This is a genomic window from Bacillus cereus group sp. RP29, assembly GCF_040459765.1.
GTDB lineage: Bacteria > Bacillota > Bacilli > Bacillales > Bacillaceae_G > Bacillus_A > Bacillus_A paranthracis.
In genome coordinates, this window is record NZ_JARVHN010000001.1 from 1 (window position 1) to 115343 (window position 115343).

The following is a 115343-nucleotide window of genomic DNA, read 5'->3' on the forward strand; positions in this document are numbered from 1 at the left end:
TTCCACAGAAATTTCTACAGTTTCTTTAGGCAACTTCTTTACAATTTCACTAAAATATTTAGCCTGTAAAACAATACTTCCTGATTGATTCACTTCTACGATTTCTTTTCCATTCTCTTCAACTGGAATGAAAGATTCAATTGAAATATCAGCATCGCTTCCTGTTAATGTAACTCCTTCTTCTGTAGCGACAACTTTAATCCCCGTAAGGATCGGAATTGTTGTACGAGAAGAAACAGCCTTCATTACATCTTGTACACTTCTTACAAGATAGTCTTTTTGTATTGTAAAACGCATAAAGAAAAACCTCCGGTAAGTATAAGATTTTATTTAATTAATAAAGATAAAAAATAGTAGTAATAGTAATAGGGCTTGTGGATATGTGGATAACCCTGTTAAAGGATGTAAAAACAGTCTATCTACATGTGGATAGACTGTGCGTAAAACAAGGAAAGTTATTCACACTATTCAGCTACTACTTTAAAATATCGTTAATTTCTTCAACTTGCTTTTGTAATTGCGTATCCGTCTTAAGTAGCTTAGAAATTTTTTCATGAGCATGGATAACTGTTGTATGATCACGTCCACCAAATTCTTCACCTATTTTAGGTAAGGAGGAGTCTGTCAGTTCACGTGATAAATACATTGCAATTTGGCGAGGGAAGGCAACTGATTTCGTTCGCTTTTTCGCCTTGAAATCTTCCAATTTTACTTGATAAACATCTCCTACAGCTTTTTGAATATCATAAATGGAGATAATTTTTGGTTTAGAATTTGGAATAATATCTTTAAGTGCTTCGGCTGCTAAATCAGCATTAATATCTTTGTTAATTAAAGATGAATAAGCTACAACTCGGATGAGTGCACCTTCTAGTTCACGAATATTTGAATCGATTTGATTTGCAATATAAAGCATGACCTCATTTGGTATATCAAGTCCTTCAGCCTTTGCCTTTTTGCGCAAAATTGCAATCCGCGTTTCTAAATCTGGTGGCGTAATATCCGTAATGAGTCCCCATTCAAAGCGAGAACGAAGACGATCTTCTAAAGTTGGAATTTCTTTTGGTGGCCGATCACTGGAAATTACAATTTGTTTACTTTCTTCGTGTAATGCATTGAATGTATGGAAAAACTCTTCTTGAGTTTGTTCTTTTCCCGCTAAAAATTGAATATCATCTATCAATAAAACATCCACATTGCGGTATTTATTACGAAAATCGACAGCTTTATTATCACGAATAGAATTAATGAATTCATTTGTAAATTTTTCTGATGATAAATATACAACTTTGGCATTTGGGTTATGTTCAATTACATAATGACCAATTGCATGCATTAAATGGGTCTTTCCAAGTCCAACTCCCCCATAAATAAAGAGGGGATTATATGCTTTAGCTGGCGCTTCGGCTACGGCCAATGAAGCAGCGTGAGCAAAACGGTTACCAGAGCCAATAACAAACGTATCAAACGTATATTTTGGATTTAGCATACTCTGTGGTAAATGATTAGAATCATCTTGTGCTGAATTCGGTTTAGAAGGAGGAAGATCAATCTCCTCTTCGGCTTGACTTTGGGGAATAATAAAGCGAATAGCTAATTTTGCCCCTGTTAAATCATAAAGTGTTTCTGAAATTAGCTCTGAATAATGAGATTCTAGCCAATCGCGGGCGAATTCATTTGGAGCCGTAATTGTTAATACATCTTTCTTTAAATTATGTGCGGTCGTTGATTTTAACCATGTTTCATAACTTGGTTTACTGACCTTTTTTTCTAGTTCTTTTAAGGCGCTGTTCCATAAATCAGAGATGTTTTCCAAAGGTGTCCCTCCTTTACTAAGATGGTAAAAGAATAAGGTTGCGCAACAAATGTACAACCTAAATAAATATAAAATGTATATTTATACGAAACGTATTTTAAAACCTAAAAACGTCGTTTGTATATGAGATAGGGTTTTCGACAAAAAAAGCAAATGTGGATAATCATTTACCCACATGTGATTAAAACTGTCCACATGTTATACACAAATTGTGGATAAGATAATGATGTGGAAAACTTATTCAAAGTGAAAACACAACTATAATATCAAAAAAAAGTAGCTATAGCAATGAAATTAAGAAAGTTATCCACAAAATCAATACCTTGTGGAATAAACTTGTCCACAACACGATATACTGTGTAAAAGTACGAAAAGAGTTTGTGGATATAAAAAACAGAAAAAAACATTTATCCACAAGGAAATATAGCGTCTGTGAAAAAGTATGTGAATAGGTTCAAAATGAATATTTGATGAAAATTTCTAGAACCATTGACATTTTCCTAGTTGATTAACTATAATTTATAAGACTGTCTTTAACAGATATTCCTCAGGGAGGTGTCATATAATGAAAAGAACTTACCAACCAAATAAACGTAAGCGCAGCAAAGTACATGGTTTCCGCAGCCGTATGAGCACAGCGAACGGACGTAAAGTGCTAGCAGCTCGTCGTCGTAAAGGAAGAAAAGTATTATCTGCGTAGACCACTGATCGTTCAGTGGTCTTTTTTTCTAATAATAGTGAATTTCCGCTGATGAACTACAGGAGTGTCAATTGATATGAAGAAAAAACATCGTATAAAAAAGAATGATGAATTCCAGACGGTTTTTCAAAAAGGAAAATCGACTGCGAATCGTCAATTTGTTGTGTATCAACTAGATAAAGAAGAGCAGCCAAACTTTCGTATTGGCCTTTCTGTCAGCAAGAAAATAGGAAATGCAGTAGTGCGTAACCGAATTAAACGTATGATTCGCCAGTCGATCACAGAATTAAAAGATGAGATAGATTCTGGAAAAGATTTTGTTATAATAGCAAGGAAGCCTTGTGCAGAGATGACATATGAAGAAGTAAAGAAAAGCTTAATTCATGTCTTTAAACGCTCTGGTATGAAAAGAATAAAAAAGTAGCGTAAGGAAATGAATTACACTATATACATACCGATACAAGGAGGAGTAGGCTTTGAAAAAGAAATTAGGTTTACTAGCCATGGTTGTTGTATTAATGGCGATTACTGCTGGCTGTAGTGAAGTAAATCAGCCAATTACACCAAAAAGCACTGGAATTTGGAATGAATACTTCGTATACCCGCTTTCTCAGTTAATTACGTATTTTGCCAACTTATTTGGTAGTAATTACGGTTTAGCGATTGTTGTTACAACTCTTATCATTCGTTTTGCATTATTACCATTAATGATTAAACAAACGAAGAGTACGAAAGCAATGCAAGCGTTACAACCAGAAATGGTGAAGTTAAAAGAGAAATATAGCTCTAAAGATCAAGCAACGCAGCAAAAACTACAACAAGAAATGATGCAGTTGTATCAAAAAAATGGTGTAAATCCATTAGCAGGATGTTTACCAATCTTTGTTCAGATGCCTATTTTATTCGCGTTTTACCATGCGATTATGAGAACATCAGAAATTAGTAAGCATACATTCTTATGGTTCGACTTAGGACAAGCAGATCCGTTCTATATCTTACCGGTTGTTGCGGCAATTACGACATTTATTCAGCAAAAACTTGCAATGGCAGGAACTGCTGGTCAAAATCCGCAAATGGCAATGATGATTTGGTTAATGCCAATCATGATTTTAATCTTTGCAATTAACTTCCCAGCTGCATTATCACTTTACTGGGTTGTTGGTAATATCTTTGGTATCGCTCAAATGTACTTGATCAAAGGGCCGGAAATTAAGGCTAGTAAGGCAGGAGGATCAAGCAAGTGAGTATAATTACTGCTAAAGGACAAACAGTCGAGCTGGCAGTACAGGATGCTTTAAGACAATTAAATGTTTCAAAAGACCGAGTAGATATAAATATTATCGATGAGGGTAAGAGAGGGTTCTTAGGTTTATTTGGGAACCGACCTGCAGTAGTAGAAGTTGTATTGAAGAAAGATCCAATTCAAGAATGTGAAGAATATTTAAAAAATGTTATTCACGATATGGGTGTGGAAGCTGAGATTAGTAAAATTGTAAAAGGACGCGAAGTTGAATTTACAATTTACGGCGAAAATGTGGGTGTTTTGATTGGAAAAAGAGGGAATACCCTGAATTCTTTACAGTATTTAACAAAACTTGTGGCGAATCGTAATACGAAGCAGTACATTGGTATCACATTAGATGCTGAAAATTATCGTAGTAAAAGAAAAGCTACGCTAGAAGCACTTTCTTATCGATTAGCCAAACAAGTAGTAAGTACGAAAAAAAGAGTTGTATTGGAGCCTATGCCATCTTTTGAACGAAAGATTATCCACCAAGCATTATCTAATCATCAAAATATCATTACAACTTCTGAAGGAAAAGAACCACATCGACATGTTGTAATATCTTCCAAGTGACCGGTTACTCAATTGAGTGCCGGTTTTTTTGAGGGAAAAATAGGTGTGGATAACTAAAAAACACTAAACTTATCCACTGTGAATAAGTTTAGTGTTTTTTACATGAGGACATAATAAAATGAGTTATTATTCTTTTGTAGATAGGTTCGTTATGGTATTCTAATAATTTAGTGAAGAAAATAATCATGTTGAAATAGAGATAAATAAGCAAGTGAGGTGAAAGGACATGGAATTTGATACAATTGCCGCGATTTCCACAGCGCTTGGAGAGGGTGCAATTGCCATTGTTCGAGTAAGTGGGGATGATGCGGTTGAAAAGGTTAATCGTATTTTTAAAGGGAAGGATTTAACAGAGGTTCCTTCTCACACAATTCATTATGGTCATATTGTTGATTTAGATACAAATCAGGTTATTGAAGAAGTAATGGTGTCTATTATGCGTGCACCGAGGACTTTTACACGTGAAAATATAGTAGAAATTAACTGTCACGGTGGGCTTGTTTCGGTAAATAAAGTATTGCAGCTTATTTTAGCGCAAGGAGTACGATTAGCGGAGCCTGGTGAATTTACAAAACGTGCTTTTTTAAATGGCCGTATTGATTTATCACAAGCAGAAGCTGTTATGGACTTAATCCGTGCAAAAACAGATCGAGCAATGAACGTAGCGATTAATCAAATGGAAGGACGATTATCTAAATTAATCGGCCGTCTGCGTCAGGATATATTAGAAACGTTAGCTCATGTTGAGGTAAACATAGATTACCCGGAATATGATGATGTGGAAGAAATGACACATAATATTTTAATTGAGAAAGCTACACATGTTCGTGCTGAAATTGCAAAAATATTAGAAACATCAAAGCAAGGAAAGATTTTACGTGAAGGTATTGCTACTGCAATCATTGGTAGACCTAATGTTGGGAAATCATCGCTATTAAATAGTCTCGTTCAGGAGAAAAAGGCAATTGTAACTGATATTGCAGGAACAACTCGTGATGTTATTGAAGAGTACGTTAATGTGCGTGGTGTACCACTTAAACTTATAGATACGGCCGGAATTCGTGAAACAGAAGATGTTGTTGAACGAATTGGTGTAGAGCGTTCAAAAGAAATGATGAGTCAAGCTGATTTAGTGTTAGTTGTCGTTAATTATAGCGAAGCTTTAACGAATGAGGATGAAGATCTATTCCGTGCCGTACAAGGAAAAGATTTCATTGTTATTGTAAATAAGACAGATTTACCGCAAGCAATTGATATGGAACGTGTTATAGAATTAGCAGCGGGGAATCGTGTTATTACAACGTCGTTAATTGAGGAACAGGGAATAGATGAGCTTGAAACGGCAATCGCTGATTTATTCTTTGAAGGAACAATTGATTCTGCAGATGTAACATATGTTTCTAACGCGAGACATATTGGATTATTAACACAAGCAGGAAAAACAATTGGAGATGCAATTGAGGCGATAGAAAATGGTGTTCCAATTGATATGGTGCAGATTGATTTAACAAGAACGTGGGAAATACTTGGTGAAATTACTGGTGACACCGTTCATGAGAGCTTAATTGACCAGTTGTTCTCTCAATTTTGTTTAGGAAAATAATATAGTGATGTTTCAGAAAGATAGAGATTATTAGGAGGAATAAACAATGGGATACAATGCCGGTTCATACGATGTCATAGTAATCGGTGCAGGTCATGCAGGATGTGAAGCTGGTCTTGCGGCAGCACGAATGGGCTCCAAAACATTAATGTTAACAATTAACTTAGATATGGTAGCGTTTATGCCATGTAACCCTTCTGTTGGTGGACCAGCAAAAGGGATTGTTGTTCGTGAAATTGATGCATTAGGCGGAGAAATGGGACGCAACATTGATAAAACGCATATTCAAATGCGTATGTTAAATACAGGTAAAGGGCCAGCTGTACGTGCACTTCGAGCACAAGCAGATAAGTTCTCTTACCAGCATGAATTAAAGAAAACAATTGAAGAAACACCAAACTTAACGTTGTTCCAAGGAATGGTAGAACGTTTGATCGTTGAAGATGGCGAATGTAAAGGGGTAATTACGCAAGCTGGTGCTGAATATACAGCAAAAACAGTCGTAATTACGACTGGTACGTTTTTACGTGGTGAGATTATTATGGGAGATTTAAAATATTCGAGTGGTCCAAATAATCAACAACCATCTATTACTTTATCGGAACATTTAGAGGAGCTTGGATTTGATCTTGTTAGATTTAAAACAGGTACACCTCCGCGCGTAAATAGTAATACGATTGATTACAGTAAAACAGAAATTCAGCCAGGTGACGATAAGCCACGCGCTTTCTCTTTTGAAACGACAAAGTTTATTATGGATCAAATTCCATGTTGGTTAACGTATACAAGTACGGAAACACATCGTTTAATAGATGAAAACCTACATCGCTCAGCTATGTATTCTGGTATGATTAAGGGAACAGGTCCTAGATATTGTCCTTCAATTGAAGACAAAGTAGTAAGGTTTAATGATAAACCACGTCATCAAATTTTCTTAGAGCCAGAGGGACGTAACACACAAGAAGTGTACGTACAAGGTTTATCCACAAGCTTACCAGAAGACGTACAGCGTGATATGCTTAGAACAATCCCTGGTCTAGAAAATGTTGAAATGATGCGTACAGGTTATGCAATTGAATATGATGCAATTGTGCCAACGCAACTATGGCCAACACTTGAAACGAAAAAAATTAAAAATTTATATACAGCAGGACAAATTAACGGAACTTCTGGTTACGAAGAGGCAGCAGGACAAGGGCTTATGGCCGGAATTAATGCAGCATGTCGTTCTTTAGGTAAAAAAGAAGTTATTTTAGGTCGTGAGGATGCTTATATTGGTGTCTTAATTGATGATCTTGTAACGAAAGGGACGAATGAACCATATCGTTTATTAACGTCTCGTGCAGAGTATCGTCTATTATTACGCCATGATAATGCGGATCTTCGTTTAACTGAAATTGGTCATGAAATTGGATTAATTAAAGAAGAACGCTATGAGCGATTTACAAATAAAAAATTACAAATTGAACAGGAAAAGGAACGTTTAAGTAGCATTATTATTAAACCACGTCCTGAAGTTCAAGAATTAATTCGCAATATTGGTGGAAGTGAATTGAAAGATGGAATACGTGCAAGTGACTTATTACGTCGTCCAGAGATGACATATGAGCATATCCATCTTTTAGTACCAAGTGAAGTAGAATTAAGTGATGAAGTTACAGAACAAGTTGAAATTCAGATTAAGTACGAAGGATATATCGAAAAATCTTTACAGCAAGTAGAGCGTATGAAGAAGATGGAAAGTAAAAAAATTCCTGTCGATATTGATTATGATGCGATTTCTAGCCTTGCATCAGAAGCTAGACAGAAATTGAAAGATGTTCGTCCACTTTCAGTGGGGCAGGCTTCACGTATATCGGGCGTAAATCCAGCAGACATTTCCATTTTACTTGTGTATATTGAACAAGGAAAAATTGCGCGAGTATCGAACCAATAAATAGTAAGGAGATATTGTTAGATGAACATAGAACAATTTCAATCTATGCTAGAAGAGAAGGGTATCACCCTCTCTTCTAGACAGTTAGAGCAGTTCGAAATCTACTTCGAAACATTAGTAGAATGGAATGAAAAAATGAATTTAACGGCTATTACGGAAAAAGAGGAAGTATATTTAAAACACTTTTTTGATTCCATTACAGCTGCTTTTTATTACGATTTTTCAAAACCATTCTCAATTTGTGATGTTGGCGCAGGAGCTGGATTCCCAAGTATTCCTTTAAAAATCTGTTTCCCGCATTTAAAAGTGACGATTGTAGACTCATTGCAAAAACGTATTAATTTCTTAAATCATTTAGCACAAAAGTTGGAATTGAGTGACGTCGCGTTTTGTCATGATCGTGCTGAAACATTTGGAAAAAAAGAAGGTGTACGTGAAGCGTACGACATTGTAATGGCACGTGCAGTCGCACGTCTTTCAGTATTAAGTGAGCTGTGTTTACCACTTGTAAAAGTTGGGGGAACATTCATTGCAATGAAAGGTGCTGCAGCAAACGAAGAAATTGAAAATGGCAAGTATGCTTTAGAGGTGCTAGGCGGGGATTTAAAAGAAATGTCTACGTTCCAATTACCATTTGAAGAAAGTGAACGTAATATTTTATTAATCGAGAAAAAGCGCAAGACACCAAAGAAATATCCACGCAAACCGGGAACACCCAATAAATTACCTATTGAAAAATAAATCTTATTAGACGTAAGATTAAATTATATAAATGAAAACGTAAATGTTTCATAGGAAACATTTTATGGAGAATAGTCAATAGGCCTAAAGGTGGTGGAATATGTATGAAAAATACGTTTTCTCGTTTATTTGGCTTTGGAGATAAAGAGAGCGAATTCGAATTACAAGACGAAAGCCATGAAGAAATAGATAAAAAGGTATATGAAGAAATACAAGAAATTCCGATAGTAAATATTACCCCTAACCGTTATCAACCACGAACAGTTTTTGATGACGCGCGTATTGAGGAACTAGCATTAACGATTCGTACACACGGACTTATTCAGCCAATTGTTGTGAGGCAATATGAGGATGAGAAGTACGAGATTATTGCTGGAGAAAGGCGTTTCCGTGCAGCAACAAAGTTAGGGTGGGAAAAGGTTCCTGCAATTATAAAAAACTTAAATGATACAGAAACAGCTTCTGTGGCTTTAATTGAAAACTTGCAACGTGAGGAACTAACAGCAATCGAGGAAGCTGTGGCATATCAAAAGCTAATTGAGTTACATAATTTAACGCAAGAAGCATTGGCACAAAGACTCGGAAAAGGACAATCTACAATCGCAAATAAGTTGCGATTGTTAAAGTTGCCTGAAGAAATAAAAAATGCGTTATTAGAAAAAAGTATTACAGAACGCCATGCCCGTGCGCTCATCCCTTTAAAGAATGAGGAATTACAACTGAAGGTTTTACAGGAAATTGTGGAGAAACAACTGAATGTAAAGCAAACAGAGGAACGAATTGCGAAATTACTAGAGGAAGCAAAACCGAAGCGTAAGGCAAAGCAAAAAGCAGTAAGTCGAGATACGAGAATTGCCATGAATACAATTAGGCAGTCATTACAAATGGTTGCTGACAGTGGTTTAAATGTTAATTCTGAGGAAGAAGAGTTTGACGAGTACTATCAAATTACAATTCAAATTCCGAAGAAAAAATAATAATGGTGTGTTAGAGACCTGATCCTATTGGATAGGTCTCTTTTACTATATTTTCTTGTTAGATGAAGAAGGAGTTTACAAATAAATTTTGAAGTTTAATAAGGACGTAAAAGAAAAACTTTTATTTCATGTTACAATAAACGTAATTGTTACTAGAATAAGATAGAAAGGTTGAAAGTAGGTGACATCATGGGAAAAATCATTGCTATAGCCAATCAAAAGGGTGGCGTTGGAAAAACAACAACATCTGTTAATTTAGGGGCTGGATTGGCACAAGTAGGTAAAAAGGTCCTTCTTGTAGATATTGATGCTCAAGGAAATGCAACGACGGGTGTGGGAATTGAAAAATCCGAATTAGATCAATGTATTTACAATGTTCTTGTGGAAGATGCAGATGTTCAAGGGGTTATACAGAAAACCGCAACTGAAAACTTAGATGTTCTACCCGCTACAATTCAATTAGCAGGTGCTGAAATTGAATTGGTACCGACTATTTCCCGGGAAGTACGTTTGCAAAGGGCATTACAGCCAGTTCGAGATGAATATGATTATATTATTATCGACTGTCCCCCGTCCTTAGGGTTATTAACGATTAATGCATTAACTGCAGCAGATTCTGTTATTATTCCTGTTCAATGCGAATATTACGCACTAGAAGGGTTAAGTCAGCTATTAAATACAGTTCGACTTGTGCAAAAGCACTTAAATAAAAATCTAGCAATTCAAGGCGTATTGCTAACAATGTTAGATGCCCGTACAAATTTAGGGATTCAGGTTATAGATGAAGTGAAAAAATACTTTAGAGATAAAGTATACCGTTCGATTATCCCTCGTAATGTTCGTTTGAGTGAAGCACCAAGTCATGGGAAACCAATTATGCAGTATGACGCTAAATCAAGAGGGGCAGAAGTATATATAGATTTAGCAGAGGAAGTGATTGCAGGTGGCTAAAGGATTAGGAAGAGGAATCAATGTGTTTTTTCCTGATTTAGATGTGAAAGAAGAAGAGACAATTCAGGAGATTACGATAACTGAATTAAGACCGAATCCATATCAACCACGTAAACACTTTAATAAAGAGGCGATTCAGGAATTATCGGCCTCTATTAAAGAGCACGGCATATTACAACCATTAATTGCTAGAAAGAGTATTAAAGGATATGAAATTGTTGCAGGTGAAAGAAGATATCGTGCTGCTAAAGAAGCGGGACTCGAAAAAGTACCTGCCGTTGTAAGACAATTAAATGAGCAGCAAATGATGGAGTTTGCATTGCTTGAAAACTTACAACGAGAAGATTTAAATCCAATGGAAGAAGCAATGGCATATCAAATGTTAATGAATGAGCTAAATGTGACGCAAGAACAATTAGCAAAACGTCTTGGTAAGAGTAGACCTTACATTGCAAACTATACGCGATTATTAAGCCTCCCTTCTTTTGTGCAAGATATGATTGCAAACGGTCAACTTTCAATGGCTCATGGGAGAACTTTACTTACGATAAAAGATGAAGAGCAGTTGAAATCTTTACTGAAACGAATTGAAAAAGAAGGATTAAATGTTCGTCAATTAGAGAAAATTGTTCAGGAGATTAATCAACGCGTTTCACGTGAAACAAAACAAGTAAAAAAAGAGAGAAACATATTTTTCGTAGAACGCGAAACGTTCTTAAGAGAAAAGTTTGGCACAGAGGTAAAAATTAAAGAAACAAAAAAGGAAAAAGGTAAAATCGAAATTGAATTTTTCAATAAAGAAGATTTAAATCGTATTTTAGAATTATTAGCGCAGCAAAACTAAAAAGCAAACCATCTTATTATTTATAGATGGTTTGCTTTTTTTAATACAGATAATTTTTGGTCTGTTTCTTTTATGCTTTGTGCAATTACATCAGCCATTTTCATAACTAAACTTAATCTTGTATTTTGCAGGACGAAAAACTCCATAAAACCATTTAGATTTACGATGCCATGAATATGTAAATCACCAACTGCTGGTAATTTCTTGTTCATAGCAGCTCCGGGTTTACTAGGTCCCATTCCGGTAGTGATGGAACCGATACTTTGAGACTTTCCTAAACAGGCATCAACCGCAATTATAAATGAAGTAGGATTATCTTTCTGTATATTCTGAATTTTTTCCTCTAAGTTTAGCGCATGTACTGGATCATCTAGTGTGCCGAACACTTGGAAGTTTGTAATTTCTACTTGTTCTAGTTTCGTACCGACTAACGGACCGAGTGCATCTCCTGTGGAACGATCTGTTCCGATACAAACGAGAATGATTGGTATATGAGTTTTAATAGGGATATGGGAAAGTAAGAAGTTACTAATTGTCTCGGAGGCTTCTAAATCTTGGTGCATAACATTTTGAGTTTCTTTTTCGAAAAAAGGTAAGCGAAAACTTCCAATATTCATGAAGCACCCATCCTTTTAATAAATTTTCAAAATATGTTATATGGTGAGTAAAATGGAAAACTATAAGTGCGTACTTGCTGTAAAACTTAAGTGAGAACGGAAATAATAGTACTAGTATATATATATTCGTTCCATTTTATACCTGCATGGCGGTTAACAAATGGAATTAAAGACATAAAATTTTTTCAGCAATTAGGAGACTTCTGATACAATAAGAAGGATAACTAAAAAGAAATTTTGGCTGGAGAGGTAGAGGTACATGGATGTATTAACGAAGTGGTTTAATGCTACGAAACAGTATTTATTAGATGCTGATCGTTGGGCTCATATTGGAATTGCGACATTAAAAATATGTATCATTTTAACAATTGGTGCAATTGTAGTGCGAATTGCAAGAGCGGTTGTACGAAATGCGTTTCGTATGGGAAGTCGTTCTCCAATTCAAATTTCAGAACGTCGTACAGTTACAGTAGCGAAGTTACTTGAAAATATTGTGGCATACGTTGTTATGTTCATTATGTTAATTGCGATTTTAGGTGTGTTTAATATTAATGCATCAGGTTTATTAGCCGGTGCTGGGGTAATTGGTTTAGCAGTCGGATTTGGTGCTCAAAGTTTAGTGAAAGATGTTATTACAGGGTTATTTATCTTGTTAGAAGATCAATTTTCAGTTGGTGACTATGTGAAAATTGGTCAGTTTGAAGGTGTCGTTTTAGAAATTGGACTTCGTACAACGAAAGTGAAAAGTTGGACAGGTGAAATTCATACTTTACCAAACGGAAGTATTGTTCAGGTTACCAACTATTCAGTTAGTAATAGTGTAGCATTTGTTGACGTATCTATTTCGTATGAGGCTGATATAGCAAAAGCAGAGCAAGTCATTGAAGAATTATTAGAAGAATTACCTGCACAATATGAGCAAATGGTAACAACGCCTCAGTTATTAGGCGTGCAAACATTAGCTGCATCAGAAGTTATATTACGTGTTATTGCAGAAGTAGAGCCGATGCAACATGCAGTTATTGCAAGGGCACTTCGTAAAGAAATTAAAAATCGTCTAGATTTACATGGTATTGAAATTCCATATCCACGTATGGTTTTATATAATCGTGAAGAGTTAGTGAGTGGAAAAGCAATTTAATATGGAGAGGGGTTTGGAGAATGGAGCAAAAGCAGTATAACTTGTACGATGTTGTGGAAATGAAGAAAGCCCACCCATGTGGGGAGAATCGTTGGAAGATTATTCGTATGGGAATGGATATCCGCATTAAGTGCGAGGGATGTGACCATTCAGTAATGATTCCTCGAAGAGAGTTTGATCGTAAGGTGAAAAAAATACTTGTGAAGCACGAAGAATAGAGAGAAAGTAACAGTTACAGTGGGTAGCTGTTACTTTTTTTCGTTTGGAGGAAACTTGTCATTTTTTTCGTTACTATCTATAATGATGAAAGATTGAGACATAGGAGTGAAAAATATGGGATTAACGGCTGGGATTGTTGGATTACCTAACGTAGGGAAGTCCACTTTATTTAATGCAATTACACAAGCAGGAGCAGAATCTGCAAACTATCCATTCTGTACAATTGATCCAAACGTAGGAATTGTAGAAGTACCAGATGAGCGTTTAAATAAATTAACGGAATTAGTAGAACCGAAAAAAACTGTTCCGACTGTATTTGAGTTTACTGATATTGCAGGTATCGTAAAAGGTGCGAGTAAAGGTGAAGGTTTAGGAAATAAATTCTTATCTCACATTCGCCAAGTAGATGCAATTTGCCAAGTTGTTCGTTGTTTTGAAGACGAAAATATTACGCATGTTTCAGGTAAAGTAGACCCAATTGATGATATTGAAACAATCAACTTAGAGCTAATCTTAGCAGACTTAGAATCTGTTGATAAACGTATCGAACGTGTTGCGAAATTAGCAAGACAAAAGGATAAAGAAGCAGTATATGAGCATGAAATTTTAGTACGTTTAAAAGAAGCTTTTGAAGAGGGTAAACCAGCTCGTACTGTTGAATTTACAGAAGAGCAAATGAAGATTGTTAAAGGTCTTCATTTACTGACAACGAAAGAAATGTTATACGTAGCAAACGTAAGCGAGGACGATGTTATCGATCCTTCTGAAAACAAATACGTACAAATGGTAAAAGAATTTGCTGCAAATGAAAATTCTCAAGTAATCGTTGTATGTGCAAAAATCGAATCAGAAATTGCTGAGCTAGACGAGGAAGAGAAAAAAGTCTTCCTTGAAGAACTGGGCATTGAGGAATCTGGTTTAGATCAATTAATTCGTGCTGCATATGATTTATTAGGACTTGCTACTTACTTCACAGCAGGTGTGCAAGAAGTACGTGCATGGACGTTTAAACAAGGTATGAAAGCACCACAATGTGCCGGCGTAATTCATACAGACTTTGAGCGTGGATTTATTCGTGCAGAAACAGTTTCTTACGAAGACCTAATGACAAACGGTTCTATGACAGCTGCAAAAGAAGCTGGTAAAGTTCGTTTAGAAGGAAAAGAGTATATCGTAAAAGACGGAGACGTTATGCATTTCCGTTTCAACGTTTAATTTAATATTTCCTAGGAAAAATAAAGATATGAACTTGGCAAATATATTATGTGTTTGCCAAGTTTTTTATGTATGGGTGAGTTGATTCATCTAACTTACTATGATATAATCTAAACTCGTGAGTAATTACTATAAATTAATTGCTCCTTGCCCATTACGGGCCGTTTAGACCAAAAGGAGGTGAAAGTGTAATGAGAAAGTACGAAATTATGTACATCATTCGTCCTGGCGTTGAAGAAGAAGCTCAAAAAGCTTTAGTTGAACGTTTTGCAGGTGTTTTAACAAACAATGGTGCAGAAATCATTAACACGAAAGAGTGGGGTAAGCGTCGTTTAGCTTACGAAATCAACGACTTACGTGAAGGTTTCTACATGATCTTAAACGTGAATGCTAACGCAGAAGCGATTAACGAATTCGATCGTTTAGCTAAGATCAACGAAGATATCCTTCGTCATATCGTTGTTAAAGAAGAAGAAAAATAATTGATATATAAGGGAGAGTGGTTCGATTGATGAATCGTGTTATCCTCGTTGGTCGTTTAACTAAGGACCCTGACTTACGTTACACGCCCAATGGTGTTGCAGTAGCTACTTTTACGTTAGCTGTGAATCGCGCATTTGCGAATCAACAAGGTGAGCGTGAAGCTGACTTTATTAATTGTGTAATATGGCGTAAACAAGCAGAAAACGTAGCAAATTATTTGAAAAAAGGTAGCTTAGCAGGCGTAGATGGGCGTCTTCAAACTCGTAATTACGAGGGACAAGATGGTAAACGTGTATATGTAACAGAAGTTCTTGCGGAAAGCGTACAATTTTTAGAGCCGCGTAATGGCGGTGGGGAGCAACGTGGTTCATTTAATCAGCAACCATCAGGAGCTGGTTTCGGTAACCAAAGCTCTAACCCATTTGGTCAATCTAGTAATTCAGGCAACCAAGGTAACCAAGGAAACTCTGGATTTACGAAGAATGACGATCCATTTTCAAATGTAGGTCAACCGATCGACATTTCCGACGACGATTTACCGTTCTAATACAGTAAATTTGTTAGTTTTAACAAAGAATGGAGGGAAATAGACATGGCAGGACGCAAAGGTGGACGTGCGAAACGTCGTAAGGTGTGTTTCTTCACAGCTAACGGCATCACTCGCATCGATTATAAAGATGTTGATTTATTAAAACGTTTCGTTTCTGAGCGTGGTAAAATTTTACCTCGTCGTGTAACAGGAACAAGCGCAAAATACCAACGCAAACTTACAGTTGCAATTAAACGTGCTCGTCAAATGGCACTTTTACCATATGTTGGTGAATAATAGCGTATGAAATGCACAGTAGAGTCGGACTCTACTGTGCATTTTGCTATGCTTTTCTTTTTTGAAAGAGAGGTTAGATGATGAGGAATACGAAATTTATTACTGAAGGTGCGGCGTTGTTAGCAATATATGCAATGTTATTGCTTATATCTATGTATGTTCCAATTTTAGGCACAGTTGTAACGTTTGCGTTGCCGTTGCCATTTATATTGTTAACGATAAGATATAAATTATCGAATGCATTTGTAATTTTTACGGCTGCATTTTTAATTGCTGTTTTTGTAAGTCAGCCGATAGGTCTAGTAAAGACGGTCGTATTTGGGTTGATGGGTATTGTTTTAGGGTGCATGTATAAAAAACAAAGAAAGCCATTGGAGATTTTAATAACCGGTTCACTTGCATACTTAATCAGTATTATGCTAATTTATGTTGCCAGTATAAAGTTTTTTAACATAGATTTTATAAAGCAAATACAAAATATGTTTAATAAAAGCATAGTGCAAAGTGAAAAGATAGCAAGTGTTGCTGGTATGCCGATTAGTAAAGAGCAAAAAGAGTTATTTGTACAAATGAATGATATATTACAAGCGGTATTCCCGAGTATACTTGTGATGGTTTCTGTATGTCTTTCTTGGATTACCATAATAATATCAGGTAGTGCTTTAAGAAAGCTAAAGCATGATGTTATACCTTGGCCTAAGTTCAAAGATATACAATTACCAAAGAGTATTGTTTGGTATTACGTTGTATTTATTTTGCTATCAACTTTTATAAAAGTAGAACCGACATCATATTTACATATGGTATTTTCTAACCTATATGTCATATTTGCTTTACTACTCGTGCTGCAAGGTTTGACGTTTATCGCTTTTCTGGCGCATAGCAAAGGTTTTACGAAAGGGGTTCCTATTATTAGTTTTATCGCCTGCATGTTTATCCCGATGCTGTTTCCTCTTGTGACAATCTTAGGTATAATTGATTTAGGGATTTCATTGCGTTCTAAAATAGGAGGATAAAATAATATTCCTTATACTATTTTAATCTGTATTACTAACTGGAAGATAAGTTAGTTTTACTTTATAGGAGTTGTATACATGCCTGAATTTTATAAGAAACAGTGGTTTTTATATCCTGTTTACGTATTGGCATTTTTTGTGTTTGTGCTCATTTCAATCCTCTGTTATTTTCATTTACTAATGGGGATAGTCTCCTTCTTTATTTTTTGTATCGTCCTTTTTGTTGTTGTACGATTTGAACTTACTTTCCAAAAGAATTTTGAAAAACATACGACAGATATGATTACAAGGGTAAAGAAAGTGAGTAATGAGGCATTTAACCAGATGCCGATTGGTATTTTGTTATACAATAAGGATTATGGGATTGATTGGGCAAATCCTTATTTATCTTCATGTCTGGGGCAGCATGCATTAGCTGGATGGCACCTTTATGATGTATCAGAAACGTTACTTCTTTTTATTAAGGGAGAAACATCCGATGATATAGTCTCTTTAAATAATCGAAAGTTTCGTGTCTTTGTAAGGAAAGAAGAAAAGTTAATTTATTTCTTTGATGTAACAGAACAAACAGAGATTGAAAAGATGTACGAGGATCAACGTACTGTTTTAGCTGTCATTTATTTAGATAATTATGATGAAGTTACACAAGGATTAGATGATCAATTACGTACGAATATAACAAGTCTTGTGACATCCCGTCTAAATGAATGGGCCGTTAAGTATGGGGCATATTTAAAACGTGCATCTTCGGAAAGATTCTTCGTTGTACTAAATGAAAGTATTTTAGCGCAGATGGAGAAAGGGAAATTTAGTATTCTAGACCAAGTACGTGAAGAAACATCCAAAAGGAATATACCACTTACATTAAGTGTAGGTGTTGGATCAGGTGATTTACCTTTATCCGAGCTTGGGGCGATGGCTCAATCAGGTCTAGACCTTGCGCTTGGGCGTGGTGGAGATCAAGTAGCTATTAAACAAGCGACAGGTAAAGTTAAGTTTTATGGTGGTAAGACAAATCCGGTGGAAAAACGTACTCGTGTACGTGCCAGAGTGATTTCGCATGCATTAAAGGATTTAGTATTAGAAAGTAGCAATGTCATTATAATGGGGCATAGGGCTCCTGATATGGACGCAATTGGTGCTGCGATTGGTATTTTAAAGGTAGCGCAATTAAATGAGCGCAAAGGATATATTGTGCTCGATGAAAATGATTCTGATAAGGGAATTAAGCGTTTAATGGATAAAGTGAAACAAAATGAAGAGTTATGGTCTCACTTTATTACACCAGAACAAGCGATGGAATTTGCAAATGATGATTCATTACTTGTTGTTGTTGATACGCATAAGCCTTCAATGGTGATGGAAGAAAAGCTGTTACGCAAAATTGAAAATGTAGTTGTTATTGACCATCATCGCCGAGGAGAAGATTTTATTGAAGATCCATTGCTTGTTTACATGGAGCCATACGCTTCTTCCACGGCGGAACTTGTTACGGAATTACTTGAATACCAACCGAAAAATTTAAAAATGACAATGTTAGAAGCAACAGCATTATTAGCAGGTATTATTGTTGATACGAAAAGCTTTACATTCCGGACAGGTGCTCGTACGTTTGATGCTGCTTCTTATTTACGCTCACACGGTGCAGATACTGTACTTGTACAAGAGCTTTTAAAAGAAGATATGGATCAGTATTTACGGGTTGCAAAAGCTATTAAAAATGCGTACATTTATAAAAATGGAATTGCGATTGCAAAAGTTGATAGCGATGATTACTACGATCAAGTGCTTATTGCGCAATCAGCGGACACATTATTAACAATGACAGGAATTATTGCATCATTTGTTATTGCAAAACGTGGCGAGAATTTCATTGGAATTAGCGGCAGGTCTTTAGGTGAAGTGAATGTGCAGCTAATTATGGAAAACTTAGGTGGTGGCGGGCATTTAACGAATGCAGCCACACAAATGAAAAATGTTACAGTAGATGAAGCTGAGGAGAAGCTTCGATTTGTTATTGATGACTATTTACAGGGAGGCACACAATCATGAAAGTAATTTTTCTAAAAGACGTAAAAGGTAAAGGGAAAAAAGGGGAAGTAAAAAACGTACCAGATGGTTATGCAAATAACTTCTTACTAAAACAAGGATTAGCTGCTGAAGCGACGAATAGCAGTATGAAAACTTTAGAAGCTCAAAAGCGCAAAGAAGAAAAAGATGCAGCAGCAGAGCTTGAAAATGCAAAACAATTAAAAGAAACGTTAGAGAAATTAACTGTAGAATTAAAGGCTAAATCTGGAGAAGGTGGCCGTCTCTTCGGTTCAATCACAAGTAAACAAATCGTAGATGCAATGCAAAAATCTCACAATATTAAACTTGATAAGCGTAAATTTGAAATGGATGATGCAATTCGTGCCTTAGGCTATACAAACGTTACTGTGAAATTGCATCCGCAAGTAACAGCAACAGTAAAAGTTCATGTTAGTGAACAATAAAACTAAGTTAAGCAAGGAGGATTGCGTATGAGTGATGTAATGGCTGATCGTACCCCTCCGCATAATATAGAAGCTGAGCAGGCAGTCTTAGGTGCTATATTGATTGATCAGGATGCGTTAACATCGGCATCGGAACTATTAGTACCTGACTCATTTTATCGAACGAAACATCAAAAGATTTTTGAAGTCATGCTTGGGCTATCTGATAAGGGGGAGCCAATTGACTTAGTAATGATGACGTCAGCAATGGCTGATCAAGGATTACTAGAAGAAGTTGGTGGGGTTTCTTACTTAGCAGAATTAGCAGAAGTTGTTCCAACTGCTGCTAACGTAGAGTATTATGCAAGAATCATCGCTGAAAAAGCACTGTTACGTCGTTTAATTCGAACGGCGACTCATATTGTGTCTGATGGATATGAGAGAGAAGATGATGTGGATGGTCTTTTAAATGAGGCTGAGAAAAAAATATTAGAAGTATCTCATCAGACGAATGCGAAAGCATTCCAAAATATTAAAGACGTTCTTGTAGATGCTTACGATAAAATCGAACTTTTGCATAATCAAAAAGGTGAAGTGACCGGGATACCGACTGGATTTACTGAATTAGATAAGATGACGGCAGGATTCCAGCGAAATGATTTAATCATCGTGGCGGCACGTCCGTCGGTAGGTAAAACGGCATTTTCATTAAATATCGCACAAAACGTAGCAACGAAAACGGATGAAAATGTAGCGATTTTTAGTCTAGAGATGGGTGCTGATCAGCTTGTTATGCGTATGCTTTGTGCAGAAGGGAATATTGATGCACAAAGACTTCGTACCGGATCGTTAACTTCTGATGATTGGGCGAAATTAACGATGGCAATGGGTAGCCTTTCTAATGCTGGTATTTATATTGATGATACGCCGGGGATTAAAGTAAATGAGATTCGAGCAAAATGTCGTAGATTAAAACAAGAACAGGGTCTTGGTATGATCTTGATTGACTACTTACAGCTTATTCAAGGAAGTGGGAAATCAGGGGAGAACCGTCAGCAGGAAGTATCTGAGATTTCTCGTACACTAAAAGGGATTGCGCGTGAATTACAAGTTCCTGTTATTGCCTTGTCACAGTTATCTCGTGGTGTAGAATCTCGTCAAGATAAACGTCCGATGATGTCTGATATTCGTGAATCGGGAAGTATCGAGCAGGATGCCGATATCGTAGCCTTCCTATATCGTGAAGATTACTATGACCGAGAAACGGAAAATAAAAATACGATTGAAATTATTATTGCAAAGCAGCGTAATGGTCCAGTAGGCTCAGTAGAGCTCGCATTCGTTAAAGAGTTCAATAAGTTCGTTAACTTAGAACGTCGTTTCGAAGATGGACATGCGCCGCCGGCATAACGATAGTATAAAAAAGAAACGCATTTCTTATAATAAGATGTGTTTCTTTTTTTTTATAGAAAAGATAAGGCTTTCATAGTGTGAAAATATAATTCTTACGAACGAAAAAGTTTTTTGATAAAAAAATGTTCGCTTTTTGGTTGACTTCTTTTTCGGTTTTGGTACAATTATATTGTTTGAATAGATCGTTTGAAAATTGCGGAGGTGCTTTAATAATGTCTTCAGTAGTAGTTGTAGGAACACAATGGGGCGACGAAGGAAAAGGTAAAATCACTGATTTTCTTTCTGAGCATGCGGAAGTAGTTGCAAGATATCAAGGTGGAAATAACGCAGGACATACAATTGTTTTTGGCGGAGTTAAATATAAATTACACTTAATTCCATCTGGTATTTTCTATAAAGAGAAAATTTGTGTAATCGGAAACGGCTTAGTAGTAGATCCGAAAGCATTACTTGAAGAGTTAAAATACTTACACGATCGTGGTGTAAGTACTGATAATTTACGCGTAAGTAACCGTGCGCACGTTATTTTGCCTTATCACTTAAAACAAGATGAGTTAGAAGAAGCAAGTAAAGGTGATAACAAAATCGGTACAACGAAAAAAGGTATCGGTCCTGCATACATGGACAAAGCTGCTCGTATTGGTATTCGTATGGCTGATCTTTTAGACCGTGAAGCATTTAAAGAGAAGCTTGAGCGCAATTTAGCACAAAAAAATCGTTTGTTTGAAAAAATGTACGATACAGAAGGTTTCAGTGTAGAAGAAATCTTCGAAGAGTACTTCGAGTACGGACAACAAATCGCGCAATATGTGTGTGATACGTCTGTTGTATTAAATGATGCATTAGATAATAATCACCGTGTATTATTTGAAGGTGCACAAGGTGTTATGCTTGATATCGACCACGGTACGTATCCGTTCGTTACATCTTCTAACCCAATTGCTGGTGGTGTAACAGTTGGAACTGGAGTTGGCCCTGCAAAAGTTACTCGCGTTGTAGGTGTATGTAAAGCATATACAAGCCGCGTAGGTGATGGTCCGTTCCCTACTGAGCTTCATGATGAAATTGGTCATCAAATTCGTGAAGTTGGTCGTGAGTATGGAACGACAACTGGTCGTCCACGCCGCGTAGGTTGGTTTGATAGCGTTGTTGTAAGACATGCGCGTCGTGTTAGTGGTTTAACAGATTTATCATTAAACTCTATCGACGTTCTAACTGGTATTCCAACTCTTAAGATTTGTGTTGCTTACAAATACAATGGCGAAGTTATCGATGAAGTTCCAGCAAACTTAAACATTTTAGCGAAATGTGAGCCTGTATACGAAGAGCTTCCAGGTTGGACAGAAGATATTACTGGTGTAAGATCATTAGACGAACTTCCTGAGAATGCAAGAAAATACGTAGAACGTGTTTCTGAGTTAACAGGAATTCAATTATCTATGTTCTCAGTTGGACCAGATCGTAACCAAACGAATATCGTTCGTAACGTATACGAAGCTTAATTGATATTTTTAAGAAAAAACTCATGTCCGCATGAGTTTTTTCTTGTTTTTTATAAAAAATAAAAAAAGGTATTGCAAAAAATAAATAAAACATGTTATGATACATCTTGTCGTCACGAAAATATGACGTTGGTGAGTATGAGCCATTAGCTCAGTTGGTAGAGCATCTGACTTTTAATCAGAGGGTCGAAGGTTCGAGTCCTTCATGGCTCACCATTTTATTTTTCGTGGCCCGTTGGTCAAGTGGTTAAGACACCGCCCTTTCACGGCGGTAACACGGGTTCGAATCCCGTACGGGTCATGTTTTTTTATGTTCATTTTTGGTCCCGTGGTGTAGTGGTTAACATGCCTGCCTGTCACGCAGGAGATCGCCGGTTCGACCCCGGTCGGGACCGCCACTTTTGTTTATACCACCATTAGTGGTTTTATATATAGTTTTGGCTCGGTAGCTCAGTCGGTAGAGCAGAGGACTGAAAATCCTCGTGTCGGCGGTTCGATTCCGTCCCGAGCCACTCTCAGGATATTAAGTGGGCCCACTTAATATCCTTTTTATTTGTGTAATTTTACAAAATTGAGTAGTTATTTTAAAATAGAATGAGGAGCCTCTAGCAGTTGAAGCTAGAGGTTTTTCTATAGATCGTATAGGATTCCGTGTAAAAGTGGATTATACATGAGTCTGTGAGAATAGAGTAGAAAGTACTTAAGCAAAAGATGCGGTCATATAGGGACATACTATGTAGACATCAATGTGTTTAAGGATATTGGCCATATTTTTACCCTGTTATTTACCGGGCAGTAAGACCCCCACCTTAAAATTCAGCGAAAGCAAAGAAGTTAGGTGGGAAGCGAGCTGCCCGTAAAAGCCCGATTGGTGAGGGCTGATTAAAGTTTCACTTTATAAGGAGGAAATAGACGATGATGGGAAAGAAAATTTTAGTAGTTGATGATGAAAAGCCGATTGCAGATATTTTGAAGTTCAACCTAGAAAAAGAAGGTTTTGAAATTGTAATGGCGCACGATGGTGATGAAGCAATTGAAAAAGCGACTGAAGAACAGCCAGATATGGTTTTATTAGATATTATGCTACCAGGTAAGGATGGCTTAGAGGTTTGCCGTGAAATACGTAAAAGCTCAGAAATGCCGATTATTATGCTTACAGCGAAGGATTCTGAAATTGATAAAGTATTAGGACTTGAGCTTGGCGCAGATGATTATGTAACGAAGCCATTTAGTACGAGGGAATTACTTGCTCGCGTGAAGGCGAATTTACGTCGTCATCAGCAAGGTGGTGCGGCAGAAAAAGAAGAAAATACGGAAATGGTTATTGGACCAATTGTTATCAATCCAAATGCGTATAGTGTAACGAAACGTGAGGAAAATATTGAGCTTACACACCGTGAATTTGAGCTATTACATTATTTAGCAAAACATTTAGGACAAGTTATGACACGCGAACATTTATTGCAAACAGTTTGGGGTTATGACTATTTTGGAGATGTACGTACAGTGGATGTAACAGTACGTCGTCTGCGTGAAAAAATTGAAGATAATCCAAGTCATCCTACATTAATTGTCACTAGACGTGGAGTAGGGTATTACTTGCGTGACCCAGAGCAGGAATAGTATATGAAGAAAGTCGGTTTTTTTCAATCTATTCATTTAAAATTTGTACTCATATATATGCTATTAATATTGATAGCTATGCAAGTTATTGGGGTATATTTCGTAAGAGAGTTAGAAAAGAGTCTTGTACAAGGTTTTAGAGATTCTTTAACGCAACAAACGAACTTATTATCGTATAACTTGAAACAAGAGTTTAAAAAAAGTTATACAAAAGCAGAGACAGAATCAACAGGTGAAACGATTAAAACTTCCATTCGAAAATTTGCCTCTGATCGAAAGAAGGATATTCAAGAGGTAAGTGTATTTGATGCGAATAGAAAGCTGCTCGCTATTTCAGATGAGTCAAAGCAAAACAAGGTAAATAGAACGTCAACTGATATAGCTGTTCAGCGGGTATTGGTACAAAAAAAACCAGAAGTAAAAATTGAGAAGGATGGTCGTACAGGTCATCGTGTACAAGTTATGATTACTCCTATTATGGATGATAATAACAAAGATGCACTTGGTGCTATTTACGTTGTTGCATCCATGGAAGATGTTTATAAGCAGATGAAGGATATTAATCAAATCTTTGCGACCGGAACCGTTATTGCATTACTCGTAACAGCTGTACTTGGAATTTTGTTAGCTCAAACGATTACGAGACCAATCTCTGATATGCGAAGACAAGCAATTGAAATGGCAAAAGGAAACTATTCAAGAAAAGTAAAAGTGCATAGCCATGATGAAATTGGACAATTAGCATTATCTTTCAATAATTTATCAAAAAAATTACAACAAGCTCGTTCTTCAACAGAAAGTGAAAGACGTAAATTGTCATCCGTATTATCACATATGACAGATGGAGTAATTGCTACTGACCGAAAAGGGGACATTATTTTATTAAATGATCCTGCGGAAAAGATGCTAAATGTTTCGCGTGAAACGGCGCTCGATCAATCTGTTTTAGAAGTATTGGGAATACAAGAAGAATTTACACTCGATCATTTATACGAAGAGCCGGATTCTGTTTTATTAGATTTTAGTACGAGAAATGAGCCATATATTTTACGCGCTAGTTTCTCTGTTATTCAAAAAGAGACAGGGAAAGCAAATGGTTTAATTGCCGTATTATATGATGTGACTGAGCAGGAGCGTATAGAAAGAGAACGCCGCGAGTTTGTAGCAAACGTCTCTCATGAATTAAGAACGCCATTAACGACAATGCGCAGTTACTTAGAGGCACTTACAGACGGTGCGTGGCAAGATCCAAATATTGCACCACAGTTTTTAACAGTTACACAAGAAGAAACAGAAAGAATGATTAGACTTGTAAATGCGTTATTGCAACTATCTAAACTCGATAGTACAGAACATCGTTTAATGAAAGAATGGGTCGACTTTACTGACTTCTTTAATAACATTATTGATCGTTTTGAAATGTCTAAAGAGCAAAACGTAAGCTTCAAACGATCTTTCTCTAAAAAATCTCGATTTATTGATATGGATACGGATAAAATTACGCAAGTATTGTATAACATTATTTCGAATGCATTAAAGTATTCACCAGAAGGTGGAACAGTAACATATCGTTTACGTGATCGCGGAGAATTATTGGAGATTAGTGTAAGTGATCAAGGAATGGGTATTCCGAAAGAAAACGTCGATAAAATCTTTGAACGTTTTTATCGCGTAGATAAAGCACGTTCAAGACAAATGGGCGGTACAGGACTTGGATTAGCAATTGCGAAAGAAATGATTGAGGCACATGGTGGCTCGATTTGGGCAAAGAGTGAGGAAGGAAAAGGGACAACGATTTATTTCACATTGCCTATGGCAGCAGATGAAGAGGACGAATGGGAATGAGTATGGAGAATGTTAAAACGATAGTTTTAATTAATTTAGTTGTAATTAGTCTATTTCTTACTTTTAACTTATGGACGTATGTGCCAGATTCCACATCTATGCAAAACGCAAAATTTGTACAGGGGAATGAGGGAAATACTCAAACGAAAATCGCTGATGTTGTCCGCCCTACTTCTATCATTGTGCATAAAGATAAAAATCATTACGGGAGCAAAAGAGAGGGAGATATAGAATCAATCTATAGAACTTTGGAAGCAGGGGAATTACATGAGTTCAAAGAGATATCGATTGCTAAGGCTGACTTTCTTTCTTATGTGCATGGTGAAGGGAAAATTGAACTTATTTTCCCTACCAACATCCCATTTGATGCAGTTAAATCTATGTTTAGTATGAAAGAAAAGAGTATAGATAAGCCTAAACACTTTAATCGAATTATTCTTGACCCTTCTAGAAGTAGGGATCAAGAAATTAAAATTAATTTTGTTTCCGATGGTGATAACTCTAGAATATATGAAGCAAAATTAAGTGGTGTGTATTTAAAAGATATTGTAAATGTACAAAATCAATTTATAGTATCAGCGAAACCTTATTTTGACTATCAAATTAATGATATGAAAAAGCTATTTTTACCAGATGGAACGACAGAATTAAGTAATATAACATATATTTCATCTAATTTGGCGGTTGATACATTTAAGAATGCTCTTTTTAGTGACCCACGTTATTTAAGCCCTATTATCGAGGGATCGAAAGAAATATTTACAGATGGTATTAGGTCTATGGAGATTGAAAATGATCAGCATATGCTAAAGTATAAAAATTCTTCTGTTTTAAGTGAGAAAAAGCCAGATAATTTAATGCTTTTACAAAAAAGTTTTGATTTTGTAAATGGTCACAGTGGGAGTTTGGATTCATATCGTTTGGACTATATGAATAAAGGACAGACAGTATTCCGCTTACAGGAAGATGGATATCCCGTATTCAATACTGATGGATTAGCTGAATTGAGACAAGTATGGGGATCAGAAGAAGTAATGGAATATGAAAGACCGTTGCTTTCTTTAAATACGAAAGGTATAGAGCAGAAGGTTACTCTTCCGTCAGGTCATGTTGTAATAGCATCCTTAGAAAATAATGCCGCGGTAGATAAAAGATCCATTAAAGACATTGGGATTGGATACAAATTATCACTAGATGGGCAAGTAGCGCGACTACAGCCAATTTGGTATGTAAAGTTTGTTGAAGATGAAGCTGGCAAACAAAAAATATATGAGTGGAATGAGGGGGGACTAAATGGATTGGGATCGGATTAAAACCATATTTATTGTGACCTTTTTTGTTTTGGACCTCTTTCTCATTTTTCAATTCATTCAAAAGCAAGATAGTAATCAATTGGAGCTTATTGCAGAAACAAAGATAGATCAAGAATTAAAAGCAAACAAAATTACTATGGGTAATTTCCCTAAAGAACCGAAAAAAGAGTCATTTATTAGGGCTGAAAACAAGGCATTTAAAGAAGAAGACATACAGTCTTTAAAAAATCAAACGGCGCATATACAAAATATGTACAAGATAGAAAGTAAGCTAAAAGAGCCCTTTTTAAATACAAAATCGTTATCAAAAGATAAGTATAATGATTTTTTGAAGAACTATGTATTGGATGGACAAAAGTATGAGTTTGGAGCGATGAAAGATTCTAAAATTTACTTCTTCCAAAAATATAAAGATAAGCCTATTTTCTATAACGATCAGGCGATGATTGTTGTGGAATTAAATGAGAAAAATGAACTTGTGTCGTACACGCAGACGATGTTAACAGATTTAAAAGAAATGGGCGAAAGTGAAAAAACGAAACAGCAAGAAATTATTACTGCCCAAACCGCTTTAGAAAATCTGTATTTAAAAAATAAAATTCATGGGAATACACATGTAAAAGAAGCGCAAATTGGTTATGCCAACCTTACCGCATCTACTTCTAATAACCAAGTACTTGCTCCAACGTGGAACTTAAAGACGGAGCAGAAGCAGGACTTCTTTGTAAATGCAATTGAAGGACAAGTTATGGAATTAGGGGAAAAGGAAAATCAAGTGGTTGATGAACATACTGGAGTGAGAAAGAATGGGTTTGCATTTTAGCGTACTTGCAAGTGGAAGTACAGGGAATATGCTATATGTAGGAACAGATGAAAAGAAGTTACTTGTCGATGCAGGTTTAAGTGGTAAAGCAACAGAGGCTTTATTTAAACAGGCAGAATTAAATATAAATGATGTATCGGGTATTCTTGTAACACATGAACATAGTGACCATATTAAAGGCTTAGGTGTATTGGCACGTAAATATGATTTACCTGTTTATGCAAATGAGAAAACATGGAATGCAATGGAACACTTAATAGGAAATATCCCAACTGAGCAAAAGTTTATTTTCTCAGTTGGGGATGTGAAAACATTTGGTGATATTGAGGTCGAGTCATTTGGGGTGTCTCATGATGCGGCAGAGCCGATGTTCTATGCTTTTCATAACAATAATAGAAAATTAGCCCTTATTACAGATACAGGGTACGTGAGTGACCGTATGAAAGGTGTTATTAAGGGAGCTAATGCTTTCGTATTTGAAAGTAATCATGACGTAGAAATGCTTCGTATGGGACGTTATCCATGGAGTATTAAACGACGTATTTTAAGTGATGTGGGGCACGTTTGTAATGAAGATGCTGCATTAGCAATGGCGGATGTAATTACAGATGAGACAAAACATATTTATTTAGCCCATTTAAGTTTAGATAATAACATGAAAGAACTAGCGCGTATGTCAGTATCACAAGTATTAGAGGAAAAGGGATTTGGAGTGGGCGAAGCCTTTGAAATTCACGATACAGATCCAAAAATGCCGACAAAAATTCAATACGTATAATTCTTCATTTTAGTAAACAATAAAGGTGAATATAGTTGTTTTCAGGAAGATAGGTGAACAAATATGTCCTTTATTGATGAAGAAAATTATCGTATGAAACGTGCAAGAAAAAAGAAGCATAAAGGTATTGTTATTTCTAGCATAGCAGGAACAATTGTAGGAGCTTCTTTATTTGCATTTGGAGCTCCTTTATTTTCAAATGATACGGACGCGTTTCCGCAAGCTGAAGCAAGTGGAAGTAATATGGCGGAAGCTCAAGGCATTAAACAAATTAGTTTTGTGGATGCTGTTGATCGTGCGTCTGAAGCTGTTGTTGGAGTTATTAATATTCAACGAGATAATTTTTCAGAGGCAGATTCAGAAGCAGGTACGGGATCAGGTGTAATTTATAAGAAGACAGATGGTCAAGCTTACATTGTAACGAATAATCATGTTGTTGCTGGAGCAAATCGTATTGAAGTAAGTTTAAGTGATGGTAAGAAGGTTCCTGGAAAGGTATTAGGAACCGATGTGGTCACAGATTTGGCTGTACTAGAAATAGATGCAAAGCATGTGAAAAAAGTAATTGAGATTGGCGATTCTAATACTGTTCGTAGAGGAGAACCAGTCATTGCGATTGGAAACCCGCTCGGGCTCCAATTTTCTGGAACCGTCACACAAGGTATTATCTCGGCTAATGAGCGTATTGTCCCTGTAGATTTAGATCAAGATGGACATTATGATTGGCAAGTAGAAGTATTGCAAACAGACGCAGCAATTAATCCGGGTAATAGTGGTGGTGCGCTTGTAAACGCAGCAGGCCAATTAATTGGTATTAACTCAATGAAAATTGCGGCAAAAGAAGTAGAAGGAATTGGGCTAGCTATTCCTGTTACTAGAGCTGTTCCAATTATGAATGAATTAGAGAAGTACGGAAAAGTAAGAAGACCGTATGTTGGAATTGAACTGAGATCATTAAATGAAATTCCAAACTACTATTGGTCAAAAACATTGCATTTACCAGGCAATGTAACAGAGGGAGTTTGCATTTTAGATGTGAAAAGCCCTTCGCCAGGTACAGATGCTGGTTTGCGAGAACACGATGTGATTGTAGCAGTAGATGGGAAACCAGTTCGCGATATTATCGGATTCCGTACGGCCTTATATGATAAAAAAATTAATGATAAAATGACTCTTACGTTTTATCGTGGTACAAAACGAGCAACAACAACGGTTAAACTAGGCATTCAAAAGTATTAAAAACAGGAGGGCCTACCTCCTGTTTTCTATTGTAGAAAAGTGAGGTGAAGAATATGAACTTACCTTGTTGTTTAGAACATGTTGAATTAGCTTTAGATATTATTGTGGATGAGTGTGAAGTCGCGCCAGTTATTAACAATGTGGATAACTCAGAAAAAGAGAAAAAAACATGTGAATTTTGTCAAAATGAGGCGACATATGTTGTATCGAACACAGATTCTCACACAATATGTGGGTAACAATTGTGGATATGTGGATAAGTTATGTGGATAACATGTTTGTAAGGTGGGGAATACGTGTGAATATCTCGATTATTTCAATTGGGAAATTAAAAGAAAAATATTTAAAACAAGGTATAGCAGAATACTTAAAACGATTATCTGCATACGCAAAAGTAGAAGTAATTGAATTGCCAGATGAAAAGGCACCAGAAAATTTAAGTGAAGCAGAAATGTTAATTGTAAAAGAAAAAGAAGGTATACGTATACTAGATAAAATTTCTGATGATACGCATGTCATTGCGTTAGCGATAGAAGGAAAGCAAAAATCATCAGAAGAATTTGCAGTAAGCTTAGATCGTCTTGCTACATATGGGAAGAGTAAAGTTGCCTTTGTAATTGGCGGATCACTTGGACTAAGTTCAGAAGTAATGAAGCGTTCAAATGAATCTCTTTCTTTTTCAAAGATGACGTTACCACATCAATTAATGCGATTAGTATTGCTTGAGCAAGTGTATAGGGCGTTTCGGATTAATCGTGGAGAACCGTATCATAAATAGTAATAGTACATTCAAACGGCTACAGATGTGGCCGTTTTCTATATTTCCTAAAATAAGTATGTTTCTATTTCTAAAAAAGTATGCTGTAATATGAAGAGGAAAAAGTATAAGTAGTCATAGAAGTGAGGAGTTAAAGGTGAAGAAGTTTAAGAAATTTTACTTGGAGATTACGAGTGTATGTAATCTTGCGTGCAGCTTTTGTCCGCCGACGGAAAGACAGAAGCAATTCATTTCTGTGGAGGATTTTGCGAAAAGATTAGACCAAATTAAACCACACACAGACTACATTTATTTGCACGTGAAGGGTGAGCCGTTGCTGCATCCAAAAATAGATCAATTGTTAGATTTAAGCCATGAAAAAGGGTTTAAAGTTAATATTACAACGAACGGAACGTTAATTAATAAGAGAAGGCATAGATTGTTAAATAAGCCTGCTTTAAGACAAATGAATTTTTCACTGCATAGTTTTGATGGGCACCCAGGTTCACAAGACAAAGAGGGGTATGTAAGAAGTATACTTTCCTTCATTAGAGAGGCGACAAGTCAATCGGATTTAATCGTTTCACTTAGATTATGGAACTTAACGCAGGATAATAAAACAAATGCTGAAATCCAGAAGAATAGAGAGTTATTATCTATCATTGAAAATGAGTTTAATTTATCTTATCAAATTGAAGAGAAGCTTACACCAGGAAAAGGTATAAAAATTGCGGAACGTGTCTTTATTAATCAAGACTATGAATTCCAGTGGCCAGCATTGCATGAAGAAGAGGATGATGGAAAAGGATTCTGTCATGGGCTTCGAAATCAAGCTGGTATTTTAGCGAACGGAACGGTTATTCCTTGTTGTTTAGATGGTGAAGGGATTATTAACCTTGGAAATATTAATAATGATTCATTCTCTAACATTATAGAAGGCGAAAGAGCAACAAACATTGTTGATGGATTTTCCAGAAGAGTTGCAGTTGAAGAGCTATGTAGAAAATGTGGATACCGTAAAAGATTTGGAAAGTAAACATGAAATAAGCCCTCATAAAGCGAGGGCTTATTTTTTATCCCGCTATTTGCCGGGCAGTAAGATTCCTACCTCAAAATTCAGCGGAAGCAAAGAAGTTAGGTAGGGAATCAACTGTCCGTAAAAGCCCGATTGGTGAGGGCTAATAATCAGTGGGGGATGGCCCCCACTGATTAAAGTTTCACTTTATTCTTGATAAGAGCTTTCTAATTCATCAATTAAGGAACCAACGTAAGAAACAGCTCTGCGGATTGTATCTGGTTTTGACATATCGACTCCAGCATGTTTCATTAATTCCAGTGGTTTCATCGTACCACCAGCGCGAAGTACATCTAACCAGCGATCAACAGCAGGTTGTCCTTCTTCTTTAATCATTTGAGCCACCGCAGTAGATGCAGTGAGGCCTGCGGAATACGTGTAAGAATATAAGCCCATATAATAATGAGGTTGACGCATCCAAGTTAATCCAGCACCTTCATCAATTTTTACGGAATCTCCCCAGAATGTTGAAAGTACATTTGCTTTTATTTCAGTTAAAGTTGTAGCTGTAAGTGCTCCACCTTCTTCTGCTAGGCTGTATACTCTTCTTTGATATTCTCCCTCAAGTAAGTGAGTAACAAAGTTATGATAATATGTGCCGAGTAGTTGCAGGATCACCCATCTACGCATTCTCTTATCGTCATTCGTCGCTAATAAATGCTGGGCTAATAGTAATTCATTCATTGTAGATGGTGCTTCAACGAAGTACATAGATGGACGTACATTCATAATACGCTGGTTTTTATTTGCTAAATAAAAATGACCAGCATGCCCAAATTCATGAGCCAATGTGAAACAGCCGCGCATCGTATTTTGCCATGTAATTAAAATGTACGGATGAGAACCATATGGACTTGAACAAAATGCTCCAGTTGACTTGCCTACGTTATCTGCAAGGTCGACCCATCTTTCTTTGAATCCTTTTTCGATAATGGAACTATATTCATCCCCGAGTACTTGTAAAGAGTCTTGAATAAGTTTTCCAGCTTCTTCGTAAGTAATTGTCGGATTAAATTCGGGATCTAAAGGTGCGTGTAAGTCGCAGAACAGCATTTCATCGAGTCCTAATACTTTCTTTTTTAAATCTGCAAAACGTCGCATATGAGGCGCCAATTCTTTATAAATAATATCGAGTTGATTGTTATACATTTCAAGTGGAACTTTTTGAGGTTCCAAAAGCATATGAGTAACAGATTCAAATTTGCGTAAGCGAGAGAGTGTTACTTGTTTTTTTACTTCAGTCGCATATGTTGTTGCCACTGTATTCTTATATCGTTTCAAGGTGGAAACAAATGATGAGTATGCTTTCCTACGTATGTCTGCGCTTGGAGAAAACTCATATTTGCTTTCCAATAATGCAAACGACACAGGGAGTTCATTTCCTTGTTCATCTTGTATGGAGTTAAAATCCATATCGGCTAATTTAGTCATACCGTAAATTTTGTATGGAGAACTATGTACTTCGCCAAGTGCAGCAAGTGCTTCTTCAGTTTCAGGAGAGAGCGTGTGCGGCCTTTTTTGTAATATGTCTAGTAACGATTTACGGAAAGGTTCAAGTTTTGTTTCTTCCGTTAAATATTTTTCAATTGTGCCTTCTTCTAATGAGAGAATTTCATTATGAATAAAGGATAGCGCCGTATGTACTTTCGTCCATAAAGCGGCAATTTTGGAAGAGTTCGCTTGAATAACTGGATTTGTACGATCAGTAGATTCTTTTAAATTTGCATATGAATATAGTTTTGTTAACTTCATTAAAAGCTCTTCTTCTAAAAGTAGGCAATGTAATAAGGTGGTAGGGCTATTGTGTAATTGTCCTTTAAACGCATCAAGTTTTTTTATATCACCTGTTAATACACGTAATGCAGTTTCCCACTCTTTATCAGATTCGTATAAATCAGAGAGGTCCCATGTTAATTCAGTAGGAACTTCTGCACGAATATAGCGTTTCTCAATTACATCTTTCATATATTATATCCCCCTTATTATAAGTATCTAAAAATATGATACTAGAAAATTCAGTAAAATGAAAATATTTTACATTTCTATATATGAAAAAGGACAAGCATAAAACTGCTTGTCCTTCGAGTTAAGTTTAAAAATTAATATACTTTATCACCGTTGAAAATAGAGTTTTTTACGACTACATAATCTACAGTACGAATGGAGTCTAATTTTGTTCCACCAGCGTAAGAGATAGAAGATTGAAGATCTTGTTCCATTTCGATTAAAGTGTCTTCTAAAGAACCTTTATGCTCAACGAACATTTTCTTACCTTCAACGTTTTTCTTCTCACCTTTTTGGAATTCAGAAGCTGAACCGAAGTACTCTTTATAAAGTTTGCCGTCTTTTTCGATTGTTTCCCCTGGAGACTCTTCATGACCAGCGAATAGAGAACCGATCATAACCATAGTCGCCCCAAATCGAATAGATTTAGCTACGTCGCCATGTGTACGAATACCACCGTCAGCGATAATTGGCTTACTTGCAGCTTTTGCACACCAGCGAAGTGCAGCTAGCTGCCAACCACCAGTTCCAAAGCCTGTTTTAATTTTAGTAATACAAACTTTACCAGGTCCAATACCAACTTTTGTTGCGTCAGCACCAGCGTTTTCTAATTCTCTTACCGCTTCTGGAGTTCCAACGTTTCCAGCGATAACGAAGCTTTCTGGTAAATGCTTTTTAATATGTTGAATCATGTTGATTACAGCATTAGAATGTCCATGTGCGATATCAATCGTGATGTATTCAGGCGTAAGGTGCTCAGCAGCTAATTGTTGTACGAATTCATACTCGTCTTCTTTTACACCAACGCTAATAGAAGCGATTAATCCACGTGATTGCATATCTCTAATGAATGAGATTCGTTTCTCTGGTTGGAAACGATGCATGATATAGAAGTAATTATTTTCAGCTAAATAAGTTGCAATTCTTTCATCAATAATCGTTTGCATATTTGCAGGTACGACAGGTAATTTAAATTTATGTTTACCTAAAGTGACAGTTGTATCACATTCAGAGCGGCTGTTCACAATACATTTTGCAGGAATTAATTGAATATCTTCATAGTCGAATACGTTTTCCATCATTTACACCCCTAAAATACGAATATTTTATTTTTATTAATCAAAAATGTTCGTCCATATGATAATTTACATTGTTTTCATTAAAAAGTCAAAGGATTTCTTAACGTTTTTTTAAAAAGTAGATTTTATATGTAAAAAACAACGTTAAAAACGAATTTAAAATGTTTTTTGTTTTATATTGTTCGTCTATAAAAAAGGTTGAAAAATTAAGATAATTATACAAGGATGTATGTATTCTTTTTATTTTTTTTGAGTGGATGTAGGATTCTATGAAAAGGTTAATGCTAACAATACGAGCAAAAGATGTTATCAAGTAGTTGAACAATATATGAAATGATAAGGTTTATTTCTATGTAAAAAGATGAATCTGGCATAATCCATCTTTTTATGTGAGGTTTCAAGTATAATAAGTAGGGCGATAGTAACGTATACAAAAGATAAAAAAGAAAATAATACAGAATAAAATGAGGTTAATATATGAGTAAAAAAGGGTTTTTTGAGTATAAATTAAGTAAAGAAATTGTAAGGGCACTTACTGGCTTAGGGTATGATCATCCAACAGAAGTACAAGGTAAGGTTATTCCAGTCGCATTACAAAAGAAGGATCTTGTTGTGAAGTCCCAGACGGGAAGTGGAAAAACAGCTTCATTTGGTATTCCACTTTGTGAAATGGTGGAGTGGGCAGAGAATAAACCACAAGCATTAGTTTTAACACCAACGAGAGAGCTTGCGGTACAGGTGAAAGAAGATATTACAAATATAGGGCGATTCAAAAGAATTAAAGCCGCCGCAATTTATGGTAAATCCCCATTTGCACGTCAAAAATTAGAGTTAAAGCAAAAGACGCATATTGTAGTAGGGACTCCAGGGCGTGTATTGGATCATATTGAAAAAGGGACCCTTTCTTTAGAGCGATTAAAATATTTAGTGATTGATGAAGCGGATGAAATGCTAAACATGGGCTTTATCGATCAAGTAGAGGCAATTATTGATGAATTACCTACAAATAGAATGACAATGCTATTTTCAGCAACTTTACCGGAAGATGTTGAAAGGTTATCACGTACATATATGAATGCACCAACTCATATTGAAATTAAAGCGGCTGGGATTACGACGGATAAAATTGAACATACTCTTTTTGAGGCGATAGAAGACGAGAAGCTTTCACTACTTAAAGATGTAACAACGATTGAGAATCCTGATAGCTGTATTATTTTCTGCCGTACACAAGAAAATGTAGATCATGTATATAGACAATTAAAACGAGCTAACTATCCTTGTGACAAAATACATGGTGGTATGGTACAAGAAGATCGTTTTGAAGTCATGGATGATTTTAGAAAAGGAAAATTTCGTTATTTAGTAGCAACAGACGTGGCTGCGAGGGGAATTGATATTGATAATATTACACATGTTATTAATTATGATATTCCACTTGAAAAAGAAAGCTATGTACATCGTACTGGAAGAACGGGACGAGCTGGAAATAGTGGAAAAGCTATTACATTTATAACACCATATGAAAATAGATTTTTAGAAGAGATTGAGGAGTATATTGGCTTTGAAATTCCAAAGGCAATTGGACCTTCAAAAGAAGAAGTTATGAAAGGGAAAGCTGCATTTGAAGAAAAGATACATGCGAAACCAATTATAAAGAAAGATAAAAATGCAGACATCAACAAAGGCATTATGAAGCTTTACTTTAATGGCGGGAAGAAAAAGAAAATTAGGGCGGTAGATTTCGTCGGTACAATCGCTAAAATTAAAGGTATTACAGCAGAAGATATAGGCATTATTACGATACAAGATAATGTTTCTTACGTTGAAATATTAAATGGAAAAGGACCACTTGTCTTGAAAGTCATGAAGACTACAACGATTAAAGGGAAACAACTAAAAGTTCATGAAGCAATTAAGTAAATAAAAACTATCCACTTTAATAGGTGGATAGTTTTTATTTATGATTCTTTTAAATCATCCACTAGTTGCTCCGCTAAACGTCTATACATATTACTCATAGTCACGAAGGATGTTAGTAGTAGAAATTTTTCTAGCTTTGTGTCTTCTAAGGAAGAAATCTCATTTACTTCTGTAACACGGTTATTTACGTCTTGTTTAAAGCTTTCGACATTGCTTTCAGTAAGAGCAAGATAATTTTTGTATAACGTATTTAATTCGAATGAATCATCATTTAATAAGGAGTCATTTATAGTTTCTAATGAACTTTTTATGTCGTTAATGGAAAGAGCACCTTTTAATTGATAAATTAAGCTAATTAAAATCATATGCTCTTTTGAATACTTTTTATTTTTGATAGGGATGAATAGTTTCCCTTTTGCGTAATTATTAATCATCGTTTTTGTTAATACTTTTTCATCATCCGTTCTCGTTGTATCTGCATAAGTATTCTCAAATAGTTGGACAACTTGATCTACATATAAGTCGACATTTGGAATATCCTCAAGTTTAATATTTTTTTCTAAATGCAATGTCTCAAGTAATTCATTTATATTTTCCACGTAGAATCCCTCACTTTTATAACTTAGTGGAACTTAATGTCTAATACATCCTTAAATATGGTATTACGAAACAAATAAATTGTAAATGTTGACCTTAAAAAGAAATGTGTATATAATTACACGTAGTTATTAAAACTACATGTAATTATATGAGGGGTGTTATTATGAATGCTTACGTAAGGGAACCAGTTAATGCATTTACTCACTTAGGTGGAGCGATATTATCATTTATTGCCTTATTAGCTATGCTTGTGAAAGTTTCTATCAAGATGCCATCATTTGCTGCAATTACAGCTGTTATTTTGTTTGGGATTGGAATGATGGTCCTTTATACGGCATCAGCTGTATATCATAGTGTTGTGGCCAATGAACGTGTTATTTACTTCTTTAGGAAGCTAGATCATTCTATGATTTTTATATTAATTGCAGGTACATATGCACCCTTTTGCTTAATTACATTAAATTCAGCAAGTGGTTTGCTATTATTTTGTTTAGTCTATGCAACTGCGATTTGTGGCATTGTGTTTAAAATGTTTTGGTTTAATTGTCCAAGATGGTTATCGACAGCAATTTATATTACGATGGGTTGGTTAATTGTTTTATTCTTTGCACCGTTAGCTGAGAATTTAAGTACAGGAGGCATTGTTTTCTTAGTACTTGGGGGCATTTTTTATACAATTGGTGGATTTATTTATGGAACAAAGCCAAAATGGCTAGAGTTTAAATATATGGGACATCATGAAATTTTTCACGTTTTTGTATTATTAGGTAGTCTTGCACATTTTCTAAGTGTATATTGTTACGTAATTTAATAAGAAAAACGCCACATAACAAAAATTATGTGGCGTTTTTCTTATTACTTGATTGGAATCGTATATGTTATAAAATTATTATGGGATAAAATGTAAGTTTATGTGTTCGCATATTAAACATAGGATAAGAAATATGTGATATACTTTGAGAAGTTTATAATGAATGAAATATGGAGGACTATAATTATGGCAATACTTGTAACAGGTGGAGCAGGGTATATTGGTAGTCATACATGTGTAGAATTACTAAATAGCGGTTACGAAATTATAGTAGTTGATAATCTTTCGAATAGCTCGTTAGAATCTATAAATCGAGTGAAAGAAATAACAGGAAAGCAATTTAAGTTTTATAAAGAAGATGTTTTAAATCAAGAAGCACTTGACGCGATTTTTGAAGAAAATGCAATCGAAGCAGTTATTCACTTTGCAGGATTTAAAGCTGTAGGGGAATCAGTAGCAATTCCATTAACATATTATCATAACAACATTACGAGCACTTTAGTGCTATGTGAAGTAATGCAGAAACATAATGTAAAGAAGATGATTTTTAGTTCATCCGCAACTGTATATGGTATCCCGGAAACGTCACCGATTACAGAGGAGTTTCCATTAAGTGCAACAAATCCATATGGTCAAACGAAATTAATGATTGAGCAAATTATGCGTGATGTAGCATTTGCAGATAGAGAATGGAGTATCGCGTTACTTCGCTATTTCAACCCATTTGGTGCACATGAAAGTGGACGTATTGGAGAGGATCCAAATGGAATTCCAAATAACTTAATGCCATATGTCACACAAGTGGCAGTAGGTAAGCTAAAAGAATTAAGTGTATTTGGAAATGACTACCCAACGAAAGATGGAACAGGCATCCGTGACTACATACATGTTGTAGACTTAGCAAAAGGTCACGTAAAAGCGCTAGAGAAAGTACTGAATACAACAGGAGTAGATGCTTATAATTTGGGCACAGGTACAGGGTATAGTGTACTTGAGATGGTTGAAGCATTTGAAAGGGTTTCAGGAAAAAAGGTTCCTTATAAAATTACAGAGCGTCGTCCTGGCGATGTGGCAATATGTTTTGCAGATGCATCAAAGGCAAAACGTGAACTAGGATGGGAAGCAAAACGTGGATTAGAAGAAATGTGTGCAGATTCTTGGAGATGGCAATCAAATAATAAAAATGGCTATTTGGAAGTTTAATGATAAATAAAAAAATGACCTTTGCATAAAAGCAAGAGGTCATTTTTTATATTCATTTTCTACTAAGTTTATTAGCTAACCTAGAAAAGAACGTTCGCTGTTTTATAGGAATATTTGACTGGCAACACGTGTAGGAATCAATATTTTCAATGTCAGTAAAGATATTGATTATTAAGTATACGCTCTATTTCTCGTCTTAGAACGAAAGTGCATTTAATATAGCCTAGTAGTAAGTGAATGAAGATTGAAAAGTGTTACAAAGGTATTGTTATAAATAAGGAAAATTATTGGAAAGGATATAGGTGGGTAATCAACTACCCGTAAAATGCTACTGATTAAAGTTTCACTTTATGATCAGCCAGCAACATAAGAGCAATTTCAACGAGCATATGTAAATTTATTAAAAGAAATTAAAGGTTTTGATTCAAGCCTATTCCTTATACAAAATTGGGGATTTTGAACAATCAAAAACTGCTAAGGAGTACTATCGCCTTTTAGGTCCGTAATACAATTTTCTCATAAGAAAGAATATATTACGAACCACCACCTATTACATAATAGGAGGAATTAATGAATTCGAACAAGTTGTTTGTGATATACTGTGTTTCCTTCTTGACTTGTATATGGTGGGAGACTTCGTCCGAAATAATTTGCAATAATATTGGAGTGAGCCGGATAAGAAATACGTATTTCATACAAATCAATAGTCTCATCTAAATTAGCATAAAAGACTGCGAGATGATGGCCTTGTAAAACATATGGGAATTCTACTTCTGCATTTTCACCAATTAATACAGGTAACTTTACAGGATTAGAATAATTAGACCAATCCCAAACCTCTAGATTTATGGGGTGTTCGTAATATACATCTAGATTTACAATGTTTACTACTGCAGAAACAGTAGCGGGTTCTCTCGTTAAAACTCCAGTTGAGCAAATAGGAAAGTGAATTGAATAATGAAAAGGCATAAATAACAGACCTTTCTAAATTAATATGATTGTACAATATTTTATGAGAATAAGTAGTAGAATGAGATAGTGAAAATATATTATTCAATACTTGTATCATTGTTAAAGTGCGTTTATAATCAAATAATCCTATTAGCTTTTTGATTGCGTTGCGCATTATTGAAAGCGTTTTTATTATGTGATGCGTTTTGATTAATATCACCACTGTATGACATGTATCGAAGAGATTTTTTTTATTGTTTTTAAGGTAGGAAGTCTGACTTATTTTCGAAAAAACTTTGTATGGAGTTGTAAGTAAGAAGGAGAATAAGGAATAATGTAATTTTTACAAGATAGGGAGGGTACAGTGTGAAAATGTAAGGTTTTCACATGAGGATACATGGGTTATGTAGGATTATTACTTTCTGGTGCAGCTTTATTTTTAAATAGTCTTGTTATATTAGGAAAAGCAGAGATGAAAAGTGCAGGTGTTTTTAATTTATTTGTGGGTGCACTACAAATTATTATTCCGTTCTATTTAATCATGATTTCTGATCAAAGTAATTGGACGGTATATTCATATGCAGCTACTTTCTTATTCGGATTAACCTATTTATATGTAGGTGTTACTTTTATAAAAGGAATGGATAGTAGCGGTTTAGGTTGGTTCTGCATTTGGGTAGCAATTATTGCTTTATTCTATATGGTTGTTTCATTTGTTCAATTCCACGATGTTGTGAATGCGTTAACGTGGTTTATGTGGGCATTACTTTGGTATTTATTCTTTGTATTAAATACACAAAAAAAGAACATCAATCAATATCTTGGAAGGATTGCCTTCGTACAATCATGGGTAACATTGACGTTACCTTCACTCTTTTATTTTATGGGAGTATGGGGAGAGGGATTCGTATATGAATTATGGGTTTATGTATCTGTAATTTCTATTTTATACTTCTGTTATTGTATTTATAAATATCGAGTACGTTAATATATTTTTTGTAGAAAAGCATGGAATCGTTAAACGTGTTCCATGCTTTTTATATGTTAGCATTTATAATAGAGAGGTAGTATTTTACAATTTATCGAAATGGGGATGATAAAGTTGAAAAAAGTATTGGTGCTAGGGGGAACTAGATTTTTTGGTAAACATTTAGTAGAAGCACTTTTGCAAGACGGGCACGATGTAACGATTGCGACGAGAGGAATTACGGAAGATTTTTTTGGGAGTAGAGTAAAAAGACTTATTGTAGATAGAGAAGATGAAAAACAACTAACAGAGCGTCTAACAGATAAAAGTTATGATATTGTATACGATAATTTATGCTATAGCTCGAATGCAGCGAAGATAATATGTGAAGTGTTACGAGGGAAAACGAAGAAGTATGTTATGACATCTTCAATGGCTGTCTATGAACCTGCACTAAGCTTATCAGAAGAAGACTTTAATCCGTACGAGTATGCAATCGCGTATGGAGATAGGAATGACTTCAATTATGGTGAAGGAAAGAGATTAGCCGAAGCCGTTGTATTTCAACAAGCAACATTCCCAGTTGTTGCAGCTCGTTTTCCGGTTGTTATTGGAGAAAACGATTATACGAAAAGGTTACAATTTTACGTTGAACATATTGTGAGAGAAGAACCTGTCGCAGTGAATGATCTAGATGGAAAATTGTCGTTTATACATGAAGAAGAAGCCGGGGAATTTTTAGCTTGGTGTGGGATGAAAGATATAGAAGGGCCAATTAATGCTTGTAGCAACGGGGTAGTTTCTACTCGGGAAATTATTCATTTTATAGAAGAAAATACGGGAATAAAATCACTCATTCAAGAAGTAGGAGATCATGTAGCACCTTATAATGAATTGACTAATTGTACATTACATAATGGAAAAGCTAATGAATTAGGATTCCCGTTCCGAGGGTTGAAAATAGAAATAGAAAAAGTATTACGTTATTACATACATGCAATGAAATGATCATAAATCCCCCGGTGGCAATCCGGGGGATTCTGGAGGATTTCGACAATACTAATTTTACATTACCAAACTTACCTTATACGCACGACTAATGTTTTTGTGATTGAATTGCTTGTAAATATTTTTCATTTACCCGGTCCCAGTTCACTGTATGCCACCAGTTGGTAACAAATTCTGGGCGACGATTTTGGTACTTTAAATAATAGGCATGTTCCCATACATCAATGACAAGTAATGGAATTTTTCCTTCTTGCAAAGGTGTATCTTGATTAGGTGTACTCATTACAGTAAGTTCTTCACCATCAAGGACAAGCCATCCATAACCACTTCCAAAACGGCTAATTGCTGCTTTAGACAGTTGATCTTTTAAGTTGTCAAAGGTATTGAAATAATAATCAATTACTTTTGCAACGTCTCCATTAGGCTCGCCGCCACCCCGTGGGCTCATTACTTCCCAAAAAAGACTATGACAATAATGTCCACCACCGTTATTTCTGACAGCTGTAACAATTTCCTTTGGTAAAGCTTCTAAATTACATAGTAACTCTTCTAAAGATTTATTATGTAATTCCGAATAGTTTTCTAATGCGGCATTCAAATTATTTACGTATGTCGCATGGTGCTTTCCATGATGAATAGAAAGTGTATTGCTATCGATATATGGCTCTAGTTCATCATAGTCATATGAAAGCTTTGGCAATTGAAATGAAGACATGACATTTCCTCCTTTCTCTCTAAAAGTTGGTCTAGGTAAAAATAATTTACCTGAGTAAAAAATACACCTATTTTTCATGAAAGTCAATAGTAATCTCTTAATTTTCTGAAAGATAGTACAATAAAAGTAACACTTCGACTTTCGTTTGTGACTCTTATTCTTTTTGCTTATACTGTAAAGTAGTAACGTTTTGTTGAAATAGAAGGAGATCGCTTATGAGTAAAACGAAGCAATTAATAGAGGAAGCGAGTCATTTTATTACGATTTGCTATAAAGAGCTTAATAAAGAACAATTCATAGAAGAACGCATGAAAGAAATTCGAGTTGAAATAGAGAAGACGGGGACGTATGAACATACATTTGAAGAACTTGTTCACGGATCGCGAATGGCATGGCGCAATAGTAATCGATGTATCGGAAGACTATTTTGGAGTAAGATGCACATATTAGATGCACGTGAAGTAAATGATGAGGAAGGTATATATAATGCATTAATTCATCATATTCAATATGCAACGAACGACGGAAAAGTGAAACCGACCATTACAATTTTTAAGCAATATCAAGGTGAAGAAAATAATATACGAATTTATAATCACCAATTGATTCGGTATGCAGGATATAAAACAGAAATGGGAGTGATTGGTGACTCTCATTCCGCTGTGTTTACAGATTTTTGTCAAGAACTTGGCTGGCAAGGAGAAGGTACGAATTTCGATGTATTGCCACTTGTGTTTTCTATAGATGGAAAAGCGCCGATATATAAAGAAATTCCGAAAGAAGAAGTAAAAGAGGTGCCAATTGAACACCCAGAATACCCAATTTCGTCACTTGGAGTAAAATGGTACGGGGTTCCAATGATTTCAGATATGCGCTTAGAAATTGGCGGTATTTCCTATACAGCAGCTCCGTTTAATGGATGGTATATGGGAACAGAGATTGGGGCACGTAACTTAGCGGATCATGATCGCTATAATTTACTTCCAGCAGTTGCGGAAATGATGGATTTGGATACATCAAGAAACGGTACGTTATGGAAAGATAAGGCATTAGTTGAATTAAACGTGGCTGTTTTACATTCCTTTAAAAAACAAGGAGTCAGTATTGTTGACCATCATACTGCGGCGCAACAATTTCAGCAATTTGAGAAGCAAGAAGCTGCTTCCGGTCGTATTGTAACGGGCAATTGGGTGTGGCTCATTCCGCCATTATCTCCAGCTACTACTCATATTTATCATAAACCGTATCCGAATGAAATTTTGAAGCCGAATTTTTTTCATAAATAGTTTGTAGTATAGGGCATTTTCTGTAAAAATATAATTTTTTTTTAACTACTGTTACGTAGCAAATGGAAGCCTTTACCCTCGGTTATTTTTGGAAGGAGCTTTTTGAACCAAGGAGTTCCTTATGTTATAATCAAATTTCTGTTTCGAAGACCTTATAGAAATATAAGGTCTTTTATTTTGCTTTTTTATGTAAGAGGAATAGAAATTTTCTTTTAAATAAGGGATTTAGCATATTTTTAGGGACAACATAAGTGTGTAGTAAATAGATAAATTATTATGCTTATATAATCATTGTGTTTTGGGTGTAAACAATAAAACATAATAAAGTTGTTTTTTTAGATTGCTGAGGAAGGAGGAAGTGTAAATGAGGATGAAGAGTCGAAAAACGGATTGGCCTGTATTTCTTATTAGTGGTGGTTCGCTTTTATTATTTGTAATTGCGGTTTTTTTAAATAAAAATTATGTAGAGGGAGTCATTAATAGCAGTTTTGCAGCTTCAATTAAATATTTTGGTGCCTTCTGGCAAGTTTTATTAATTGGTACATTTATTGTTGCAATGTGTATGGCGTTCTCGAAATATGGAAGAGTTAAACTTGGGGGATTAGAAAAACCTGAGATTAGTACGGCAAAGTGGCTTGCTATTATTATGTCGACATTACTTGCCGGAGGTGGCGTTTTTTGGGCAGCTGCAGAGCCAATGTACCACTTGATGACGGTGCCGCCGATACATGAAGGTATATCTGCTGGAACGAAAGAAGCAGTAATGCCTGCTTTAGCACAAAGTTATATGCACTGGGGTTTCCTAGCGTGGACGATTTTAGGTACAATCAGTGCGGTAGTTATGATGTATGGGCATTATCATAAAGGTATGCCGTTAAAACCTCGAACGCTTTTATATCCTATTTTTGGTGAGAAATTGCGAAAGAGTTTGCTTGGAACAATGATTGATGCATTTGCCATTATTGCGGTAGCTGCAGGGACGATTGGTCCAATCGGATTTTTAGGGCTACAAGCAAGTTATGGTCTACAAGCGTTGTTTAATATTCCTGATGTGTTTACTACTCAATTAGCAATTATCATTTGTGTAGTTGCGGTTTCTACTATATCTGCAGTAACAGGAATTAATAAAGGGATTCAAATTATAAGCGATTTAAATGTTAAATTAGCGATTTTATTAATGGTATTTGTATTATTATGTGGACCAGGTGGATTTATTATTGATGCATTTGTTTCTTCGTTTGGATTTTATGTAAATGAATTTATTCCAATGAGCACATACCGTGGTGATACAGGTTGGTTAGGGTCGTGGACAATCTTTTTCTGGGGATGGTTTATTGGATATGGACCAATGATGGCAATTTTAGTGAGCCGCATTTCAAGAGGAAGAACGATTCGAGAAATCATCGTTGCAATTGGAATTATTGCACCTATTATTACAACGTTTTGGTTTACGATTTTGGGAGGATCAGGTGTGTTTTATGAGTTAATGAATCCTGGTTCTATATCGACCGCATTAAGTGAATCTGGTATGCCGGCAGCTATGATTGCAATTACAGAGCAACTGCCACTCTCTCATATTATTGGACCGGCATTTCTTTTATTAACAATTTTATTTGTAGTGACAACAGGAGATTCAATGGCTTATTCGATTTCGATGGCAGTGACTGGAGACGGAGATCCTAGAATTAGCTTACGAATTTTTTGGTCGCTTATTATGGGAGCAGTTGCGGCAATTCTTTTATATATGGGTGAGGGAAGTATTAATGCATTGCAATCATTCATCGTAGTAACAGCTGTCCCAGTATCTGTTCTGTTGTTCCCAATGCTATGGCTAGCGCCTAAAGTGGCAGGGGAACTAGCATTAAAACAAGGTATTGTAAAAGAAGAAGAGCAAACTTCTTTCTTGTTCCAAAAAGCTAGTAGATCAAAATAAATAATTGTATATTTTATATCAAAAGAGGAAGCATTTCATTAGAGATGCTTCCTCTTTACTATTTATATAACTATCTTTCTTGAAGGAAGATCGTACACTGTGTAGTTTCAATCTATTCTAATACTTTATCCTTCGTCTCTGGGACAAATAATAGCATTGTAACTAAACCGATTGGATAGATAATGAAGATAAGAGATAATGCTCCCATTACATTACCACCTGCAGCAAGTAATCCGATAATAACAGGTCCAAAGCCAGCTAAACCACGTCCAGTACCGAAAATAAAGTTTTCTGCTGTAGAACGGGCTTCAGCGGGATAGTTTTCAGCTAAAATTGCTCCGAATCCTCCCATCATGCCATTTGCAAAGAATCCAAGCAATGCACTTCCCCATAGCAATAATGTTGAATCTGTGAATAAGAAGAAGTAAATGAGACAGTATATAGTACCACCAACATAATAGATTGTAAAAGTTTTACGGCGACCAATTTTATCGGCTAGAATACCAAAAGTTGCAATTCCAATGAGCATGCCAATCGTAGAGATGAACATCCAACCGCTCGCTTTTGCTAATGTGTAGTTATATTTATTAGCCAAAATAGTTGGCATCCATGTAAAGATTCCATAGTATCCGAAGTTCTGGATGAATGACATAATAATAAGACCAATTGTTGTTAGCGTTACTTTTTTATTTGCAAATAGCTTTCGAAGTGGGAACTTTTTCATTTGCTTTAATTGCTCTGCCTCAGTAGTTGTTAAATTACCTTCAGCTTCTTTTTGTAACAATTCTTTTTTGTATCGTTGTTTTTGTTCCCATATTTTCGGTTCACTTAAACTTTTTCGGACATAGACAGCTAGTAGTGCGGGAATGAGTCCAAATAAGAAAACGGCTCTCCATCCAAAGTGTGGAACGATAAATGCTGGTAGGAGTGAAGCGACTAGTACGCCGAATTGCCATCCAAGTGCCACAACAGATGTTGCCTTTGCGCGCATTTCTTTCGACCATGTTTCAGTTACGATGGCCATCCCAATTCCGAATTCACCACCAACTCCCATTCCTACTAAAAAGCGAAGAATTAATAATTGCCAATAATCTGTTGCGAAATAAATAAGTGCTGTCGCGAGTGAAAATAGTAAGATTGTGAAGGCCATCGTACGGATACGCCCAAATAAGTCAGCAATAAATCCAAATAAATAAGACCCAATTAGCATTCCTATTGTAGTAGCTAAAGTTAAGTTCCCACCTTCAACAGGGCTTAAATGAAATTCTTTTAAAATGTAGACGAGTACGAAAGATAAGAGCAACATATCTAAGCCTTCTGCTGCATATCCTAGCGCAGACCCAAATAATGTTTTATATCTTTTCCCTTTCGTCTCCTCTGTTGTTGATTGTACATCAGTAGTGACGTTCATCATTATTCCTCCTTATTTTCTTCTACAGTCGCTATGGAAGAATAACAAAAGGCCTTCTCACCTGATATGATGAGAAGGCCAAAAAAGCATACGTATTCCTAGAAAAGAACATACGTATATTGTATTCCGACTTCCTTCTCAACCTCACGGGGTTGGGTTAAAGGACTGTATTATATTACTTTATTTTTAGCACTCTTCTATTAGATTGTCAAATAAAGAGGGAATTGTTATGTGTAAAATATTGCAAAAGGTATTTCATTCTTCTTGACGCCCACTTCACTATTTTCCGATAATAAAACTAACTACTATAAAAAGGAATGAATCACAGATGCTAAATTTAGTACTTATGATGATTGAACGCGTCGGACTTATTGTTATTTTAGGATTTTTACTTTCGCATATTAAAACATTTAGGCGCCTCCTTCATAAGCAAGATGGTTATGTAGATAAGCTTAAGCTTATTTGTATTTTTTCGGTGTTTACAATTGTAAGCAATTACACTGGGATTGAAATAGCGGGTAATACGATTATGAATGAAAATTGGCTACAGGGTGTTTCTTCATCGAGCACAATCGCGAATACACGTATTATGGGTGTTGGAATTAGTGGATTGCTTGGCGGACCTATCGTTGGAATTGGAGTAGGATCGATTGCTGGTATTCACCGTTATATGCTTGGCGGGACGACTGCACTAAGTTGTGCAATCTCTTCAATTTTAGCGGGGGTTATAACAGGTTATATTGGATACATTTTCAAAAAGTATAATCGTACAATTACGCCTAAATTTTCAGCGGTTTTAAGTGTGTTTATCGTTTCTTTAGAAATGATTATGATCTTATTGATTGTAGAGGATGGAATGAGTATTGTGAAGACAATTGCGATACCAATGATCCTTGTAAATAGCTTTGGAAGTTTTATTTTACTTTCTATGATACAAGCTATTTTGCGCCAGGAAGAGAATGCAAAGGCACTTCAGACTCATAAGGTATTACGTATTGCAGATAAAACGTTACCGTATTTTCGCCAAGGCTTAACAGAAGAATCGTGTAAGCATGTGGCACAAATTATTCACCGCTTTACAGGAACTGATGCGGTATCCTTAACAGATACAGAGAAAATATTAGCTCATGTTGGATTAGCATCAGATCACCATATTCCTTCACATAGTTTAATAACTGGTTTGTCGAAAGAAGTGTTACACACAGGAAAAATAATGAAAGCAAAATCACGTGAGGTCATTAATTGTCAACATGAAGGATGCCCTTTGCAAGCGGCGATTGTTATTCCACTAACTTCACATGGAAATACGATAGGGACATTAAAACTGTATTTCAAAAATCCTAACCAGTTAAGTCGTGTGGAAGAGGAATTAGCAGAAGGGTTAGCAAAAATATTCTCTACACAACTTGAATTAGGGGAAGCTGAGTTGCAAAGTAAATTATTGCAAGATGCGGAAATAAAGGCATTACAAGCACAAATTAACCCACACTTTTTATTTAATGCGATTAATACAGTATCAGCTTTATGCCGAACAGATGTAGAAAAAGCAAGGAAGTTATTATTACAGCTTAGTGTGTATTTCCGTTGTAATTTACAAGGGGCACGTCAGTTATTGATTCCACTAGAACAAGAATTAAACCATGTCCAAGCATACTTATCGCTAGAACAAGCAAGGTTTCCAAATAAGTATGAAGTAAAGGTGTATATTGAGGATGAGCTAAAGACAACTTTAGTACCACCATTTGTTCTTCAACTATTGGTTGAAAATGCGTTGCGACACGCCTTTCCGAAGAAGCAACCAGTATGCGAAGTGGAAGTGCATGTTTTTGAAAAAGAGGGTATGGTTCATTTTGAAGTAAAAGATAATGGGCAGGGAATTGAGGAAGAACGTTTAGAACAATTAGGAAAGATGGTAGTTTCGTCAAAGAAAGGGACTGGAACAGCTTTATATAATATTAATGAACGTCTTATTGGGTTATTTGGGAAAGAAACGATGCTTCATATTGAAAGTGAATTAAATGAGGGGACAGAGGTTACTTTTGTTATTCCGAAAAAAGTAGGGGAGGAAGAGCAGATTGTTAAAAGTACTAGTAGTTGATGATGAAATGTTAGCACGTGATGAACTAAAGTATTTATTAGAGAGAACGAAGGAAGTTGAGATAATTGGTGAGGCTGATTGTGTAGAGGACGCATTAGAAGAGTTAATGAAAAACAAACCAGATATTGTTTTCCTAGACATTCAGTTATCTGATGATAACGGATTTGAAATCGCGAATATATTAAAGAAGATGAAAAATCCACCTGCAATTGTATTTGCTACTGCATACGATCAGTATGCGCTGCAAGCATTTGAAGTAGATGCGTTAGACTATATTTTAAAGCCATTTGATGAAGAACGTATTGTACAAACATTAAAGAAGTATAAAAAACAAAAGCAGTCGCAAATAGAAACGAAGCAAGAAATAAAAGGGGCAGATGTAACGGCAGATATGCATAAATTAGCATTACCAATTGAAGAATCAATCGTACTTGTGAATATTGAAGATATTATATATGTAGGACTTGTGGATGGAAAAGTAACAGTAAAAACAATGAGGGACACATATATAACACACGATACACTTGTGATTTTGGAAAAGAAGTTGCCGCAAGCAAGTTTTATGCGTGTACATCGTAGCTTCATTGCAAATATTAATCATATTACTGAAATCCAGCCGTGGTTCAATTCTACTTATAATTTAATTATGAAAGAAGGATCAAAAGTACCTGTTAGTCGTACATATGCAAAAGAACTCAAGAAGCTGCTTCGTATTTAAGAAGCAGCTTTTGTATTTCATCCTTTTATATTTGTAACTGATTCTGTATATTTGACGTTCTGTTATGTAAACGCTTACTAAGGCGGTTATATCCTATACAATAAAGGTACCAAATCGAAAGAGGTGGCTAAAATGAGTACGAAAAAAGTATATAGTTTCTTATCACAAGCATTCATATTCTCAGCTATTATGTTAATTTCTAATATTATTGCAACACATTTACCAATTCCGATGCCTTCATCGGTAATCGGATTAGTCATTTTATTTAGTCTACTATGTTTAAAGGTTATTAAATTGGAACAAGTTGAATCACTTGGAACAGCTTTAACAGGTATTATCGGATTTCTTTTCGTCCCATCAGGTATTTCAGTTATTAATTCTCTTGGTGTAATGGGACAATATTTTGTACAAATTTTAACTGTTATTGTTGTTGCAACAGTTATTTTACTCGCTGTAACAGGATTATTTGCACAATTTATTTTAGGAAAAGATAAAAAAGAAACAGAAGATACAAAAGAATTGAAAGTAGTAAATAAAGGACGCAAGCACGGAAAAGTTGCGTAACCATTTTAGTATATATTGTTAGGAGGGAATGAACATGGCAAGCACAATGACTCCATATTTCGGAATCGTCGTTTCATTAATCGCATACGGAATCGGAACATTATTATTCAAGCATTCAAAAGGGTTCTTCTTATTCACACCATTATTCGTAGCGATGGTATTAGGGATTGTCTTTTTAAAAGTAGGTAACTTTACTTTCGAAGAATATAATACTGGTGGAAAAATGATTAGCTTTTTCTTAGAGCCAGCAACAATCGCGTTTGCAATTCCATTATATAAACAAGTGGATAAGTTGAAAAAATATTGGTGGCAAATTTTATCAGCTATCGTGGTTGGATCTATTTGTTCAGTAATTGTCGTGTTCATTGTTGCAAAAGCAATTGGCCTAGATACAGCAGTAATGAATTCAATGTTACCACAAGCGGCAACAACAGCAATTGCATTACCAATCTCTGAAAGTATTGGTGGTATACCAGCAATTACATCATTTGCAGTAATCTTTAACGCAGTCATTGTATACGCATTAGGAGCGTTATTCTTAAAAACATTTAGAGTGAAACATCCAATTGCAAAAGGTTTAGCACTTGGAACAGCAGGTCATGCATTAGGAGTGGCAGTAGGAATTGAAATGGGTGAAGTAGAGGCAGCTATGGCAAGTATTGCTGTAACAGTAGTTGGAGTTGTAACGGTAGTTGTCATACCGATGTTCATGCCATTCATTGGATAGTAAAACTTACTTAAAAAATGAGAAAAGCAAGCTATTTGTAGGACAGATTTCTACTGATAGCTTGCTTTTTATGTTACAGTAGTGGTAAGACCTATTGTGACAAAATGTAAGTTTCCTTAAATCTTCATTAATACTGTGTAGAATACGTTTTGAATTAGGTCATTGTATTGTAAAATAAGAAGTAAGCTACTATAGATCTGCTAAGGTAGGCGTATAATGAGCTTATAAAAATCTTAATATGAATGAATAATTAAAAGTAGAAAAAAGAGAAAAATCTACTTATTAACGTTTTACTTTATAGGACAGGAGAGAGTACTCGTCGATTATGCAAATAAAAAACCTGTTTCAAAGCAAAGGATTTCAGAGGTTACTCGTATTAGTAATACTTGCCCTCGTGTTATACGGGCTGCAAAGTATGTTGAATTTAATTTTAATTACGTTTATTCTTACGTATTTAATGGATCGATTCCAAAAGTTTATTTCCCGCAAATTAGATCATTTCATGCCCATTAATCGAAAACTCATTATAGCATTTCTATATGTCATGTTAATTGGTGGAATTGCTATTACGCTATTTAAATATTTACCAGTATTAACGATACAAATTTCACAATTGATTTATCAATTTAACGTATTTTTAAGAAACCCACCGGACAGTGAATTAATTAAGTATGCAGTTAATGCTGTTAATCATATGGAACTTTCGAAGTATGTAGGACAAGGCGTTGACATTTTGTATAAATCGATTACGAATGTTGGGAAATTTGGCCTTCAAGTGTTACTTTCTTTAATTTTAAGTTTATTTTTCTTATTGGAGAAAGCTCGTATCGTTGCTTTTACTGCAAAATTTAAAGAGAGCAGACTTGCAATTTTCTATACTGAAATCGAGTACTTCGGTAAGAAATTTGCACGTTCATTCGGAAAAGTAATTGAGGCACAATTTTTAATTGCAGTTGTTAACTGCGTTTTATCCGTTATTGCATTATGGATATTAGGATTCCCACAATTATTAGGTTTAGCGTTAATGATCTTCTTACTTGGTTTAATTCCAGTAGCTGGGGTTATCATTTCGTTATTCCCGCTTTGTATGATTGCTTACAATATCGGCGGTATTATGTACGTTGTTTATATTTTAGTTATCGTAACAGTCATTCATGCGCTTGAAAGTTACGTGTTAAATCCGAAGCTTATGTCGCAAAAAACAAACTTACCAATTTTCTATACGTTTATGGTATTAATCTTCTCGGAACACTTCTTAGGTGTATGGGGATTAATTATCGGTATTCCAATCTTCATTTTCTTATTAGATGTCTTAGATGTGACAAGTGATGAAATGGAGAAGGACGCTGGGAAAAAATAAAGTGAAGTAAGAAATGAACTGTACCCTATAAAGTGGATAATTTAACAAAAGAATTCTCCTTTGTATTTCATTAAAAATAATTTTGCTCATTTCCTGTATCTCACTTTTATCATCGTTTCCATTATTAATGAGGAATGAGCGTGAAAATGCACCAACCCCCAAAATCATAGACTTTTTTAGTGTCCATGATTTGGGGGTTTATTTATTATTAACGTAAAGACAATTTAATTAATAATTATATATATTTATATATAATTAAATAAATATGTTTTGTGATCTTAAAACCCTTCTGGAAATGCCCTTGCTGCAAATTTAAATGAATCAACACCACCATGATCAGTATATGCAGAGATGGTATATTTTCCACTTGATACCCAATCTGACCAACTAGTACTAAAGTAAAGAGTTTTTTGCGCCCCTGGACTTATACTTTCTTGATAAAGCGTATGGCCTGCTGAATTTATAAGTTTATAGCGTAAAGTACTTGGCCCTGTGTTTTGAATCCAAAATGTAAGGTCATCTCCAGATTTATTCCAAAAATAACCGGACCCAGAGCCATGATCAAAGGAGACTGTTTGACTCCCTAGTAATATTGATGATGAATACATGATGATTGAATCATCGCCATTTCCTAGCTGAATTTCTGTTACTTCAGGAGTTTTATTCATGTGCGTTTCTGGTACTGATGCTGCAGCTGTCCCTGTTCCAATTAAAGATAAAGCGATTGCTGGTAATACTAGTAACTTTTTCATTTCACAAATTCTCCTTTTAAAGTAAATTAATACACTTTATGATTTTATTTTCAACAAATGTATTTGCAATTCCATATTATTAGAATTAGATTTTAAGGCAAATATATAAATATTTATTTTGCTACTAATAAATAATACTTTTCATTTTCAAGATTCCTTAAAACCTCGTAAATAAAGTCAAACTTTAATCATTGGAGGTTTTACTGTCCGTTACAAAGGAGACAGATTAAAAAAGCATCGATGTTCGATGCTTTTTCTTTTATAACATGATGTTTCTTATGCCATACTGTAAGGAGAAGATAGAATAGGGGTGAAAGAATGGTTGTAAATGAAAAGGTAGAATTAGCTACATTTGCTGGAGGGTGCTTCTGGTGTATGGTTTCGCCATTTGAAGAGATGGAAGGAATTATAAAGGTTGTTTCTGGCTATACAGGTGGTCATAAAGAGAATCCAACATATAAAGAAGTATGTTCAGAAACGACGGGACATTATGAGGCAGTACAAATTACATTTGATGCAAATAAAATGCCGTATGAGGAGTTATTAAATATATATTGGAGACAAATTGATCCGACTGATGTAGGCGGGCAATTCCATGACCGTGGACAGTCTTACGAAACAGTGATTTTTTATCATAATGAAGAACAACATAAAAAAGCAGAGGCTTCAAAAGAAGAGCTTGCAAGGAGTGGGCGCTTTTCAAAGCCGATTGCGACAAAAATATTGCCAGCTGCTACGTTTTATCCCGCAGAGGAATATCACCAAGGATATCATAAGAAAAATGAATTCCGCTACGAGTTATACCGTAAGGGCTCAGGGCGAGATGCGTTTATTAAGCAACATTGGCCAAAGGATAATGCTCATTTAAAGGAAAAACTCAGTGAGATGCAATTTTATGTAACACAGGAAAATGGTACAGAACCACCATTTCGAAATGAGTATTGGAATCATAAAGAAGAAGGTCTTTATGTAGATATCGTTTCAGGTGAACCTTTGTTTACTTCTCTAGATAAATTTGATAGTGGATGTGGATGGCCTAGTTTTACGAAGCCAGTTATGTCAGCTAGTGTGAAGGAAAAAATGGATGTGAGTCATAATATGACGCGTACAGAAGTGAGAAGTAAGGAAGGAGATTCACATCTCGGCCACGTATTTCCAGATGGTCCAGGACCAAATGGACTTCGCTATTGTATAAATTCAGCAGCTCTTCGATTTATTCCAACAGAGGAATTAGAAAAAGAAGGATATGGTGATTTCCTAATCTTGTTTGGAAATAAAAAATAACCTCGCAGTTAGCGAGGTTATTTTTTTGTTACTTTACTTTTTTCTTTTTAAACTTGCTTAATACTTCATAAACGATTGGAACAATAAGAAGTGTTAATAATGTTGAACTTGTTAATCCACCAATTACTGTTACACCAAGTCCTTTAGAAATTAAGCCGCTACCTTCAAATCCTAATGCGAGCGGGATAAGAGCACCGATTGTTGCAATTGCAGTCATTAAAATCGGGCGAAGGCGTGTTGCACCAGCTTCTAATAAAGCTTCACGTGTTGATAGACCTTCATTTTCTTTATGAATAACGCGGTCGATAAGCACGATTGCGTTTGTTACAACGATACCGATTAACATAAGGGCACCGATCATTGCAGAGACACTTAACGTTTCACCAGAGATTAATAAGGCAACAAGGGCTCCAATGATTGTAAATGGTAGCGAGAATAAAATTGCGAATGGTGCAAGAGCACCGCCAAATGTCACGACAAGAACGAAGTATACAATAGCAATCGCAGCTAACATCGCTAAGCCAAGTTGCTTGAATGATTCTTCAATATCTTTTGTAACGCCTCCCATAGAAACATCTACGCCAGAAGGAAGGTCCATTTTATCTACTTCTTTTTGAACCGCGGCGGATGCTTTTGAAACGTCATCAGATGTTAGTTTTGCACTTACTTCCGCATAAACACGGCCATCGCGGTGTTTCACTGTATTCGAAGTTTCTCCTTCTTTTACAGTCATCACATCTTTTACAGCCACTTCACTACCAAGCGGCGTTGTAATTTTACGATTTGTTAAGTCATCGATTGTTTCATAATTTTGTTTTTCAGCTTCTACATATACATTGATATCTTTACCGTCTTTTTTAATTGTTGTCAGAACAGGGCGATCATGTTGATTAGAAAGTCCCATTCCAATTTGTGCAGCCGTTAGACCCATTTTACTTAGCTTTTCCTGATCTGCGACTAAAGTGTATTCTGCGTATGTTTTTGCAATACTAGAGTCTATATCTTTTAAGTCTTTGTTTTTCTTCATTATGTTTTGAATATCTTTTACGACAGGCTTAATGTCTTCTGAGCTATCTCCGTAAACGTATAACTTGATTTCGTTACTACCGCCACTTGCTCCGAAGTCTTGATTTTTCCATTCGCCTTTTCCAGACATTTTCTGTAAATCTTTAACGACTTGTTCTTTCTCTTTTTCGAAGTTTTTCGTGTCGTTATCATATTGTACGAAGAACATTGCCTGATTCGATTGACCAGGACTCATTGGGTTTTCGCCACCTAATGAGAATTGAATTGTTTTGACGTCTTTATTATCTTGGAAGTGCTTTTCAGCTTTCGTTGCAATTTTTTCAACGTCTTCTAACGTTTGACCTGGTTCAGGGTTGTACGTTGTAATAATCATTTTTTCTTCTTCAGATGGTAAGAAACTTACACCGATAATTGGAACAAGTGCAAGACTACCAACTAATAGAAGGACAGCAATACTTGATGTGATGATTTTATGATTTAAAGCCCATGCAAGTATACGTTTATAACCTTTTGCTAATTTACTTGGTTTTTCTTCATGATGTACTTCTTTTTCTCTCATGCTCTCTTTTTTAAATAAAGAATGAGCTAGCATCGGTACGATTGTAACTGCTACTAGTAACGATGCTAATAAAGCGAAGACGATAGTTAAGGCGAATGGTAAGAACATTTCACCAATCATACCTTTTACTAGTCCAAGCGGTAAAAATACAGCAATTGTTACAATGGTAGAAGACATAATCGGAATAAACATTTCTTTCGTAGCTTCACGAATTAAATCTTTCCCGCGTAGTTTCTCTCCTGATAACGACATACGTCGGTAAATATTTTCAATAACAACAATGGAGTCATCCACAACACGCCCGATAGCGACTGTCATTGCTCCAAGCGTCATAATGTTAAGTGTAATATCCATTTGCTTTATGACTAATACAGCAATTAATAAAGAAAGTGGTATGGAAACGACAGAGATTAATGTTGTTCGGATATTTCGTAGGAACAGCATAATAATAACAATCGCAAAAATAGCACCAAAAATGGCTTTGCTCAGCATTGTTTCTACTGATTTCTCAATAGGTGCACCTTGGTCGAATGTTGAAATAATCTCTAAGTCTTTATATTTTTTCTCAAGTTCTTTTACTTTATCTTTCACTGCATTTACAACATCAACTGTGTTGGCGTCAGCAGCTTTGACAATTTGAATTCCAATTGCTTCTTTTCCATTTGTTCGAGAAATAGATTCTGCTTTTCCGACTTCCTTAATGTCAGCAATTTCGTCTAATGTAACTGTCGGAATCCCGTTCATAGCAGCTGGATTCATTTGTGGTATTTGTGCACCAGTTCCAGCAGTTTGACTACCTTGACTGCTTGCTGATGAAGGAACAGCAGGGATTTTTAATTCTTTTAATGCTTTCATTGTTGTAATATTTCCATCTACAACAACTGATTTTTCTGTGCCTTTAAATGTATATAGGCCAAGTGGTAAAGATACGTCCGATCCTTTAATTACATTTTTTACAGTATCTTCACTTAAACCTAATTCTTTCATCTTATCTTTTTTAAAGACAAGTTGTACTTCATCTACTTGTTGACCTGAAATTTGAACAGATGCGACTCCATCAAGTCCTTTTAATCCTGGCACAACATTTTTTTCCACATTTTCAGTTAAGGTAGCTAAAGATTCATTTTTACTTGCTACGCTTAATGAAATAACAGGAAAGGCATTGAAGTTTACACGTGAAACTTTCGGGTCCTTTACGCCTTCTGGCAGTTTCACATTTGCGAGAGCTTCTTTTATTTCTGTTTCAGCCTTTTCCATATTTTTATCAAAATCATATTCTACCTGAATAGAAGATGCATTTTGAAAAGATGATGAACTAACAACGTTTACACCACTTAAATTTTGCAGTTGCTCTTCCATCGGTTTTGAAACTTTATCAGCTACTTCTTCTGGTGTAGCACCAGGATAAACCGTGGTTACTGTTACAACAGGTGTTGTAATATCAGGAATTGTTTCCAGCTTCATATTCAGCCCAGAATAAATACCTGCAATGGTAACGATAATGGTTAGTAGCCAAACTGCGAACTTATTTTTTAACGAAAAATTAATAATTTTGTTCATGTTTGCGCTCCCTTTGTATTATATTGACCAACTGGTCAATCTAATACATAATATAACTGACTGATTGGTCAGCCGTCAATGAAAAGGGATGGTATAATACATTCATAATAAGATGCGAGATTAAATTTAGGAGAGACATGATATGAAAGAAAAAGAGCGCTTAATTATAGAGATGGCTATGAAGTTATTTGCGACTAAGGGTGTAAATGCGACATCGGTGCAGGAAATTGTGACAGCTTGTGGCATATCTAAGGGAGCCTTTTATTTATACTTTAAATCAAAAGAGGAACTTTTATTAGCGACACTTCGATATTACTATGACAAGATTCAAAACAAAATGATGGATATTGAAAAAGAGTCGTTATTGCCACGTGAAAAATTTGCAAAACAATTGCATTGCCAGTTTAATGATATACAAAAGCATAAAGAATTTATTATTATGCATGCAAGGGAAAATGCGATTCCTTTTAATAAAGAAGTAGAAGAATTTATGATGCGGATGAAGTTAGAGTCTCACGCATTTTATCGGAATAGTTTACTGTCTATTTATGGTGATAAGGTTATGCCATATTTATTAGATTTAGTCATTATGGTAGAAGGCATATGCCGTGGATATTTAGAACTAATTATTTTACAAGCACCAGAAATAGACTTATCTTACGTCTCTGCTTTTATTTTGAAAAGAGTGGATCATTTAGTAGATGGATTGGTAGAATCTTCAGAAGAACCTGTATTACATGAAGAAAAGCTTGGAGAATTTCTTTGTAAATCAGAGCTTATTAAGGAACAGGTTAAGGAACATTTTCTAAAAGAAATTATTGTGTTTAAACGTACTTTAGCGGATCAATTAGAAGATGAGGAATTGCTTGTTACATTAGATGTTTTGGAGGCAGAAATGAGGATGCAAAATCCAAGAATTCCGGTTATCCAAGGGATGTTGTTTAATTTAGAGGCATATCCAACTTTAAAAGAATTTCGTTTGAGGCTTATGGGCTATTACAATATAAAAAGGTAACAATGATAGTTTTCATTGTTACCTTTTTATTATGCATTCACTTTTTCTTTTTGCAGTGCTGTCTCTTCTTCATCAATGTTAATTGTTTCTTTTACGATATAAATTGGACGGTTTTTACTTTCGTCATAAATACGAGCAATATACTGGCCAACGATTCCAAGACCAAGTAATTGAATACCACTAAAGAATGTAATAGCAACCATAATGGACGCCCAACCTGTTTGCGTGCCATGTCCAAAGACCTTCACAGTAATTGTATATAGTAAGACAATTATAGAAATAAGAACTGATAATAAACCTAAAGACATAACGATGCGTAATGGCTTTGTCGAAAATGCAATAATGCCGTCAGATGCAAATTTAATCATTTTCTTTAATAGATATTTTGTTTCACCAGCAAAGCGTTCATCACGTTCATACTCAACATATGTTTGGCGGAAGCCAACCCAAGACATCATACCGCGGATGAAGCGATTTCGCTCAGTCATTTGATTGAAAACATCAGCTATTTTACGGTCGATGATTCGGAAATCACCAGTATCTTTTGGGATATCGATATCAGACATATAGTTTAAGAATTTATAGAAATACTTAGCTGTTAAAAGTTTGAACCAAGTTTCACCTTTACGTTGCTTACGTTTTGCATAAACAACTTCATATCCTTCTTCCCATTTTGCAATAAGTTCAGGAATAACTTCAGGTGGATCTTGTAAGTCTGCATCTATAATTACAATAGCGTCACCTTTTGCGGCAGCAATACCAGCTGTAACAGCTACTTGGTGACCAAAGTTACGTGCGAAATTAACAATTTTTGTACGGTAATCATTTGCTGCAATTTCAGATAAGATTTCCATTGTGCGATCTGTACTACCGTCGTTTACAAAGACAAACTCGTAATTAATGTTATTTTGAAGCATAACGGACTTTAAACGGTTATAACATTCTTGTGCTACTTCTTCCTCGAAGTACATAGGAACTACAACCGAAATTAATTTTTGCATGTTGCATCCTCCGTATTTTTAATAAGTTGTTCAAATTTAATTAGTCACTTTTTTAGTTTGGTTGAATGTCCAAATTTTATTAAGGACAAAATTTATAACCATTCCGAAACCAATTGCGAAGATCTGTGCAATTAATGCATTAAAGGTAAGTTTATTTACTAATATAAATAAACATAATGTATTAAAAGCATATACAATTAAATTTACAGTTAGAAATTTAAAGAACATTGACGAGCCTTTATTATTAGGTTTAAATACCCAATTTTTATTCCAATAGTAGCTATTGGCAACACCAATTGAATAGGCAATGGTATTCGCAATAAGGTAGTTCATACCGAATTTTAATAATATCCAAAAGCTAATAATTGTAATGAGTGTATTAAAGATCCCTACTAAGCCAAACTTTAAGAGTTTTTCCATAATAATATCCTCATGTTTATAATAATATATAAGTAAAACAAAAAATATAGAAGTGTTATTCATATACAACAAATAAAAATTATACCATATTTTTAAGTTTCAAATGGAATTAATCATAAAAAAATTGCCCTCAAAATGTAAATTATAAGTAAAATTGAGGGCAATTACAAATATTTTGAAAGGTAGTTTCTTATTTTCTTTTTATGACAATTTCTTTTTCGATATTAGACTATAAAAAATATATATTCCGTAGCCTTGAATTATTGTAAAGCTAGGGATAATGAAGTATCGGTACCTTGTTTGGTATTCGATTAAGAAATGAATAGCTACGTAACCAATTATTAGTAATAAAAATAGAGTATAATGTGTTTTATTTTGTTTAGTTAGGATGAGATAAAGGAGTGATAATGTGCCAAATATCATAGCCGCAGTATACATATACTTTTCATATTTTGTAAGATCCTCTTTTAATGACACCATATCCTTATCTGTCTTTTCCAATGTTACTAGGCTCCATAATGGTGCGGAGTCATAATCTGCCCACATGAGTACAAATTTATCCCCAAATAAAGATAAAACTTTCTGTGGATCAGATAGTCGCTCTTGAATTAGTTTTTTTTGGGCCGCAGTTCGTTCTTCGCCAAGTTTAAGGGACATAATATATTCCGCATCTGCACCAGAATAGCTACCTTTTGTTTCATGATTAAATCCTAACGTGAATTTCCAAAGTGGATCACGATTAGAGAGAGGATATTGTGTAATTCCGGAATATATAAATGAGTAACTTACAATTTGATGTAAAAGGAAAAATACAATCAAAATGCCACTAAGTTTTTTTACAGAAGTAAAAATCTCTTTTCTTGATTTTCCTAATATACCTTGTAAAAAGACATATATAGTTATTGCAATTAAGATTATAGCACCAAGTGGACGCATGATGTCTCCTAAAGCTAGGATAGCCCCTATAAAAATCCACGTATATTTATTGCTTAGGCCTTTTGTAATTAATAAATAGAAGCCTAGATAAAATAAAAATACAGCAAGGTGTTGATTTGTTAGTACAGAACTCAATACAATACTTGGGATATAAAATGCATATAGTAATCCAGCTATTCGTCCAGACCATTCATTAAATATATAAGAAGTTATTTTATAAATTAGTAATGTTGTTCCTGTACAATAGATTATATTTAAAAATTTTAAGAGAAACGTTCCTTCGCCAAATAACTTAATAATAAAGGCTTGGTACATTGTAAAGCCAAGTTGGTAAACCCATGAAGTATAATAAGTATTTTGTGCGAAACTAAAGTCTCCTTTAGCAGCTTGTATAGCGCTATGGTACATCATTGAAAAGTCTGTTTCTACAGGAGTTTGAATATTGAGCATCCAAATTAATCGAATAGAAAAAGCCAAAATGATTAGTGAGATAGAAAATGTTAATTTTGACATATATTTATTAGAAATATAGCCAAAAAGTAAAAATACAAGACCTATTAGAATAAGGACTGGTATTAAAACTAAGAGGCTAGTCTCATCATGTTCTTTAATCACTGCTACCGAATGCCATGTGATAGCACCAGAAATGATTAGACATAGTAATAATAAAATTTTCACAAAAAACGTATTAAGTTTGAGAGAGAACGTACTTTCCATTATATTTCAAAACCCCTTATCAAAATTTATTAAGGATGTAACTTAACTGCCCTTTGTACGTTAAGTTACAGTATAAAGGGCAGGTTAGGTAATTAAGAGTTTTGTTGTGCCCATTCTTCTATGTTCCAAACCTTTGTAACCCAATCTTCATAAAAGTCCGGTTCGTGACATACAAGAAGAATTGTTCCTTTATATGCTTTCATAGCCTTCTTAAGTTCCGCTTTTGCTGTAACATCAAGATGGTTTGTCGGCTCATCAAATAGTAGCCAGTTACTTTCTTCACCCATTAGCTTACATAAACGAACCTTTGCTTGTTCTCCACCACTTAATTGACTTAATGGGCGAGAAATATGTTCATTTTTTAATCCACATTTTGCTAACATCGCACGAATTTGATGCTGGTCTAGGCCAGGGAATGTATTCCATACATCATCAATTGGTGTTATATTATCAGCTTTAACTTCTTGCTCAAAGTATGCTGGCTCTAAGAAGTCACCAAGACTTGTTTTACCACTTAAAGGTTTAATTTTACCTAAAATTGTTTTTAGTAACGTTGATTTACCAACACCATTACATCCAACGATAGCAATTTTTTCACCGCGTTCAATTGTCATTGATAGCTTTGGTAGTAGCGGATGTGTATATCCAATTTCTACATTTTCACCTTCAAAGACGAAGCGACTACTTGCACGACTTTCTTTAAATGAGAATTCAGGTTTAATTGCTGTTTCTGGGCGATCAATAAGTTCCATGCGATCAAGTTGTTTTTGACGACTCTTTGCACGACCTGTTGTTGAATAACGGGCTTTGTTCTTTGCAATGAAATCTTCTTGCTTTTTGATAAACTCGCGCTGCTTTTCATAAGCGTTTATATGTTGATTTTTATTGATTTCTGCTAGTTCTAGGAATTTTTCATATGTCGCTGTATAGCGTGTCATTTTTGTGAATTCTAGATGGAAAATAACATCAACACATTTGTTCATAAATTCCGTATCATGAGAAATTAATAAGAATGCATGTGGGTATTCTTTTAAATAATTTGTTAACCAATGAATATGTTCAACGTCTAAATAGTTAGTAGGTTCATCAAGTAATAACACTTCTGGTTGTTCAAGTAATAGCTTTGCAAGCAATACTTTTGTACGTTGTCCACCGCTTAGTGCTGAAACATCACGATCTAAACCAATTGCATCAATTCCAAGACCACGTGCAGCCTCTTCAATTTTCATATCTAGTAAATAGAAACCACCTGCTTCAAGTGCATCTTGTATTTCTGCCATTTGCTCAAGAAGTTCTTCTAGCTCTTCTGGTGTAGCAGTTCCCATTTTTTCTGTAACTTCATTTAAAGCTTTTTCCTTTTCGAATAACGGTAAAAATGCATCCGCTAGTACGTCACGAATTGTACGTCCAGGCGTTAAAACAGTATGCTGATCTAAGTAGCCGTAATGTGTGCCCGGTGTCCATTCTACACGACCTTGGTCATGAATAAGTTGACCAGTAATGATATTCATAAATGTTGATTTACCAACGCCGTTTGCACCAACTAATCCAACGTGTTCACCTGCTAGTAATCGCATAGATACATCTTTAAATAATGTACGATCGCCAAATGTATGTCCTAATTTTTCAACTGTTAATAAGCTCATAGTATCCTCCGTCCAACTTGAAATAGTACCTTGAATCATGATACTAAATTCTTTCATATAATGCCATCATTTCAAAATGTATATATTTTCAAAATAAGCTAATGTATGAATGTTTATTGCTCATTTCCCAAACTTTTATGGTCCAAATGCAGAAAACACACTTGTCCATCATACATTAAAAGGAATACTTGCAAATAAAATGTCTAGCTTTATTGGAGGTAAAAAGATTGTCCGTGAATATAGTTTTACACCAGATGGTGCAAAAGCAATAGTTGAATTAGCTTCACATGGCGAGGCCTATGGACAAAATTGGAACATATCAGGTTATGGTGACATTACAGGTGAGGAATTGATTTAACACATACGAGAATGAACGGGATATACCAAATGAGTAATAACTGTAAAGAGAGGAATAATCCAGTTCTTTGGTCTGTTTGATAAGCAGATCAATGAATTTGTGGAAATACTATATTTGACGGAAAAACCAGTTGTATTAAGTGGAGAGAAGTGCGAGAAATATATTGGGGTTGTACCTAGAACCTTTTATTATGAAGGGGAATTGTATATAAGTAAAAAAACAAGCTTCTATTTACAATTTAGAAGCTTGCCTTGTTATTGTTTATCTACCTAGCTTTTTATTTACAAACCCTAAAATTAATCCACGTATTTGTGGATCAATTGCAAGGCCAATAATGCCATACAATATACCAGTAAGTACTAAAGCTACTAGTGGTGGTAAGCTAATTAATACTGTGCGATATATTGCATAACTAATTATAAATGCTAGTGTATTGAATATTATTCCTTTGAATAGCAATGAAAATCCTTTACGAACGAATAATGAAAATCCGATTAATAATGTAATCTCAGTAAGGATAGCAGCTACAGCAGCTCCCATCATTCCAAATTGGCTACCTAATATGATGTAACTTATGATAGCAACAGCTAATCCAATTGCCATAGTTGTCGCACGTTTCCATTGTTGACCAGCTGTTGTTAAATTATCAGCAAGCGGATAGTTGATAGATTGTAAAATGACCATAAAGGCTAAAATTGCAAGTGCATTACCAGCTGGCGCATATTTTTCACCTAATAGAGTTACAATCCAAAAACTTGGATCGGCAATAAACGGGATAGAAATTCCCATCCCTAAGAAAGACATAAGCTTTAATTCGAATTGAGATAGCTTTCTATGTTCATCAATATTATTTTCGTTTCCAAAAGCAAACAATTTTGGATAAAAGGCTGCTGCAATTACACCAGGTATTTGGTAAAGTACAGCAGGTATTTTATAGGCGGCCCCAAAGAATCCAACTTGTGCTTTCGTTGAAACTTTTTCTAAGATAATAGGACCTAACTGCGGTAAAAGCATAATGATAACGCCATTGACTGTGAAAATAAGTAATTGATCTAAAATGCCTTTATTCCAACCCTTATGAATTGTTGTATAGCGGATTGTCATTATAAAGGCAATGACTCCTGTTATAAGGCTAGATATTCCATACATAGCAGCAACCATCATAAGTGACCATTTAAATGACATCCCTAGCAGAAGAGCGGCAGCGGCCGTCACACCTTGTAGTACAGAAATAATCGCTGTGAATTGCATACGCTCTGTTACTTGGAAATAGGCCATCCCAACCCCTTGTAAAGTAGCTCCAAACATGGTTGGTAGTACGACCCAATATACCATGGCACGTAAGTAAGCATCAGTGTAGAAGAACTGAGCGAAAATGGCGAAGAGCACAGAAATTACGATAGCTAATACTAAACGAATTCGTAAATAACTGCTTATTAATACGCTAATGTTAGCGTTGCTTCTTGTTCCTTCACGCATAAACGTATGTGTCAAACCTGCATCCGTAAAATAGCAAATGACAGCGGAAACTGCTAATGCAACTGTAAACATCCCGTACTCATCTGGTGAAACATATCTTGCAAAGAGAATTGTTGCAATAGCCAGTACAAAACGAACAGTAATGTTTCCTACAAAGAGGTAGGATGCGTTTTTTAGAATTTTATTTGTTTTCATGAGAAAAGACCTTTCTATTCTTTAGGACCCGGTTAGCTTGTCCTATTTGTAAATTTGATTTGTTCACAGAAAGAGAGAGTATAGTTATATTTTCAGTTTAAGAAAACAGAAATTTAATTCGTACAAACCAAAGCATTGCATATAGTTTTTTACTACGCTTTCCATTCTTTGAATAGATTTTACGGCAATATTTCTTGATATCTTTTTTGATTAATTGAACTTGTGATTTATCTAATTGAGAGTTTCCCTTAATATATATACAAGCGTTATTGATGACTGTATAAGGGAATAAATAAGTCTCAAGAACCTCAATAAGTGACTGAGGGTCTTTTGTAATGAAATCTTGAGACTTATTATGTACCCAGTCCTTCATACGATTGAATACTTCCAGCTCTTTTGCCGTTTTTAATTCATAATCTTTATATTTAGAAGAAAGATTTCCTTCTGATAAGATTCTGTAATATGTTAAATATTCATCGACATAACATACATTTGTCACACTCATAAGTTTAAATAAAAACTCCAAGTCTTCTCCCCAACTACATCCTGGTGTAAAACGAATGTTATGATCTATTACGATAGATTTTTTGAAAATCCAAGTACTTGTTTGAGCAACAACTTGATGTGTTAGGAATGCTTTTGTCATATCACCTTTAATAAAGTTTGTTGTATGTTCAACCTTCTCGCCTGTTTCTTCGTAGAAATTCATATAACCACAATAGCACGCGTCCATTTCGTTTTTATGCATACTTTCGACTTGCTTCTCAATTTTAGTTGGATGCCATAAGTCATCGCTATCAAGGAAAGCGACATATTCTCCGCTAGCATTTTCCATACCTGTATTACGGGCTACTGAAACGCCTTGGTTTTTTTGATGAACGTATTTTACTTGCCCTGGGTATTTTTCAGCAAGATTTTTTACGATAGAAGGTGACTGATCTTTACTCCCATCATCTACAATTACAATTTCGATGTTTTTATATGTTTGATCTAATATTGACTGCATCGTTTCTTCAATATATTTTTCCGTGTTATACAGAGGTATGACAACAGAAACAAGTTGTTTTTGTTCCATCATAGAATTTTTATCTCCTCAAGTTTTTTATGTCTTGCACCATATATACAAGCCTTTTGAAAGGAAGAAGATTACAAGAACATCTGTATAATTTTAACGCATATAAACTTTGTAAATCAACTTTCTATTAAAAAGGTGGTGACTTATGGTTAATTCTCGTATTTCAAACGGCTTTAATATGTTTATTGCATATAAATTCTTATTTATACTATTTTTACAGATTTTCCGAATAGGAAAGCCCACTACGGTGCGATAGTCCCCCCTTTAGGGGTGGGATGATAGTGAGGTCAAATGCGATGTATAGATAAAATACCGAAAGTATGTTCTGTGCATCGAGTATTTTAAATGGTATAAATTTCATAACAGACAAGTGAAAGTCTCTAAAACAATCTTGTTCTCTGAAAACAGAATACATATGAGGTTGGAGTAACAAATTCTTCTGCTCCGTAAAATGTATTGAGTCGTCAAGTACAAGACGCTAAAACACATTTGAGAATTCACAATCTGACGCGTTTGGTAATAGAACGAGTGCCGTATCTGCTAGATGCACTGGATATGGAGTGGTGATGGCACACCGCAATCTTGCACGTCAGCGATACTAGAAATAGACTTCGCCTTTGGTAGCAAGAATCCCACTGACGTTAGTCAGCTTGCGGCTTTAGCCGTGGGAGTGTCAATTAGTTAGTAAGTAGGATATATTTATCGTAACGATTGTGAAGGGGAATAAATTATTATTGAGAATAAAAAACCTCTTAATTTTTGAAATAAATTAAGAGGTTTTTTATATTGGTTTTGAACTATTAGGTTAATCTTTGTCTGGCTCAGTTGCATGTAATTTTTGCTTTAGTAACGCATAATCTTGCGTTAATGTTACAAGTTGATGATGTTGTTTAGAAATTTTTCTTGTTAGATCAAAAATTAAGATGAAACAGAATAATAATCCAAATAAAAATAAAATGGAAGGGGGATATTCTACTTTTAATAGTTTTCCAATCCAGTTTATAATTTTATCGGTAGAACTTAAAATAGCCATTGCAATACAAACAAAAATCCACAAAACAGCATATTTCGTTTCTAAAGTTCCGCGACGAATAGAATTAATAATTAATAATAATAATAATAAAATAAAGATGAATGAAAAGGTAATTATAGGCATTTATTATCAACCTTTCACGATTTTTTGCATCAATATAGCAAGACTTACCTTAATCATGTAATATGCAGATTTAAAAGGTGTGATAGAAGATTGTCCACCTTGTCGCTCTTGCATATTTACAGATATTTCATTAATGCGAAGTTTTTTCTTTTTTAAATGAATAAGAACTTCTGGTTCTGGATAATCTTTTGGATAATTGTGTGCAAAAATTGTAATTACTTCTCGATTGATAGCACGATATCCAGAAGTTGGATCCATAAATGTTTGTTTTGTTAGTACTTTCAATAGGGCAGTAAAATAAAAAATACCGATTCTTCTGGAAATACTACCTTTATATGCTGTTTTTTCTGTAAAACGTGACCCTAGTACCATATCGCATTCATCTTCAGCGATAGGCTTTATAATTTTATATAAATCATCTGGGTTATGTTGTCCATCAGCATCGAACTGAATCGCAATATCATATCCATTCTCATATGCGTATTTATATCCAGTTTGTACAGCTGAGCCAATACCTAGATTATACGGTAAATTCACAAGGTGAACAGGAAATTCTTTTACGATTTGAGCTGTTTTATCGTGTGATCCATCATTAATAACGCAAATGCTTAATCCAATAAAATGCTGTTTTAGTTTTAATAATCTTGTTAATGTATCTGCAATTGCCTCTTCCTCGTTATACGCTGGAATAATAATTAACGTTTTTGGTATTGAAATTGGTACTTCAATAGTCATTACCGCACCATCCCTTATATACTTAATCATATTATGGTTATTTTTAAACGAACTTTCTTTAATATACCATTAACAGTATAACAAAATAAAGGAAAAGCTGGTGCATGATTTAAGAGGACAGATTGAGAATAAAAGGATAAGGGGGAATATTTCGCATAAAAAATACATGCAAGGAAGAAAGAACCTATGCATGTATATGGAAGAGTATCGTATTAAATATTCCAAGGTTTATTTAAAGTTAAAACCTCAGCCATTTCTTTACTTTTTAAACGTCCTTTTTTTCTATTTTCCGCGCGTTCTGAACCGGTTGTGTGTAACCAATGTTCTTCTTCAGTTTCAGGAAGTACTTGTGGTACGGACGAAGGTTTTCCATCTTTTATTGCCACAAATGTAATGAAGCAAGTGGCAGCAATTCTACGCTCGCCTTCTAATAAATTTTCTGCGATTACTTTTACGAAAACTTCCATTGAAGATTTCCCTGTATAACATACAAATGCTTCATAACAAACAGAATCAGCTTGGTGAATTGGAGTTAAAAAATCAACTGAATCAATAGATGCTGTTACGCAATGTTTACGACTATGTCTTGCAGCCGCAATTGAAGCAATACTATCAATTTCTGCTAATAATTTCCCTCCAAAAAGTGTTTGGTGATTATTTAAATCGTTAGGAAAAACACGTGTTGTTTTAATTGCTTTAGATTCTCGCATGAATTTCTTTTCCATATATTCAGCCCCTATAGTCTGTTTTCAATCAGAATAATATGTGTAAGTGGATTACTCATATTAGATATTTAATAAAGTAAAGCGTATTCCAAAAGAGGATTATTTAAACTTCTGTATTTGTATTCATGTAACTGAAAGAAAATTTATTTTATCTAAAATGTAGTGTAAAAGAGGATTCGCTTACATTGCAAGCAAAAAGTAATGACTATGTATTTGTCATAGAAATTCCCTATCAGCCGTGTACCCATTCATGATAGAATCGTTTTGTTATGAATGGAAATAGAGGTGCAATGGACATATGAATCATATACAAACAAATTTTTCATCTTTCTTCAATAAAATTACGATTGGTGCGATGCTTGCATTTTTTGTTTATAGTTGTTGGACAGCATTTGAGACAAGTAAGCAATTTTTTGGGGGAAGTACAACAAGTGTAACAATCATATTGGCAATTTTCGTCATACTCATTTTGTTAGTGGCATCAATTTTACAATATCGTTTTACAGACAAACAATTTCTTATTTTTCTTATAAGTATATCTATAGTTGTGAGGCTTAGTATGCTGTTATTTGTAGACGCTCCAATAATTGGTGATATGAAAGTGATGTATGAGTCTGCAAAGGAGATTGCAATTGGTAATAATATAGGGACTGTAACTCATTTGCCGTTTATTATATATGAGTCAGTAATTATTCGCATATTTGGTGATACATTATTCGCTTTACAACTATTTAATGTGTTATTTTGCGCAGGAACTGCATTTTTTATTTATCGTATTGCGGCAATAGTTTTTGGAGAAGAATGCGGTCGTATTGCTTCCACATTTTATGCTCTGTATATTCCAAATATATTCATGAGTTCCGTATTAACTCCTGAGTCACTTGCAATATTTTTATTTTATTTTGCTTGCTACATACTTTTATATAAAGGATTAGATCATCCTTATATGTGGGTGTTTTCAGCGATTTTATTTGCATGTAGTAATATGATTTTCCCAATGGGATTATTTCTTCCTATTTTTATCACGATATATGTATTATTAATTGAAGTGTTTCAATCAGCAACGAAACAAAAAGTGTTACTAAAGATGATAGGGATACTTATTCTATTTTATAGTGCTCATTTTAGTGTGAATTATGGAATTAAGACAATGGGACTGTCACAATATACGATTACGAATGAGACGTATGTTCAATCTGTCTTAATTGGAAAAACGCAACATGAGGAAAGAGTATCGAAAAATCAAAGTGTAACAGAGCATATTGATCAAAAGTTAAAAGAGATTGAGGGAGAAAGATTTAAACTTTTAGAACCGATGATAAATCAGTTTTCAGATGAGGGAATAAATTCTATTCTTTTTAAATGTGAAAAACTGATATATATAGCCGTAACATTGTTTATGACTATAGCTCTATTACACTTCCTTATTAAGAAACAACAAAATGAGGGATATATGTTGTTCTTATTTTTAACTAGTGGCTACGTATTGTTAAAGCTCTTCCAAGTCGATATGGCATATTATAATCTTATTGTGCCAGCATTGTTTATTTTGCAAAGCTTTGGTGTTTATATGAGTTATGTGTATTGTCAAAAAATATTCTTTAGAAAATAAAAAGAATCCAATTTGGATTCTTTTTTTGATGGAAGATGAATACTAAGAGCTAGTAGAGATAAAGAATCTCTACTGACATAATCGCTCTATCGGTTCAGTTCTAGTTGTAAACTATCAGCTGTTAGAGCCATTTTTGAGGAATCATCTTGAATTCCTTTCATTACTTGTGAAATGGTTTCTAACTCATTTTCAATTTTTTTATTCTGTTCTTTTGAGTTAGACATGTCTTTTACGATTTCTTGGAAGTATTGATCCGTTGCAGACATACTATCAGTTCCTTCAGATACGAGAGAGCTAATTTGTTTCACAGAAGAAGAGACACGAACAATCTGTTCATTTGTTTTTTCAACGAGCTTTGTAACGTTAAATATAGATTCTTTCGTTTGCTCTGATAACTTTCTAATTTCTCCAGCTACAACAGAAAAGCCTTTGCCAAATTCCCCAGCACGCGCAGATTCAATTGCAGCATTTAGTGCGAGTAAATTTGTTTGCTCGGCAATTGATTTTACAATATCTATAATTTCGTTAATTTTGTTAGAAATATCGAGAAGTTCATGCGTATCTGTAATAATCGTTTCCATGTTCGTTTGAATGTATTCCATTCGTTTATTTTGCTCATTTAATTGTTCTTTACCTTTATTTGCTTTTTCTTCTGATGTTGTAGCTAATGACGTACCTGTTTTAGCAATTTCTACAATCGTTTCAGATCTAGCGGTTAACTGCTGAATAGAAGCACTTGTTTTTTCAGATACAGATGCTAGTTCTGTTGCAATGTGCGTAATGGTCATAGCTGTTATTTCTTTTTCTTTTTCAAGTTCTTTTTGCATTCTTTCATATTCAGATTCATAAGCCGCAATAACGAGTTCTTGTTCAAGAGTAAGTAATTTGTTTATTACGTTTATGGAATAAGAAAAATCGTCAATTGTTGTAATTTTCGTTTTTAAAATCTTCATGATAGAGCGGAATAATTCTTGATAAGCGGCAGTATACCATTTTCTATGTAACCCGATTTGTACATGTCTTTTTGCAATTCTAACACGTTGTTCAATAAAGTCTTCATGCATATCTCCGCTAAATAATTCTTTTATATGTGTTTTTAAAGTTTGCTTTAGTTTTGGAATAGAGCTATAACGTTCGATAATCGTAATTAAATTAGGCTGTTTTGTAATATTGGAATAGAATTTTTCAGTAATCCAATCAATTTCTTCATAAATAAAGGGCTGTAGTACCTTTACGATTTGTAAATCTTCTTTTGAAATATGTAGCATATCCATTTGAATTTTCAGTTCAGAATTAGTAGGAACGTTAAAAGTGATTTGTTGATTCTTACTTAATTCAAGTATACTGACGTTTGTTTTATTGTTATGTTTTTTAAAAACCCCAAGCATCGTTCTTCCCCCCTGTTTGTAAAGCGTTTTCATTTTTGGTTCTAATATAATTATATATTTTTATATACAATTACTCTATGTTAGTGTGTAGAATAGTATATAAATTAAGAGAATTCCATATAGAATTCTCTTAATGACCTTTATTAATTTTAGCATGTGTTTTAAAGAAAACTGGGAAATGTACATTATATATGACAGTGACAACACGAATAATGAATGTTACTAGTAAACAAACATAGAAAGCCAATACGTGTGCCCCCATTGCATATGTGATTAGGAAACTAATTGCCCCTAAAATAGAAGCGATGGCGTAAATTTCTTTTCGGAATACGTAGGGGATATCTTGAGCGCAAATGTCACGCAAAATACCGCCTCCAATACCTGTAATGACTCCCATTGAAACAACTAAAAATGAGGCGTCAACATGATGTGACATTGCCGCATTTGCACCAATAGCTGTAAAAACGCCTAAGCCAACAGCATCAGAAAGCATAATAACAACTTGAAGTTTATTGATACGCTCAAAAAACATACAAGTAAATAATGCTGATAATACGCTTACGAAAAAGTAAATGGGTTTAACAAATGCGACGGGAGGCAGGTTACCGATCATAATATCACGAATAATACCGCCGCCGAGCGCAGTAGCTACAGCTAAACAAAGGACACCGAATAAATCTAAATCTTTTTTTAAACCAACTAATGTACCAGAAATGGCAGCGGCGATAATGCCAAGAAACGTAAATATATCGATTAATAACATGGCCTTAATCCCTTCCTCTTAAAGATGTTCCAGAGAAAAAATATACACTAAAGTATTGGAAATAACAATTACTTTTCGCTACATGTAGAAAAACGGATAAAATACATAAAGAAAGCGTTTGAAAATGTTTGGAAAATAGCTATAAAGTAATTTGAAAAAGATATGAAAAGATTAATTTTACATTTTTTGACGCTACCCATTTGGTAAAATGTTACAATGTTAGGTATGCTATTTACATCTGTATAAAATGATAAAAAAATATGTATATACTGACAAAAATAAGGGGATGGTTGTTAGATAGCTTTTGTAAAATAGGGAGTATAGCGAAAGGACAGTAATTTCTATTACTGATTAATACTTGTCCGTGCTAGTTTTAGCCGGAAAAATAGTTCTCGATTTGAATATGAGTTATGTTATAATTGCTAGGTGTGTTTGAATGATAAAAAATTATGATTAAAAGATAATGTTAAGATTTTGTATGGAGGTCTTGGAATGTTAGCAAATCAAGCTAGGGTTAGATTTGAGCGTTTTTTGCTCTTTTTTATTATTTTACAGCCTGTTTTAGATTTATTAACGTCTCTTAGCATCACTTTATTAAAGTCAAGTGCTACCGTTGGAATTTTAGTAAGATTCCTTATTATGGCTGTTGGTGGTATTTACATTTTAATTCAGGCAAAAGAGAAGGAAAATAGAAAGTTTTTAATTTATCTTATATTATTAGCCGGAGTTTTAGGGGTAGGATTTATTAATAATAAACTAGTTAAGGATCCTATTGTACTTAGTGAAGAAGTTAAATTCGTTGCGAAAGCATTATATATATATATCATGCTGGGATCATACATTTTAGCTTTAAAATCATTGAAAAAGAAAGTTAATATTAGTGATAAGGTTCGAAATAGTATTGTATATGCTACATTAATCATTAACGCAATTATGGTTATTTCTATTTCAACATCTACTGATTTTGGTAGTTATGAATGGATGAAGGTAGGTTCTCGAGGTTGGTTCTATGCAGGGAATGAACTAGGTTCAATCTTAGCTATTATTTTCCCTATTGTGGTACTATATTCTATTCAAAAAACAAAGAGCTGGAAACACGTTTTATATTGGATTCCATCGCTTTTAATGATTTACTCATTAATTCAGGTCGGTACGAAAGTAGGAATGGGCTCAATTGGTGCTACGTTAGCGGCAGCAATCGGAATCATTGTACTACAATTATTATTTGATAGAAAAAATCCGAACAAAAAATCTCTTGCGTTTAATGCAGTAATTGCTATTGTCCTATTAGCTGGTGTAGTTGGAACGTTTAAACAAACGCCATTAGCACAAAATATGGGTATTCACAATAACTATTTATCAGAGCAAAATGTGGCACAGCAAGGTCAAAAGGAAAAAGAAATTAAAGAAAAGCTGAAAAAAGAGCAAGAACTTAAAGCAAAAGAAGAAAAGCATCATAAAGTTGAAAAGCCAGAAGAAAAGGCGAAGATAGAAGAGGAAGTTAAGAAAGAGCTTGAGAAAGAGCAAAAGAAAGAAAATCAAGAAAATCTTATTTTCAGCGGACGTCAAGTATATGAAGAAAGACATAAGCAGTTCTTTAAAGAAGCGCCAATGTCACAAAAGTTATTAGGAATGGGTTATGCAGGTAATTTTAAATATAATGAACAAAAGCAGCCAGATCCAAAGCTAATTGAAATGGACTTCCATGATTGGTTTTATGACTTTGGGATTATTGGTTTTGCATTACTAATGATTCCATTTATTTATTACGGCTTAAGAATCCTACTAGTATTTATTACAAGGTTTAAAGAGATATTTAATATAAAATATGGAATGATTGCAGCAAGCTTATTGTTAGCATTAGGTATTGCCTATATTGCAGGACATATTTTAACAGCACCAGGAGTTGGGATCTACTTTGTAGTGGTGTTAGCTTATCTAATTGTAGACTTAGAAATTGAATGATTAAAATAAAAGCTAACTTTTGTTAGCTTTTATTTTTTAGTACAGTAAAATAAAGATAGATGGAAATGTGGCGAGGATTTAAAGGAGGAAAAAATATGAGGATATTGCATATGAATGCAGGAGCAGAAGATGGGGGAGGGAAAACACATATTATTTCACTTCTCGATCAGTTTCCAACTGGTGAAGTAGAATTAGCGGTATTTGAAGATGGAATTGTTGCGAAAGAAGCAAGAGAGTTAGGGATAAAAGTCCATGTGTTTTCACAAAAATCCCGCTATGATTTATCTATTTTAAAGAATATAAGCGAATTCATTAATAATGAAAAATTTGATATAGTTCATACGCATGGTCCTAGGGCTAATTTCTATGTTTCTTTAATGAAAAAGAGAATAACGGCAAAATGGGTAACGACTATTCATAGTGATCCATTTGAAGACTTTACTAAACAAGGCTTAAAAGGTTGGATTTTTACGAAATTGAATTTGAAAGCCTTAAAAAATATAGATTTATTTTTTGTTGTAACAAATAGATTAAAGAAAAGTTTAGCTGCTTTAGGTATTTCTAATGAAAAGATGCATGTTATTTATAATGGAATTGAATACGATAAGGAAAAAGCAGAAGGTTATAATAAAAAAGAAATGTTCAATATTGATGAAGATGTATTTACGGCAATCCAAGTAGCACGATTGCATCCTGTGAAAGGACATGAAGTTCTATTTGATGCGTTACAACGAACAAAATTAGAGAAAATTAAAGTATTGTTAGTTGGCGATGGCCCGTTAGAAGAAAATCTAAAGTCATTGGCTATTGAAAAAGGGATTAATAATAAAGTCGAGTTTTTAGGGCATCGTCAAGATGTAAAACAATTATTTGCGTCGTCACATGTGAATTTATTAACCTCCCATAGTGAAGGGTTCCCACTAGTTTTATTAGAAGCGGCAAATCAACGCGTACCATCAATTGTGACTAGGGCTGGAGAGATTGAACCATTAATTGTAGATGAAACGTATGGATGGATTGTGCCAACAGATGATGGAAGGGCATTAGCATTAGCTTTAGAAGAAGCGTATGATAAGTGGAAAACTGGAGAATTAGCAGCAATGGGGAAACATATTTATGAGCATGCTATTATGAACTTCTCACTTCAAAAACTATATGAAGATACAAAGGAAACATATAAGCAATTAATAGCGAAAAACTTGTAATGATAGAGAGGATAGTTAACTATGGCAGTACAAACAGTTGATATTCTAGGCGTTCCTTTTTCTACAATGACAATGGATGAAACGGTCCAATATTTAAAAGAACAACTAGAAGTGGAGCGAACACATACTTTTCAGGTAGTAACAGCAAATCCTGAAATTGTTATGTGTGCAAAAAAGGATGAAGCATTCCATCAAACATTATTAAATGCAGATTTAATTACACCTGATGGTATTGGAGTCGTAAAAGCAAGTGGTATGTTAGGTACACCTGTAAAGGAACGTGTAGCAGGTTTTGATTTAATGTGTAATTTACTTGCGGCGTTATCAGAAGACAATAAACCAGTATCAGTTTTCTTATTAGGTGCAAAACCGCATGTTGTACAAGCTGCAGCAGATCATTTAACGAAGACGTATTCAGCTGTATCTATTGTGGGTATACAAGATGGGTATTTTAAACAAGAAGAAGAAGAGAATATTGTTTCTCGTATTCAAAAGGCAAAACCAGACCTATTGCTTGTTGCACTTGGCTTCCCGAGACAAGAGAACTTTATCCAAACGAATAAGCATCGTTTAGAAACGAAAATGGCCGTTGGAGTAGGCGGAAGTTTAGATGTATGGGCTGGAGAGGTAAAACGTGCACCAAAATGGATTCAAGCGATCCATTTAGAGTGGTTTTATAGATTGTGTAGCAATCCAACGCGTTGGCGTCGTCAGTTAGTATTAGCGGAATTTTTAAAAGAAGTCATGCGTTCAAAAAAGTAGCGTTCTATCGCTACTTTTTTATTTGTCCATTTTTAATAAAGTGCGTTTTTATTCATCTACTACCGATTGCGGACACTCACTAATCGGGTGTTTAATGGCCATGGTTTTTTTATCTATCGCTCTTTGCTTCAGCTGAATTTTGAGGTGAGGGGTCTTACTGCTCTCAAATAGTCGGATAAGTATTTTACTTTTTGGGAATGATGAAGGAGAATTTTTTACACGAAAGTATTTTACTTATACAATTCACACATGTAAAATGATGTGTAAAGACAGCTGTGTAAGGAGGACTTCTTGTGGGCAAGGTGAAAGAAATTTCGAAGCGAAAGCTACTTGGTATAGCGGGGCTTGGATGGTTATTTGATGCAATGGATGTTGGAATGCTTTCATTTGTAATGGTAGCGCTGCAAAAAGATTGGGGATTAAGTACCCAAGAAATGGGCTGGATAGGCAGTATTAATTCAATTGGTATGGCGGTCGGGGCGCTCGTTTTTGGAATACTATCAGATAAAATAGGGCGGAAATCAGTCTTTATTATTACATTATTATTATTTTCTATCGGTAGTGGTTTAACGGCTTTAACGACGACACTTGCTATGTTCCTTGTTTTACGATTTTTAATTGGTATGGGGCTTGGTGGAGAACTTCCAGTTGCTTCTACATTAGTATCGGAGAGTGTTGAAGCACATGAACGTGGCAAAATAGTTGTGCTATTAGAAAGTTTTTGGGCAGGTGGATGGCTAATCGCAGCTCTTATCTCGTATTTTGTTATACCGAAATATGGTTGGGAAGTTGCGATGATATTGAGTGCGGTTCCGGCACTATATGCTTTATATTTAAGATGGAATTTACCGGATTCTCCAAGATTCCAAAAGGTTGAAAAAAGGCCATCCGTTATCGAAAATATAAAGTCAGTTTGGTCTGGAGAATATCGTAAGGCAACAATTATGTTATGGATTTTATGGTTTTCTGTTGTCTTCTCCTATTATGGCATGTTCCTTTGGTTACCTAGTGTAATGGTATTAAAAGGATTTAGTTTAATAAAAAGTTTCCAATACGTACTTATTATGACGTTAGCTCAATTACCAGGTTATTTCACAGCTGCTTGGTTTATTGAACGTCTTGGTCGTAAGTTTGTTTTAGTTACGTATTTAATTGGTACAGCTTGCAGTGCTTACTTATTTGGAGTGGCAGAGTCATTAACGGTATTAATCGTAGCGGGCATGTTACTATCATTCTTTAATTTAGGTGCTTGGGGTGCATTATATGCTTATACACCTGAACAATACCCAACAGTTATTCGTGGTACAGGTGCAGGGATGGCGGCAGCATTCGGTCGTATTGGTGGTATTCTTGGACCGCTATTAGTAGGATATTTAGTTGCTTTACAGGCTTCACTATCACTAATATTTACGATTTTCTGTGGATCAATTTTAATAGGCGTATTTGCTGTAATTATACTTGGGCAAGAAACGAAACAACGAGAATTAGTATAAGGTAAAACTTTAATCGGTAAGTGATCTCAATTATTGGTCCGTACCAATTATGTTTTAGAGTAGTAAAAATAAGAGCCCATGTTTTCTCATTCAGTGGGTTTTACTGCCTACAAATAACGGAAAAAAGGGCAGGGGGAACCATGATGGTTCCCTTTTTTCTGTTTTTTTAGATAAATAATGGTATAGTAAGAAAAAGGGAATGTTCCTTATAAAAGCGAATGTATACAACAGGACATACGGACAAAAGAATTAGGTGGTTGAAGAAATGAAAATTTTACTGATCATGGAAGATGCAGAAGAGCGAAGAAGTTTAGTTGAAAAATTTACTGAAAATATAAGGAATGTAGAATGTTTTGAAGCAAATACAGGAACAGAATCATTATTTATGATGAAGAAGCATACACCAGATTTTGTTTTTTTAAATTCAAAATTACTAGATGGAACGGGTTTTGAATATGCGAGTTTATTACGGGAAGTAAATTGTTATACGAAATTTATTTTTATGGGTGAAGATATAGAAGAGTCCATTACAGCATTTCGTTTTCAAGCAGTTTATTATTTACTACGCCCATTTCGCGAGGAAGATTTGCAATTCCTTTTATATAGAATGGCTAAAGAGCAAGGTGAGAAAGCAAAGAGCTATTTGCGTAAACTACCGATAGAAGGTCAAGAGGGGATTCGGTATATTTTCCCTGAAGATATTGTATATGTAAGCAAAAATAAGGAAAACAAAACAGTTTCAATTTATACAACAAATAATCAGTATATTTCAACATATACACTCCAGGAGCTAGAAAATAAGCTAAATGCATATGATTTTTTACGTGTGCATAAAAGTTATTTAATTAATATGTCATATGTACAAGAGTTAAAGCCTTACTATAATGGCACATATAATCTGTATTTAGATAAATATGATGAGCAACCGATTCCAGTAAGTCGTAATTATGTGAAACGACTTCGAAATAAAATTGAATTATAGTAGATAGTGCGAATTTTTTAACATGATAAACTAAAAATCCTTCATGATAGGGAGGATTCAAGTTAAATATTCAGAAAATTTAGTACAATCCCACTAAGAAATAGTATTGGGGGGATTGTATGTGAGAACATTGAAGTCGATTTTACTTTGGGGAGTTATTGCAGCAGTAGGAGCCGGGGCTTTTGGTGTAATAGCTTTATCACAAGGTGAAACTATTAATGCTGTATGGCTCTTAGTAGCTGCGGTATGTGTGTATGCAGTTGCTTATCGCTTTTATAGTAGATTTATAGCGAGAAAGGTATTCGGTTTAGATAATAATCGACAAACGCCAGCTCATACATTAAATGATGGAAAAGATTATGTTCCGACAAATAAATGGGTATTATTTGGGCATCATTTTGCAGCAATCGCTGGGGCTGGTCCTTTAGTAGGACCGATTTTGGCGGCACAAATGGGATATTTGCCAGGGACAATATGGATTATTGTAGGGGTAGTTGTCGCTGGAGCTGTGCAAGATTTTGTCATTTTATTTGCTTCGATGAGACGTAATGGTAAATCTCTCGGTGAAATGATTAAAGATGAGATTGGTCCTGTTACAGGACTTATTGCAATGATTGGTATTTTAGGCATTATGATTATTTTATTAGCAGTATTAGCATTAGTAGTAGTAAAGGCGCTTGTCGGAAGCCCTTGGGGAATGTTTACGATAGCAGCAACGATTCCTATTGCTATTTTAATGGGAGTATATATGCGCTACATTAGGCCTGGACGGGTTGGTGAAGGGTCAGTAATTGGAATTATCCTACTTATACTGTCTCTTATTGGAGGGCAGTATGTAGCGGAAAATCCAGCGCTTGCAAGCATGTTCACGTTTAGCGGAGAAACAATTGCTATAATGCTTATTGTATATGGATTTATCGCATCGGCATTACCAGTTTGGATGCTTTTAGCACCACGTGATTATTTAAGTACATTTTTAAAAGTCGGAACAATTGTAGGATTAGCAATCGGTATTTTAATTGTAGCACCAGATTTACAAATGCCAGCAGTTTCGAAATTTATTGATGGAACTGGTCCTGTGTTCTCTGGAAATTTATTCCCGTTCTTATTTATTACTATTGCTTGTGGTGCAGTGTCTGGATTCCATGCTCTTGTTTCATCAGGTACGACGCCGAAGATGATTGAGCAAGAGGGACACGCACAGCCAATCGGTTATGGAGCAATGTTAATGGAGTCGTTTGTAGCAGCCATGGCGATGATTGCAGCTTGTGTATTAACACCGGGAACGTACTTTGCAATTAATAGTCCTGCAGCACTTATCGGTACAGATGTCTCGCAGGCAGCTCAAGTTATTTCCTCATGGGGATTTGCTATTACACCAAATGAACTAAAAGATCTCGCTGTAAACGTTGGAGAGCAAACGATTTTATCACGTACAGGTGGTGCACCAACGTTAGCGATAGGTATGGCATATATTTTCTCAAAAGTAATAGGTGGAACGGCCATGATGGCATTTTGGTACCATTTTGCGATTCTCTTTGAAGCGTTATTCATTTTAACAACGATTGATGCTGGAACGCGCGTAGGTCGATTTATGATTCAAGATATTTTAGGGCATGTATATAAGCCATTTGGGAAAACGGATTCTACATTAGCGAATGTAATAGCTACAACGTTATGTGTGTTAGGATGGGGTTATTTCTTATATCAAGGGGTAGTTGATCCGCTTGGTGGAATTAATACATTATGGCCACTTTTCGGTATTGCAAATCAAATGTTAGCAGGTATTGCGTTATTACTTGGAACGACAATTTTGTTCAAAATGGGAAAAAAGGCATATGTTTGGGTGACGCTTATTCCAACTGTCGGATTGCTTATTGTAACGATGACGGCGGGTTATCAAAAGCTATTTCATGAAAACCCTAAAATAGGATTTCTATCCCACGCAAAGGTGTTTCAAGGAGCATTAGATGAGGGGAAAGTGTTAGCGCCAGCTAAAAATGTGGCTCAAATGAAGCAAATTATTTTCAATGATTATATTGATGCAGCACTTTGTGGAATTTTTATGATCGTTGTAATCGCTGTATTAATTTCTGCAATTCGAATTTGGATTCAAGTATTAAGAAATAAGCCGATGCCGCTAAAAGAGGCACCATATATCCCTAAAGATGAAAGTGAGTCGAGGAACTATGCTTAAAAGACTACGGCAAGTATGGGGACAAAGGAAACACTTTATTAGCTTACTTGTTGGGGTACCAAGCTATGAAACATATGTAGAGCATATGAAAAAGCATCATCCAGAAGAAGAAGTTGTATGTCAAAAACAATTTTTTGCAGAAGCGCAAGAAGCTAGATTTAATGCAAAGGGTGGAAAGATATCGCGCTGTTGTTAGTGAAAAGGACGAATTTTCGTCCTTTTTATTTTTTGCTGTTTCACGTGGAACAGCAAAAAATAAATAAAAATCTTTGGGAATTATAGGGATTTCGTATACAATAAAATAAGGAAAGGGATAGATAGAAAAGTAGGGAGATTATTTTATGTTAAGGGACTTATTTGTAAACACAACCATTATTCTTTCCTTTATTTTTATTGGAGGTCAGCTTTTAAGAGATAAACCGTTAGAAGAAGGGTTTTCTTTTTGGCAGAAATGTGTAGTAGGTATTCTTACTGGAATATTAAGTGTACTGTTGATGTACTTTGGCGTACATATTGGGGATATTATGTTAGATCTACGCTATTTAGCTGTTATTTTGGCAATTATAATTGGAGGTCCGATAGCTAGTAGTATAACAGTTACGATTATTTTAATTACCCGATTATTTTTAACCGAGTACTCTTTAGCCTCTGAATTGGCTTGTTATACTATTGTATTGATAGGTATTGGGGTTACTTTCATTTGGCGGATGAAAGTTTCTATGTTTACAAGATGGATCTGGTTTAATGTATATAGTTTATTTATTTTAGCGGTGCCACTTTCTATGCTGTTTAAGGATATGTCTATAGTAGCATTATATTTAGCTTGTAGTAGTGTTGCAGCATATATCACATTTATAAGCGCGAATTATGTATTGCAATCCAATGAGTTATTTCAAAAGATGAAGCAATATGCAACGATAGATGCATTGACAGGGTTAGGAAACGTAAGGCAGTTTGATTTAGAAATGAATCATCATATTGGTAATAAGCGCATGAAAAATGATTCACTTTGTTTACTACTTATAGATATTGATCATTTTAAGTCTGTAAACGATACGTACGGGCATCCTGCAGGAGATGAAGTATTAAAACAAATAGGGCGTATTTTACGAGAAGTTTCAACGTTTCCAGATTTGGCTTTTCGAAAGGGTGGAGAGGAGTTCGCGCTTCTTATACCACAGAAGGGATTAGCTTACGGAATGCGTATGGGGGAACAAGTTCGCGCAGCTGTTGAAAAACATTCATTCCAATTGTTAGATGGAACAAAAATAAAAATTACAGTTTCAGTAGGAATTTCAGTATATGAACAATCACCAGAGCAATTTATTCAAGCTGCTGATGATGCATTATATTACTCCAAAAGAAATGGTAGAAATCAGGTCAGTTCTGCATCTTAAAGATAAGATGACCAGAAGAGCTTATAAATAAAAACACCCACAGAGAGGGAAAATACACACTCTGTGGGTGTTTTTATTTATAGGTTAGACAAGCTCTTTTGATACAACGAATTTACGATATGCACCGTGATGTGTTGGGCCTACGTATTCGTTGATCTTGAATGAATAACGGATAGCAGCTGTGATAAATTCTTTAGCAGTTTTTACTGCTTCTTTCACAGGTTTTCCTTTTGCAAGTTCTGCTGTAATTGCAGCAGAATATGTGCAACCTGCGCCGTGTGTATTTGTCGTATCAATTTTTTCTGATTCTAGAATGTCGAATGTCTTTCCGTCATATAGGACGTCGATTGCAGTTTCCGTACCAAGCTTGCTACCGCCTTTAATTAGGACATATTTCGCACCTAAAGCATGGATTTTTTTCGCTGCTTCTTTCATGTCTTCAAGAGAATTAATCTTTACGCCACTTAATTGGTAAGCTTCAAATAAGTTTGGTGTGACAACTAATGCCTTTGGAACAAGAACGTCACGTAAGCAATCATTCGTTTCAGGATGTAATGCTTCATCAGCACCTTTACATACCATAACAGGGTCAACTACTACATTTTTGAAATTATGTTTTTCGATTGTTTCAGCAACCATTTCAATAATTTCTACCGATCCAAGCATACCTGTTTTTAAAGCATCTACGCCAACGCCCTCAATTGTCGTTTCTAATTGTGGTTTTAATGTAGAAGCTGGGATTGGGAATACGTTATGTGCCCAACCGTTATGTGGATCCATCGTTACGATTGTCGTAAGAGATGTCATTCCGTACACACCAAGTTCTTGGAATGTTTTTAAATCTGCTTGTATACCAGCACCGCCACTTGTGTCAGAACCAGCGATAGTAAGTGCTTTATTTAATGTCATTATGAAAAGCCCCCTCAGGTGATATAATGAAAACTATGTTTTCACCATTATATCAATGTTACGAATAAGTACAAAGTGAAAAGTAGATGATTTATGTTAGGAACTATGTAAAATCTTGTATGTAGGAGACGAATTATGTTTCAAGAGAATCGTACAAATGAATTAGTTATATTAAAAGAGATTGCAGAAACACTAAATACATCAAATGATACATATCATGTATTGCAAGCAGTACTAGAAAAATTGCTGAGTGTAACAGGTTTAACGACAGGATGGATATTTCTTGCGGATGAAAATGGTAGGTATACAAAATTAATTGATTATCAATTACCAGAGGCACTTACATATGAAAACAAACGTCCGATGTGTGAAGGAGAATGTTGGTGTTTACGTGGCTTTGTGGATGGAAAATTAGAACGAGCTGTTAATATTATTGAATGTAAAAGAATTAATAATGCAATTGAATATAATTGGGGAGATACAGAAGGAATTCTTCATCATGCTACGGTTCCTTTAAAGGCTGGAGGAGAAAAATTTGGTTTGTTAAATGTGGCAAGCCCAGGTAAAACACATTTTTCAGAAGAAGAATTAGTATTGCTTCAATCAGTTGCTTTCCAAATTGGAACGGCTTTAAAACGAGCAAAGTTATATGAAAATGAAAAGCGAAGAGCACATTATTATGTGAAATTAGAACGGTTCATTCAAGTTTTAAGAACGATTCATCAATTTAATATATTGCCTGAAAAAGTTGTAGATCAATTAGGTGAAGTGTTTCAGTGGAATCAAGTCGCATTCTTTATTAGGGAAGAGAAAGAATTATCCTTGCGGGCATCTTATTGCCAGGAAGAATGGCAGGAGGATATAAAAGAAGCAGCGAAAGAAGCGTTAGAAAAAGGTGAACCTATTTTATTAAACGATCAAATCAGTCATAAGATTGCCTCTAATAGGACGGTTATCGCCACCCCAATACAGATTCAAACTCACATATTTGGTGTTTTATGTGTTAGTTCAAATAATGGTGAATTTGATGTAAATACGTTAGATGTACTTCAAGCAATAACAAATCATATTTCTTTCGTGATAGAAAATTTAAGGTTAAATGAGCAACGACGTGAACTCGTACGAATGGAAGAAAGAAATCGATTAGCAAGGGACTTACATGACTCTGTTTCACAAAAGCTATTTTCGTTAACCTTTATGACAAAAGGCGCTGAGGCGGTTTTAAAAGGTCAAAACGAAAAAGTGGATCGATCTTTGCATGATATGCGTGAATTAGCGCAAGGAGCTTTAAAAGAAATGAGGACGTTAATTTGGCAATTACGTCCAGCGGGTTTGGAGAAAGGATTATTACCAGCTTTAAAGCAATATGGTGAAAGTTTGGGTTTGAAAATTCGAGAACAAGTTACAGGTGTCCGTGATTTGCCACGCGTAGTAGAGGAAGCGCTATGGAGAATTGGACAAGAAGCTTTAAATAATGTAAGTAAGCATGCAAATGTTAGAGAAGCGACGATTTATTTCAAAGTGACAGAGAAGAATGTATCATTAGAAATAGTCGATCAAGGGACCGGCTTTGTAGAAAAGGATATAAAAGAGAAGAAATCACTTGGCATGACTACGATGCGGGAAAGAGTAGAATTAGTCGGTGGAACAATTAAAATTGTAAGTGATAAGAAAAGGACAAGTGTAAAAGTAAACGTACCATTATGATGTGAAAATGAGGGAAGTTTGTGAAAATAAAAGTATTGTTAGTTGATGATCATACAGTCGTTTTAAAAGGATTAGCATTTTTCTTAAGTACACAGGAAGATATAGAGTTAGTTGGAGAAGCAAGTAATGGGAAAGAGGCGCTAGTGAAAGTAGGAGAAACGAATCCTGATGTTGTACTAATGGATTTATATATGCCCGAAATGGATGGCGTTGAGGCGACAGCGTGTATTAAAAAAGAATATCCGGATGTGAAAGTAATTGTATTAACTAGCTTTTCTGATCAGGCACATGTGTTACCAGCATTAAGGGCTGGAGCAAGCGGGTATATTTTAAAAGATGTAGAACCGGATCAGCTTGTTGAGGCCATTCGAAGTGCATATAAAGGTAATATTCAATTACATCCGGATATAGCAAACGCTCTTCTCTCTCAAACATTACCTGTAGAAGAAAAGGAAGAAGAGCCCTTTATTCAAGTAGATGTGCTAACAGCGAGAGAAAATGAAGTATTGCAGCTATTAGCGAAAGGGATGAGTAATAAAGAAATCGCTTCTGTTTTAGTTATTACGGAAAAAACGGTAAAAGCTCATGTAAGTAGTATTTTGAGTAAATTACATTTATCTGATCGTACGCAAGCAGCATTATATGCAGTAAAAAATGGAATTGTATAAGACGAAAGTCGTAAGACCTAGTTCGCCTTTAGAAGGTGGACTTTTTTTATGGAAAAATACGTCTATGTGAGGACGAAATTGTCTTGATATAAAGATAAAATATGTTTGTAAGCAACAAAACAACAATTACAAGGGATACCTTTTTTTGAAAGCATATAACAACAGAAGAGTTAGTACTAGGAGGAAAACATAATGACAAAAGTTTTATTCGTAAAAGCAAACAACCGTCCAGCGGAACAAGCAGTTAGTGTAAAATTATATGAAGCGTTTTTAGCAAGTTACAAAGAAGCGCATCCAAACGATACAGTAGTAGAACTTGATTTATATAAAGAAGAATTACCATATGTAGGCGTAGATATGATTAATGGTACATTCAAAGCTGGTAAAGGGTTTGATTTAACTGAAGAGGAAGCAAAAGCAGTAGCAGTTGCTGATAAGTATTTAAATCAATTCCTAGAAGCTGATAAAGTCGTTTTCGGTTTCCCATTATGGAACTTAACGATTCCAGCAGTGTTACACACATATATTGATTATTTAAACCGTGCTGGTAAAACGTTTAAATATACGCCAGAAGGTCCAGTTGGTCTAATTGGAGATAAGAAGATTGCATTATTAAACGCGCGCGGCGGTGTATACTCTGAAGGTCCCGCAGCAGAAGTAGAAATGGCTGTTAAATATGTAGCAAGCATGATGGGCTTCTTCGGCGCAACAAACATGGAAACAGTAGTTATTGAAGGACATAACCAATTCCCAGATAAAGCAGAAGAAATCATTACAGCTGGTCTTGAAGAAGCAGCTAAAGTAGCAAGTAAATTTTAATTGAAAATAGAATCGTCACTCAAAAAAGTAGCATTAACAGATAAACGTTAATGCTACTTTTTTATATTTTAAGTTCGTCAGCTAGTTTTTCTAACTGAATTCGATCTTGTATGTAATAGGTTCTTCCATCTTTCTTTAAGTAATTTTGTTGGCAAAATTGGTTTAATACATATAAAAGGTGACGGTAGCTAACATTTAAGTATTCCGAAACCTCAGTATGTTTTTCTATATAACTGTTATTTTGTTCTGTTAATAGAATAAACGCCGCTAATCGATTTTCGAACGGATAACTATTATTTTTAGCATAACTTTCTGTTCGGGTAATGGTTTTCTCACCGATAAATTTGCATAGTTTCTGTAGAAAGGTAGCATCTTGTAACAAAAGATGCTGACAATCTTTAAGAGGAAGCGCTAAGCATATACAATCTTCCATTACTTCCACCGTTTTCGTAACAGATTCTACGCCAATTAATCCTAATTCCCCAATGAACGAAGGTGCCTGAATAAAGTTAATCAAGGAGACCTTTCCGTTTTTGTGACTCATATATATTTTTGCTTTCCCAGAAATTAAGTAATAAAGATAAGGAACATCGACCCCTTCATTACATATCTTTTCTCTCTTCTGAAAGGAATGTAGTTCAGCATACGGTAAGATATCAAAAGAAAAAAGAGTATGGAAATTGTAAGTTTGTATGTAATGAGAGATTTCTTCGCTATTTCTGCTGACTTTCATGTTTTCACCTCATGTTTAGTATGAGATATCTCCTATTATTTTTACAAGAAAGAATGATACGATTTACGTAAATTTGTTTTTGTAGAAAAGAGAGTGTGAAGGGCTTATGAAAAAATATAAAACATTATTATTCGATGTAGATGATACATTGTTGGATTTTCAAAAGGCAGAAAAATCGGCATTACGTATGCTTTTTGAAGAGAAAGGGATGTCTCTCACTAGCGAGATTGAAGCGCAATATAAAAAAATTAATAAAAGTCTTTGGACTGCTTTTGAAGAAGGTGAAATAAATCGTGATGAAGTTGTAAATACACGATTTTCAATTTTGTTTAAAGAATACGGGGAAGAAGTAGATGGGATATTATTCGAAAATAATTATCGCAGTTACTTAGAAGAAGGAAATCAGCTCATGGAAGGTGCCTTACAATTTATAAATCAAATTCAAAGTGAGTACGATTTATATATAGTGACAAACGGTATTTCTAAGACGCAAGATAAACGATTACGTAATGCAGGGTTACATGCCTTGTTTCAAGATATTTTCGTTTCTGAAGATACAGGTTATCAAAAGCCGATGAAAGAGTATTTTGATTATGTTTTTGAAAGGATTCCTAACTTTGTTCCTGAAGAAGGGCTCATTATTGGGGATTCGTTAAGCGCTGATATGAAAGGTGGATATGTAGCGGGAATTGATACTTGTTGGTTTAATCCAGAAAGGAAATTAAATGATAGTGGGATTATACCGACATATGAAGTGCATAATTTTGAGGAGTTATATGCATTATTGAAGCAACATGTGTAATGAGAATAGGCAGTGGAACTTTTGTCCACACTGCCTATTTTTTTTATTTGTAGTTTCGTTATGTTTTGGAAGTGGAAATGCATTTCCGATAGTAGCTACCCCAAGCATTGGTAATAGTAAATTAAGCGGAGGTTTTAAAAGGTCTTTTTCAAATGGATATAGAATATATTTCTTTTGTTATGTACATTAAGTTCTTTGTATTTAATTTAGAACATTCAGAAAAACTAATTGACATGAGGAAATTATTGCTATAAAATCAACGGTAATTGCATAGTCTTATCAAGAAAAGGTGGAGGGACAGGCCCGATGAAACCTTGGCAACAGCCGTATAACGGAATTGTGCCAAATCCTGCAGGTAATAACCCTGAGAGATAAGAAAGAGCCTTTAGAGCGTGTTTTCAAACTGCTCCTTTCTTGTTTTCAGGAAAGGGGCAGTTTTTTATTTTGTATAAAAGAAAGGAGAATAAGAAATGGGAGAATCATGGGGGAAAGGAACGATTTGTGTGCAAGGTGGCTATACGCCAAAGAATGGTGAACCGCGTGTTTTACCGCTTTATCAAAGTACAACGTATAAATACGATACTTCAGATGATTTAGCAGCGCTATTTAATTTAGAGGCAGAAGGATATATCTACACGCGTATTGGAAATCCTACTTTAGCTGCATTTGAGCAAAAGTTAGCGGATTTAGAGGGTGGTGTAGGTGCTGTTGCAACGGCTTCTGGGCAAGCTGCTATTATGCTTGCTGTTTTAAATATTTGTAGTAGCGGAGACCACTTGCTTTGTTCTTCCACAGTTTATGGCGGGACGTTTAATTTATTTGGAGTGAGTTTGCGTAAACTTGGTATCGATGTTACATTCTTTAATCCGAATTTAACTGCTGATGAAATTGTGGCCCTTGCTAATGATAAGACGAAACTTGTTTATGCAGAATCGCTAGGAAATCCGGCGATGAACGTTTTAAATTTCAAAGAACTTTCAGATGCAGCGAAAGAGTTGGAAGTACCTTTTATCGTGGATAATACATTGGCAACTCCTTATTTATGCCAAGCATTTGAACATGGAGCAAATATTATCGTTCATTCTACGACGAAATATATTGATGGTCATGCAAGTTCGTTAGGTGGCATTGTAATTGACGGAGGGAACTTCGATTGGACAAACGGGAAATATCCTGAACTAGTTGAACCGGATCCAAGTTATCACGGCGTAAGTTACGTTCAAAATTTTGGTGCAGCAGCTTATATTGTGAAGGCACGTGTTCAATTATTAAGAGACTACGGAAACTGTATGAGCCCATTTAATGCGTATATTAGCAATATCGGCTTAGAAACATTGCATTTACGAATGGAGCGTCATAGTGAAAATGCTCTTGCAGTTGCTAAATGGCTTGCTGATCATGAACGTATTGAATGGGTGAATTATCCGGGATTAAATAGTAATGAAAATTATTCGTTAGCACAAAAGTATTTGAAAAAAGGTGCGAGTGGTGTTTTAACATTCGGCATTAAGGGAGGATTAGAAGCAGCAAAAGAATTTATCGCAAATGTAAAACTAGCAACTCTCGTAACGCATGTAGCTGATGCACGAACTTGCGTTATACATCCTGCTAGTACAACGCATAGACAATTAAGTGCCGAAGATCAGCGCTTAGCTGGCGTCACATCAGATTTAATTCGTTTATCAGTTGGTATAGAAGATGTTTCGGATATTATTGCAGATTTAGAAGCAGCGCTAGTCGGAGGCAAACAACATGCCGATCATAATTGATAAAGATTTGCCAGCTCGCAAAGTGTTGCAGGAGGAAAATATTTTTGTAATGACAAAAGAGCGAGCAGAAACACAAGATATTCGGGCATTGAAAATTGCTATATTAAATTTAATGCCTACAAAGCAAGAAACAGAAGCGCAATTACTTCGTTTAATTGGAAATACACCGTTGCAATTAGATGTTCATTTACTTCATATGGAATCGCATTTGTCTCGTAATGTTGCACAGGAACATTTAACGAGTTTCTATAAAACATTCCGTGATATTGAGAATGAGAAATTTGATGGACTCATTATTACAGGAGCACCAGTTGAAACCCTTTCTTTTGAAGAGGTAGATTATTGGGAAGAGCTTAAACGTATTATGGAGTATTCAAAAACGAATGTAACATCTACGCTTCATATTTGCTGGGGGGCACAGGCTGGTTTGTATCATCATTATGGCGTTCCAAAGTATCCTCTTAAGGAAAAAATGTTTGGTGTATTTGAACATGAAGTCCGTGAGCAACATGTGAAACTGTTACAAGGTTTTGATGAATTGTTTTTCGCCCCGCATTCGCGTCATACAGAAGTACGAGAGAGTGATATTAGAGAGGTGAAAGAATTAACATTATTAGCAAACTCTGAGGAAGCAGGTGTTCACCTTGTTATTGGGCAAGAAGGAAGACAAGTGTTTGCGCTCGGGCATAGTGAATATAGTTGTGATACGTTAAAGCAAGAATACGAACGGGACCGCCAAAAAGGGTTAAATATTGATGTGCCGAAAAACTATTTTAAGCATAATAATCCAAATGAGAAGCCGCTTGTAAGGTGGAGAAGCCATGGGAATCTATTATTCTCTAATTGGCTGAATTATTACGTGTATCAAGAAACCCCTTATGTATTATAAAAAAAGATTGTGTCACACGTGGCAACGTTTTCTTTGTAAAGATTAATCTATATTTTTCCGAATGTTCAAAAAACATTGTTTTTCAGATTTTTTATTCATATAATTTCATCTAAACACAATTTTTGAGGGGTGGACAGTATTATGAAAGAAATTCAAGTTGGCTTATTAGGTCTTGGGACAGTTGGTAGCGGAGTAGTTCGTATCATTACAGATCACCAAGAGCGACTTATACACCAAGTAGGTTGTCCTGTAAAAGTAACGAAAGTACTAGTACAAAATATTGAAAAAGAGAGAGAAGTAGAGGTACCTTCTACTCTATTAACACAAGATGCACATGAAATTTTAGACAATCCAAATATCGACGTTGTCATCGAAGTAATGGGTGGCATTGATGATGCAAAAGCATATATTTTGCAAGCTTTACAAAGCGGGAAGCATGTTGTGACTGCCAATAAAGATTTAATGGCGTTACATGGGGCGGAACTCTTAGCGGTAGCAAAAGATAATAAAGCAGATTTGTTTTATGAAGCAAGTGTAGCTGGAGGGATTCCGATTTTACGAAGTATTGTAGAGGGACTTTCTTCAGATCTTATTACGAAAGTAATGGGAATTGTAAATGGAACGACAAATTTTATTTTGACGAAAATGTCAGATGAAGGGAGAGCATATAACGACGTGTTAAAAGAAGCCCAGCAACTTGGATTTGCAGAAGCGGATCCAACATCAGATGTAGAAGGTTTAGATGCAGCAAGAAAAATGACAATTTTGGCTACCCTTGGTTTCTCTACAAATGTAGAGCTTGGAGATGTGAAGGTAAAAGGGATTACTTCTATTACAGAGGAAGATATCGAATACAGTAAGAGTTTAGGTTACACGATTAAACTAATCGGTCTTGCGAAGCGAGATGGTGAAAAATTAGAGGTTACAGTTGAACCGACTTTACTTCCAAATACACATCCTCTTGCGGCCGTGCAAAATGAATATAACGCTGTATATGTGTATGGTGAAGCAGTTGGAGAAACGATGTTTTATGGACCAGGTGCAGGAAGTTTACCGACAGCAACAGCTGTTGTTTCCGATTTAGTAGCTGTAATGCAAAATATTAGATTAGGGGTAACAGGAAATAGTGCTGTAGTCCCACAATATCAAAAAGTATTAAAAGAGCCAGACGAAATTGTTGTGAAGAAATTTTTAAGACTTCATGTGAAAGATGAAATTGGTGTATTTGCAAAAATTACTTCGTTATTCTCTGAGCGTGGCGTTAGCTTTGAAAAAATTATTCAAATGCCACTTGAAGAGAAAGGAAAAGCTGAAATTGTAATTGTAACGCATCGTGCTTCTCTTGCTGATTATGATTATATTCTACATACGTTGCAAGGGTATGAAGAAATAGATTGTTTGAAAGCAAACTATCGAATTGAAGGGGATGCAAAGTAGTATCTCCTCTAAGAAAAAACCTATTAAGCGGCTTGCTTAATAGGTTTTTTTCTATTTAAAATCTTTGTACCAACTTGAATAAATGCTTGGATAATCCAGCCTGTTGTAAAAGATAAGATGATTGTTCCAAAATAGATAGGTCCATCTAATAAAAAGCTTAATGTTAAAAATAAAAACGCTAACGAAATTTCTGTTCTTCTAAATGTCCATTTCTTTTTCTCAGCAACTGTTAAAACGAAAGCTTCTTGCGGTGCTGCACAAAGGTTTGTAGAGACATAAAGACCAATTCCGGCTCCAACGAATAGATTTCCGCAAATAAGTGTTATATATTTTGGAAGAGAACGGACAGCGTCCATAATAGTTGTAATGGAACCAATCCAATCAACAAAAAGAGAGATAAGAACCATTGTTACGATTGTACCGATTGTAATTTGTCTTTTATTCCAAAAGAGGACGATAAGGGTAAAGGCAAAATTAATCATGAAAATCCAAAAACCGATACTTATCCCGAAATTTTGATATAGTGCAATAAAGAAGGAATCATAAGGGCTAAGTCCAAAGGAAGTAATGGTCGTCATCATATTAATACCGATGGCGAGAATGAGTAGACCACCAATGAAAAATATATATTCTAATTTGAATCGAAGCATAGTTGTATATCCTTTCAAAATGTATTTGCTAGGAAAGGATATATTGTGGAAAGCTTACCAGGTCAAGGGAGAATTTTTGCAGGGAAGGGGAAAATGAGATGACGAATATAAGAAAGATTGCTGAACTTGCTGGGGTATCTGTTTCAACTGTTTCACGTGTACTAAATAATCATCCATATGTGAATGAACAGAAGCGAAAAGAAATTTTAGCAATTATAGAAGAATTAAACTATACGCAAAATGTGAATGCAATTCATTTAGTGAAAGGAAAAACGAATGTAATTGGCGTTTTATTACCGCACGTTAATGATCAATATTATAGTGCCATTATTGAGGGAATATCAAAGGAAACAGCAAAGAATAATTATAATATGATGCTTTGCCAGACGAATTATAGTGAAGAAAGAGAACTAGAAATTTTAAATATGTTAAAAATGAAAAAGCTTGATGGGGTTATTATTTGTTCTCGGGCAAATAGTAAGGAGAAGCTTGAAGAATATACGAAATTTGGTCCAATTGTTATGTGTGAAGAAATAGATTCAAAATGCATTTCAAGTGTCCATGTTGATTACTATAAAGTGTTTTCACAAGGGATGAAAAGCTTAATAGATGCTGGTCATACACGTATTGGATATTGCATTGGAAGAAGTAATAGCATTAATAGCCAGAGAAGAAAACAAGCATATGCGGATTCACTTCAACAGATTGCTGAAAAACCGATAGGAACTTGGAAGTTTGAAGGCTGTTTTACGGTGGAAGATGGGCGTAATGTAATTAGGGAGTGGGCCTCTATGTCAGTAAAGCCAACTGCGTTTCTTGTATCTTGTAACCATATTGCAGCGGGAATGGTAACGGAGGCGAAAAAACAAAGAATTCGTATTCCAGAAGATGTTACGATTATCGGTTGTGATGATCAAGATGTAGCAGACATTTTAGGCATTACGACGATTTCATATTCTAGTAAAAATGTTGGCGTGAAGGCATTTGAATTATTATATGAAAAGATTAATGATGAGCAAATAGATGTAAAGCACGTAGAGTTATTGCCAGAATTCGTACAAAGGGAAACAACATAATAGATAAGGTATGAAAATCGCTTTTCAAAATTGCGTTTGGTATAATTATGGACAATCTATGAGGGCTAAAAGGGGTTTTGATATGAGATCAAAAGTAGTAAAAGTAATTCTACTCATTACAATTGCATCTTTCTGTTTATTTGCATATGGCTTTGTTTCAGGTGTAAATGATGTATTAAATCCGAAAGCTTCAAATTTAATTAAAAAGACCGATGTAGTGGCAAAAGAGAAAAAGAAAACAGGAACGTTACAAATCGTCAGTTTAGGTGATTCATTAACGCGTGGCGTTGGTGATAAAGAAGGAATTGGCTATGTGGGGCGAATGAAAGAGGATTTACAAAAAGATTATAAGCAAAAAATTGCATTAACAAATTTAGCAGTTAGTGGTGCAAAAATGCCCGATTTATTAAAACAAATTGAAAGTAATGGCGCTCAATATTCAATTAAACAAGCAGATGTAATCGTTTTAACGATTGGAGGAAATGATTTATTTCCAGGCTGGGAATCGCTTGGAAAGATAGATTTAGAAACATATCGTCCTGATACAGAAACATTCCAAAATGAAGCGAAGAAAATTATAGAAGAAATTCGTAAATTAAATACAGATAGTCCGATTTTTTGGCTTGGCTTATACAATCCTTTTGAAGATGTAGAAGATTTAAAGGGGTCTTCAAACATTGTTGTAGACTGGAATGCATCTTTAGAAAAGTTAGCGATAAATAATAAAAATGTGTATATTACACCGACATTTGATTTATTCCAAAATCGTGGGAAAGATTTATTATACTCTGATCATTTTCATCCGAACGAAGTAGGTTATACGTATATGGCAGAACGTTTAGTTCAAAATGTTGTAAGTAAATTAAAACTAGAACAAGGAGGGGTAAAATGACGACGATACTTTCCGTACGAGACTTGAAGAAGGTAATTGGAAAGAAGACTCTTGTAGAGAATATTTCCTTTGATGTAAAGCAAGGAGAAGTGTTCGGGTTCTTAGGACCAAATGGTGCTGGAAAGACGACTACCATTCGAATGTTAGTCGGATTAATTAAGGCGACAGAAGGTACGATTTCTATCGGTGGTTATTCGATTAAGGAAAATTTTAGAGAAGCGATGCGTCAAATTGGGAGTATCGTTGAAAACCCAGAGTTGTATACATATTTAACGGGATGGGAAAATTTAAAGCAATTTGCTCGTATGTTAGGTGATATATCAGATGAACGTATTATTGAAATTGCTGAAATGGTTCATTTAGATGAAAGAATTCATGACAAGGTAAAAACGTACTCACTTGGTATGAAACAACGGCTTGGAATTGCGCAGGCGCTCCTTGGGAATCCAAAATTGCTCATATTAGATGAGCCAACGAATGGTTTAGATCCAGCAGGGATTAGAGAACTTAGGGAATTTATACATAAGCTTGTAAAAGAAGAAAATATGAGCGTGTTTATTTCAAGTCATTTGCTAAGTGAAGTGCAAATGATATGCGATCGCGTTGCTATTATTCATAAAGGAAAGATGATAACAGTTGCCAAGGTTGAAGAGTTAATTAAAACAGCAAGTGATCGCGTAGAATGGATTGTTACGCCGATTGGGAAGGCAAAAGATATGCTAGAAGATGCTGAGGAAGTAAGAGAAGTGAGTATAGAAGGTGATCGATTACTATGCCGCATGAATATCGCATCTATAAGTAATTGGAATAAACATTTTGTAGAAAACGGGATAGATGTACATAGTGTTAAGGAACTTGTATTTACGCTAGAAGATTTATTTATTGAACTCACAAGGGGTGAGCAGCATGCGTGAATTTGCGAATCTAGTTTTAAACGAATCGGAGAAGATTTATCGTAAGAAGCGTATTTTTGTTGTTATGCTTATTTTAGCAATCTTGATCCCGCTTTTTGTATATGCGCAGTATCGTGAAATAGAAACGACACAAAAAAGACTCGGTACAACTGATTGGAAGGTTTCATTGCAACAGCAAATTGTTGATTCCCAGAACCGGTTGAACAATTCTAGGTTGCCAGAAGAATGGCGTGATTGGTTAAAGGTAAGAGTTGAGCAGCAACAATATTATTTAGATCATGATATTAACCCGATGGCACCGGGCGCACCAACTTTTGTGAGGGCGTTTATTGAGCAAGGAATTACATTATTTATTCCACTTCTCGTAATGATTGTCGCCATTGATATTGTTTCAGGAGAACGAAGTGATGGAACGATGAAGATGTTACTTACGCGGCCGATTAGGCGCTGGAAAATACTCCTTAGTAAATACGTAACGATGTTATTTTTCATTTCGCTCATACTGCTCCTTGTAGGTGTGTTTGCATACATATTATCAGGGCTTGTATTTGGATACTCGGGATGGAATTTACCTGTGTTAACTGGATTTGTTATTGATAAGGAAACGTTAAATACGAATTTTGTACATCTTATTCCGCAATGGCAATATATCTTGATGGCGTATGGATTAGCTTGGTTTGTTGCTATCGTTGTCGGAACTATATCATTTATGGTCTCTGTTTTAATTCGTAATACACCAGCTGGTATGGGCGTTATGCTAGCTGCATTAATTGCAGGCGGTATTTTAAGCTCGTTCGCAACATCTTGGGAAGGTGCGAAATATATTTTTAGTGTGAATTTATCATTAACAGATTATCTATCAGGAAAACTACCTGCATTACAAGGTTTATCGATGGAGTTTTCTTTAATGAATTTAACGGTTTGGGCAGTTGTTTCCCTTATTATTTCGTTCGTAGTATTTACAAAACAGGATATGGTGAATTAATTAGACAGGAAGTGACAGTATGGAAAATGTTTTAAAGAATGATTGGGAGCCGCTATTGGCACCAGAATTTGAGAAAGAATATTATCGTAAGCTAGCTGATTTTTTGAAAGAAGAGTACAGTACACATGTTGTTTACCCAAAGAAAGAAGATATTTTTAACGCTCTAGAGTATACAAGTTATGAAAATACAAAGGTCGTTATTTTAGGACAAGATCCATATCATGGACCGAATCAAGCGCATGGTTTAAGCTTTTCTGTGCAACCCGGTATTAAAACGCCACCATCGTTGTTAAATATGTATAAAGAACTTCGAGATGAATATGGGTATGATATTCCAAATAACGGTTATTTAGTAAAGTGGGCAGAGCAAGGCGTTTTATTATTAAATACTGTATTAACAGTTCGACAAGGTGAAGCAAATTCTCATAAGGGAAAAGGATGGGAGCATTTCACAGATCGCGTAATTGAGCTATTAAATGAACGTGAAAAGCCAGTTATTTTCATATTGTGGGGACGCCATGCACAGGCGAAGAAGAAGTTAATTACAAATTCAAATCATCATATTATCGAATCTGTACATCCAAGCCCACTATCAGCAAGACGAGGTTTCTTTGGGAGTAAGCCATACTCTAAAGTAAATACGATTTTAGCTAATATGGGCGAGAGAGAAATTGATTGGGAAATTCCAAATTTATAAATAGAAAAGGTAGTTAACAGTCGTTAACTACCTTTTCATTATTGTTGCTCGTTCTTTAATTTTGCATCTAGTACAAACGTGCCAAATGGGATAACTGATGAAACGAATGCCCCAAGTGCCCATAAAATTGATTTACGGTGTACGATTGTTACTTGAATTACTGCGAAGATAAATAAAATAAATAAAACACCGTGAGCCATGCCTGTAATTTTAACAGCTGTTGCAAATCCTGCGAAATATTTTAATGGCATTGCTACAAATAATAGTAGTAGAAAAGAAATCCCCTCAATAAGTCCAATTGCTCTTAATCGTCCGATTGGTGTAGATAACATGTAAAATAGCCTCCCTTAACGTATGCTTGTTTATAGTAAATTTGTATTCTTTTTTTAAATAAAATAGTCTATTTTGTTTCATTATATACAAAAAGAAAGTTTACACTACGAGAATAGTGTAAAGTTCAAAATATAGTCACAAAAGCATGGTAATTTAAATAAAAACCTATTTGAAGTGTTTGACTTCAAATAGGTTTTATGAGTGGAAATATTAAACAAGTGCTTCTTTTTTTAGTACGAACTTCTCTATAACCTTTGCTACACCATCGTTCATATTTGTATCTGTTACATAATTTGCAATTTCCTTAATATCATCAGGTGCATTGCCCATTGCGACACCAAGACCGGCGAATTCAATCATCGCTTGATCGTTATAGCTATCGCCCATTGCGATAACTTCTTCGCGCTTAATGCCAAGTTTTTGGATTAATTGGTTTAAGCTCGTTCCTTTTGTAACACCGGCTTCAGTAAATTCTAAGAAGAATGGTTTAGAACGCATAACGCTTAATTGTCCTTCTAGTTGTTTTTGTAATTTCTTTTCTACTTCAACAAGGCGTTCAGCTTCTTTATTCATTAATACTTTTACTACAGGCTCTTTAACAGCAGCTTTAAAGTCATCTACTACAACGATAGGCATCCCAGTAATATCGCCCTCAATTTCAGTGTAAGGATTATTTTCTTCTGTTACGATATCATCGCCAATATAAGTATGAATCCATACATCTTCAGTTTTACTAATTTCAAATAAGTTGTGAACGATTTCAGGAGAAAGCGTACTACTAAAGATTTCTTCGTTTGTTTTACAGTTAATAATTTTTGCACCATTAAAAGATAGAATGAAACTGCCGTATTCTTCTAAACGAAGTTCTTTCGCTACATTGCGCATACCAAACGTTGGACGTCCGGAAGCAAGTACAACTTTTACACCTTGTTCTTGTGCAGTCATTAGAGCTTCTTTCGTACGAGGTGAAATAGTATGGTCGTCACGTAATAAAGTATCATCTAAATCTAAAACAATCATTTTATAAGTCATATTGAAAATTCCCTTCTTTATTTAAATCAAATATATGTTCATGGAGATGTAAGAAATAATAGTAAGACATCGAACCTCTTTAAAAAGAAGTAGATTCATTTTTATGAGTGTTTTTCTCATCATATTAATTAATAATCATTGGGGATGGAGAAAACCCCAATGATTAAATGTTTATTTTATCGTAACAACTCTAAAGGTAGAGTGCAATAATGGAAGTTTTCCAATTTACGATACTTGTTTTATTGTCGAACGAGAAAATAGTATTTCTAGTAAGATTGCCATTACAGCCCCAAGAACGAGACCATTACTTAGGAATGAAGCTAGAAATGGTGGAAGCGTGGAATATGCTCCTGCTGGAACGAACATAACCCCAATTCCTGTGAAGATTGACAGACCTGCTACTTTAAATAATCGTTCTTTATCCTGTACTGTTTCGTATTCTCGAAAGGCGAGACCGATCATGCTTGCAAATACAGGATAAATGGCAGCATAACCAACTGCAACTGGGATTGCCGCAAAGAATGAAGTGATCTTTGGGAATATACTAACGACAATAATAAAGCTTGACCCTAATATAAATGGGAGGCGTTTATAAATATTAGTCGTTGCAATAAAACCTGCTGATCCAGAAATAGCGACAGGTCCGATAGCCGAAAACAGGCCGCCTAGTAATTGATTGATTCCTGTTATAATACCGGCCTGTTTAAAACGATCTGATGCAGCATTTTCTTCATATTTAGAGACAACCTTTTGTACAACGCGAATACTTGCTAACATATTTGTTAGAAGTAAGAGTGTAACGAAAATTACCGTAATTACCATGTTCCATTCAACACGAGGCATTCCGAAAACAAATAAGGATGGAAAACGGATTATGTCTGTCACTGGTGTTATTGGATTGGATAATCCAAAGCATGCGAATAATATCCAGCCGCAAACGATACTGAAAAGAACAGAATATTGTCCGATAATAGGTAGCTTCATGATGAAAAAGGATAGTAAAATAACAATGAGTGAAAGAATAAATACGTTAGGTTGTACTTCTGTATGTTTTCCATCCAGGCCGAACATTCCTTTTAAGAAGGAACCACTAAGTTGTGCAACAAGAAGAAATAAGTACGTTCCAATGACTGTCGGTGTAAAATAGCGAACGAGTTTATCAATAAGTCCAAAAACGCTAAGAATAATACAAATGATACCGCTTAATAAGAAAGCATATTGAAGAACTTTAAGTGTCTCATTGTTTGATCCAAATAATACGACACCTAAACTTGCATATAGGGAGAAAATTCCCCACCAAAGGCCAGCAGGACCTTCTTGAATAGGAAGTTTATGCCCAAATATAGCTTGTAAGAGACCAGCAAAGCCTAGAACAAATAATGTTCTTTGTACGAATGCGATAGCTTCAGCGCCATCAAGACCATAACTAGTTGCGACGCTAATTGGTACAATAAGACTCCCAGCTAAAATAAATAGTGCCCATTGTAAGGCGGAAAGAAATGTTTTCATTATATCAACCTCTTTCATAGATTCCGTATCTAGTATATATGTATTTCATTTCCACTGGCAAAGATTGTAGATAGAGAAAAGAGTTGAAACATGATATGAATGCACGTAAGCAATTATGGATAGCAGTTATATGTATGACTTTTGTTGTAATTCTAGGAACATTAGGATTTATGACAATTGAAGAGATTAGCTTATTTCAAGCATTTTGGATGACGATGATTACCGTATTAACGGTGGGATACGGAGACGCCATTCCTGTAACACATGCAGGAAAAGTTTTTGCGCTCCTTATCATACCGGTTGGAGTCGGTATTGTTACGTATGCAATTGGTGTAGTGGCAGCTATGATTATTGAAGGGAATTTATTTCATGCAGTACGGAGGAAGAAGATGGATAAACAAATAGCACAGTTACAAAATCATATTATCGTATGTGGTTGCGGTAGAGTAGGGTTACAAGTTGTACATGAATTGCAAGAAAAGAAGATCCCATTTGTCGTCGTGGATAAAGATGAAAGCATATTAGAGAAGGAAAAACTTTTATATGTACATGGAGATGCAACAGAAGACAAAGTGTTACAACATGCTGGGATTTCAAAGGCAGCTGGTTTAGTTGCTATCGTAGCAAATGACGCTGAAAATGTATTTATTACGTTAACTGCAAGAGGATTAAACGATGCAATTAAAATTGTGGCAAGAGCAGAAAAACCAGAAACCGAGGACAAATTAAAGAGGGCTGGTGCAAATAAGGTGATTAATCCATCTAGTATGGCAGGGATTCATATTGCAAAAGGTATTGCGAATCCGTTAACAGTTCATTATATTGATACAGTACTGTATGGCGTGGAGCAGTCATTTGTAATTGAAGAAATTGCAGTAGGTAAGGGCTCTATTTTAGCTAATAAATCGTTATTAGAGAGTGATGTTAGAAATCAATTTGATGTAACAATTTTAGCGATTTTGAGAAATGGGAATGTTATACATAATCCAACGGGGCAGGAAAAGTTGCAAGAACATGATATGATAATAGTATTTGGTTCAGTAGAGAAGCTGGGACAATTTGAGAAAGAACTACAAAGTACGAGGTGATAAGGGATGCAAATATCAAGCGATAAGATTTTAAATAAAATGGCGAATGAAATTGCAAATGCAAAAAGTAGTGAAGGACAAAAATCAAAAGAACATGTATTAGTTGTGCGTGCTTTATGTGATTTATTATTAGATGAGCAAGTTGAATCTTCTACGTATAGAGAGCCACAAGTTCAATCACAAATAATTGGATCACAACCAATCACGATGCAACCAATTGCACCGGTTTCTAATGAGCCAGTATATATAAAAGAAAGTGATGCAAACGGTAATTCTTTATTTGATTTTTAGAGGATAAATCGTTTGGCTTATATGAAAAAATTGCTTATGATAAAAGTAAAAAAGGGGAATTAAGATGAAAATTTTCTTTTTACTAGGTTGTATTGCAGCGGGGCTATCTGTTGCGTTAGGGGCTTTCGGAGCACACGGTTTAGAAAATAAAGTTTCTGCAAAAATGTTAGAGGTTTGGAAAACAGGTGTTACATATCAAATGTTTCATGCAGGTGGACTATTTGTAGTTGCTTTATTGATGGATAAAATTCAATCATCACTCTTAACTACTGCTGGTTGGCTTATGGTAGCTGGGATCATTATGTTCTCGGGTAGTCTGTATGCATTAAGTACAACAGGTATTAAGTTCTTTGGTCCAATTACACCTCTTGGTGGTGTAGCGTTTATTGTGGCATGGATCTTAGTTGGAACTGCAGTTGTAAAAGGATTATAAAAAACAAAAGCTGGCATACGCCAGCTTTTTTTATGGTCTTGGAGCATAAGTTGCTTGTTGACTAGGCAAATACGTAATTTCTTCTGGGAATTCTACATAATCTAAGTAAATCATTAATAATAAATAACGTTTCCCTGATTGTGGCTCACTAATTACGATGTGATCACGACCAGCCGCTTCGATAATACCCGTATAGGATTGTGTACCGAGTGAACTACCACGCTCATAAGTCATTACAACTGTGGCTTGCTTGCCCTTGTTCAAGCGAAGAATATTTTCAATATATGACTGTTCTAGAGGTAACATGCCTTGAGAAACAGCATATTGAGCTTGCGCAGCTTGTTGTTGCATTGCTTGCTGCTGTTGCTGTTGTTGTGGGGTCATTTGTTGCGGTTGTACGTAAGTTCCAGATGGTTGATAGAAACCTGTTCCGTAATACGGATTTTGTTGCTGTGCCATTCAAAAATCCCTCCTTGTTTTCATTCCTTAATATATGCTAGGGCAATCCCCAGCATTTGGCTGGAAGAAGCAGTGCTTTTTGAAGCGACCAGAGTTTTGCTGATTATACCAAGTTGGTGGACATGCACCCTCAGGCCTAAAAAACCATAAGGCAAAATTTGCAGGCCAAAAACGTTGTCCTTGAATCGTTCGCCTTGCTAATGCGATATCTTGTTCCCTTGCACGTTGATAAAAATAACCTTTTTGAGTTGCCTCAAAACCACCAGGATTTTGATACACCATTTGACGTAAATTACGAATATTTTTAAAGTCTAAACAATTCCCACGGACACGATTTACTCCAACGTTTCCGACCATTAACATCCCCTGTTGTCCTTCACCTTCAGCTTCAGCACGCATCAGTCTAGCTAATAACTTTACATCTTCTTCGTTATACGCGATAACGCCCATTATGTGTCACCTCTCTTTTTGGAATACCTTGTGGAAAGAGGTTTATGTCTAGATGAAGTGTGTAACAATTACTAGTTCATACGTATGAGAAAAAGGACTCAGATATGACAACCAAACAAAGTTTTACATGGAGAGTGGAAAATAAAAAAAGCTAGCGTGAGCCAGCTTTTTTATTAAAAAACTTTAGACCATAAGTTTGAGAAGAAATCACCGATAGAGCGCATTGTTAATACAAACCAATTTGCTTTTTCAACTTCTTCTGTCGTTTTTGCAGTAACTTTCATACTTTTACTACCGTCTAAGAAACCATATTTATCGGTTGATTCTAAAGTAATCGATCCTACTTTTGCATCTTTCTTAATAGGAGCAATTAAATGACCATCTTCAGCAAGAGATTTATCTACTTCAGTTCCAATTTTATAAGGGTCTTTGCTACCTTTTTTTGCAATTACGGTTATTTCTTTTTCCGGTGCAACAGTTACTTGATCCTCTTTCCCTTGTACTACAGAGAGTGTATTGTTTTTATCGACCTTTAGTTTTTGTTTTTCGAAGTTATTAAACCCGTATTCGATTAACTCACGAGATTCTGTGAAGCGCTCGTCCATTGATTTTGTTTTAATAATAACCGAAATAAGACGTACATCACCACGTTTAGCAGTAATAGTAAATCCGTATCCAGCTGTATCAGAACTTCCGGTTTTTAAACCATCAGCACCTTCATAAGCGAAAGCAGCTCCTGGTAACATCCAGTTCCAGTTTTCCATACGAATTGGTTTCGGATGATTATCTGGGAAGTTTCTAAATCTTTGTTTTGTATCCTCTAGCATTTCTGGATACTTTGTAATCATTGCTTTTGAAAGTATACCCATATCGCGAGCTGACATAGAGTTTTCTGCATTTGGATCAGTACCCTCAGGATGTTTTCCTTTTAAGTCAGCGTTATTTAAACCAGTAGCGTTTACAAATTTATATTTCTTTAACCCTAGTTTTTTTGCATGTTCATTTGCAAGATTTAAGAAGTTTTTCTCACTTCCTGCAAGAAGTTCTGCTAAGGCAATACTAGATCCGTTTGCAGAGAAGATAACGATAGAATGATATAGTTCTCTTACAGTATATTGACGTCCTTTTTCGAACGGCACGTTAGAGAATTCATTATTACGTGAAACTTCATAAGCGTAATCGGAAATATTTACCTTTGTATCCCAAGTGATTTTTCCTTCTTTAATTGCTTCTAACACGGCATAAACAACAATTAATTTTGACATACTAGCGATAGCTAGTAATTCATCTGGATTTTGTTCATGCAGTATTTTTCCTGTATCTGCATCAAATAGAAGTGCAGCAGCTGCCTCAATGTGTATTTTTTCTTCCGCATGGGATGTTGTTACTCCTAAGGAAGAAATTGACAATAGAAACACTAGTAAAATAGAAAAGATTTTCTTCATATACATTATCACCTTCGCATCGTTATTAGCATATAGCTCGTACCATTTTAGCATAAATTTGGATATAGAAAGGTTACAATTTTGTAAGGTATTTAAAAGGATTTGTCGATTTTTGTTCAAATTTGCGGAAAAAAGAAGTTTTTTGAGGAGAAATATAGAGGGGAATAAAAAAAGGAACGAATTTCGTTCCTTTTTCACGATTTATATGTGTAAAAATTTCTCTACCTTTTCGTCTGGTAAAATGTTTCCGACGAAAAATGTTCCGAATTCACCATAACGAGCACTTACTTCATCGAAGCGCATTTCATATATAAGCTTTTTAAATTGAAGAACATCGTCAGCGAATAATGTTACGCCCCACTCAAAATCGTCGAATCCAACAGATCCTGAAATAACTTGGCGTACTTTACCTGCATACTGGCGACCAATTTTACTATGACTGTACATCATTTTCTTACGTTCCTCCATTGGAAGCATGTACCAGTTGTCATCACCTTGTCGACGCTTGTCCATTGGATAGAAGCAAATATGATTTGCTTTCGGTAACTCAGGATATAAGCGAGCTAAGATTTGTGGATTTTGGTATGGATCTTCATCAGCTGGAAGGTAGTTGCTTAGTTCAACAACAGATACGTAAGAGTATGCAGGAACCATATATTCAGCTAAAGTTGTTTTATTCAATTCTGTTTCAATTTCATTTAACTCTTCCATTGTTGGACGTAAAATCATAAGCATAATATCAGCTTTTTGGCCAACAACTGTATACATTGCGTGACTGCCCTTTTTTGCAGCAGCTACGTCGTTCCATTTTTCAACGACATTTAAAAATTCAGACACAGCTTGTCCGCGTTCGTCGCTAGATAATGTTTTCCATGCAGCCCAATCAATAGAACGTAAATCATGTAAACAATACCAGCCATCTAACGTTGTTGTTGCTTCACTCATTCTATTCACCTCAGTTAATGATAGTTTTACACGTTAACTATAGCATATATAGTTTTAAAATCATCTATATAAAACCTTGGCGCATAAAATTGTCACATTTAAGTGTTTAAGCAAGGTGAATTTAACGGCTGAATTTTATGAAAATATAATCATTTTTATTTTATCTATTTTTTGGGAGCTATAAGTTTAAAATATAGAGGAAAAGAAGTATTCTTAAAGATAGAGTTTTTTAACATATGTAGGAGGGTTTATTCGTGAGCAACTTATTTACAACAGTAAAAGAAAAAGTTCAAGGAAAAGGCATTTCTATCGTACTTCCTGAAGGAACTGATGAAAGAATTTTAGGCGCTGCAGAGCGTTTAGCAAAAGAAGAGTTAGTAAAACCAATCTTAGTTGGTAATAAAGAAGAAATTAGCGCAAAAGCTGCTAGCATGAATTTAACATTAGCAGGCGTTGATATTTACGATCCAGCTACATACGAAGAAATGGATGCAATGGTAGCATCTTTCGTTGAACGCCGTAAAGGTAAAGCAACTGAAGAAGACGCTCGCAAAATCCTTAAAGACGAAAACTACTTCGGTACAATGCTTGTATACATGGGTAAAGCACACGGTTTAGTAAGTGGTGCAGCTCACTCTACAGCTGATACAGTTCGTCCAGCACTTCAAATCATTAAAACAAAACCAGGCGTTACAAAAACTTCTGGCGTATTCATTATGGTACGTGAGGAAGAGAAATATGTATTTGCTGATTGTGCAATTAACATTGCACCAAATAGCCAAGATTTAGCTGAAATTGGTATCGAAAGTGCAAAAACTGCTGAATTATTCGGCATTGATCCACGCGTTGCTATGTTAAGCTTCTCTACAAAAGGTTCTGCGAAATCTCCAGAAACAGAAAAAGTTGTAGAAGCAACTCGCATTGCAAAAGAAATGGCTCCAGAATTAGCTCTAGATGGAGAATTCCAATTCGATGCTGCATTCGTACCATCTGTAGCTGAGAAAAAAGCTCCAGGTTCTACAATTAAAGGTGATGCTAACGTATTCGTATTCCCAAGCTTAGAAGCTGGTAATATCGGCTACAAAATCGCTCAACGTTTAGGTAACTTCGAAGCGGTAGGACCAATCTTACAAGGTTTAAACATGCCTGTAAACGACCTATCTCGTGGATGTAACGAAGAAGAAGTGTACAAGTTAGCTTTAATTACAGCAGCTCAAGCACTTTAATTCTATAACGAATTGAAATAAAGACCGTCGCTAAAATAGCGACGGTCTTTATTTTTCTAAGCCAAGTGCTTTATTGTTACGATCAATAATACGTTGTAAATTCGTCTCATATAAAGGTATTTCATCTATTGTTAATTGAGATGGTGTTAACTTTGGAGCGAATTGCTGCAATGTTTTTAAAAGGCGCATCATTAAATCTTGTACTGTAATGGTTTCGCCAAGTAATTCTGAAAGTGAAGCCATCGTACTCGGTACAATTTCAGGATAAGTAAAGCGTGTTTCTTCTCCTTGAATGGCTAGGTTGTAGAAATCACGAACAAGTGCGGCACGTTCAGAGCCACTTCCTGTAGCACAGAGATAAATTTGGACAGCGACACCACCGCGAATACGGCGCTGTGAAATACCAGCAAATTTTTGGTCGCGAATACTTAAATCGTAGCTACCAGGGCAGTAAGAACCAACGATTTCTTTTGCCTCAATTGTAACATCGTAATCCTTTAACATTTCCTGAATTAAATGCCACATTGTATCGTATCCAAGATCAATATCGATACCTTTTTCCGTCTCTTGGAATAAAAGTGATACGTTTAACACACCTTCATCAAGTACGACTGCAAGCCCGCCAGAATTACGAACGATAACATTGAAGTCGTTTTCTTTTAAAAAGGAAATACCTTCTTCTAAGTGTGGTAGGCGTGAATCTTGAATGCCAAGAACAATTGTATTGTGATGAACCCAAGAGCGCATTGTTGCAGCTGATTCGCCCTTTCCAATGCTTGTGCATAATGTATCATCCATTGCGAATGATTGAAGTGCATGGAATGTTGGTCCTAAACTAGACTGATCTACAATACGCCACTCTGGCTGAGATAAAATGGAACGGGAATTGCTCATATAACTAACCCCTTATCTTTAAAATGACAATCTCTATTATAGCAAAAAATAATGAAAGTAGTTTTTAAGAGAAAACCTTACTGAATTGTAAGGTTGTTGTAAGGAAAGCGAATTGGTTAAATGATCTAAGATGGCTAAACTAAGAGATGTAATTATTGATTTTAGGAGGCATACAAATGAAAAATGTTAAATTAGGAATCGTAGCGATTATGTCAGCTGCTGTATTTAGTGGCTGTTCTATTATGGATATGATTGCACCACAAGCAACGGGTGTTGTTATGTACGGAGATGAAACAGGCGTTCAACAAACAATGGATCAATATAAAGATAAAATTGAATCTCAAAATAAATTTGAAGCTAAACTAGGTACTGTTAATGAGAAAAAGGTTTTAATCATGAATAAAACAACGGCTGAGAAGATGGTAAAGGAAAACATGCTGAAAAAAGTAGTGAAAGAAGATGTAGAACCTATTAAAGCATTGCCGGCCATTTCTGATGAAGCTGGAATTGTATTTGCTAAAGAGGAACAAAAAGATGTAGTAATTGATGGAAAGAAAATGAAGTACGAAGGCAATGTAGTAATTGGTGATGCGCGTAAATATACAGATATGTATGCAGTTGTTAGTGATGCAGAATATGCAAAAATAAGTGAACCGGTAAAAACAATTGGTTTAGCATCCTTTAAAGAGAATCCAAAGGAAAAGATTTTCCCAGATATAAAGAGGGATTCTAAAGTAGAAGAAGCACATATGGTTGAAGTGAAATAACAAAAAGGATGCATGTAATGCATCCTTTTTACTCTGCAATTTTTTCTAAATTACCATTTCGATCCATTCGGAAAGATGTTTGAGAACGTTCTTCTTCATCCATGACTGCCAACTTACGAGCGCGGTTCATAATGTTCATAAGTGTTTCGTAATCTTCTTGTACAGTATGAGATTGTTTTTCTAATTTTTCCAGTTTCTTTTCTAGTTCTTCATTTCGAAGGATTTGTGATTTAATTTCTTGTTTCAATCTCGTATTCTCGTTTTCAAGAGCTGTCACTTTTATATTTGAAGATCCGACTGTTTGTAAAAAATAAATAACATCTTGCATTGTCATAGAGCCTTTTGCAGTAGGAACGGTAGTTTCTTGATATGGAGTAGCTTCTTTATATTGTACAATTGATTCCTCTTGTACGAACTCTTCATAATTAGTTATCGAATCTGAAGCTGGTGGTGTATAAAGTAAACGTTTTTTCGCTTGTTCACCACTTGCAGCACGCATTTTATCTTTACGATGTTTTTTTGCTAGTTGAAGAGCTTGTTCATAGCTATAGCGAACAACAGCATTCCAACGGAAACCACAGGCAGCCGATGTACGATTTAATCTGTCTCCTACTTCTTCAAATGCATTTAATTGGGTACTTCCTTCTCGAACGTGACGAAGTACAGTTTCAGCAAGTAATAAATCATCCTCATCCGTCCAAGCATCTTGTCTTACTTTCATAGATTCAACTCCCTTTCTTTTTATGAACTTCCTATTTTTATAATGGGCAAAAAAGTGAGCTTTTATACAAAGCTTTTAAAAATATGGTAGATTTCGATGAGAGGTATAAAGTGAAACTTTCATCAGTGGGGAGGTTCTTCATCCCCTACCTAACTTCTTTGCTTTCGCTGAATTTTAAGGTGGGGATCTTACTGCCCATTAAAGCGGGATAAATTTTGCCAAGAATGACGGAAGCTGCTGTAGGAAAACATATACATATGTAGCATTATATGTGGAAAGAGCGTCGAAAGGAAACTTGCAACGAGCTTCAAAGAGCGGTAAAATACCATTTAGTGTTTATTTTTAAATGTACTTGAGAAAAGTTTAAAATAGAGGAAGTGTTATATAATGGGAAACGAATTTCGTGTGTGTGATGATTGTCAGGCAACGAACGTTAAAACGCTGATTCCAAAGCTAAAAAAAGTAGATTCATGTGCAACGATTGAAGTTGGATGTCAGTCTTACTGTGGCCCTGGCCGTAAAAAATCATTCGCATTTGTAAATAATCGTCCAGTTGCAGCGCCAACAGAAGACGAATTAATTGTAAAAATTGAGGCAAAGTTAAATAAGTAAGGAAAAGAAGAGTGAACAGATTACTCTTCTTTTTTTATGCCCATAAGAGGAAGAATCTATTCTGAGAAAGCTTAACTGGTGATGATAATAGTTCATGACAGATAGGCATTATCTATTTATTAAGGTCTCGGCCTATATGAATTTGTATTTCAAAATAATGGTTGACAGTCTTTTGAAGCGATAGGTAGAATAGAAGGTGTCTGATTCTGAGAATCATTATCAGAAAAGGGCCGATTCATTTAATTTTTTTATTGCTATTTGAGAATAAATTTCATTTCATTAAATTAAACATATGTTGTTGGTTAGGATGGTTGAGGGATGGAAGCGAGCGCAAGGAGTATAGAACAGCAAGATGTGAATGTTAAAGAGATTAAGAGCAGGCCGCTCATTGCCTCTATTATTTTAGTAGCAGGTACAATTTTGTTAGCTTTAAGCATGGCACTGTCTATTTCGTTTGGTGCTGCAGATATTAGTTTAAAGACTGTATGGCAAGCTGTATTTCAGTTTGACGGTTCTATTACGCATCATAATGTAATTCAAGAACTTCGCATGCCTAGAGCAATAGGGGGCGTAGTAGCAGGTGCCTTTTTAGCGGTATCAGGAGCAATTATGCAAGGTATGACGCGAAATCCACTTGCATCACCATCGTTAATGGGGATTACAGATGGGGCTGTGTTTGGAATTGCAATTATGTATGCATTCTTCCCTAATTCACCTTATTTAATGTTCGTTATCGCATCTTTTATTGGTGCTGCGTTTGGAGCGAGCATTGTATATGGAATTGGATCTTCTTCACCAGGTGGATTAACGCCTGTGAAATTAGCTTTAGCGGGTGCCGCGATTAGTGCTTTATTAGGGGCCATTTCATCTGGAATTGCGCTATATTTCAATCTTGCCCAAGAGGTAAGTATGTGGAATGCAGGCGGAGTTGCTGGAGTGAAATGGGAAAGTATTAATATGTTAGTACCGATTGGTCTAGTTTGTCTCTTCATTGCAATTATGATGTCGAGGTATATTACAATTTTAAGCTTCGGTGAAGAAATTGCGATTGGACTTGGTCAAAATACGACATTAATTAAATTTATCGGGACAGTACTTGTTCTTGTGTTAACAGGTTCGGCAGTTTCTATGGCAGGATCGGTTGGATTTGTTGGTCTTGTCATCCCACATATGACTCGTTTCCTTGTAGGCTCAGACTATAGATGGGTTATTCCATGTTCTGCGGTCTTAGGCGGGCTGTTAATTGAATGTGCAGATATGTTATCTCGCGTTATTAATCCGCCGTTTGAAACGCCAATTGGAGCAATTACAGCGCTAATTGGGGTTCCATTCTTCCTCTACTTAGCACGTAACGAAGGGAGAGGAAAAATGTGAGGACAAGTGTCTTAACAAAAAAGAACGTTTCGGTTTTAACAATTTTAGTAGGATTAATCGTTACTGTATTTTTAGTGAGTTTAAATACAGGGACATTTAAAATACCGCCAATGGACGTATTAAAGTCATTGGTTGGACTCGGGGCTGAAGATCAGTCTGTTATTTTATTTGAATTCCGTATGCCGCGTATGGTCATTGCTATATTAGTTGGATCTGCTTTAGCTATGTCAGGTGCGATCTTGCAAGGGTTATCACGAAATCCACTTGCTGATCCAGGTATTATCGGTATTAACGCTGGAGCGGGATTAACAGTTGTTATCTTTGTCTACTTTTTCTTCGGGAAAGTAGGAACTGGTACATTTTTATCTGTATTCATTCTTCCGTTCTTCGCACTAGTTGGAGCGATATTAGCAGCTGTTATTATTTATTTACTAGCATGGAAAGACGGCGTTTCATCTACTCGATTGATACTTGTGGGTATCGCTGTTGCAGCCGGGTTTGGTGCTGTTAGTTTAATTTTTTCTATGAAGATGACATCTAACGATTTCCGCTTTGCTACGATTTGGTTAGCAGGAAGTCTTTGGGGCACAGATTGGAAGTTCGTGCTAAGTGTCCTTCCATGGATGGTTATTTTCTTGCCACTAGCTATTAGTAAAGCACACATACTAAATGTAATGAACCTAGGCGACTCTACAGCAGTTGGTCTTGGTGTAAACGTAGAAAAGGAAAGACGTAAATTATTATTTATTGCAGTTTGTTTAGCAGGTGCATCTGTCGCTGTTGCCGGAGGAATTGGTTTTATCGGTTTAATGGCTCCCCATTTAGCGAGGCGCCTTGTTGGTGGGAAACATCAAATTATGCTGCCTACAGCTGCACTAATAGGAACGTTTTTACTTTTATTCGCAGACGTAATTTCAAGAAGTGTGTTACCAACTTCAGAAATACCGGTCGGTCTTGTTATTTCTGTAATTGGTGCACCGTATTTTATATACTTACTTATGAGGACAAAGTAAAGGGAGGCTTTTTGTATGGCAACTTTAGCAGTTGATGCGGTATCTGTTGGCTATAATGAAGGGTTAATTATTGATGGATTAACAGTTGAAATTCCGGAAGGGAAAATTACAACAATTATTGGACCAAATGGTTGTGGAAAGTCCACATTATTAAAAACGGCTTCTCGTATTTTGAAAGCAAAAAAAGGTACTGTTTATCTTGACGGAAAAGCAATCGAGAAACAACCAACGAAAGAAATCGCAAAGAAAATGGCAATTTTACCACAGACTGCAGAAGTACCAACTGGCCTTACTGTATTTGAACTCGTTTCATATGGACGCTTTCCTCATCAAAAAGGATTTGGAACGTTGAAAGAAGAGGATTATCGCTACATTCATTGGGCACTTGAAGTGACGGGAATGACAGAATTCGCAAATCGTCCAGCAGAGGCATTATCAGGTGGGCAACGTCAACGCGTATGGATTGCGATGGCTCTTGCACAAGGGACAGAATTACTCGTATTAGATGAACCGACAACGTACTTAGATATGGCTCATCAATTAGAAGTATTAAACTTATTGAAAAAGTTAAATGAAGAAGAAGGTAGAACGATTGTTATGGTTATCCATGACTTAAACCATGCTTCTCGTTTCTCAGATCATATGATTGCATTAAAAGCTGGTAAGTTAATGAAACAAGGAACGCCAGATGAAGTGATGACGAGTGAAACACTTCGTAATGTATTTGAGATTGAAGCTCAAATTGTTCCATGTCCAGTAAACTGTAAGCCAATTTGTTTAACGTATGATTTAGCGATGATTAGTAATCAATTGCGTAAAAAAGCATAAGTAGAATCCCCCTCGTAAAGAGGGGGGCTTCTAATGGACGTTGAGCTTCTTATTAGTAAATAGGAAGTTGAACACCCGTTAGAACGGGGGCATAAGCAACAATTAATCAATATATATTTATTAATTGTTAACCTTGTTTCTTATAGTTCACTGTAACTTATAAGAGAAATACAGCTAGAAGGAGTGGGAACATGAAGAATTTTAAAATGGCGTTATTAGCAATGGTACTAGTCGTTACTTCTGTACTATTTGCAGCTTGTTCTAACAAAGAAGAGAAGAAAGCAGATGCGAAGGATGCGAAGACTGAAGAGCGCACTGTACAACATGCAAAAGGGGAAATTAAAATCCCTGCAAATCCCAAGAAAATTGCTGACCTTAGTGGTTCAACAGAAGAATTATTAATCTTTGGTATGAAACCAATTATTACTGCTAATACATCTCAAGAAAAAATTGATGCACATATTGAAAAGAAATTAAAAGACGTAAAACCAGTTGGTTCTGCTTGGGGAGATAAAATTAACATCGAAGCAGTAGCTGCTGCAAAACCAGACTTAATTCTTGTAAATAATCGTCAAGAAAAGATTTATGATCAATTATCTAAAATTGCACCAACAGTTATGTTAAAAACTCCATTAGACCAATGGCGTCCAAAATTCGAAGAAGTAGGTCAAATCTTCGGTAAAGAGAAAGAAACAAAAGAATGGTTCAAACAGTATGACGAAAAAGCAAGCAAATTACATGACAAAATCGTTGCGAAAACTGGCGATGCTAAATTCATGAAAATGGCTGCATATCCAAATGCTTTCCGTGTATACGGTGACTACGGTTACGGTAGTGTAATCTTTAATGATTTAAAATTACCAGCAGTTAAAGGTACACCAACTGATAAACCGTTAGTACAAGTACAAAAAGAAGCTTTAATCGATTACAACCCAGATTACTTATTCGTATTTACGACTGGTGACGGTTCTCAGCGCCTAAAAGAATTCCAAGAAGAATCAATTTGGAAAAATATGAACGCTGTTAAAAACAACCACGTATTTACAATTAAAAACGAAGAATTAAACAAAGGTTACTTCCCACTAGGTAAAGAAATGATCTTAGATGAAGTTGCTGAGTTCGTTTTAGGGAAATAATATATAAAAAGAGATCACTTTTACCCCGGTAAAAGTGATTTTTTCTTTATATAAGGGCAATTAATATAGTCTTTCATTTCTTTCTGTTTCCTATTTCGTTTATAATATATAGTAAGAATGCAGTAAAGAAAGGGGGATGTCGGAAAGTGGTATATTTAAACGACAAACTCAGCGAAACAAAAGTGTTTAAAGACCCGGTACATAAATATGTGCACGTGCGCGATCGTGTTATTTGGGATTTAATCGGAACGAAAGAATTTCAACGCTTGCGCCGTATTAAGCAGCTTGGAACGA

Annotated in this window: 109 protein-coding genes, 4 tRNA genes, 3 pseudogenes and 1 riboswitch (1 of these 117 running past the window's edge); of the genes and pseudogenes, 81 read left to right on the plus strand and 35 right to left on the minus strand. The window is 35.3% G+C overall.

Going from position 1 to position 115343, the window contains the following annotated elements; all coding sequences use genetic code 11:
- A pseudogene (locus tag QCI47_RS00005) lies at positions 1-297 on the minus strand (DNA polymerase III subunit beta); the annotation flags it as partial.
- Positions 298-475: 178 nt separating this feature from the next.
- Positions 476-1816, minus strand: coding sequence for a chromosomal replication initiator protein DnaA (gene dnaA / locus QCI47_RS00010; protein ID WP_000428025.1), 1341 nt, complete (start codon positions 1814-1816; stop codon positions 476-478).
- 565 nt (positions 1817-2381) lie between these two features.
- Here dnaA and rpmH point away from each other — a divergent pair.
- From rpmH to spo0J, 10 genes are all read left to right on the plus strand, one after another.
- Positions 2382-2516 carry a 50S ribosomal protein L34 gene (gene rpmH, locus QCI47_RS00015; protein WP_000831901.1) on the plus strand — a complete coding sequence of 45 codons (135 nt, stop codon included), beginning with the start codon at positions 2382-2384 and terminating at the stop codon, positions 2514-2516.
- Between the two features lie 76 nt (positions 2517-2592).
- Positions 2593-2940 (plus strand): ribonuclease P protein component, encoded by a 348-nt coding sequence (gene rnpA, locus QCI47_RS00020; protein WP_000726630.1) that lies wholly within the window; start codon positions 2593-2595, stop codon positions 2938-2940.
- A 52-nt stretch (positions 2941-2992) separates the two neighbouring features.
- Entirely contained in the window at positions 2993-3760 is a 768-nt protein-coding gene (gene spoIIIJ / locus QCI47_RS00025; RefSeq protein WP_000727751.1) for a YidC family membrane integrase SpoIIIJ, read from the plus strand.
- Positions 3757-4374: an RNA-binding cell elongation regulator Jag/EloR gene (jag, locus tag QCI47_RS00030; RefSeq protein WP_000022804.1), complete on the plus strand. Its 618-nt coding sequence runs from the start codon at positions 3757-3759 to the stop codon at positions 4372-4374. The genes spoIIIJ and jag overlap by 4 nt, the downstream gene beginning before the upstream one ends.
- A gap of 226 nt (positions 4375-4600) precedes the next feature.
- The gene (gene mnmE, locus QCI47_RS00035; RefSeq protein ID WP_000393773.1) at positions 4601-5977 is read left to right on the plus strand and encodes a tRNA uridine-5-carboxymethylaminomethyl(34) synthesis GTPase MnmE; all 1377 of its coding nucleotides are present in this window, start codon (positions 4601-4603) and stop codon (positions 5975-5977) included.
- Between the two features lie 46 nt (positions 5978-6023).
- Positions 6024-7913, plus strand: a complete 1890-nt coding sequence (gene mnmG / locus QCI47_RS00040) for a tRNA uridine-5-carboxymethylaminomethyl(34) synthesis enzyme MnmG (RefSeq protein WP_000541033.1) — start codon at positions 6024-6026, stop codon at positions 7911-7913.
- Between the two features lie 21 nt (positions 7914-7934).
- The gene (gene rsmG / locus QCI47_RS00045) at positions 7935-8654 is read left to right on the plus strand and encodes a 16S rRNA (guanine(527)-N(7))-methyltransferase RsmG (RefSeq protein WP_001019621.1); all 720 of its coding nucleotides are present in this window, start codon (positions 7935-7937) and stop codon (positions 8652-8654) included.
- Positions 8655-8758: 104 nt separating this feature from the next.
- The gene (gene noc, locus QCI47_RS00050) at positions 8759-9631 is read left to right on the plus strand and encodes a nucleoid occlusion protein (protein WP_000799029.1); all 873 of its coding nucleotides are present in this window, start codon (positions 8759-8761) and stop codon (positions 9629-9631) included.
- 189 nt (positions 9632-9820) lie between these two features.
- Entirely contained in the window at positions 9821-10582 is a 762-nt protein-coding gene (gene soj, locus QCI47_RS00055) for a sporulation initiation inhibitor protein Soj (protein ID WP_000516114.1), read from the plus strand.
- Complete coding sequence (gene spo0J, locus QCI47_RS00060) at positions 10575-11426, plus strand: stage 0 sporulation protein Spo0J (protein WP_001051838.1); 852 nt, start codon at positions 10575-10577, stop codon at positions 11424-11426. The genes soj and spo0J overlap by 8 nt, the downstream gene beginning before the upstream one ends.
- Positions 11427-11446: 20 nt before the next feature.
- Here the strand turns inward: spo0J and yyaC are convergent, their stop codons facing one another.
- Positions 11447-12043, minus strand: coding sequence for a spore protease YyaC (yyaC, locus tag QCI47_RS00065; protein WP_001020719.1), 597 nt, complete (start codon positions 12041-12043; stop codon positions 11447-11449).
- A gap of 259 nt (positions 12044-12302) precedes the next feature.
- Here yyaC and QCI47_RS00070 point away from each other — a divergent pair, with 259 nt between their 5' ends.
- From QCI47_RS00070 to QCI47_RS00185, 24 genes are all read left to right on the plus strand, one after another.
- The gene (locus QCI47_RS00070) at positions 12303-13184 is read left to right on the plus strand and encodes a mechanosensitive ion channel family protein (RefSeq protein WP_000382911.1); all 882 of its coding nucleotides are present in this window, start codon (positions 12303-12305) and stop codon (positions 13182-13184) included.
- A gap of 20 nt (positions 13185-13204) precedes the next feature.
- A complete protein-coding gene (locus tag QCI47_RS00075; protein ID WP_000436051.1) occupies positions 13205-13402 on the plus strand; it encodes a DUF951 domain-containing protein in 198 nt (65 codons plus the stop codon).
- 115 nt (positions 13403-13517) lie between these two features.
- Positions 13518-14618 carry a redox-regulated ATPase YchF gene (ychF, locus tag QCI47_RS00080; RefSeq protein ID WP_000524669.1) on the plus strand — a complete coding sequence of 367 codons (1101 nt, stop codon included), beginning with the start codon at positions 13518-13520 and terminating at the stop codon, positions 14616-14618.
- Positions 14619-14809: 191 nt separating this feature from the next.
- Positions 14810-15100 (plus strand): 30S ribosomal protein S6, encoded by a 291-nt coding sequence (gene rpsF / locus QCI47_RS00085; protein WP_001233779.1) that lies wholly within the window; start codon positions 14810-14812, stop codon positions 15098-15100.
- Positions 15101-15126: 26 nt separating this feature from the next.
- A complete protein-coding gene (gene ssb / locus QCI47_RS00090) occupies positions 15127-15648 on the plus strand; it encodes a single-stranded DNA-binding protein (RefSeq protein ID WP_000981967.1) in 522 nt (173 codons plus the stop codon).
- Positions 15649-15693: 45 nt separating this feature from the next.
- On the plus strand, positions 15694-15927 hold the full coding sequence (gene rpsR / locus QCI47_RS00095) for a 30S ribosomal protein S18 (protein ID WP_000918873.1): 234 nt from the start codon (positions 15694-15696) through the stop codon (positions 15925-15927).
- A gap of 80 nt (positions 15928-16007) precedes the next feature.
- Entirely contained in the window at positions 16008-16943 is a 936-nt protein-coding gene (locus QCI47_RS00100; RefSeq protein WP_139303605.1) for a YybS family protein, read from the plus strand.
- 78 nt (positions 16944-17021) lie between these two features.
- Positions 17022-18995, plus strand: coding sequence for a DHH family phosphoesterase (locus QCI47_RS00105; protein WP_001113897.1), 1974 nt, complete (start codon positions 17022-17024; stop codon positions 18993-18995).
- Entirely contained in the window at positions 18992-19438 is a 447-nt protein-coding gene (gene rplI / locus QCI47_RS00110; RefSeq protein ID WP_000864231.1) for a 50S ribosomal protein L9, read from the plus strand. The genes QCI47_RS00105 and rplI overlap by 4 nt, the downstream gene beginning before the upstream one ends.
- 27 nt (positions 19439-19465) lie before the next feature.
- On the plus strand, positions 19466-20827 hold the full coding sequence (gene dnaB / locus QCI47_RS00115; RefSeq protein WP_001286244.1) for a replicative DNA helicase: 1362 nt from the start codon (positions 19466-19468) through the stop codon (positions 20825-20827).
- 215 nt (positions 20828-21042) lie between these two features.
- Entirely contained in the window at positions 21043-22332 is a 1290-nt protein-coding gene (locus QCI47_RS00120) for an adenylosuccinate synthase (protein WP_000100224.1), read from the plus strand.
- A gap of 140 nt (positions 22333-22472) precedes the next feature.
- Positions 22473-22548, plus strand: a tRNA-Lys gene (locus tag QCI47_RS00125).
- 13 nt (positions 22549-22561) lie between these two features.
- Positions 22562-22633, plus strand: a tRNA-Glu gene (locus tag QCI47_RS00130).
- 21 nt (positions 22634-22654) lie between these two features.
- Positions 22655-22730: transfer RNA gene (locus QCI47_RS00135), tRNA-Asp, on the plus strand.
- A 41-nt stretch (positions 22731-22771) separates the two neighbouring features.
- Positions 22772-22844 (plus strand) — tRNA-Phe (locus QCI47_RS00140).
- A gap of 403 nt (positions 22845-23247) precedes the next feature.
- Positions 23248-23955, plus strand: a complete 708-nt coding sequence (gene walR / locus QCI47_RS00145) for a cell wall metabolism DNA-binding response regulator WalR (protein WP_000971872.1) — start codon at positions 23248-23250, stop codon at positions 23953-23955.
- A 3-nt stretch (positions 23956-23958) separates the two neighbouring features.
- On the plus strand, positions 23959-25800 hold the full coding sequence (gene walK, locus QCI47_RS00150; protein ID WP_000755380.1) for a cell wall metabolism sensor histidine kinase WalK: 1842 nt from the start codon (positions 23959-23961) through the stop codon (positions 25798-25800).
- Positions 25797-27113: a YycH family regulatory protein gene (locus QCI47_RS00155; RefSeq protein ID WP_061131929.1), complete on the plus strand. Its 1317-nt coding sequence runs from the start codon at positions 25797-25799 to the stop codon at positions 27111-27113. The genes walK and QCI47_RS00155 overlap by 4 nt, the downstream gene beginning before the upstream one ends.
- The gene (locus QCI47_RS00160) at positions 27094-27936 is read left to right on the plus strand and encodes a two-component system regulatory protein YycI (protein ID WP_000383723.1); all 843 of its coding nucleotides are present in this window, start codon (positions 27094-27096) and stop codon (positions 27934-27936) included. Before QCI47_RS00155 ends, QCI47_RS00160 begins: the two co-directional genes overlap by 20 nt.
- Positions 27920-28714 (plus strand): MBL fold metallo-hydrolase, encoded by a 795-nt coding sequence (locus QCI47_RS00165; protein ID WP_000522836.1) that lies wholly within the window; start codon positions 27920-27922, stop codon positions 28712-28714. The genes QCI47_RS00160 and QCI47_RS00165 overlap by 17 nt, the downstream gene beginning before the upstream one ends.
- Positions 28715-28777: 63 nt before the next feature.
- The gene (locus QCI47_RS00170; protein ID WP_000008039.1) at positions 28778-29953 is read left to right on the plus strand and encodes a S1C family serine protease; all 1176 of its coding nucleotides are present in this window, start codon (positions 28778-28780) and stop codon (positions 29951-29953) included.
- A gap of 53 nt (positions 29954-30006) precedes the next feature.
- Entirely contained in the window at positions 30007-30192 is a 186-nt protein-coding gene (locus QCI47_RS00175; protein WP_001052827.1) for a CxxH/CxxC protein, read from the plus strand.
- A 59-nt stretch (positions 30193-30251) separates the two neighbouring features.
- A complete protein-coding gene (rlmH, locus tag QCI47_RS00180) occupies positions 30252-30731 on the plus strand; it encodes a 23S rRNA (pseudouridine(1915)-N(3))-methyltransferase RlmH (RefSeq protein ID WP_001027003.1) in 480 nt (159 codons plus the stop codon).
- Positions 30732-30867: 136 nt separating this feature from the next.
- Complete coding sequence (locus QCI47_RS00185; RefSeq protein ID WP_000713636.1) at positions 30868-31746, plus strand: radical SAM/SPASM domain-containing protein; 879 nt, start codon at positions 30868-30870, stop codon at positions 31744-31746.
- 186 nt (positions 31747-31932) lie between these two features.
- On the opposite strand, the gene pepF is transcribed toward QCI47_RS00185, so the two are convergent.
- Together pepF and guaC are read right to left on the minus strand one after the other, a co-directional pair.
- A complete protein-coding gene (pepF, locus tag QCI47_RS00190) occupies positions 31933-33750 on the minus strand; it encodes an oligoendopeptidase F (RefSeq protein WP_353811666.1) in 1818 nt (605 codons plus the stop codon).
- A 134-nt stretch (positions 33751-33884) separates the two neighbouring features.
- The gene (guaC, locus tag QCI47_RS00195; protein WP_000432434.1) at positions 33885-34868 is read right to left on the minus strand and encodes a GMP reductase; all 984 of its coding nucleotides are present in this window, start codon (positions 34866-34868) and stop codon (positions 33885-33887) included.
- Positions 34869-35345: 477 nt separating this feature from the next.
- On the opposite strand from guaC, the gene QCI47_RS00200 reads away from it, so the two are divergent.
- A complete protein-coding gene (locus QCI47_RS00200; RefSeq protein ID WP_061131925.1) occupies positions 35346-36791 on the plus strand; it encodes a DEAD/DEAH box helicase in 1446 nt (481 codons plus the stop codon).
- A gap of 38 nt (positions 36792-36829) precedes the next feature.
- On the opposite strand, the gene QCI47_RS00205 is transcribed toward QCI47_RS00200, so the two are convergent.
- Positions 36830-37390: a DUF1836 domain-containing protein gene (locus tag QCI47_RS00205; RefSeq protein WP_000427879.1), complete on the minus strand. Its 561-nt coding sequence runs from the start codon at positions 37388-37390 to the stop codon at positions 36830-36832.
- Between the two features lie 164 nt (positions 37391-37554).
- Here QCI47_RS00205 and trhA point away from each other — a divergent pair, with 164 nt between their 5' ends.
- The gene (trhA, locus tag QCI47_RS00210; RefSeq protein ID WP_000995364.1) at positions 37555-38202 is read left to right on the plus strand and encodes a PAQR family membrane homeostasis protein TrhA; all 648 of its coding nucleotides are present in this window, start codon (positions 37555-37557) and stop codon (positions 38200-38202) included.
- Between the two features lie 186 nt (positions 38203-38388).
- Entirely contained in the window at positions 38389-39405 is a 1017-nt protein-coding gene (gene galE / locus QCI47_RS00215) for a UDP-glucose 4-epimerase GalE (protein ID WP_309422509.1), read from the plus strand.
- Positions 39406-39972: 567 nt separating this feature from the next.
- Here galE and QCI47_RS00225 read toward each other — a convergent pair.
- Positions 39973-40374: a hypothetical protein gene (locus QCI47_RS00225; protein ID WP_071742905.1), complete on the minus strand. Its 402-nt coding sequence runs from the start codon at positions 40372-40374 to the stop codon at positions 39973-39975.
- A gap of 379 nt (positions 40375-40753) precedes the next feature.
- Here QCI47_RS00225 and QCI47_RS00230 point away from each other — a divergent pair, with 379 nt between their 5' ends.
- Both QCI47_RS00230 and QCI47_RS00235 read left to right on the plus strand, forming a co-directional pair.
- On the plus strand, positions 40754-41344 hold the full coding sequence (locus tag QCI47_RS00230; protein WP_000542569.1) for an AmiS/UreI family transporter: 591 nt from the start codon (positions 40754-40756) through the stop codon (positions 41342-41344).
- Between the two features lie 105 nt (positions 41345-41449).
- The gene (locus QCI47_RS00235; protein ID WP_061131964.1) at positions 41450-42331 is read left to right on the plus strand and encodes an NAD-dependent epimerase/dehydratase family protein; all 882 of its coding nucleotides are present in this window, start codon (positions 41450-41452) and stop codon (positions 42329-42331) included.
- Positions 42332-42419: 88 nt separating this feature from the next.
- On the opposite strand, the gene sodA is transcribed toward QCI47_RS00235, so the two are convergent.
- A complete protein-coding gene (sodA, locus tag QCI47_RS00240; protein ID WP_000094046.1) occupies positions 42420-43046 on the minus strand; it encodes a superoxide dismutase [Mn] in 627 nt (208 codons plus the stop codon).
- A gap of 215 nt (positions 43047-43261) precedes the next feature.
- Between sodA and QCI47_RS00245 the strand changes: the two genes are divergently transcribed.
- Positions 43262-44332, plus strand: a complete 1071-nt coding sequence (locus tag QCI47_RS00245; RefSeq protein ID WP_071742903.1) for a nitric oxide synthase oxygenase — start codon at positions 43262-43264, stop codon at positions 44330-44332.
- Between the two features lie 364 nt (positions 44333-44696).
- Complete coding sequence (locus QCI47_RS00250; RefSeq protein ID WP_071742901.1) at positions 44697-46265, plus strand: BCCT family transporter; 1569 nt, start codon at positions 44697-44699, stop codon at positions 46263-46265.
- Positions 46266-46377: 112 nt separating this feature from the next.
- Here the strand turns inward: QCI47_RS00250 and QCI47_RS00255 are convergent, their stop codons facing one another.
- Entirely contained in the window at positions 46378-47676 is a 1299-nt protein-coding gene (locus tag QCI47_RS00255; RefSeq protein ID WP_001103440.1) for an MFS transporter, read from the minus strand.
- Between the two features lie 328 nt (positions 47677-48004).
- Here QCI47_RS00255 and lytS point away from each other — a divergent pair, with 328 nt between their 5' ends.
- From lytS to QCI47_RS00280, 5 genes are all read left to right on the plus strand, one after another.
- A complete protein-coding gene (lytS, locus tag QCI47_RS00260; RefSeq protein ID WP_000933576.1) occupies positions 48005-49774 on the plus strand; it encodes a two-component system sensor histidine kinase LytS in 1770 nt (589 codons plus the stop codon).
- On the plus strand, positions 49752-50492 hold the full coding sequence (locus tag QCI47_RS00265; protein ID WP_000921833.1) for a LytR/AlgR family response regulator transcription factor: 741 nt from the start codon (positions 49752-49754) through the stop codon (positions 50490-50492). Before lytS ends, QCI47_RS00265 begins: the two co-directional genes overlap by 23 nt.
- 132 nt (positions 50493-50624) lie before the next feature.
- Positions 50625-51056: an antiholin-like murein hydrolase modulator LrgA gene (gene lrgA / locus QCI47_RS00270; RefSeq protein ID WP_000104902.1), complete on the plus strand. Its 432-nt coding sequence runs from the start codon at positions 50625-50627 to the stop codon at positions 51054-51056.
- Positions 51057-51090: 34 nt separating this feature from the next.
- Complete coding sequence (gene lrgB / locus QCI47_RS00275) at positions 51091-51783, plus strand: antiholin-like protein LrgB (protein WP_000168869.1); 693 nt, start codon at positions 51091-51093, stop codon at positions 51781-51783.
- A gap of 325 nt (positions 51784-52108) precedes the next feature.
- Complete coding sequence (locus QCI47_RS00280; protein WP_061131921.1) at positions 52109-53143, plus strand: AI-2E family transporter; 1035 nt, start codon at positions 52109-52111, stop codon at positions 53141-53143.
- A 278-nt stretch (positions 53144-53421) separates the two neighbouring features.
- On the opposite strand, the gene QCI47_RS00285 is transcribed toward QCI47_RS00280, so the two are convergent.
- A complete protein-coding gene (locus QCI47_RS00285) occupies positions 53422-53895 on the minus strand; it encodes a hypothetical protein (protein ID WP_071742900.1) in 474 nt (157 codons plus the stop codon).
- A 318-nt stretch (positions 53896-54213) separates the two neighbouring features.
- On the opposite strand from QCI47_RS00285, the gene msrB reads away from it, so the two are divergent.
- Complete coding sequence (msrB, locus tag QCI47_RS00290) at positions 54214-55179, plus strand: peptide-methionine (R)-S-oxide reductase MsrB (protein ID WP_000261264.1); 966 nt, start codon at positions 54214-54216, stop codon at positions 55177-55179.
- A gap of 28 nt (positions 55180-55207) precedes the next feature.
- Here msrB and QCI47_RS00295 read toward each other — a convergent pair whose 3' ends face one another.
- On the minus strand, positions 55208-58324 hold the full coding sequence (locus tag QCI47_RS00295; RefSeq protein ID WP_071742898.1) for an efflux RND transporter permease subunit: 3117 nt from the start codon (positions 58322-58324) through the stop codon (positions 55208-55210).
- 142 nt (positions 58325-58466) lie between these two features.
- On the opposite strand from QCI47_RS00295, the gene QCI47_RS00300 reads away from it, so the two are divergent.
- Positions 58467-59339, plus strand: a complete 873-nt coding sequence (locus QCI47_RS00300) for a TetR/AcrR family transcriptional regulator (RefSeq protein WP_044791879.1) — start codon at positions 58467-58469, stop codon at positions 59337-59339.
- 29 nt (positions 59340-59368) lie between these two features.
- On the opposite strand, the gene QCI47_RS00305 is transcribed toward QCI47_RS00300, so the two are convergent.
- The 4 genes from QCI47_RS00305 to QCI47_RS00320 all read right to left on the minus strand — a co-directional run bounded on the left by QCI47_RS00305 (position 59369) and on the right by QCI47_RS00320 (position 64059).
- On the minus strand, positions 59369-60340 hold the full coding sequence (locus QCI47_RS00305) for a glycosyltransferase family 2 protein (RefSeq protein WP_353811667.1): 972 nt from the start codon (positions 60338-60340) through the stop codon (positions 59369-59371).
- Positions 60341-60376: 36 nt separating this feature from the next.
- A complete protein-coding gene (locus QCI47_RS00310) occupies positions 60377-60760 on the minus strand; it encodes a GtrA family protein (RefSeq protein WP_000413286.1) in 384 nt (127 codons plus the stop codon).
- Between the two features lie 201 nt (positions 60761-60961).
- Positions 60962-62413, minus strand: a complete 1452-nt coding sequence (locus tag QCI47_RS00315; RefSeq protein ID WP_061131916.1) for an ArnT family glycosyltransferase — start codon at positions 62411-62413, stop codon at positions 60962-60964.
- 92 nt (positions 62414-62505) lie between these two features.
- Complete coding sequence (locus QCI47_RS00320) at positions 62506-64059, minus strand: ABC-F family ATP-binding cassette domain-containing protein (protein ID WP_061131963.1); 1554 nt, start codon at positions 64057-64059, stop codon at positions 62506-62508.
- Positions 64060-64168: 109 nt separating this feature from the next.
- Between QCI47_RS00320 and QCI47_RS00325 the strand changes: the two are divergent.
- Positions 64169-64690, plus strand: a pseudogene (locus tag QCI47_RS00325) (Rossmann-fold NAD(P)-binding domain-containing protein); the annotation flags it as partial.
- On the opposite strand, the gene QCI47_RS00330 reads toward QCI47_RS00325, so the two are convergent.
- The 5 genes from QCI47_RS00330 to QCI47_RS00350 form a co-directional block, all read right to left on the minus strand.
- On the minus strand, positions 64679-66091 hold the full coding sequence (locus tag QCI47_RS00330) for an oligosaccharide flippase family protein (RefSeq protein ID WP_000856141.1): 1413 nt from the start codon (positions 66089-66091) through the stop codon (positions 64679-64681). The pseudogene QCI47_RS00325 and the gene QCI47_RS00330 overlap by 12 nt on opposite strands.
- Before the next feature lie 97 nt (positions 66092-66188).
- Positions 66189-67169 carry a glycosyltransferase family 2 protein gene (locus QCI47_RS00335; protein WP_061131913.1) on the minus strand — a complete coding sequence of 327 codons (981 nt, stop codon included), beginning with the start codon at positions 67167-67169 and terminating at the stop codon, positions 66189-66191.
- A gap of 802 nt (positions 67170-67971) precedes the next feature.
- Entirely contained in the window at positions 67972-68322 is a 351-nt protein-coding gene (locus tag QCI47_RS00340; protein WP_001121772.1) for a DUF2304 domain-containing protein, read from the minus strand.
- Positions 68323-68328: 6 nt separating this feature from the next.
- Entirely contained in the window at positions 68329-69057 is a 729-nt protein-coding gene (locus QCI47_RS00345) for a glycosyltransferase family 2 protein (RefSeq protein ID WP_061131912.1), read from the minus strand.
- A 212-nt stretch (positions 69058-69269) separates the two neighbouring features.
- On the minus strand, positions 69270-69782 hold the full coding sequence (locus QCI47_RS00350; RefSeq protein ID WP_061131911.1) for an acyl-CoA thioesterase: 513 nt from the start codon (positions 69780-69782) through the stop codon (positions 69270-69272).
- A 298-nt stretch (positions 69783-70080) separates the two neighbouring features.
- On the opposite strand from QCI47_RS00350, the gene QCI47_RS00355 reads away from it, so the two are divergent.
- Entirely contained in the window at positions 70081-71394 is a 1314-nt protein-coding gene (locus QCI47_RS00355) for an ArnT family glycosyltransferase (RefSeq protein WP_061185281.1), read from the plus strand.
- 86 nt (positions 71395-71480) lie between these two features.
- Here the strand turns inward: QCI47_RS00355 and QCI47_RS30220 are convergent, their stop codons facing one another.
- The 3 genes and pseudogenes from QCI47_RS30220 to QCI47_RS00365 form a co-directional block, all read right to left on the minus strand.
- The gene (locus QCI47_RS30220) at positions 71481-72221 is read right to left on the minus strand and encodes a methyl-accepting chemotaxis protein (protein WP_370529982.1); all 741 of its coding nucleotides are present in this window, start codon (positions 72219-72221) and stop codon (positions 71481-71483) included.
- A 63-nt stretch (positions 72222-72284) separates the two neighbouring features.
- A pseudogene (locus QCI47_RS30225) lies at positions 72285-72815 on the minus strand (protoglobin family protein); the annotation flags it as partial.
- A gap of 97 nt (positions 72816-72912) precedes the next feature.
- Positions 72913-73545 carry a trimeric intracellular cation channel family protein gene (locus tag QCI47_RS00365; protein ID WP_000924376.1) on the minus strand — a complete coding sequence of 211 codons (633 nt, stop codon included), beginning with the start codon at positions 73543-73545 and terminating at the stop codon, positions 72913-72915.
- A 492-nt stretch (positions 73546-74037) separates the two neighbouring features.
- On the opposite strand from QCI47_RS00365, the gene QCI47_RS00370 reads away from it, so the two are divergent.
- From QCI47_RS00370 to QCI47_RS00405, 8 genes are all read left to right on the plus strand, one after another.
- Positions 74038-75510, plus strand: a complete 1473-nt coding sequence (locus QCI47_RS00370; RefSeq protein WP_061131908.1) for an O-antigen ligase family protein — start codon at positions 74038-74040, stop codon at positions 75508-75510.
- Between the two features lie 95 nt (positions 75511-75605).
- Positions 75606-76715, plus strand: coding sequence for a glycosyltransferase family 4 protein (locus tag QCI47_RS00375; RefSeq protein WP_061131907.1), 1110 nt, complete (start codon positions 75606-75608; stop codon positions 76713-76715).
- A gap of 21 nt (positions 76716-76736) precedes the next feature.
- Positions 76737-77477, plus strand: coding sequence for a WecB/TagA/CpsF family glycosyltransferase (locus QCI47_RS00380; RefSeq protein WP_000290759.1), 741 nt, complete (start codon positions 76737-76739; stop codon positions 77475-77477).
- A gap of 293 nt (positions 77478-77770) precedes the next feature.
- Entirely contained in the window at positions 77771-78970 is a 1200-nt protein-coding gene (locus QCI47_RS00385) for an MFS transporter (RefSeq protein WP_000521096.1), read from the plus strand.
- 265 nt (positions 78971-79235) lie between these two features.
- Positions 79236-79952: a LytR/AlgR family response regulator transcription factor gene (locus QCI47_RS00390; protein ID WP_000698252.1), complete on the plus strand. Its 717-nt coding sequence runs from the start codon at positions 79236-79238 to the stop codon at positions 79950-79952.
- A gap of 121 nt (positions 79953-80073) precedes the next feature.
- Positions 80074-82149, plus strand: coding sequence for a carbon starvation protein CstA (cstA, locus tag QCI47_RS00395; RefSeq protein WP_001259567.1), 2076 nt, complete (start codon positions 80074-80076; stop codon positions 82147-82149).
- A complete protein-coding gene (locus QCI47_RS00400; RefSeq protein WP_000919824.1) occupies positions 82142-82345 on the plus strand; it encodes a YbdD/YjiX family protein in 204 nt (67 codons plus the stop codon). The genes cstA and QCI47_RS00400 overlap by 8 nt, the downstream gene beginning before the upstream one ends.
- A gap of 145 nt (positions 82346-82490) precedes the next feature.
- Positions 82491-83546, plus strand: a complete 1056-nt coding sequence (locus QCI47_RS00405; protein ID WP_309422500.1) for a GGDEF domain-containing protein — start codon at positions 82491-82493, stop codon at positions 83544-83546.
- 84 nt (positions 83547-83630) lie between these two features.
- Here the strand turns inward: QCI47_RS00405 and pdxK are convergent, their stop codons facing one another.
- The gene (gene pdxK, locus QCI47_RS00410; RefSeq protein WP_061131905.1) at positions 83631-84455 is read right to left on the minus strand and encodes a pyridoxine/pyridoxal/pyridoxamine kinase; all 825 of its coding nucleotides are present in this window, start codon (positions 84453-84455) and stop codon (positions 83631-83633) included.
- Between the two features lie 135 nt (positions 84456-84590).
- On the opposite strand from pdxK, the gene QCI47_RS00415 reads away from it, so the two are divergent.
- The 3 genes from QCI47_RS00415 (at position 84591) to QCI47_RS00425 (ending at position 87649) form a co-directional block, all read left to right on the plus strand.
- Positions 84591-86162: a GAF domain-containing sensor histidine kinase gene (locus tag QCI47_RS00415; RefSeq protein ID WP_061131904.1), complete on the plus strand. Its 1572-nt coding sequence runs from the start codon at positions 84591-84593 to the stop codon at positions 86160-86162.
- Between the two features lie 20 nt (positions 86163-86182).
- A complete protein-coding gene (locus QCI47_RS00420; RefSeq protein ID WP_061131903.1) occupies positions 86183-86830 on the plus strand; it encodes a response regulator in 648 nt (215 codons plus the stop codon).
- Positions 86831-87022: 192 nt separating this feature from the next.
- On the plus strand, positions 87023-87649 hold the full coding sequence (locus QCI47_RS00425) for an FMN-dependent NADH-azoreductase (protein ID WP_000170050.1): 627 nt from the start codon (positions 87023-87025) through the stop codon (positions 87647-87649).
- A gap of 61 nt (positions 87650-87710) precedes the next feature.
- Here QCI47_RS00425 and QCI47_RS00430 read toward each other — a convergent pair whose 3' ends face one another.
- Complete coding sequence (locus QCI47_RS00430) at positions 87711-88382, minus strand: transcriptional regulator YeiL (protein WP_000868836.1); 672 nt, start codon at positions 88380-88382, stop codon at positions 87711-87713.
- Positions 88383-88488: 106 nt separating this feature from the next.
- Here QCI47_RS00430 and QCI47_RS00435 point away from each other — a divergent pair, with 106 nt between their 5' ends.
- The 4 genes from QCI47_RS00435 to QCI47_RS00450 all read left to right on the plus strand — a co-directional run bounded on the left by QCI47_RS00435 (position 88489) and on the right by QCI47_RS00450 (position 93279).
- Entirely contained in the window at positions 88489-89184 is a 696-nt protein-coding gene (locus tag QCI47_RS00435) for a YjjG family noncanonical pyrimidine nucleotidase (RefSeq protein ID WP_000760172.1), read from the plus strand.
- A gap of 273 nt (positions 89185-89457) precedes the next feature.
- Positions 89458-89562, plus strand: a riboswitch (SAM riboswitch).
- A 92-nt stretch (positions 89563-89654) separates the two neighbouring features.
- On the plus strand, positions 89655-90953 hold the full coding sequence (locus tag QCI47_RS00440; RefSeq protein WP_000504756.1) for a bifunctional O-acetylhomoserine aminocarboxypropyltransferase/cysteine synthase: 1299 nt from the start codon (positions 89655-89657) through the stop codon (positions 90951-90953).
- Positions 90937-91842, plus strand: a complete 906-nt coding sequence (metA, locus tag QCI47_RS00445) for a homoserine O-acetyltransferase MetA (protein WP_001121520.1) — start codon at positions 90937-90939, stop codon at positions 91840-91842. Before QCI47_RS00440 ends, metA begins: the two co-directional genes overlap by 17 nt.
- 141 nt (positions 91843-91983) lie before the next feature.
- Positions 91984-93279 (plus strand): homoserine dehydrogenase, encoded by a 1296-nt coding sequence (locus tag QCI47_RS00450; protein ID WP_000659098.1) that lies wholly within the window; start codon positions 91984-91986, stop codon positions 93277-93279.
- A 23-nt stretch (positions 93280-93302) separates the two neighbouring features.
- Here the strand turns inward: QCI47_RS00450 and QCI47_RS00455 are convergent, their stop codons facing one another.
- The gene (locus QCI47_RS00455) at positions 93303-93929 is read right to left on the minus strand and encodes a YczE/YyaS/YitT family protein (RefSeq protein WP_000943413.1); all 627 of its coding nucleotides are present in this window, start codon (positions 93927-93929) and stop codon (positions 93303-93305) included.
- 98 nt (positions 93930-94027) lie between these two features.
- Between QCI47_RS00455 and QCI47_RS00460 the strand changes: the two genes are divergently transcribed.
- Genes QCI47_RS00460 through QCI47_RS00480 form a run of 5 tightly spaced genes read left to right on the plus strand, consistent with a single transcriptional unit; the run spans position 94028 to position 98493 of the window.
- Positions 94028-95005, plus strand: coding sequence for a LacI family DNA-binding transcriptional regulator (locus QCI47_RS00460; RefSeq protein WP_071742886.1), 978 nt, complete (start codon positions 94028-94030; stop codon positions 95003-95005).
- Between the two features lie 10 nt (positions 95006-95015).
- Complete coding sequence (locus tag QCI47_RS00465; protein ID WP_116777263.1) at positions 95016-95897, plus strand: SGNH/GDSL hydrolase family protein; 882 nt, start codon at positions 95016-95018, stop codon at positions 95895-95897.
- Positions 95894-96811: an ABC transporter ATP-binding protein gene (locus QCI47_RS00470; protein WP_000207715.1), complete on the plus strand. Its 918-nt coding sequence runs from the start codon at positions 95894-95896 to the stop codon at positions 96809-96811. The genes QCI47_RS00465 and QCI47_RS00470 overlap by 4 nt, the downstream gene beginning before the upstream one ends.
- Positions 96804-97796 carry an ABC transporter permease subunit gene (locus tag QCI47_RS00475; protein WP_001206492.1) on the plus strand — a complete coding sequence of 331 codons (993 nt, stop codon included), beginning with the start codon at positions 96804-96806 and terminating at the stop codon, positions 97794-97796. Before QCI47_RS00470 ends, QCI47_RS00475 begins: the two co-directional genes overlap by 8 nt.
- 19 nt (positions 97797-97815) lie before the next feature.
- Positions 97816-98493 carry a uracil-DNA glycosylase gene (locus QCI47_RS00480; protein WP_071742884.1) on the plus strand — a complete coding sequence of 226 codons (678 nt, stop codon included), beginning with the start codon at positions 97816-97818 and terminating at the stop codon, positions 98491-98493.
- A 38-nt stretch (positions 98494-98531) separates the two neighbouring features.
- Here QCI47_RS00480 and QCI47_RS00485 read toward each other — a convergent pair whose 3' ends face one another.
- The 3 genes from QCI47_RS00485 to QCI47_RS00495 all read right to left on the minus strand — a co-directional run bounded on the left by QCI47_RS00485 (position 98532) and on the right by QCI47_RS00495 (position 101367).
- Positions 98532-98825 (minus strand): DUF3817 domain-containing protein, encoded by a 294-nt coding sequence (locus QCI47_RS00485; RefSeq protein ID WP_000953390.1) that lies wholly within the window; start codon positions 98823-98825, stop codon positions 98532-98534.
- 211 nt (positions 98826-99036) lie between these two features.
- Positions 99037-99858 (minus strand): Cof-type HAD-IIB family hydrolase, encoded by an 822-nt coding sequence (locus tag QCI47_RS00490; protein ID WP_353811668.1) that lies wholly within the window; start codon positions 99856-99858, stop codon positions 99037-99039.
- Between the two features lie 225 nt (positions 99859-100083).
- Positions 100084-101367: a purine/pyrimidine permease gene (locus tag QCI47_RS00495; RefSeq protein ID WP_000847023.1), complete on the minus strand. Its 1284-nt coding sequence runs from the start codon at positions 101365-101367 to the stop codon at positions 100084-100086.
- A gap of 95 nt (positions 101368-101462) precedes the next feature.
- Between QCI47_RS00495 and QCI47_RS00500 the strand changes: the two genes are divergently transcribed.
- The 3 genes from QCI47_RS00500 to QCI47_RS00510 all read left to right on the plus strand — a co-directional run bounded on the left by QCI47_RS00500 (position 101463) and on the right by QCI47_RS00510 (position 103179).
- Positions 101463-102455 (plus strand): potassium channel family protein, encoded by a 993-nt coding sequence (locus QCI47_RS00500; RefSeq protein ID WP_000993997.1) that lies wholly within the window; start codon positions 101463-101465, stop codon positions 102453-102455.
- A gap of 6 nt (positions 102456-102461) precedes the next feature.
- Entirely contained in the window at positions 102462-102746 is a 285-nt protein-coding gene (locus QCI47_RS00505) for a YwdI family protein (protein WP_163072274.1), read from the plus strand.
- Between the two features lie 64 nt (positions 102747-102810).
- The gene (locus tag QCI47_RS00510; protein ID WP_000688322.1) at positions 102811-103179 is read left to right on the plus strand and encodes a DUF423 domain-containing protein; all 369 of its coding nucleotides are present in this window, start codon (positions 102811-102813) and stop codon (positions 103177-103179) included.
- 30 nt (positions 103180-103209) lie between these two features.
- Here the strand turns inward: QCI47_RS00510 and gerQ are convergent, their stop codons facing one another.
- The 4 genes from gerQ to hemQ form a co-directional block, all read right to left on the minus strand.
- Positions 103210-103638 (minus strand): spore coat protein GerQ, encoded by a 429-nt coding sequence (gene gerQ, locus QCI47_RS00515; protein ID WP_000068648.1) that lies wholly within the window; start codon positions 103636-103638, stop codon positions 103210-103212.
- Between the two features lie 27 nt (positions 103639-103665).
- Complete coding sequence (gene cwlJ, locus QCI47_RS00520) at positions 103666-104088, minus strand: cell wall hydrolase CwlJ (protein ID WP_000538165.1); 423 nt, start codon at positions 104086-104088, stop codon at positions 103666-103668.
- A 173-nt stretch (positions 104089-104261) separates the two neighbouring features.
- On the minus strand, positions 104262-105539 hold the full coding sequence (locus QCI47_RS00525; RefSeq protein WP_001998707.1) for a serine hydrolase: 1278 nt from the start codon (positions 105537-105539) through the stop codon (positions 104262-104264).
- 195 nt (positions 105540-105734) lie between these two features.
- Entirely contained in the window at positions 105735-106478 is a 744-nt protein-coding gene (gene hemQ, locus QCI47_RS00530) for a hydrogen peroxide-dependent heme synthase (RefSeq protein ID WP_001287585.1), read from the minus strand.
- Positions 106479-106732: 254 nt separating this feature from the next.
- Here hemQ and pta point away from each other — a divergent pair, with 254 nt between their 5' ends.
- Positions 106733-107704 carry a phosphate acetyltransferase gene (gene pta, locus QCI47_RS00535; protein ID WP_000067214.1) on the plus strand — a complete coding sequence of 324 codons (972 nt, stop codon included), beginning with the start codon at positions 106733-106735 and terminating at the stop codon, positions 107702-107704.
- Between the two features lie 48 nt (positions 107705-107752).
- Here the strand turns inward: pta and lipL are convergent, their stop codons facing one another.
- Positions 107753-108598, minus strand: a complete 846-nt coding sequence (gene lipL, locus QCI47_RS00540; protein WP_000071927.1) for an octanoyl-[GcvH]:protein N-octanoyltransferase — start codon at positions 108596-108598, stop codon at positions 107753-107755.
- 176 nt (positions 108599-108774) lie between these two features.
- Here lipL and QCI47_RS00545 point away from each other — a divergent pair, with 176 nt between their 5' ends.
- Positions 108775-109365: a lipoprotein BA_5634 family protein gene (locus QCI47_RS00545; protein ID WP_000800129.1), complete on the plus strand. Its 591-nt coding sequence runs from the start codon at positions 108775-108777 to the stop codon at positions 109363-109365.
- Between the two features lie 28 nt (positions 109366-109393).
- On the opposite strand, the gene QCI47_RS00550 is transcribed toward QCI47_RS00545, so the two are convergent.
- The gene (locus QCI47_RS00550) at positions 109394-110086 is read right to left on the minus strand and encodes an RsfA family transcriptional regulator (protein ID WP_000868375.1); all 693 of its coding nucleotides are present in this window, start codon (positions 110084-110086) and stop codon (positions 109394-109396) included.
- A 387-nt stretch (positions 110087-110473) separates the two neighbouring features.
- Here QCI47_RS00550 and QCI47_RS00555 point away from each other — a divergent pair, with 387 nt between their 5' ends.
- The 6 genes from QCI47_RS00555 to QCI47_RS00580 form a co-directional block, all read left to right on the plus strand.
- A complete protein-coding gene (locus tag QCI47_RS00555; RefSeq protein WP_000526077.1) occupies positions 110474-110698 on the plus strand; it encodes a YuzB family protein in 225 nt (74 codons plus the stop codon).
- Positions 110699-111016: 318 nt separating this feature from the next.
- Positions 111017-112072 carry a FecCD family ABC transporter permease gene (locus QCI47_RS00560; protein ID WP_000388276.1) on the plus strand — a complete coding sequence of 352 codons (1056 nt, stop codon included), beginning with the start codon at positions 111017-111019 and terminating at the stop codon, positions 112070-112072.
- The gene (locus QCI47_RS00565) at positions 112069-113085 is read left to right on the plus strand and encodes a FecCD family ABC transporter permease (RefSeq protein ID WP_001260776.1); all 1017 of its coding nucleotides are present in this window, start codon (positions 112069-112071) and stop codon (positions 113083-113085) included. The genes QCI47_RS00560 and QCI47_RS00565 overlap by 4 nt, the downstream gene beginning before the upstream one ends.
- 15 nt (positions 113086-113100) lie before the next feature.
- Positions 113101-113913 (plus strand): ABC transporter ATP-binding protein, encoded by an 813-nt coding sequence (locus QCI47_RS00570; protein ID WP_000212060.1) that lies wholly within the window; start codon positions 113101-113103, stop codon positions 113911-113913.
- 191 nt (positions 113914-114104) lie between these two features.
- A complete protein-coding gene (locus tag QCI47_RS00575) occupies positions 114105-115049 on the plus strand; it encodes an ABC transporter substrate-binding protein (RefSeq protein WP_000787743.1) in 945 nt (314 codons plus the stop codon).
- Between the two features lie 146 nt (positions 115050-115195).
- On the plus strand, positions 115196-115343 hold the start of the coding sequence (locus QCI47_RS00580) for an HD domain-containing protein (RefSeq protein ID WP_000262739.1). The gene runs 1157 nt beyond the window's last position; 148 of the gene's 1305 nt are visible here — the first part of the coding sequence; its start codon is at positions 115196-115198; its stop codon lies off the right edge, out of view.

Coding starts and splice junctions, on each gene's coding strand:
- hemQ (WP_001287585.1), bottom strand. CDS start 106,478: ATGAGTGAAGCAACAACAACGTTAGATGGCTGGTATTGTTTACATGAT.
- QCI47_RS00285 (WP_071742900.1), bottom strand. CDS start 53,895: ATGAAAAAGTTACTAGTATTACCAGCAATCGCTTTATCTTTAATTGGA.
- QCI47_RS00390 (WP_000698252.1), top strand. CDS start 79,236: ATGAAAATTTTACTGATCATGGAAGATGCAGAAGAGCGAAGAAGTTTA.
- QCI47_RS30220 (WP_370529982.1), bottom strand. CDS start 72,221: ATGCAAAAAGAACTTGAAAAAGAAAAAGAAATAACAGCTATGACCATT.
- mnmG (WP_000541033.1), top strand. CDS start 6,024: ATGGGATACAATGCCGGTTCATACGATGTCATAGTAATCGGTGCAGGT.
- QCI47_RS00300 (WP_044791879.1), top strand. CDS start 58,467: ATGAAAGAAAAAGAGCGCTTAATTATAGAGATGGCTATGAAGTTATTT.
- QCI47_RS00370 (WP_061131908.1), top strand. CDS start 74,038: ATGTTAGCAAATCAAGCTAGGGTTAGATTTGAGCGTTTTTTGCTCTTT.
- QCI47_RS00485 (WP_000953390.1), bottom strand. CDS start 98,825: ATGTTATCTACACCAATCGGACGATTAAGAGCAATTGGACTTATTGAG.
- dnaB (WP_001286244.1), top strand. CDS start 19,466: ATGAGTGATGTAATGGCTGATCGTACCCCTCCGCATAATATAGAAGCT.
- rpsR (WP_000918873.1), top strand. CDS start 15,694: ATGGCAGGACGCAAAGGTGGACGTGCGAAACGTCGTAAGGTGTGTTTC.
- QCI47_RS00460 (WP_071742886.1), top strand. CDS start 94,028: ATGACGAATATAAGAAAGATTGCTGAACTTGCTGGGGTATCTGTTTCA.
- QCI47_RS00365 (WP_000924376.1), bottom strand. CDS start 73,545: ATGTTATTAATCGATATATTTACGTTTCTTGGCATTATCGCCGCTGCC.
- QCI47_RS00320 (WP_061131963.1), bottom strand. CDS start 64,059: ATGAGCTTATTAACAGTTGAAAAATTAGGACATACATTTGGCGATCGT.
- walR (WP_000971872.1), top strand. CDS start 23,248: ATGATGGGAAAGAAAATTTTAGTAGTTGATGATGAAAAGCCGATTGCA.
- QCI47_RS00335 (WP_061131913.1), bottom strand. CDS start 67,169: ATGATGGAACAAAAACAACTTGTTTCTGTTGTCATACCTCTGTATAAC.
- QCI47_RS00345 (WP_061131912.1), bottom strand. CDS start 69,057: ATGACTATTGAAGTACCAATTTCAATACCAAAAACGTTAATTATTATT.
- QCI47_RS00490 (WP_353811668.1), bottom strand. CDS start 99,858: ATGACTTATAAAATGATTGTTTTAGATTTAGATGATACTTTATTACGT.
- QCI47_RS00405 (WP_309422500.1), top strand. CDS start 82,491: ATGTTAAGGGACTTATTTGTAAACACAACCATTATTCTTTCCTTTATT.
- soj (WP_000516114.1), top strand. CDS start 9,821: ATGGGAAAAATCATTGCTATAGCCAATCAAAAGGGTGGCGTTGGAAAA.
- QCI47_RS00560 (WP_000388276.1), top strand. CDS start 111,017: ATGGAAGCGAGCGCAAGGAGTATAGAACAGCAAGATGTGAATGTTAAA.
- QCI47_RS00305 (WP_353811667.1), bottom strand. CDS start 60,340: ATGCAAAAATTAATTTCGGTTGTAGTTCCTATGTACTTCGAGGAAGAA.
- QCI47_RS00340 (WP_001121772.1), bottom strand. CDS start 68,322: ATGCCTATAATTACCTTTTCATTCATCTTTATTTTATTATTATTATTA.
- QCI47_RS00455 (WP_000943413.1), bottom strand. CDS start 93,929: ATGCTTCGATTCAAATTAGAATATATATTTTTCATTGGTGGTCTACTC.
- QCI47_RS00120 (WP_000100224.1), top strand. CDS start 21,043: ATGTCTTCAGTAGTAGTTGTAGGAACACAATGGGGCGACGAAGGAAAA.
- pdxK (WP_061131905.1), bottom strand. CDS start 84,455: ATGACATTAAATAAAGCACTTACTATCGCTGGTTCTGACACAAGTGGC.
- QCI47_RS00375 (WP_061131907.1), top strand. CDS start 75,606: ATGAGGATATTGCATATGAATGCAGGAGCAGAAGATGGGGGAGGGAAA.
- QCI47_RS00525 (WP_001998707.1), bottom strand. CDS start 105,539: ATGTATATGAAGAAAATCTTTTCTATTTTACTAGTGTTTCTATTGTCA.
- QCI47_RS00495 (WP_000847023.1), bottom strand. CDS start 101,367: ATGAAAACATTTCTTTCCGCCTTACAATGGGCACTATTTATTTTAGCT.
- gerQ (WP_000068648.1), bottom strand. CDS start 103,638: ATGGCACAGCAACAAAATCCGTATTACGGAACAGGTTTCTATCAACCA.
- QCI47_RS00255 (WP_001103440.1), bottom strand. CDS start 47,676: ATGAACGTCACTACTGATGTACAATCAACAACAGAGGAGACGAAAGGG.
- QCI47_RS00330 (WP_000856141.1), bottom strand. CDS start 66,091: ATGAAAACAAATAAAATTCTAAAAAACGCATCCTACCTCTTTGTAGGA.
- QCI47_RS00225 (WP_071742905.1), bottom strand. CDS start 40,374: ATGCCTTTTCATTATTCAATTCACTTTCCTATTTGCTCAACTGGAGTT.
- msrB (WP_000261264.1), top strand. CDS start 54,214: ATGGTTGTAAATGAAAAGGTAGAATTAGCTACATTTGCTGGAGGGTGC.
- lipL (WP_000071927.1), bottom strand. CDS start 108,598: ATGAGCAATTCCCGTTCCATTTTATCTCAGCCAGAGTGGCGTATTGTA.
- pepF (WP_353811666.1), bottom strand. CDS start 33,750: ATGAAAGATGTAATTGAGAAACGCTATATTCGTGCAGAAGTTCCTACT.
- noc (WP_000799029.1), top strand. CDS start 8,759: ATGAAAAATACGTTTTCTCGTTTATTTGGCTTTGGAGATAAAGAGAGC.
- QCI47_RS00245 (WP_071742903.1), top strand. CDS start 43,262: ATGAGTAAAACGAAGCAATTAATAGAGGAAGCGAGTCATTTTATTACG.
- rpsF (WP_001233779.1), top strand. CDS start 14,810: ATGAGAAAGTACGAAATTATGTACATCATTCGTCCTGGCGTTGAAGAA.
- QCI47_RS00570 (WP_000212060.1), top strand. CDS start 113,101: ATGGCAACTTTAGCAGTTGATGCGGTATCTGTTGGCTATAATGAAGGG.
- rsmG (WP_001019621.1), top strand. CDS start 7,935: ATGAACATAGAACAATTTCAATCTATGCTAGAAGAGAAGGGTATCACC.
- mnmE (WP_000393773.1), top strand. CDS start 4,601: ATGGAATTTGATACAATTGCCGCGATTTCCACAGCGCTTGGAGAGGGT.
- guaC (WP_000432434.1), bottom strand. CDS start 34,868: ATGGAAAACGTATTCGACTATGAAGATATTCAATTAATTCCTGCAAAA.
- QCI47_RS00105 (WP_001113897.1), top strand. CDS start 17,022: ATGCCTGAATTTTATAAGAAACAGTGGTTTTTATATCCTGTTTACGTA.
- QCI47_RS00380 (WP_000290759.1), top strand. CDS start 76,737: ATGGCAGTACAAACAGTTGATATTCTAGGCGTTCCTTTTTCTACAATG.
- QCI47_RS00475 (WP_001206492.1), top strand. CDS start 96,804: ATGCGTGAATTTGCGAATCTAGTTTTAAACGAATCGGAGAAGATTTAT.
- QCI47_RS00500 (WP_000993997.1), top strand. CDS start 101,463: ATGAATGCACGTAAGCAATTATGGATAGCAGTTATATGTATGACTTTT.
- QCI47_RS00545 (WP_000800129.1), top strand. CDS start 108,775: ATGAAAAATGTTAAATTAGGAATCGTAGCGATTATGTCAGCTGCTGTA.
- QCI47_RS00155 (WP_061131929.1), top strand. CDS start 25,797: ATGAGTATGGAGAATGTTAAAACGATAGTTTTAATTAATTTAGTTGTA.
- QCI47_RS00480 (WP_071742884.1), top strand. CDS start 97,816: ATGGAAAATGTTTTAAAGAATGATTGGGAGCCGCTATTGGCACCAGAA.
- rplI (WP_000864231.1), top strand. CDS start 18,992: ATGAAAGTAATTTTTCTAAAAGACGTAAAAGGTAAAGGGAAAAAAGGG.
- QCI47_RS00175 (WP_001052827.1), top strand. CDS start 30,007: ATGAACTTACCTTGTTGTTTAGAACATGTTGAATTAGCTTTAGATATT.
- QCI47_RS00165 (WP_000522836.1), top strand. CDS start 27,920: ATGGGTTTGCATTTTAGCGTACTTGCAAGTGGAAGTACAGGGAATATG.
- QCI47_RS00465 (WP_116777263.1), top strand. CDS start 95,016: ATGAAAATCGCTTTTCAAAATTGCGTTTGGTATAATTATGGACAATCT.
- QCI47_RS00280 (WP_061131921.1), top strand. CDS start 52,109: ATGCAAATAAAAAACCTGTTTCAAAGCAAAGGATTTCAGAGGTTACTC.
- QCI47_RS00295 (WP_071742898.1), bottom strand. CDS start 58,324: ATGAACAAAATTATTAATTTTTCGTTAAAAAATAAGTTCGCAGTTTGG.
- walK (WP_000755380.1), top strand. CDS start 23,959: ATGAAGAAAGTCGGTTTTTTTCAATCTATTCATTTAAAATTTGTACTC.
- ychF (WP_000524669.1), top strand. CDS start 13,518: ATGGGATTAACGGCTGGGATTGTTGGATTACCTAACGTAGGGAAGTCC.
- QCI47_RS00075 (WP_000436051.1), top strand. CDS start 13,205: ATGGAGCAAAAGCAGTATAACTTGTACGATGTTGTGGAAATGAAGAAA.
- QCI47_RS00415 (WP_061131904.1), top strand. CDS start 84,591: ATGTTTCAAGAGAATCGTACAAATGAATTAGTTATATTAAAAGAGATT.
- QCI47_RS00470 (WP_000207715.1), top strand. CDS start 95,894: ATGACGACGATACTTTCCGTACGAGACTTGAAGAAGGTAATTGGAAAG.
- QCI47_RS00100 (WP_139303605.1), top strand. CDS start 16,008: ATGAGGAATACGAAATTTATTACTGAAGGTGCGGCGTTGTTAGCAATA.
- QCI47_RS00350 (WP_061131911.1), bottom strand. CDS start 69,782: ATGGAAAAGAAATTCATGCGAGAATCTAAAGCAATTAAAACAACACGT.
- rpmH (WP_000831901.1), top strand. CDS start 2,382: ATGAAAAGAACTTACCAACCAAATAAACGTAAGCGCAGCAAAGTACAT.
- cwlJ (WP_000538165.1), bottom strand. CDS start 104,088: ATGGGCGTTATCGCGTATAACGAAGAAGATGTAAAGTTATTAGCTAGA.
- QCI47_RS00505 (WP_163072274.1), top strand. CDS start 102,462: ATGCAAATATCAAGCGATAAGATTTTAAATAAAATGGCGAATGAAATT.
- QCI47_RS00450 (WP_000659098.1), top strand. CDS start 91,984: ATGAAAGAAATTCAAGTTGGCTTATTAGGTCTTGGGACAGTTGGTAGC.
- QCI47_RS00425 (WP_000170050.1), top strand. CDS start 87,023: ATGACAAAAGTTTTATTCGTAAAAGCAAACAACCGTCCAGCGGAACAA.
- QCI47_RS00230 (WP_000542569.1), top strand. CDS start 40,754: ATGGGTTATGTAGGATTATTACTTTCTGGTGCAGCTTTATTTTTAAAT.
- lrgA (WP_000104902.1), top strand. CDS start 50,625: ATGAGTACGAAAAAAGTATATAGTTTCTTATCACAAGCATTCATATTC.
- lrgB (WP_000168869.1), top strand. CDS start 51,091: ATGGCAAGCACAATGACTCCATATTTCGGAATCGTCGTTTCATTAATC.
- QCI47_RS00200 (WP_061131925.1), top strand. CDS start 35,346: ATGAGTAAAAAAGGGTTTTTTGAGTATAAATTAAGTAAAGAAATTGTA.
- QCI47_RS00235 (WP_061131964.1), top strand. CDS start 41,450: ATGATAAAGTTGAAAAAAGTATTGGTGCTAGGGGGAACTAGATTTTTT.
- trhA (WP_000995364.1), top strand. CDS start 37,555: ATGAATGCTTACGTAAGGGAACCAGTTAATGCATTTACTCACTTAGGT.
- QCI47_RS00315 (WP_061131916.1), bottom strand. CDS start 62,413: ATGGAAAGTACGTTCTCTCTCAAACTTAATACGTTTTTTGTGAAAATT.
- QCI47_RS00435 (WP_000760172.1), top strand. CDS start 88,489: ATGAAAAAATATAAAACATTATTATTCGATGTAGATGATACATTGTTG.
- metA (WP_001121520.1), top strand. CDS start 90,937: ATGCCGATCATAATTGATAAAGATTTGCCAGCTCGCAAAGTGTTGCAG.
- QCI47_RS00430 (WP_000868836.1), bottom strand. CDS start 88,382: ATGAAAGTCAGCAGAAATAGCGAAGAAATCTCTCATTACATACAAACT.
- QCI47_RS00400 (WP_000919824.1), top strand. CDS start 82,142: ATGCTTAAAAGACTACGGCAAGTATGGGGACAAAGGAAACACTTTATT.
- QCI47_RS00310 (WP_000413286.1), bottom strand. CDS start 60,760: ATGGAAAAACTCTTAAAGTTTGGCTTAGTAGGGATCTTTAATACACTC.
- QCI47_RS00575 (WP_000787743.1), top strand. CDS start 114,105: ATGAAGAATTTTAAAATGGCGTTATTAGCAATGGTACTAGTCGTTACT.
- QCI47_RS00250 (WP_071742901.1), top strand. CDS start 44,697: ATGAGGATGAAGAGTCGAAAAACGGATTGGCCTGTATTTCTTATTAGT.
- QCI47_RS00550 (WP_000868375.1), bottom strand. CDS start 110,086: ATGAAAGTAAGACAAGATGCTTGGACGGATGAGGATGATTTATTACTT.
- QCI47_RS00070 (WP_000382911.1), top strand. CDS start 12,303: ATGGATGTATTAACGAAGTGGTTTAATGCTACGAAACAGTATTTATTA.
- galE (WP_309422509.1), top strand. CDS start 38,389: ATGGCAATACTTGTAACAGGTGGAGCAGGGTATATTGGTAGTCATACA.
- QCI47_RS00160 (WP_000383723.1), top strand. CDS start 27,094: ATGGATTGGGATCGGATTAAAACCATATTTATTGTGACCTTTTTTGTT.
- sodA (WP_000094046.1), bottom strand. CDS start 43,046: ATGTCTTCATTTCAATTGCCAAAGCTTTCATATGACTATGATGAACTA.
- QCI47_RS00510 (WP_000688322.1), top strand. CDS start 102,811: ATGAAAATTTTCTTTTTACTAGGTTGTATTGCAGCGGGGCTATCTGTT.
- QCI47_RS00440 (WP_000504756.1), top strand. CDS start 89,655: ATGGGAGAATCATGGGGGAAAGGAACGATTTGTGTGCAAGGTGGCTAT.
- QCI47_RS00355 (WP_061185281.1), top strand. CDS start 70,081: ATGAATCATATACAAACAAATTTTTCATCTTTCTTCAATAAAATTACG.
- rnpA (WP_000726630.1), top strand. CDS start 2,593: ATGAAGAAAAAACATCGTATAAAAAAGAATGATGAATTCCAGACGGTT.
- lytS (WP_000933576.1), top strand. CDS start 48,005: ATGCTAAATTTAGTACTTATGATGATTGAACGCGTCGGACTTATTGTT.
- yyaC (WP_001020719.1), bottom strand. CDS start 12,043: ATGAATATTGGAAGTTTTCGCTTACCTTTTTTCGAAAAAGAAACTCAA.
- QCI47_RS00555 (WP_000526077.1), top strand. CDS start 110,474: ATGGGAAACGAATTTCGTGTGTGTGATGATTGTCAGGCAACGAACGTT.
- QCI47_RS00170 (WP_000008039.1), top strand. CDS start 28,778: ATGTCCTTTATTGATGAAGAAAATTATCGTATGAAACGTGCAAGAAAA.